Genomic DNA, 115343 nt, shown 5'->3' on the forward strand with positions numbered 1-115343 from the left:
ACCCCGTGGGAAGCCGGGGGGACCACCCTCCAAGGCAAAACACAGATATCGACCGATAGCGCATAGTACCATGAGGGAAAGGTGAAAAGCACCCCGGGAGGGGAATGAAACAGAACCTGAAACCGTATGTTTACAAGCAGTCGGAGACCGCTTAATAATAAGGTCGACGGCGTGCCTATTGAAGAATGAACCGGCGAGTTATGAGGTCCAGCAAGGTTAAGCAGGAAATGCGGAGCCGAAGCGAAAGCGAGTCTTAATAGGGCGATAAGTTGGATTGCATAGACCCGAAACCACAGTGATCTACCCATGTCCAGGCTGAAACACAGGTAAAAATGTGCGGAGGGCCGAACCTATATCCGTTGAAAAGGGTTAGGATGAGGTGTGGGTAGGGGTGAAATTCCAATCGAACGTGGAGATAGCTGGTTCTCCCCGAAATAGCTTTAGGGCTAGCCTCGAGGTAGAGATTGCAGGCGGTAGAGCACTGATCAGGAGAGGGACCTACCCGGTTACCAAACCCAGTCAAACTGCGAATGGCTGCAATTATACTCGGGAGTCAGACTACGACTTATAAGGGCCGTGGTCAAAAGGGAAACAGCCCAGATCATCAGCTAAGGTCCCAAATGCCGTGCTAAGTGGCGAAGGATGTGGCGTTTCATAAACAACCAGGATGTTGGCTCAGAAGCAGCCACCATTTAAAGAGTGCGTAATAGCTCACTGGTCGAGAGACGCTGCGCCGAAAATGTCCGGGGCTCAAGCACGGAACCGAAGCTATGGCATGACAGCAATGTCATGGGTAGGGGAGCGTTCTTATAAGGAAGAAGCATTACCGTAAGGAGATGTGGACATATAAGAAGTGAGAATGCCGGTATGAGTATCGAAAAGAAAGGTGAGAATCCTTTCCACCGAAAGCCCGAGGGTTCCTGAGCAACGATCGTCGACTCAGGGTAAGTCGGGACCTAAGCCGAGGCGGAGACGCATAGGCGATGGACAACAGGTTGAAATTCCTGTACCGGATGGAGTCAATTGAGCGAAGGAGCGACGCAGGAGGGCACATGATCGCGCGGCTGGAAGAGCGCGTCCAAGTGCGTATGCGTAGAGGGAGGCAAATCCCCCTTTACAGAAGCAGAGACATGATGGGGAGTTAAAGGAGACTTTGACGAACTCATGGATCCCACACTGCCAAGAAAAACTTCTAGCGAGACGAAATCCGCCCGTACCGTAAACCGACACAGGTAGGCGGGGAGAGAATCCTAAGGTGCGCGGGAAAACCCTCGTTAAGGAACTCGGCAAATTGCATCCGTAACTTCGGGAGAAGGATGACCCTGAGTAGGCGAAAGGGAGAAACCCCCGGAACAGAAAAGGGTGGCAGAAAAGAGGCCCAAGCAACTGTTTACCAAAAACACAGGTGCCTGCGAAAGCGAAAGCTGAAGTATAGGTGCTGACGCCTGCCCGGTGCTGGAAGGTTAAGGAGAGAGGTCAGCGAAAGCGAAGCTTTGAACTGAAGCCCCAGTGAACGGCGGCCGTAACTATAACGGTCCTAAGGTAGCGAAATTCCTTGTCGGGTAAGTTCCGACCCGCATGAAAGGCGTAATGATTTGGGCACTGTCTCAACGAGGGGCCCGGTGAAATTGAAATACCTGTGAAGATGCAGGTTACCCGCGACTGGACAGAAAGACCCCATGGAGCTTCACTGCAGCTTGAGATTGAATCCCGGTGACATATGCACAGGATAGGTGGGAGGCTAAGAAGTAATGCCTTTGGGTGTTACAGAGCCGATGTTGGGATACCACCCTTATGTTGCTGAGATTCTAACACGGAGACTAACAACCTCGTGGACCATCTCAGGCAGGCGGTTTGACTGGGGCGGTCGCCTCCTAAAATGTAACGGAGGCGCCCAAAGGTTCCCTCAGGCCGGACAGAAACCGGCCGAAGAGTGCAAAGGCAGAAGGGAGCTTGACTGCGAGACAGACAAGTCGAGCAGAGACGAAAGTCGGGCTTAGTGATCCGGTGGTACTGAGTGGAAAGGCCATCGCTCAACGGATAAAAGCTACCCTGGGGATAACAGGCTAATCTCTCCCAAGAGTTCATATCGACGGGGAGGTTTGGCACCTCGATGTCGGCTCATCACATCCTGGAGCTGGAGTAGGTTCCAAGGGTTGGGCTGTTCGCCCATTAAAGTGGTACGCGAGCTGGGTTCAAAACGTCGTGAGACAGTTTGGTTCATATCCATCGCGGGCGCAAGAAGTTTGAGGGAGGCTGCTCCTAGTACGAGAGGACCGGAGTGGACGGATCAACGGTGTACCAGTTGTCACGCCAGTGGCACGGCTGGAAAGCCGCATCCGGAAAGGATAAACGCTGAAAGCATCTAAGCGTGAAGCCCGTCCCGAGATGAGACTTCTCATCAGCAATGAGTAAGACCCCTTAAAGACGATGAGGTTGATAGGCTGTGAGTGGAAGTGGCGCAAGTCATGGAGCGACGCAGTACTAATAGGTCGAGGTCTTAGCTTAGATTTCACGAAAAGCACGACCAGAGGCGAGAGCCTTCGGGACTTCTTCTATGCAGTTTTGAGAGAACAGACTCTCAAAGATTCAGTGGCGATAGCTGTGAGGATACACCCGTACCCATGCCGAACACGGTAGTTAAGCTCACAAACGCCGAAAGTACTTGGCTGGAAGCGGCCCGGGAGGATAGGAAGCTGCTGATTAAGAAAGAAGCACTAACTGTGATGGTTAGTGCTTTTTTGCTGTGTGTATCATTTGAGATGATGGGCTTTTGTGGATGAAACGGCGCTTACCGGTATTCCCGAAGGTTGGTGTGCACATCCTGCTGTGATCGGCTTCGCCTTACAGGCAGTTTGAAGGCTCCGCCCAGGGTAGTTATATAGTATCGCTGCGCTGGCGAGGTGGGCGCCCCCAAGGGCGCCATTTGTTATGCCGCCTTTGGCGGCGAAAACCGGACAGCCGGGCTTCGCCCGTCGGAAAACCATACAACAGCCCTGCGGGCGTCGGAAATGCACCCCTTTTGGTGGCTGGCGTCACCACCTTCCCCCCGGCGGGGGGACTTTATTCTTCGCTATGCGTTAGCTTTATTCTGCCCCGCTTGCGGGGGAAGTCCGGCGCAGCCGGATAGGGGGGCGAGCGCAGCGAGCCAATCAGCAGAATACTTATTACGCCATATGATACAGTAAGGTAAACTCGTAACGCTGACTTTATAAGCATTGCCCGAAGGGCAATCCACAGCCCTCGACCCGAAGGGCCGTCAAACTTACGAACCCTCCGGCCCATAGGGCCGGTCCATCTTAAGAACCCTCCCTCATAACGCTGACTTTATAAGCATTGCCCGAAGGGCAATCCGCAACCCTCGGCCCGAAGGGCCGTCAAACTTACGAACCCTCCGGCCCTCAGGCCGGTCCATCCTAAGAACCCTTTTCCACAACCCTCGGGGCGTAGCCCTGTCAACCCTCACACCGCAGGTGTGTCCAAAGTATCCCCTTTTCTCCTCTTTTACAGAATTCCGGGTTTTGTCAATTTTTTTTTGTGAAATTCAGACATTTCTAATTTCTTTTTTTCTTTTCCTGTACAGAATCCTTTCTGTATCGTTGCAACCCATCTTTATGATGGAATGCAGATATACAAGTGATGATTGCATCAATGGAAGGAGCAAAGGAATGAAAAAAACTTGGATGAAAGCAGCAGTTTGCGGTCTTCCGGCAGGAGGTGCCCTTTTGGGGGGGATATTTCCTTCTGAGGCAGCGGATATCCGGATTCTTCCGGTAGATAATGCCAAGTTCTGGGCAGGTGCCCGTTTTGATTTTGACGTGGAAGTGTCTAATGCTAAGAATCTTCAGTCGGTAGATGTGAAGGTGAACGGTGTTCCTGCGGACAAGTTCTTTGGCAAGCAGGCTGTTACGAAGGATCTGGGCAATGGAGTGACTTCTTACCGCATTGATGATGTGGATTTCTCCAAGACCGGTAAAATCGCAGTCACTGTGAATGCAAAGGATGGTCTGGGTCTTTCCACTGCTTCTGCCGGTTATGAGGTGGTCCAGGAAAAGGCTGCTAAGAAGGCGAAGAATGTCATTCTTTTCGTAGGCGACGGCATGTCTCTTCAGGCCAGGGAAGTGGCCCGCATCCTTTCCAAGGGCATGACTAACGGCAAGTACAACGATCTTCTGGCTATGGAAAAGCTGGATCACAATGCAGTGATTACCACTTCCGGTTATGATTCCCTGGTCACCGACAGTGCCAACTCTGCTTCCGCCTATGCCACCGGTCATAAGTCTGTGGTGAACGCCATGGGTGTTTATGAAGATTCCACCAAGGATCCTTTCGATGATCCAAAGGTCGAAAATATTGCGGAAATCGTGAAACGGACCCGCGGTATGTCTGTGGGTATCATTACCCAGGCGGAATCCACCGATGCGACTCCGGCTGCCATGATCGGTCATACCAGAAGAAGAGCAAACCAGGATTTCCTGGCTAAGAGTTATCTGGATGCTTACCATCGTCCTGATGTCATTATGGGCGGCGGTTCTGCCCGTTATCTGCCGAAGTCGGTTCCCGGCTCCAAGAGAAAGGATAATGACAATGTGATCCAGGATTTCAAGGATTTGGGATATACCTTTGTCACCAATTCCAAGGAAATGATGGCAGCTCCTTCTGACAAGCCTATGCTTGGCCTCTTCCATACCGGTACCATGAATGTGTACATTGACCGTGAAATGCTGAAGAACCCGAAGGTCCTGAAGGGCTTCGATGACCAGCCGAACCTCATGAACATGACTAAGAAGTCCCTGGACATCCTCTCCAAGAACCCGAACGGCTTCTTCGCCATGATTGAAGGGGCTTCCATCGATAAACAGCTCCATGTCATGGATTGGCAGCGTGCGGCTTACGATACCATCGAATTCGATAAGTCCATCGAATATGCTGAAAAGTGGGCGAAGGAACACGGTGATAACACCCTGATCATCGTCCTCGCCGACCATGCACACGGCATTTCCATCAGCGGCACCTACCATGAACGGGATGGCAAGAAAAGGGTACCGAAGCCGTTCGGGTCTATGCGAACTCTATTTTCCCGACATTCAAGGATGCCGACCACGATGGCTTCCCGGATAACCCGGATCCCGATGTGACCCTGGCTGTCCAGTATGCTAACCATCCGGAATACTATGAAAACTACCACTTCATGAAGACCCCGACTCCGCCGGCCCTGGCTGTAACGGAAACGAAGGAAGAAGCGGTAAAGAACGGGGACAACGTAGAATACCACCAGGTATCCCATGCTTCCTCCAAGGCAAACCCGGCCCGTATCCATCCGGGCGACCCGGCTGAACTGATGCCGGCCAACACCCCGAAGGATGATCCCCAGGAATGCCATTCCGCCGATGATATTCTCCTCAATGCCGGCGGCCCTGGTTCCGAATACTTCCATGGCTGAATATTCCGCAACAGGTGTACCGCCTATCCGAAAAAGCGGTACCGCCTTTCCGCGGAAAGTGTACCGCTTATCCGCCAAGGTGTACCGCTTATTCTTTAGGTTATGATGTTAAAATAATTTAGTCATTTTTCGCATCGGTGCTATTCAAATATTCTCTCATATTCATTGATCCGCAATTGATGTGGTAGGCATTGTGAATGATTCTGTCCATAATCGCATCGGCCAGAACCCCATCACCGAGGCGCGGATACCATTCTGAGCTTTTGTACTGGGAACAGAAAATAGTAGAATGGGCATCGTACCTGTTTTCCAAGATTTCAAGAAGATACTGCTGCTCCACTTCCGTCGGCATCTCGAGAAGCCATTCGTCGATGATGAGGAGATCGTAGCCGGAGAACTTCTTTACAATGCTGGCCACGCTCCGTCCGACTTCGGTTCCATAATTGAACTGTTCCATAAGCTCCGGCATGCGGAAATACTTGACCCTGTACAGATGGCGGCAGGCCTCTTTCCCTAAAGCACAGGCGAGGTGGGTCTTTCCTACTCCGGTAAATCCGTTGATGATCAGATTCTTATGGCGTTCAATGTAACCGCAGCTGGCATAGCCCAGGATTTCTTCGCGGCTGAAACCTCTTCCCTGCAGGATAAGGGTGTGAACATCGGCATCAGGATAGCGAAACTTAGCAATATGCGTCAGCCTCCGGATGCGATCATCCAATTTTACTGAATAGCATTCATCGATGGCCAGTGTCAGCCTCGAATCGAAGTCCAAAGGGGCATAAGATTCCAGATCACTCTGCTGGTTCTGCAGGGCTTCTACCAGAGGTTCCATTTTCATGTTGCGGAGTTTCCGCTGTGTTTCTTCATTGATCATTTTGTCTTTCCTCCATAATAGTCTGCGCCGCGGATGTAAGCGCCTTTTTCGGAAATACTGTGTTTTCCGGTATTTTCATAACGGGCGGAATGTACGCCGTCCAGGATTTTGTCTTGATTGTTCCCCAATACAGCTTTAAGATAGTTGTAGCGGGGCGATGTTGTGTGGGCTAAAGCATACTGGCAGGCATTCTCGAAGCGGTCCTTCGGATATTTCTGACTGAGATGCAGAACGGCCAATGAAGCATTATAGCCCTGCTCTTTTATGGTTACACTGTCAAAGATCCTCCTGATGACTTCCGACGTACACGGTCCGATTTTCCCGGCCCAGGCACAGATGCGATCTTTGTCCATTTCCGGCTGGTTGAATTCATCCGGCATATCTCCCGGGCGTGTGGAATAGTGGTTGGTCATGTAGTCAGGAAATCTGATGTGGGAGGCAATACGCCGGTTTCCGCAGTAGATTTCCACAAGTTTGTCGGTGTAACGGATGTCCACGGACTGCCCGCGGTATACGTAGGGAACGGAGTACCAGTTTTTCTTAAAGGAAACGTGGAAATTGGGATATACTTTCCTTCCCAGAATAACCGCGGCGATTTCATAAGGAGCTCGTGGAAGAGCCCGGAGATATTTCTTCTCGTCCAGCCATACTTCATAGCGGCTTCCCTGCCTTTTCTGGAAGGGCTGCCGGTTGTACTTATCTGTAGCAGTTACTACATCCTTCTGCAGCTCGCCAAGAGTAAAGTAAACCTTATTGCGAAGACGGGCGATGATAGCGGTGGCAATATTTCCAACCGTATTCTCCACGGATGCTTTCTGCTTGGGCTTCCGCACACCGGCAGGCATAATAGCAGTTGAATAATGAAGCCCAAGTGCCTCATAGGCGTCGGTGAGAACCACTTCACCCTCTTTGGGATGCTTCACAACGCCGGTTTTGAGATTGTCACAGACTGTCCGCACAGGAACGCCGCCAAATGCCTCGTACATGTGGACATGGCACCGGAGCCATGTATCCATCTTCATATCCAGCGTGGCCTCCACGTAGGCATACCTGCTGTATGTGAGGCAGGAAACAAAGAGATGCACGGAAATGGTCGCGCCGGTATCACGGTCGATGATCTGCATGGTCGGCCCGCTCCAATCGACCTCGCACTGGGCTCCGGGCTTATGCTCCAGATGATTGGTCAGGTCATGGGTTGTGCAGTACCGGCCGTAATCCTCACAGAACTTGGTATGCCCTACAGCAATGTTTCCATTCTGGTGACACCTGTCACGATACTCCGTCCAGAGCAATGAAAGAGTCACACCCGGCTTCTTGAGCTCTTTATGGATGGATTCGTAATCCGGCAGCTCGTACATGTCTGAACCTTCCGGTCGGTCAGGGAAGAAGAGCTTTTGTAGTGCTGCATCATCCAGCTTGCGGATGCCCGCATAAGTGATGCCCTTCTTCCGCGCTGTTCGCAGTACGGTAGTAATCGTACTCCTCGACATGTGACGGGAGCGGGAAATCTCATCTTGAGACATTCCGCGGTCATGGAGCTCCAGGATGAGCCGGATCCTGGCAAAATTGGCCATATTAAAAGGCCTCCTTTCATAGAACAAAGGGAAATACTACGTCCCTGTTTTCATTCTATGGCAGGAAGCCATATATTAATATATTTATTAAAAGAATTTAGGAGTATTTCAGCTGGCATGTACACCAATAGTTCAAGAAGTTACCTAAAAATGGCAAGCGGTACACCTCGGCGGACAAACGGTACACCTTGGCGGACAGGCGGTACACCTACTGCGGAATACTCACATGGCACCACGGATAATACGGAAGTCTTCTTCGGCATGATGAGGGCTTTGGGCATTGATGCCAATAAGAATAAGAAATAACAGGGGAAATCCTTTTCCCGGGATGTTACCATGAAACGCATTCTTTTGATTTTCCTTACGGCCTTTGTCTTGCTTTTGGGAGCGGCGCCGGCAGAAGCGGAAGAGTTATCCTTCGACGAAATTTATTCCGGCTATTCTGCTGACGGGCTCACCTTCTCCGACAAGACACTGAGCCTGGAAGGCGGCACAGTGACCGTGTCAGGTTATATGGCACCGCCACTGACGCCGACTATACATTTCTTCGTGCTCACTGAAGTCCCTATGTCTGTCTGCCCTTTCTGTTCCAGTGACGCAGACTGGCCTGATAACATTATCGTTGTCAAAGTTGATGATCCCATCACCGCACTCCCCTATGACACGCCCATCACCGTTACAGGCACTCTGGGAATAGGCAGCGAGACCGACGAAGAAACCGGATTTGTGAGCCAGCTTCGGGTCCATGCGGATTCCATAGACAGCTGATTTCTCCAGCCGGCCCATCGTTTGACTTAAAAAGCACTGTAATGGTGCTTTTTTTGATGAAGAGAGGTACATGGGATATGCCGCCTGCGGCGTCAGGGAAACCATGGGTTTTTGTGAAGAATCGGCGGGAGCTGTATTCCCGAAGGTTGACACGCCCTTACGGGCGTGAGGGTTGATGGCGCCGCCGGGCCTTTGGCCCTGGGCGCCAAGGGTTCTGCCTGTGATCGGCTTCGCCTTACAGGCAGGTTGAGGGCTCCGCCCTCGGGAGGTATGAAGTACCGTTCCACTGGGGAGGTACGGCGCCTTCGGCGCCATTTTTTATGCCGCCTTTGGCGGCGAAAACTGGACAACCGGGCTTCGCCCGTCGGAAAACCATACAACCGCCCTGCGGGCGTCGGAAATGCATCCCCCCTTTGGTGGCTGGCGCCACCACCTTTCCCCCTCTATGAGGGGGCACTATAAAGCTCCGTTATGCTGTGAGCTGCTTATGAAAGGATTGCTTTTCAGAGCTTTATTGTCCCACCGCTCCGCGGGGGGAAGGTGGTGCCGTAAGGCACCAAAGGGGGGAAAGCCACCGGAGGTGGCTGATCGACGTAATACTTTACATGACGTATGATGCATATAGGTTAATCCGTAACGCTGACTTTATAAGCATTGCCGCAGAGCGGCAATCCGCAACCCTCGGGGCCAAAGGCCCCGTCAAACCTAAGAACCCTTGGGCCGAAGGCCCATCCATCCTAAGAACCTTTCCCCTCTGAACCTTTTGAACCTTCTGAACCCTCTGAACCCTCGCGCCGAAGGCGCGTCCCCGAAATATATAAAGGAGATAATCATGATAACCATTAATCAACTGATCTGCGATTTTCCTGACGGCGGGGGCAGGACGCTCCGTGCTCTTTCGGTGCCTTCTTTTACCCTGGCTGATGGCGGCATGGCGGTGATTACAGGACCTTCGGGCAGCGGAAAGACCACGCTTCTTCACTGCCTGTCGGGGCTCCTTACACCGACAGGAGGCACTGTTTTCATAGGAGATATATGCGTCACTGCCCTTACGCCCAATGAGCGCTGTCAGTTCCGCTCATCCAGGGTGGGGTATGTGTTCCAGAAGCCTCTCCTTCTTCCTTATCTCACAGTGGGGGAGAATATCGGCCTGTCCGCTTCTTTGGCGGGAAGGACGGTGAAGGAGGGAGAAATCGAGGACCTTCTTGCCAAGGTGGGTCTTTCGGGCCTGGCAGGGCGCCGGGCGGACCGGCTCTCGGGCGGGCAGCAGCAGCGGGTATCTTTCCTGCGGGCCATTGTGCGCCGTCCGGCAGTTCTTCTGGCTGATGAACCTACGGCGTCGCTGGATGAGGAAAACGGCAGGAAGCTGATGGATCTGATGCTGGCCTATCAGAAGGAGGCAGGCTGTTTCCTTCTCTGTGCCACCCACGATACACGGGTGATGGACCGTTTTCCGGTGCGTTATGATGTGCAGAAAGGAGCATTTCTATGATTCGTCTGGCATTTCTGTCTCTGGTACGGCGGCCGCTCAGGCAGTTTCTGCTGTTCCTGCTTATTGTGGTGACCTGCGCCCTGCCGGTGTTTATCCTGCAGATGGCCGGCGGTCTTTACGGCGGCATCAACCGGGCAGTGAGCCCCTTTCCTATTCTGGCAGGGGCAAAGGGGTCCGCTTATCAGCTGGTGCTGAATACAGTCTTTCTCCGGGACCGGCCGGTAGGAAATATTCCTTATGAGGAAATAGAGAAACTGGTGGATACAGGAAAGACCCAGGCCGTGTATCCTTTGGGATTTGGCGATAATTACCGGGGCTTTCGCATCGTTGGCACCAGGGCGGATCTCTTTTTATACCGTCCTGTCAAAAACAGGGACCCCTGGCTTTCCCTGCAGGAGGGACAGATTTTCCAAAAGGAAGGGGAGGCGGTGATTGGCAGTGAAACGGCCCGCCTCACCGGTCTCAAAGTGGGAGATACATTCCGCTCTGTTCATGGCACATCGCCCAAAGGCCGGGCCCATGACCATCCTTTCCGAGTGACGGGCATTGCGAAACCGGTGGGCAGTCCCTATGATACGGCCATTTTCATCGATATGAAGGATGTGTGGGAAGCCCATGGAGAAAAGGATGAGGCCCATCGTGAAGTGACGGCCCTTCTGGTGGTGCCGAAAGGCTATAAGGAAGCCATGGCCCTTCTGGCTTCTTATCAGAAAAACAGGGATGTGCAGATGGTTTTCCCGTCGCAGTCCATTATTTCCCTTTATGCCATGGTGGGGCAGACGAAGCATTTCTGGGAAATTTTCCTTACCTCCCTCCTGGCCGTATCCCTTGTGATTACCCTCCTTGTCATGTACTGGAGCGGTTTGTCCCGCATGAATGAGCTGGCCCTGCTGGAAGCGCTGGGGGCAGGGAAATGGAAAATCCGCCAGTTCCTTCTGGCGGAAGAAGGGATGCTCCTTCTGGCAGGCAGCTGCGCCGGCTGGCTGGCAGGCTATGGCGCCAGTCTCGGGGCGGCCCGTATGGTGGCAGGCAGTGCGGCCATTACCATGGTTACTTCGCCGGACTGGCGGGGCGCCCTCATTATCCCCCTGGTGACCATCCTTGGCACGGCGGCGGGACTTCTTCCGGCCCTGCTTCTGGGAAGGAAGGATGTATCATCCTATCTGTGAGAGAATGCACTTTTACAAAAGCCAGGGAGAAGGGACTCTCCTGATGCACTGAGAAGGACTGCCTTTCCGGCTCTTGAAGATAAGATTTTCCATCACCGGCAGAATTTGCGCTGGGTAGGCCATGGCTGATGGCGGCAGAGCAGCAAAAAGAGGCTGTGAAGAAATGATTTCCATTTTTTCACAGCCTCTTTCTTATCATCAGGGGGCTCATGGCTTCAGTCCGTCCACCTGTTCTTTGATGCTGTCTATATTATTTTGAATCTCTTTGATGGTCTTCATGGGGCCTTCGCTGTTTCTGGCTTCCCGGAGGTTCATGGCTTTTCCTGTTTCCTTATCCACCAGCTCGATGGTACCCAGGTGGAGGCGGCCGTCGATGATGTGGAAGGCGTCGGTGTGGATGATGCCGAAGCTGGTGTCAATGGATACGTCGTAGAAATCCACCGCCCGCCAGCGGTTGTTGAAGGTGCCGGTGATGCCTTTGAAGGGGACCAGCATGTAGAAGCCGGGGCCTGAGGAGAAGCGGCCGAAGGCAATGAGGTGTTTCTGGTCACCGTCGCAGTGGATTTCTCCATCCAGTTTTACCAGACAGTAGAATCGGGGCTCATTGGAAGGAATGCGGCTGTCCAGGTCTTCGCCCTGAAGGTAGATGTCATAGGCCCGGCTGTCTATATTGTAATTTCCCCGGGCGGTTACGGTGCCGCCGTAGACCCGGGCGGTTACATCGGAGAAGGTTACCTCTCCGCTGCTGTAATGGACATCTCCTTTGACATTTCTGAAGTCCAGGGCCGGAATATGGAGCTCCTTCATGGTCACTGTCCCGTCTGCTTCCATGCGGGTCAGGGGGCCGCTTCCCTGGGCGGTAAGGGTCATTTTGTCGTGAATGTCATCGCCCAGGCCCAGGGAGGCGGGGTCTACGCCGTTGGCCGTAAAGGTAATGAGGGAAGGAAGTCCTTTTTCCTTGAAATCAATTTCACAGGCAAGCTCCACGCCGTCACCGATGGCGGTTCCGCCGAAGGAGCCGGTGGTGAGGCTCAGCTTCGTGGTTCCTCTGGTATTGATGGTGCCCGTCATGTTTACGTGCTTTGCGATGTAGTGGCGCTGGCGGTAAAAGGCTTCCATGCGGCCGTTATGAATGGTCAGCTTTACATGAAGGGGCCTGCCGTTCCTGTTGAAATTGGACACTTTGTCTTCCAGTGTTTTTTCCTCCTGCCGGTCTCCTTCCTTTGTATCGTTCTGTTTCACAAAGTCTACCTTCATGTCTTCGTCAAAGCGGACGGCGAAGACCGGGCGATTCAGAGTGATTTCTTCCAGGGTGGTAGAGACCATGTGCTTTCGGAGGATATCCCAGGGATTCACTTTCAAGGTGCCCGAGGGGACGCGGAGAATGGGATTTCCCTCCGGGTCATCCCAGGAAAGGTTTTCGAAGGTTACGCCGCCGTGGATATTGGCAGTGATGGACTCCACAGTGATGGTGCCCCGGAGCATGTCCTGCCGGGCGGCGGCATAGTTGAAAATGCGGGCGGCGCCGAAGCTGGCTATTTTGGCCAGAAGGAGGATGAGGCAGAAAAGGGTGAGAAGGATGGCTGCCAGGACCAGGATATAGGAGCCCCACTGCTTTTCTCTGCGAAGTCTGGTCAGCTTTTCCTTCATAGGTATCCTCCTTAATGAGTTTCCAGATATTTCCTGATCCTTTCTATCCGTTTTGGGGTATCAGGGTGGTCGTTCAGCAGGCTTTTAAAGAAGCCCGCATTTCCGCTGCCGTAAATGGATTCGATATGGCAGAGCCCCAGGGCCAGGCCCCGTCCCAGCCCCAGACGGCAGGCGTAGGCGTCGGCTTCATATTCCTCCTTCCTGCTTCCGAAACAGGAAATAAAGAGCATAGGCGTCTGGAGGAGGAAGGACAGGATATTGTACTGGAGGCTGATGAAAAGGGCCATCAGGTTGATGAGGAGACCCAGGAAGGGAATCCATACGAGGAGACGGCAGATGAGGAAAATGGTGTTGTACACCAGCACGATAATCTGGCCGAACCAGGACATGCCTACGCAGAGCAGGCTGGCGCCGGTGTGGCCCCTCTGGATATGGCCCATTTCATGGGCCATGATGCCAAGGAGCTCCTCTTCAGGAAACTGGCGGAGCAGGGGCGCCATAACCACAATGCTTTTTCCAAGGGAAAAGGCATTGTATTCATTCCGAAGACCTACATAGAGGCGGTAGTCCGAAGGAACCAGATTTCCCCGCCGGCAGATCTCCGCAAGCCCTTCTTCCAGAAGGCGGGCGTCTTCGCCATAGGCCTTCCTCCCGCCTTCGGAATAGACAAAGAACCGCTCCATCACCCCCAGCCGCGCCAGAACGGCAGGAATGAGCACGGAAGCCAGGGTCAGCTTCACCAGAAGCGTGCCGTCATCGGTACCTGCCGGGGCGCCGCCCAGGTAGTAAAGAGACAGCATCACAGACCAGAAGGAAAAATCCATAATAAAATTAACGATAAAGGTCAGGATAACTAGAATCACAGGGGTAATGGACATGGAGGGCCTCCTTTTCTACAGATTTCACTTGTATCATATCACGAATAAAAAACACGGTAAAATCGGATGGCGATTTCACCGTGTTTTGATAGTGGGGACTGGGGATTGGGGCGTGAAGGTTCTAAAGTTTGACGGGGCTATCGCCCCGAGGGATCTTAAGTTTGACAGCGGCTATGCCGCTGAGGGTTGTGGAGGGCGCCATAGGGGCAAGCCCCTATGGCGCTTGAGGGTTGACGGCCCGATGGGCCGAAGGTTCTTAAGGGGCTTAAGTTTGACGCGCCTTTGGCGTGCACAGCGAACATGATTTGAAGGAGCAAAGCGACGCACAAATCAAAGTGAGTCGTTTCCCCTTTAGGGGCGAGGGTTGTGGTTGGCGCCTCTAGTTGATAGAAGGCGCCCTTTTATAAAAACCTTTACAACCGCCCTGCGGGCGTTGGAAATGCATTCCCCCTTTGGTGGCTGGCGCCACCACCTTGCCCGGTGGGAAGCATGTCACTGGATTCTCAGTCGCCTACGGCTCCTTACGAATCCAGTTCCTTTGCCACCCCCGCAAGCGGGGGCACTATAAAGCTCCGTTATGCTGTGAGTTGCTTATGAAAGGACTGCTTTTCAGAGCTTTATTCTGCCCCCGCTTGCGGGGGAAGTCCGGCGAAGCCGGATAGGGGGAGGCGAGCGCAGCGAGCCAATTACCAGAATGCTTATCATACCATATGATACAAAAAGCCAATCCCGTAACGCTGACTTTATACTCATCGCCCAAAGGGCGATACCACAACCCTCGGCCCAAAGGGCCGTCAAACTTAAGAACCCTCCGGCCATCAGGCCGGTCAATCCTAAGAACCTTTCCCACTGAACCCGGGCCGCGGAGCGGCCCCTCTCATAAATCTCTGAAGTGGAATTTCTTCTTTCCCGATGCGTAGTCCCCTACGATCTGGCCATGGCCCAGGAGCTTGTATTTATAGGACACCAGGCCTTCCAGTCCCACAGGGCCCCGGGCGTGGATTTTGGAGGTGGAAATGCCTACTTCGGCGCCGAAGCCGTAGCGGAAGCCGTCGGCGAAGCGGGTGGAAGCGTTCTGATAGACACCGGCGGAGTCCACCAGGGTCATGAAGCGGCGGGCGGTTTCTTCATTTTCCGTAATAATACAGTCGGTGTGGTGGGAGCCGTAGGTATTGATGTGGCTGATGGCTTCGTCGGTGGTGCCTACCAGTTTGATGGCCAGAATGAGGTCCAGATATTCCTTATGCCAGCTTTCTCCTTCGGGAATCACGTCCACTGGAATGATGGCATTCACTTCTTTAGTGCCCCGGATGGTGACGCCGGATTTGTGCAGGGCTTCTGCCAGTCTGGGCAGGAAATCTTCGGCAATGCTCCTGTGTACCAGCACCGTTTCCACCGCATTGCAGGCGGCGGTGTACTGGGTTTTCCCGTCAATAATGAGAGGAATGGCTTTGGCTATGTCATAGTCTTTGTCCACATACATGTGGCAGACGCCGTCGGCGTGGCCCAGGACGGGGATGGAGGTGTGGTTCATAATATACTGCACGAAGGCGTTGGAGCCCCGCGGGATGAGGAGGTCCACGGACTCATGGCATGCCAGCAGTTCATCGATTTCATTGTGCTGCTCCGCCTGCAGGAGGCACTTGGCAGGCAGTCCTGCCTCCAGGGCTGCTTCATGAATCAGGGAAAAGAGGATGCGGTTGGTATAGGTGGTTTCTTTTCCGCCTTTCAGAATGGCACAGTTGCCGCTCTTCAGGCAGAGGGAGGAAATCTGCACCAGTGCATCGGGGCGGGCTTCAAAAATAACGCCGATGACGCCGATGGGGCAGGTCACCCTGGTGAGGGTGAGCCCTTCATCCAGCTGGCGGTGCAGGGTAATTTTCCCGATGGGATCCGGCAGGGACTGCAGGCTTTCCAGTTCTTGCGTCACATCGGCCAGTTTGGCTTCATCAAAGGTGAGGCGTTTCATCACTGCCGGCGCCACATGGTTTTCCAGGGCCAGGGAAAGGTCTTTCCGGTTGGCTTCAAAAATTTCTTTCCTGTGCTCATTAAGACAGGTCTTTATCAATGCCAGGGCCCGGTTCCTCTGCTCTATGGGCATGGCGGCAAGCAGGGGGGCCGCCAGTTTCATCTGTTTCGTTTCTTCTCGTATATTCATGGTGAAAGCTCCTTTCCCGGGGAAATGCGGATTGGTAAGAATACCTTCATTGTAGGGGACCGGGGAGGGAGAGTCAATATTTTGCGGAAAAGTTTCCTGTGGGTATGAAGGTATGAAACACCACTGGAGCCACGTCGGGTAGGAAACTTTTCACTCATAGTTTCCTATAGGTATGAAACCCCATTGGAGCCATACCGGGAAGGAACCTTATACGCCAAAAGTTTCCTGCCGGAGTGAAACCCGTTGGTTCCACTCCGGCAGGAAACTTTTTAAATACGGCTTTATTGTTATGAGACTCCGGGCTTTACAGTGTCCCCTCAGATTTTGGTCCGCAGTTTCTTTTCCCACCAGGAAAAGAAGAAGGTCAGGATGATGGCCACAGTCCAGTAGGCGATGGCATCAGCAATGTAAGGCTCCGTGCGGCGGTTGTAGAGGGCGGAGAAAATGTCCGCTTCGGCAAACATATCCACCACTTTCACCGTAAATACCAGAGCCAGCAGCTTAATGGTCTTCAGGTAGTAGGTGAAAAACGTAGGGAGGGCCACAATGAAGGCCTGGGGAAAGATGATGCGGGTGAAGGCGGCCAGGGGAGTCATGCCTGTGGCCACAGCTGCTTCATACTGGCCCCGGTCTACGGAAAGGAGGGCACCCCGCACATTTTCCGACTGGTAAGCCGTATTGTACAGAATGAAGGTGGTGTACACCGTCCAGTAGGGGCTCACGTCAAAAGGCTTTACCGTCTGTCCTGTGAAGGAGGAAATCACCGGTGCCAGCAGGAAGGGCAGGGAATTGTACACGATGAAGAGCTGCACAATGGAAGGAACGCCCCGGAAGAAGGAAACGAGGACGGCAAAGATGCCGTTCACGAAGCGTCCGGAGCTCTGCCGGATCACGGCGATGACGGAGCCGAAAAGAATGCCGAAGAAAAGGCTGATGAAAGCCATGAAAAGGGTATTGGGAATGGCCTGGGCGATGAAGAGGAAGGCCCTGGGCAGTACAGCAAAATCAATCATCAGGAGGCCCTCCTTTCATGGTTTCCATTGTATTTCTGGAAGAGGTGGAACGCCGTTTCCACCAGAATCACCAGAGCCCAGTAGATAAGGGCCACGGCGCAGTAGGTTTCCAGCTTTCCCTGGCCGTAGTTGGCATTGATAATTAGGCCTGCCCGGCCCATGAGGTCCACCACGCCGATGAAGAACATGACAGAGGTGTCCTTTAAAATGTTGATAGCTTCGCTGACCAGACTGGGAAGGGCCACCGGCAGGGCCTGGGGCGCGATGATGTGCACCACCCGGTGAAAGGGAGACAGGCCGAAAACCATGGCTGCCTCATGCTGCCCCCGGTCCACGGACAGATAGGCAGGACGGATGATTTCCGATATCACCGGCGTATAGTGGAAGCCAAGGGCAATGAGTACATAGGCTGTCAGAGGCCAGCCGTCGGGGCTGATATGAAAAGCCCGTACAATCACCGGCAGCACGAAGTACACCAGGTACAGATCCAGAATGAAAGGCATGGACCGGTTGTAGGACAGCCACACCTCGCAGAGCTGATGGAGAAAGGGCACTTTGGCAATGCGGATCACTGCCACCAGGGTGCCGGTACAAAGGCAGAGCAGAATGGAGGCAGCAATCACTTCCATGGTGAAGGGAAGCGCCGTGGACAGCCGGGGGAAGAGGCCCAGGAAATAGGACATATTAAAGGTCAGCATATTACCCCTCTTCTCTTTTCAGCATGCGCTGAAGAAACTGCCGGGTCTTTTCTTCCTTTGGATGGACGAAGATTTCATCAGGGCTGCCTTCTTCCACCACTTCCCCATGGGACATGAAGACCACCTTGGAAGACACTTCCTGGGCGAAATGCATTTCATGGGTGACAATAATCATGGTAATGCCCAGGGTAGCTACAGAGGCAATGGTATCAAGCACTTCTCCCACCAGCTCCGGATCCAGGGCAGAGGTGGGTTCGTCGAAAAGAATCACATCCGGCCGGGGAGCCAGGGCCCGTGCAATGCCGACCCGCTGCTGCATACCGCCGGAGAGCTCGGAGGGATACATTTTGGCATAATCAGCCATGTGTACCCGTTCCAGCTCCTTCATGGCGATTTCCACAGCTTCTTTCTTCGGCTTTCCATAGCCGTAAATCAGGCCTTCCGTTACATTTTCCAGCACTGTCTTGTTGCGGAACAGGTTGAACTGCTGGAAAACCATGGTGGATTTCCGGCGGAGCCGCTGGATGTCCTTCTTGGAAATATGGGAGAAATCCACAGACACGTCGCTGATGGTGAGCTTCCCGGCATCCGGCTTTTCCAGGTAATTCAGGCAGCGGAGAAAAGTGGTCTTCCCGGTGCCCGAGGGCCCCAGAATGGACACCACGCTTCCTTTTTCCACGGACAGGTTGATATCTTTTAAAACCTCCACATTTCCGAAGGATTTGCGGATATGTTCAGCTTTAAGTACAAGGGACATACAGAGCCTTCTTTCTATGGTTAATCATCAGGGAAGCATCCGGTGATTTTCCCGGCGCTTCCTTATGGGCAATATAAAAACCCCGTCCCCATGGGACGGAGAATTCCGTGTTCCACCCAGATTCATTCCTTCGTCGCCGAAGAAATCTTGGCCAGTCGTAGACTGCAGGCTGTAACGGGCTTCCCGGACAGCCCTACTTCCTTCAGACTGTCAGCTCAGAGAGGCACTTCCATGAAATTCCCGTACCCGCTTCCACCATCCGGGCTCGCTTTGCCAGTTCCATCCATGTACTTTCTCTCGTCCTTGCAGAGAATTAAATATATCACTTTCAATATACCATAGATAGGGGAAGAAATGCAAGAGGAGCGGATGTTAGAGGAATGGCGGAGGGCGCCTTATGGACAAGCCCCATTGGGGCTTGAGGGTTGACGGCCCGCTGGGCCGAAGGTTCTTAAGGGGCTTAAGTTTGACGCGCCTTTGGCGCGAGGGTTGTTGTAGGGCGCCTCTAAATTATAGAAGGCGCCCTCTTATGATAAAACCTAACAATCGGGCTTTCGCCCGAGGAAAAACAAGCAAACCGGGCTTCGCCCGAGGGAAAACAGACCGACCCCGCACCGCAGGCGCGGTTGTAAAGGTTTTCGATACAGAATGCTTATCATGCCATATGGCACTGAAAGTAAATCCCGTAACGCTGACTTTATAAGCATTGCCCGAAGGGCGCCACCACAACCCTCGGCCTGCAAGGCCGTCAAACCTAAGAACCCTCCGGCCCAGCGGGCCGGTCCATCTTAAGAACCTTTTTTGCCCCCTGAGCGCCAGCGAACACAACCCGCCGCCGACAGGCGGCCACAACCCTCGGGACGAAGTCCCGTCAACCCTCACACCGAAGGTGTGTCCAAAGGCGCCAGCGCCCCCCTATCTGAGCCATTTCATGGCATCCTTCATGGCTGCCGGAAGGGCCTGGCCGAAGAGACGGTCCATGGCATCCCGGGTGACCAGCCAGGTGCGGCCGGATTTCCTTCGTTCTCCTTCTTCCATGCGGGCGGCGGCATGACCGGCGCCGGCAGCAGCGCTTCTGACGGTGCCGCTGTCCCGGTTCCAGATGCGGGCGGCTTCGATAGTGGAGAACACAAGGAGAAGGGGATTTAAGGCGAAAGGCGGCTTTTCCTCCGCGCTGCCCCGGTACACTCTTTCTGCAGCGCGGCGCAGGAGAAGCCAGGTATTTCCGGAATGGCGGACTTCAGAAAGAGAAAAGATCCCGTTTTCCCCTGCCCCTTCACAGTCGGCCTGCACCCTTTTGGCGTCGGCGCCGTACAGGTTGGCCGCTTCCCTGGGGGTCACCACTTCTTCCAGGGGATCGAAAGGAAGACGGTACATATCCATATGCCCCAGGTCCGGTTCATAGGCGGAAGAGGAGATAATCCCAATGGCCCCTTCACCGGCGGCCAGGGCGCATCCTGCCGGCAGGCGGCGGCCGGAGAGATAGGCTCCGTAGGCGGCACGGGCTTTTGCAGCAGGCAGGGTGGTGGAAATGAAATCCACCGGTCCTTCGCTGACTGCAAGGCCCTCTCCTTCCGGTATGGCCGGCTTTCTGTCTAAAAGATACAAATGGGCTCCTTCCGTAAGGATCCATCCGCTTTTTGGAATGGTGCCGGTAAGAAAGGCACCGTAGCAGGCATCTGCCTGCTCTTCATTTTCTGTATGTGCGTATATTCGAATCATAATACCTCTATTGACAAGCCCCTTTGGGGCTTGAGGGTTGACGGCCCGCTGGGCCGAAGGTTCTTAAGGGGCTAAAGTTTGACGCGCCTTTGGCGTGCACAGCGAACATGATTTGAAGGAGCAAAGCGACGCACAAATCATAGTGAGTCGTTTCCCCTTTAGGGGCGAGGGTTGTTGTAGGGCGCCTTATGGACAAGCCCCTATGGGGCTTGAGGGTTCTAAAGTTTGACGGGGCTGTGGCCCCGAGGGTTCTTAAGTTTGACAGCGGCTATGCCGCTGAGGGTTGTGGAGGGCGCCTCTAAATTTATAGAAGGCGCCCTCTTATGATAAAACCTAACAACCGGGCTTCGCCCGAGGGAATGCGGTCCCCTTTTTTTAAACTGCGGCGAAGCCGCCACCACAACCCTCGGCCCGAAGGGCCGTCAAACTTACGAACCCTCCGGCCCATAGGGCCGGTCCATCTTAAGAACCCTCCCCCATAAAGGCCCCTTAGAGCGACGACATCATTCGGATGTGTCCGGCCAGCAGTTCTTTATTAATGTAAGCATGCACTTTTTCCATGGGGGAGCCTTCAGCAATGGTTTCCCGGTCTCTGCTGCCGGCGCCGTGACTCTGGACTTTACCGTCGTAGTCGTAGCGGGTCATGGAAAGGGTTTGGATCCGTTTGTGGGGGACGTCCATGCGGACCTGGTAAATGACGGAGGAGAAGTTCTGGTCTTTCCAGGGGTAGGAAATGCGGATCCAGAAGGTGGCGTAGCCGTCTTTATAGGAAATGGTATTTTTTTCTACATCATAGGTGCTTCCGTGGAAACGGACGCCTTCTTCTTTATAAATGACGAGCCACTGGGGATTGGTAAAACGGGGAAGGGGATTTTCCACGTAGTGGCTGTACAGGTTCATGCCGAAGGAATGGGGCACCAGGGCGCTCCAGTTCTGGGGATCGTCGCTGTAGGTGAAATCATTGGTGACGGCGCCTTTGGCATCCAGGGTTTTCATTTCCGTGACCCGGTAGGTCCTGTGGTTTTTGTCGAATTCAATATTGGAAATGGTGTCGCCCTCTTTGGCTTTGGATTTGATGGACAGGGAAGAGCGAAGGCCGCTGTCCACGTAGGAGTCCGTATCCACCAGAGTGGTATCGGAGTCCTGGAAGGGGATCCAGTTTTCCGCCAATGCGGTTTCCCCGCCCACCATAAGGCAGGCAGCAAGTATAGGTGCTAATAGTTTTTTCATAGATATCCTCCTCTTTGGTGAGCTGATGGGACCGCTGTCCGCTATCCGCTGACCGCTGTCCGTGAGCTATGTGCCTGTATGCTGTATTCCCGAAAGCAAGGGGGTGCAGGAGCCTGTCGCGCCCGGGTCAAGCCACCATGGGGCAGCCACCGGCAGACCGGGTTCTGGTCGCAGAGCGGGCTGGTGCAGAGGGCGTATGGTATGCCGCTGAAGGCGGCATTTAAACCTCCATCGCCCGACAGGGCGATACCACAACCCTCAGCGGCTTTGCCGCTGTCAAACTTAAGAACCTTAAGAACCTTAAGAACCCTCGGCTCCAAAGGAGCCGTCCGCCTCTTTTATTTCAGACTTTTAATGACCCGTAAATCCTGGGGCGTCAGGAAGGGGGTGTAGGGTTTTCCCAGGTAGAGGGACAGGGTATCCACCAGACTTCTGATATGGGGGGCCTCTACGTGCATCATATCGGACAGGTCCCGAAGGCTTCCCATGCCGCAGGGAAGGTCTTCGGAAAGGTAGCGGCCCTTGAGGTCCGTAGGTCCCATGACGGTTTTATAGGATTGATTTTCCGTAAGGGCGTCGTAGAGATTTTCCTTTTTCTCTCCCCAGGAGGCGTTGAGCACGTCCAGAAGGGAGGAGAGGGAAAGGCCCAGGGCTTTCCCTATGGCAATCCGTTCCTGGTCGCAGGCTTCCATGTAGGCAGCCACCTTTGGGGTAAGGGAATCACCGAAGAAATGGAATTTCTCTCCGTTTTCAATGCGGGTCATGTTGAAGAGGCAGGCTGTCACGTGGATGATGGGATTGGTGGCGGATAGGGAAGTGGAGGCAGGGGAAGCGACCCGGCTCACCTTGGGCGCCATCAGGTGCAGAAGGGTGCTCAGTTCTCCTTCTTCACCAAGGCAGGAATAGCCGATTTCTTCTTTCATGGCCTTGAATTCCAATGTTTTATAATCGGAAGAGAGGCGGGCGATGAAGGGCATATTGGCAGTTTCCGCAATGGAAATGGATGGGGCATCCTGCTGTTTGGACAGAAGGCGGCAGGCCTTGATGGCGCCCCAGCAGCCGTTCATGAAAAGCAGGCACTGCCCGTCATGAAGGAAGGGGGCGATTTCTTCGACGACGCTCTCATGGTCTGTGGCGTGGGTGCATACCATGAGGATGTCCGCTTCCTCCACGGCCTTTTTCAAATCTGTGGTAAAGGGAACGTACAGGGATGTGTCGATTTTGCCTCTTACTGTGAGGGGAGACTGGTTCCAGCAGGCTGCTTTGATGCGGTTTCGCACATACACCTGACAGGGCACATTTTTCAGATTAAAATAAGCGGCTCCGGCCAGTGCGGTGCTTCCGGCGCCGATGATGGAAATATTCATGGTTCCTCCTACTAAATCCGGATCATTGATTCTCCGGATGGTCCCTTTTATTATACTATTAATAGGGCTGCCATGCTTTGAAAAAATTGGAAATGGTTCATCAAAAAAACACGTCTCCAGGGACGTGCTTTTTCTATATCAGTATACCTTCCAGATGGTCCATTTCGTGCTGGATGATTTCGGCAGTGAAGCCCTGGAACCGTTTTCTCTTTTTGTGGAAGTCTTCATCCTCATATTTCACTTCCACCCCGTCATAGCGCCGGCAGGGACGTTTTCCGGCAAGGGAGAGGCACCCTTCTTCCGTATCATAATATGTGAGGGAATGCATGGTGATGACCGGATTGTAGAGGAGAAGGAAACGTTTTTCATCCCGGATGGCGATGATGGCTTTGGAAGCGCCGATCATATTGGCTGCCAGACCCACGCAGGTGTCGCGGTGGGCGGCCAGGGTGTCCAGAAGATCCCGGCCAGCCGCACGGTCCTGCCGGCTGGCCTTCTCGGCTTTCCGCTGGAGGAAGAGGATATCTTTGACAATAGGACGAATCATGAAAAGTCTCCTTTTGTATTGAGTGATACTTGCAGTGGTGATGGGTATTCCCGAAAGCAAGAGAGGTTCGGGTGCTTTATGGACAAGCCCCATTGGGGCTTGAGGGTTTTAAAGTTTGACGGGGCTATCGCCCCGAGGGTTCTTAAGTTTGACAGCGGCTCTGCCGCTGAGGGTTGTGGAGGGCGCCTTACATTTATAGAAGGCGCCCTCTTATGATAAAACCTTGACAACCGGGCTTTCGCCCGAGGGAAAACAGACCGACCCCGCACCGCAGGCGTGGTTGTATGGTTTTCCACTGCAGAATGTTTATCATGCCATATGGCACTGAAAGTAAATCCCGTAACGCTGACTTCATACTCATCGCCCCCTAAAGGGGAAACGACTCACTACATTTTGCGCGTCGCTAGCGCTCCTTCATCCACTGCTGTCACTGACTCACTGGATTTTCAGGTCGCTGATGCTCCCTTACAAATCCAGTTCGCATAGTGCAAAATGTGTTCGCTGTGCACCGTAAGGGCGATACCACAACCCTCGGGCCCGCAGGGCCCGTCAAACTTACGAACCCTCCGGCCCATAGGGCCGGTCCATCTTAAGAACCTTTCGCGCCCAAAGGGCGCGGGGCCGCTGCGCGGCCCTTTACAGAGAGAATCCGTTTGTCTCGTCTCCCGGCTTATCCAGCCGGCGGGCGATGTCGTCATAGGTCTGGGAGAGCTGGTAGACCACAATGTCCATGGTGGTACGGATGGTGGCGGGGTCGAAGTTTTCAGGACGGGTGGTGAAGGTTACGTCCAGGAATACATTTTCATCGGAGCCGATGGAATATTTCACGATGGCGTGGTGGGCATTGAGGTCGTTCAGGAAGGCAAGGAAGGTCTTTCTGGCGGGGCCCTTGGGGGCGGTGCCCAGATGGATCCGGAGGAGGGTGTACATGCTGTTGTCCGTAATGACAGCGGCCACCAGCTTATGATGTTTCCCGGCGGGAATAGCAGTCATGAAAACGATGGTGTCGTAGGAATCATGGGTTTCCTGGCGGCGGAAGAAATTCAGTCCCTCGTCTTTCATGTATTTTTCAAACATATCGGCTTTTACATTTTTTGTGCGGTTTCCCTGGGGAAACGGAATGGTATTGTCAGACATAGGACGCCTTTCTGCGCAGCTTCTGCGCTTTCGGGAAGCAGCCTGGTAAGGACTGCCGGATTTCATTGGTATGAAACCGGACTCTATCAATGCATAGGTGCTTTCCCGGTCATGGGAAATGGAATGATGATATTTGTATTATACAGGAAACAGGGCGAATAGGAAACGGGCAGGGACAAAACGGGGCATTTTGAAATCCTGTCAAGAGGTACTAAAGAAGCTGGCACTCTATATAAACAATTTCTATAACAGGGCGGAAAGGGAGAAGAAAAATAGAGGATGAGTCAATTTTTTTATGATGAAAAGTGAAGGGGCTGTTTCGGGAAGGCCCATGAAATCTATTATGACGATAAATCATACAGACGCATCATTATGATTTTATGTAAAGAATGACGGAATCATTGTCAATCTAATTAAGTGATGGGTAATCCTATTATCAATGATATAATTAGATAGGTTCATACTGTTTGAGAAAAGGGGCTTTTTCCGTGAAAACCGGGGTTATAATGGTGCCATCAAAAGAAACGCCGGGGTTTCCACGGATGAAGCATTCCCCGGGATGACAGAAGTTTTAAGAAATGTGGTGATTTATATGGACTTAATGATGCTTCCTGAATTTGTTAAATTAGCCCTCTTTATGTTGGCCGTGTTTATTTCCAATATCGTGCAGGCTTTGACCGGCTTTGCAGGAGTCATGCTCTCCATTCCGCCAACCATTCTTCTCTATGGACCGGATATGGCCAAAGCAGTCATTAATGCCATCTGCTGGCTGGTGTGCGCACTCCTGATGTATCAGAACCGTCAGTACATCAACCCGAAGGAACTGCTCCGCATTGTGGTATTCATGCTGGTGGGCATGGCCATCGGTATTCACCTTTACAACGTGGTGAATCCCCAGATTCTGGTACCTCTTTACGGCGCCATTATCGTAGGGGCAGCGCTGAAGAGCCTCATTTTCAAACAGAGCGCCTCCGCCCTGCCGAACTGGATCGCTATCCCTGTTCTTCTGGGGGCCGGCGTCATTCATGGCATGTTTGCTTCCGGCGGTGCCCTGCTGGTGGTATACCTGGTAGCTACCTTCCGGGATAAGGATTCCTTCCGCGCCAATGTGGCTTCCGTATGGACCATCCTGAACCTGGTACTCATGTTCAATGATTATGAAAAAGGCCTTTACAATACGGAATTCTTTGAACTTCTGGGCCTGGGCGTGATTCCTCTGGTCATTGCCATCTATCTGGGAAATAAAATTCACGATATGATCAACCAGAAAATGTTCAACCGCGTCACCTACTGCCTCCTTTTGGCAGCAGGCAGCATGATCCTCATCTGATACTCTCTTTTGAAAAAGGGCTGTGAAAAAATGGTCATCATTTCTTCACAGCCCTTTTTTATGACCACCCTATGACTGTAGGCAGCCTGCCGCCACCGTCATCTCGAGCGGGGGGACATGGCGGTATGGGGGTAAAAACCTCGGGGGCTATTGAAACGCTGAGTCGAGAGATCTCCTGCCTGCGGCATACCATGGGAGAGGGAGATTTTGCTGCTCTGTGGAGACTCTGCATAGAGTTTCCAAGTCAGCCGAAGTTGGCCTCTAGGGAAGCGCTGATTAAATCATTGTTTGCTTTTATTCTTGAATTTTTATGCAATGCGAGGAATGGGCTGACGCGAATAGCGAGCTATTTAAGGAAGCCCATGACGAAACAGTGCATAAAAATTCTTATAAAAGAAAACTCTATGAATTAATCAGTGCTTCCCTAGCCTGCACAATAAGAGGCTTTCCTATTGGCGGCTGACCGGCTTCGGTCGAAATGACGGAGGGGCGGGGCGGCGTTTCTGTCATTTGCTCCCTTTGAAATGACCGTATGCTGCCTGCCGCCACCGTCATCTCGAGCGGAGGGACATGGCGGTATGGGGATAAAGACCTCGGGGGCTATTGAGACGCTGAGTCGAGAGATCTCCTGCCTGCTGCATACCCTGGGAGAGAGATTTCTTCACTCTGCTCCGACCGCCGAAATGACGGAGGGGCGGGGCGGCGTTTCTGCCATTTGAGGCATGAGATTTCTCCACAGTCTCTTTTGGGCATGAAAAAAGAGGCAGTGAAGAAATGAGGAACACTTCTCCGCTGCCTCTTTGACTTACCGTCCTTCCATCATTTTCCGGATCCGTTCTCTCCGCATCCTGGCGGCTGCTTCATCCACAATAATGTGGTGGCCGGCGGCGGTGACGAATTCCGCTTTGGGAGGCGCCGCCTTTTTATCATTGTACAGGGCGTAATCAAAACCGCTGCCTAAAGCGCAGCTGGCGCAGTCCCTGCCGCTGGCGCCCCGCCACATGCGGTAGAGGCTGTAGCCAAACCAGCCGGCAATGGCTGCTGTAATCAGTATAGTTAACAGGGTACCCATGATGGTCCTCCTTTTATGATAATATTTCTCAAGTAAATTATACCATAAAAAGGGAAAGGGGGAAACTAAGATAGCTTTGCGGCTTGCCTGAAGCAGGCTTCAGCCTTTTATAATAAGAACAGCTTTCCGGCTGCGTTCGGGGAAGGAGCCTTCCTCTCCTTCTTCATGGACTGTCATCAAAGGGGCGGTGGATGGTATAATAATGAAATGAATAGAAACCGCCCTCGTTCCTTCCGGCTGGCGCCGGAAGTCTTGCGGATCAGTATTTCTAAAGAATGGAGAAACCTATGGTAACAGAAGAATTACAGAAGAAACAGGATCATCTGGAAGCATATCTGAAACAGCTGGGCAGCGTGGTGCTGGCCTTTTCCGGCGGCGTGGATTCCACTTACCTTATGCATGAAGCCAGGAAGGTGCTGGGGGACAGGGCCATGGCAGTCACCATGAACCTGGCTTCCGTGCCGGAAAGGGAAGTGGCAGACGCCATTGAATACTGCCGCAGGGAAGGCATCCGGCAGGAAGTGGTGAAAATGGACCAGTTCGGCATTGAAGGATTTGCAGAAAATCCTTCGAACCGCTGCTATCTCTGCAAACATTTCCTTTTCAGTTCCTTGAAGAAAATCGCGGAAAAGAAAGGCTTTGCCTATGTCATCGACGGCACGAACCTCAATGATGCCTCCCAGTACCGGCCGGGGCTCATGGCCCTTGAGGAACTTGGCATCAGGAGCCCTCTCCGTCATGCCGGCCTCTACAAGGCAGACATCCGTGCCCTGTCCAAAGAAGCGGGTCTTTCCACCTGGAGCAAACCCTCCTTTGCCTGCATGGCTACCCGTTTCCCCTATGGAGAAACCATTACAGAGGACAAGCTCTCCATGGTGGAAAAAGCGGAAGATTTCCTTTTCTCCAAAGGCTTCAAGCAGTTCCGGGTGCGGCTTCATGAAGGAAATCTGGCCCGCATCGAAGTACTGCCTGAGGATTTGTGGAAACTTTTCCGCATCCACGAGGAAGTGGTGCGCACTTTCCACAGCCTGGGCTTTGCCTATGTCACCATGGACCTTCAGGGCTACCGCATGGGCAGCATGGATGAAGTGCTGTAAGGGTCGCCTTCGGCGGCCCAGGTTCTTAAGATGGACCGGCCCTTTCGAGCCGGAGGGTTCTTAGGTTTGACGGCCCTTTGGGCCGAGGGTTGTGGTATCGCCCTATGGGGCGATGAGTATGAAGTCAGCGTTACGGGATTGGCCTTTCTGTGTCATAGGGGCAGCGGATAGCCGACAGCGGTCTTTATCGTCCCGCCAGCCCCACCCATTATTGTCATTGATGTACATATAAAGGATTTCATCATGGATATGAAAGATATACTGCAGAAGGTAGCCTCCGGCGCCCTGCGCCCGGAAGAAGCGGAGGCGCTTCTCCGGAAAAATCCGGCAGACCGGCCCTATGAAGAAATGGGATTTGCCAAGCTGGATACGGACAGGAAAGCCCGGTCCGGCTTTGCGGAAGTGGTATACTGCCAGGGAAAGTCTGATGCCTTTATCGGGCAGATTTTTAAGAAACTTTACGAAACGGAAGGGGAAGTCTTCGGCACCCGGGCTTCTCCTCACCAGTATGAACTGGTGAAGAAAGTGCTGCCTTCCATTTCCTATGATCCTATTTCCCATATTCTGAAGCAGGAAAAGGAGAAGGACCATATCGGATGCATTGCTGTATGCACCGGCGGCACTGCCGATATATCAGTGGCGGAAGAAGCGGCCCAGACGGCGGAATATTTCGGCAGTCATGTGGAGCGGATTTATGACGTAGGGGTCAGCGGCATCCACCGGCTCCTGTCCCAGGAGGAACGGGTGCGCAAGGCCAGCTGCGTCATTGCAGTGGCCGGTATGGAAGGGGCCCTGGCCTCGGTCATCGGCGGCCTGGTGAGAAATCCGGTGATTGCAGTGCCCACGTCAGTGGGGTATGGTGCCAGTTTCCACGGCCTCTCTGCCCTCCTCACCATGATAAATTCCTGTGCCAACGGCATAGTGACCGTCAATATAGACAATGGATTCGGTGCCGGTTATGTGGCCACCCAGATCAACAGACTGGCAGAAAGGGGAAAAGTGTAAATGGGAAAATCATTATATTTGGAAGCATCCTCCGGCATTGCGGGGGATATGTTTGTGGCAGCCCTGCTGGACCTGGGAGCGGATCGGAAAGCGCTGGACAAGGCGATTTCTTCCATTCCCGCCAAAGGCTTTACGGTGGAAATCGGGAGGGTGCAGAAAGCAGGTATTGACTGCTGCGATTTCAATGTGATTCTGGACAAAGAACATGAAAACCATGACCACGACATGGCCTATCTCTACGGCCCCCTGCCGGAAGCAAGGGAAGCGGCTCATGAAGAACACCATCACCATCATGAGGAAGAAGGCCATCATCATGAGGAGGAAGAGCACCACTGCCACTGCCATGAAGATGGACACCATCACGAGGAAGAAGAGCACCACTGTCACTGTCATGAAGACCATCACCATCATGACCATGGAGAAGGGCACCATCATCATGAACACCGCCATCTGAAAGATGTGGAAGCGGTCATTGATGGCACGGACATGACCGAATCTGCCAGGGCTCTGGCAAAGAAGATTTTCCGCATTGTGGCAGAGGCGGAATCCAAAGCCCACAACCTTCCCATAGAGGAAGTCCATTTCCATGAAGTGGGAGCCATCGACTCCATTGTGGATATCATTTCCGCTGCCGTGTGCTTTGACAGCCTCCATATCAAAAACGTGATTGTACCGAAGCTTTCAGAAGGCAGAGGTACTGTCCGCTGCCAGCACGGCGTACTTCCGGTGCCTGTGCCGGCTACGCTGAACATTGTCACTGCCTATCACATGCCTCTGGAAATCATGGACGCCAAAGGGGAATACGTGACCCCCACCGGCGCTGCCATCGCAGCGGCCCTGGCCACCTCCCATGAGCTGCCTGCCTCCTTCACCGTTCTGAAAACAGGTCTGGGCGCAGGAAAAAGGGACTACAAGGAACGGACCAATATCCTCCGGGCCATTCTCATTGATGAAGCAGAAGGGCCCTGGGAAAAAGACCAGGTCGTGAAGCTGGAAAGCGATATCGACGACGCTTCCGGCGAAGTGCTGGGCTATACCATGAAAAAACTGATGGATGCCGGCGCCCTGGACGTCCATTTCACCCCTATCTACATGAAAAAGAACAGACCGGCCTATGAACTCACGGTGATCTGCAGGGAAGACAGAAAAGAAGCCATGGAAAACATCCTCTTTTCCGAAACCACCACCATCGGCATCCGCGAGCTGGCGCCTCTCATGCGCTCCATCCTTCATCGGGAAGAAAAGGAAGTAGACACCGCCTACGGCCGGGTCCAGGTAAAGGAAGTCACTCTGGGCAGCGAAAAACGGCGCTATCCGGAATATGAATCGGTGAAGAAGCGGGCAGAAGAAAAGCAGGTGCCCTTCCAGACCGTTTTTAATGCAGCGAAAAACAGCATATAAAAGACCCTGTATAAAAAAGCCGTGAAAAGGATTGCTATTTTCACGGCTTTTTACATGCATTTCTCACTTTCTTCCTGAAAAAAGACTACAATAGGAAAAGAAATGATTTTCATAAGAAGAAGGGATACTATGTTTGGACTTACAGCATATGCAGAAATCATTACAGGGCAGTTTCTTCTGAGTCTTGGCGCCCTGTTTTATACAGGCTGGTGGCTCACGGCCTTCCGGCCCGATGCCAGAAGCGGAGGGGCCCTCTCGGCCCTGCTGTTCCTGCTCCTCGCAGTCTTTGGCCTTTCCGGTACCGCCTTGACGGTCCACGGCATTCATGGACTTCCCCTGCCGCCCTCCTGGCCCGGAGGGACTCTGCTCCTGGCTTTGGCCCTTTTGGTATATTTCATCCTTCTTGCCGGTTCTGTAAAGCTTTTCGGCCGGAAACCTACCACAGAACTCATCCTTCTCGTTCTCTGGGCCCTCATGGAAATCATGGTACTGGGAGTGCTCCATGAAGCAGGCGGCCTTGCCGGCACTGCCTATGGTCTCACCTGGGCCGCCGTGGCTGCTGCTTCTCTCATCGCCTTTACAGCCTACATGATGTACTATCGCATGGATGATGACACCGCCTACATTACCGGAGCCGTTCCTCTGCTGGTAGATGGGGCAGTGACCCTGATGATCGCCCTCTGCGGACGATAGCGGAATCCGTACTCATTCATGCAGCTGCTCCACTGTCTGAGGACCCGCTGTTTTCCTGTATTTCACCTTCCGGCCCTCCACCCGAAAAGCCTGATGATGTAAATGATAGTCTTCAGGGACCCGCTTACATCATCAGGCTGTTTTTTACCTGCCAGCAGGTTTTAAAAGTTCTGATGCACCGGAAGGTCTTTTCATGATTCACTGATATGGCCGCCAGTCATGGTGAGGCTGTCGATGATTCCCCGTACATCCCGGAAGGTGCAGTCGGTCAGCTCCAGCCGGGAGCGGATCAGAGCAAAGAGGGGAAGAGCCGTTTCCATATCTTTGAAGGTGGTCCGCAGGAATTTCAGGTTCTGGCAGTCTGTGGCGGACACCAAACCGTAGCTGCATTCCCGGATTACACTGTCCCTGAGGAGAATGCTGCTGCAGAACCGGGCTTCATACCCATAGGTTCCGCATCCGTACAGGTCCATATGATCCATGGTCATATGAGTGACGCTATCCAGTTTCAGCACGGCGCCGTCACAGAATCCTTTTTTGAGTTTATGGCCCATCCGGAGGTGGGACAGTTTCAGGTTTCGGCAGTTGACGAATTTCAGTACCGGCGTATAGGGGAATTCTGTAACAATTTCTGCAGTAATGGTCTCCGTATCAAATCCCCGGATGGTGAGATCCTTGAACCCGGCAATGTCCAGTGTGCAACCATCGCCCAGATACAGACCGGCAGGGGCCGAATCATAGTAGTCGGAGTAGTGAAGCAGCCGCTCTGAAAATTCTTTCTCCTGCCAGTTTGACAGATTGTATTCGCCCGGTGCCAGAACGATTTCCGTATTGTCCGCCAGTGATTCCATCATTTCGTCTACATTGTGGACCAACACTGTTTTCTGGGCCCCCAGGGCCGCCGGAGTCATCGTCAGGACCAGCAGGATCCCTAAAAAGATACCCCTGATAAACCTCATCCATTTGATTTTGCCAGGCTCTTTCATTACCAGACACCTCCTGTTTCTGGGAATCTCTTTACTGATTATGCCGCCGCAGCTCGACGTATGCACCGGCACGATCCTGTTGAGAATGCGGATTTCCCATGGGCTGCGGTTCCAGCATTTCTCGATCGTGACAGCATCCCTTCCCCTGCGTTTGCGCCGCTTCTGCCGAAAGTCCCACCCCTGCTGACGGGATGGCGGTACAGAGAAGCAGGGGCAGGCCCTTCTTTGTCAAGGCGGAATGATTCTGTCTCATAGAAAACGCATCTTTCCTGTTTTCTGGGTATTCCGCAAGGATCCCGGCCTTACTTTTATTTTACTAAAAATGGACAGAAAAAAAACCTGTACGAAAGTACAGGTTTGTAGCATGAAAGATGAGCAGGATATAATCAGACAGTCAGAGGAGATGACAGACACCAGGCAGCCTTCCTTCGGCGTCGTCATTCTGGGCGATAGCGTAGAATCCCGGCTCGTGGAGAAAAGGAACCGGCGCCGCCAACGACCGGTCATCAGGAAACACTGTTTTCCATGAGAACTTTTTTATTTTAAAGAGATTATATAGACAGAGAGAACTGAGGGGCCCGGAAGAGGCGCCGGCCTCCCTGCCTGTTACGTGCACACACCTTATCAAGGGACAGGCGGGAGACAGGAAGAACTTCCTCATATGAATCAGAACTCTCCGACGCGTCAAAACTTCACAAAGAACTCCTGAAGATGACCTGCCAGACATCCTGGTGGCAACTATGGCTATACCAGTTCTTCCTTGACGACACAGATATTCCGCTTAGGCGGCTGCTCCTGGCCGATTCATCGAAGCTGAATGCCTGAGCCCTACCGCGCATCAGCATGGGACGAATCAGGAGTTTTTTGCATGGCATGAAAAAGAGGCCGTGAGAGATGATACCCATTTCTCATGGCCTCTTTTTATGCACCCATTTTCAGGAAAGCTTCTCCAGCACCGCCCGGCAGCCTTTGGCAATATCCTCATAGGTTTTCTCAAAATTTCCCGTATACCAGGGGTCCGCCACATCTCTTGCTTCTCCCGCCCAGTCAAGAAGGCGGGAGATTTTTTTCTCCGGATCCCCCTGGGTGAGACGGGACAGGTCATCCAGATTTTCCTCATCCATGGCAATCACATAGTCCGCCTCTTCATAATCCTTCCTGGTCATGAGAGCCGCTTTTCTTTTCGTAAAGGGAATGTGGTGGGCGGCAAGAGTCCTTCGGGCAGGGGGATAGATATCATGGCCCACTTCCTCGGTGGTGGCGGCCATGGAAGAAATCTCATATTTCCCATCCAGGCCCCTTTGGCGCACCATGTCCTTCATTATCATTTCCGCCATGGGAGAACGGCAGATATTGCCGTGGCAGATGAAAAGAATGTGGAGTTTATCTTCATGGTTCTGCATTGTCATGGAATGTCTCCTTTCGGTGCTTTTATAATCGTTTCATTTCCTGTTTCATTCTTTCTCTGGAAATTATCCCGGCAAGAACGGTATTTTCCAGCAGGGCCCATTTTTCATCTTTGCTCAGATGATGCTGCCGGGAGAAAGTATAGATACTGTGCCTCGTATAGAGGATATCTGTGGCTTCGCCAGGCTTCCATTCCCCTAAGGAGGAATGCATCCATTTCCCTTCGCGAATCATCATATAGAAGAAAATCTTTCCCGGCGCGCTGTGCATGGATTGGAACAGAAGGATCAGGCCTTCCTGCCCGGTATAATCGGCGCGCCAGTCTTCGTAGGGCTTTTTGTCGTATTGACTGACTGCGGAAATGAGTTTTCCAAAGAAGCAGTTTTTCAATCTGGCCATTTTATGTCTTCCGTCTGCTTATCTATTTCTATATGGAAGAAATCTTTCACAATCCGGTTCAGCTGTTCGGCTATTTCTGAAAATTCCCGGTTCAAATCCAGGGTTTTTATGGAAATTTGATTTCCGCTCATCTGATATACATGATCCGGGACAAGAGGTTCATCGGTTTTGGCGTAAAGGAGCATGCCGGCTACCTTATGGTTTGTACCTTTTAGCGCGGCTTCCTTATTTTTTACATAAGTAAAAATCTGATATAAGTTTTCTGAATGCAATGTCTGCGTATCAAAGTGTGTCTGCAGTGTGTGCTCATAATATTTGGCATCAATAATGAGCATCTGCTTTCCATAGACAAGGGTAATATCTGTCTGCATGACCGGAAGCAGTGCGCCATATCCGTCATCCAGCTGCCATGGGATTTGAAGGGCTTTGGAAGAAAATCCTTTTATGCGCGTACCAAACTCCTGGGCGTAGTATTCCAGAATAAACTTCTCGTATAGCCGCTCCATCCTCTGCTTGTCTATAAAACCTGCCAGTCGATATTCTCCGGACTCTGTGGTCAGAAGGGCCCCTTCAATCAGCAACTGGCAGATGGCGAACAGGAGCTGATAGGTTTGATTATTTCTTTGAAAACGGATGTCGGCCCATCGAATATGTGCAAGCTCTATTGGCTCGATTCCGGAGAAGAACAGCATTTCTTTCTTTAATTCGGACTTATATTTTTCTTGTACGTTCTTCTGCTTGAGCAGGAGAAGAACTGTCGATTTGAGAATCCGGTTCATCAGATTGTTCTCAGACAGCTCATCATAATCACAGGTCACGGCTATTTGATTCCGCATTTTGTTACGGATTGTCTCAGGAATATTTATCTTTCCACGGAGTGTGGTTAAGTTGTCTGCATGGCCCATGTATTCTTTATAGAGGCCCTGCTTCAACTGCAGACCGATGCCTTTAGACAGAATTGCTGCAAAGAGATTATGTATGTTATCGAAAGGTTCCTTCCGGATATTGTCATAAACCGATTTTCTCAGTGTGGTGAAAGCATACGACAGCATGTAATAGATGTTTTTTATGAATATGCTCTTATCCTTTGTCATTGAAATACTCCGTGCAGGATATGGTCCCAACGCTGCACTTTGGTATCATCGTCGAACCAGTATTCAGAAAGCATGGGGAGAATATCATAGTTTACCACAGACTGCATCCATTCGTTGGTGCAGGTTTCTTTTGTCTTTCCACAGAAATAGCTGTGCCCTATGCAGAAACCCTTTCCCAGGGACTTGTCTCTTGAGATTTCCCCGTTCAGCTTTACAATTTCAGAAATCAGTTCGTTAAAAGTCCTGTTGTCAAGAGAATGCTGATACTCTTTGAATCCCTTTGATTCAAATGCCGGAGCCATTTCAAAGAAACTGAACCGGCGGCGCAGAGCATAGTCAATCATGGCGAGGCTTCGATCGGCCGTATTCATCATGCCGACGATGTAAAGATTTTTCGGAACGGAAAAGGGCATACCATTATAGGCCAGCGTCGCTTTTGTGCCGCGATAGTCTTTCTCAATCAGCATCAAAAGTTCCCCGAAAATTTTACTGAGATTTCCCCGGTTGATTTCATCAATAATGAAGAAAAACTTTTTATCCCGATGATTTTCCGCTTTCTTACAGAACTGGTAGAATATCCCATATTTTAGCTCATAGGAATCGCCGGATGGTCGGTAGCCCATCACGAAATCTTCATAGGAATAATTCTGGTGGAACTGTACGAATTCAATACGGCTGTCATCTTTTTCGCCCATCAGTGAATAGGCCAGTCGTTTGGCGGTAAATGTTTTGCCTACACCGGGAGCCCCCTGCAGAATGAGATTCATCTTGTTCAAAAGTACTCCGGAAAGCCTGTCGTATTGATTTTCACTCATATAAACTTCGGACAGAAAATCCTTCTTTGTATAGGAAGTGTTCATATCCTTGGAAGTTAATGGGTTTTCTTCACGAATCATGTCCATGATGAACTCATATTCGTCTTTGGTCAATTTGAAGAAGGTGCCGTTTGGATTCTGGAAGAATTCCATCTGCTCAAGCTCCGGACATTCCTTCAAAGTTCGGTAATCGATGGGATTGACAAGAGACTCGGTTTTCTCAAAACAGATTTTCATGCCATCATTTGCGGCGCTGACCTTAGCCAGTGCTACCACCTGTTTTACAGGGTTGGACTCATAACCGATAACTAAATCACCGGCTCTGGCGTCCAAAAAATTCTGGAATACACGGCGTTTATTTCCATTCTCATTGAAAAGGGTATACTCCTGCACATGGCTGGTCTGCAAATTAGAAAAACTCCAGATTTTCGGATTCGCATTGAGCCACCAGTATCTATGCTCTTCACTGCTTTTCGGCTTTTCAGTAAACTCCATGTCGTCAGAATCTGCTTGATTCGATTCCTTATCAGCTGGTTTAGAAATATTGCGAGAAATATAAAAACCCACATCGAAGGTTAGTGTTCTTAGCTCCGAATCTGGATAGCAGTCGTCTGTCAACTGGCTCTTGAATAGGTCAATAAGTGTGGAATCCCGTTTTAGGCTCTCACGGATTTCATTGTAAAAATCGTAGAAGCTTTTGAGATTATCGGTATAGGAGCCTTTCTTAAATTTATAATTACTGTCTAATTTATTAGATACAGACCTTGCTTCACTATATTTATACACATAGTATTTATCCGGGTAACGGAGCCATAAATATGTGGTGATGGCATTTTCATGCTGGTAATGCTGTTTGGCGGTGCTTTTATACTTTTTAAGGAGAATGTTCGACTGCTTCTTGAAAGACTCAATTCGTCCAAATACGTCTTTACTCTCATCAAATAAGTCCATATACATGGCACGTACTTTTTCCGGCGCGGCGTGGGCAAATTCTATAATCATTCCCGCTGGAAAATTATTTGTTGAGGCCAGAAGATTGGAAGTCTTAGAAAGAGATTGACTGAGCATGTTTTCAAAATCCGCTGCGTGAATATCCCAGTTATCCTGAAAGCATTTGACTGCTTCCCATTTGTATTTTTCTTCATTCCAGTGTGTAGTGACGAAGTCTTTCTTATACTGCCTAAGAGCTTCTTTTAAGCGAAGTTGATTAAACATTTCTATAATATCCTCCATGACATGTCCGCACAGGTCAAAATGAAATTAAAAATAAAGATGCCGTATATGGGGCCTTTACTTATCATTATAGCAGTTTCATAGGAGGCCGTGAAAACAGATAAAAAACGGATATCCGGTTTTCTACAGAGCAGCGGAAGATGCAAAAATAAAAGCCGGGGTGCTGGCGAAGGCAGCAGGAATTCACATTGGCGAACTAGTTCATATTGATTATTCCTGGGGGAAAGTTGATTTTGAAGTTAGGCCGGTACAGGATGTGTGCTTTGAGAGCTGCGGCATGGCTCCTGCTGGAGGAATCAGTATGGATATCGAACCAGATGATATGGAAGTGGAAGATACGGTGACTGTTGTTTGGGAAATTATAAACGAAAAATAATGCCTATTGCATGGAGGGGGCCTATGCCTGCCGGCAGGAAAACAATTCATTTATTTGCTGAAATTTGGGAGAGCCAATTCCGCTGCCATCGTGCGCATCCTTCTCTTTTCTTTATAGAGGATTTCGACAAATGGTTTGGTAAGGAATGCGATTTCCTTGGCTTTCAAATGGACTGCGGGTATCAATTTGCAGACCGTTTGGAAAAAGAGAAAACCTTACATAAGGGGTGTTCCCCGGCGAATATGATCAGCCACATTTATAATTGGGGAGTTCTGGGATCCGGCCTGTTTTCAAAATGGCGCTATTTTACTCACTGGGCCAACGCCTCGTTGGAAAAAGACATTGATTGGTTTATCCTTGTGCTGCATCAGCTGTACAAAAGCTCTGCTTCAAAGAATTTATAAGAGCTGTTTTTTTAATGTCCTGGCGTATTCTTAAAAGAGGTAGAAAGAGTTCATCAGCCATTGCTGTACAGGTCTTCTAATGTATAGAGAATGACACCGGGTCTGGGGGTCACTTGATAGCCGCTGCGGGAAAAGAAGCCGTATCTATGGCAGTTCATTCCTGTCTGTTGGACCTGTCGGATTTCGGTCTGAATCATGGCATCGGTCACAGGGGTCTTCCGGAATTTGGCTTCATAGAAGATGTATCCTTTGTCGTCGTGGGTGACTACATCAAATTCTCCATTTCTATGCTCTTCAGGTAAATCATAGGAATAGGTGCCGATGGCATCAAAAATTTCTGGAAGCCGGCCTTTTCGATTCTGGCGGATGAGGAACTGGCGGCACAGGGTTTCAAACTGTTTCGGGACGAAGGTCTCAGAAAAGTCATGGGTAATGTACCGGTCCCAAAACGTATCCGGCGCCATAATCTGCCGCTGTGAACTGTAGGGAAACAGATATCGGTAATAGAAGCTGGACAGATTGTCGCTGATGAAATAGCTGGCTTTCTTTTTGTTATTTCTGTCATTAATGGGAGCTTCTTTTTTCACCAGTTCCATGAGTATCAGCCGTTTCAGCACTTCGGCCAGCGCTGAACTGCTGGTGATATGGGATTGGGACAGAATATCCTTAAAACGGTGAAAGCCCCGTGCCAGTGCTTCAAATGCTTCGTTTGCATTGATGAACCGGGACAGTTCTCCCAAAAGATACATTTGGATTTCATTTTCCAGCCGGGCATCGGGCTCCACCAGCAGGTTCATCACATTTTCGCGGACGCTTCGGGTGGAATCTATGAGACGGTTGTAATAAGGCACGCCGCCGAAAACACTGTAAAGCCGCACCTTGTCTGCCGGAGAGAAGTCCGGGTAAAAGGCAGCCGATTCGAAGTAATCCATGGGATGGATATGAAGGCTCAGGGTGACCCGGCCATATAACGGATTTTCTTCCAGCATCAGTGATTTCATGGTATCCACAAAGGAGCCGCAGAGAATCAGCTTCAACTGGGAACGCTCCCGATAGGAATCAATCAAAGACTGTAAAATGCTGTCCAAACCGGGCACTGTCTGACGCAGATAGGGGTATTCATCCAAAACCAGAACCTGCCTTGTGCGGCAGGCCTGCTGAAAAAGAAAATCAAGCAGCTTTTCCATGCCCGTAAAGGCCAGAGGCGGATACTGATAAACCTCAGAAATCAAGGCAGACAGACTTTGGACGTTATTCATCTCCGTTGTCCGCTTGCATTGATAATACAGCCCCTGGATCTTTGCGGTTTTCAGAAACTGCTTAATCAGCTCACTTTTACCGATTCGCCGCCGTCCGTAAATCAGCACAACTTCCTGATTCGGGGAGTCATACATCCGGCGAAGCCGTTCCATTTCCACTTCTCTTCCAATAAACATGGAGCCACCTCCTGCTTTTCATTTTAGTCATATGGATTTTACTAAAACCCTTTTGAGTAAAATTATACTACATTATGCATTGTCGATTCAATGACAGGACTCTTTTTGTATTGTATAGGATAAAAATATATTTTATTAAAATTTAATGAGCACGCTTTTGCCGGTTTGAATGGATGAATTTTCACATTTTTTAGAGAATCATGATGCCGGTTTGCCACATTTTTCCTTGAAGCGGCTTTCTTTTTGTTAAATCACTCCATTGCCAACGGCTCTTTCTTTTGTTTTTCCATGGTATACTGGATTCAGCAAAAGAAATGATGATACTCTATGTAAAAATGAAAGAAAGGAAGAGAGCCGTGAAGACAGCCATTTATCATTCTCCTTTTGGAAATATGGAGCTTTTCTATGAGGAAGGCGGGGTGATTTCTCTTCGAATGGCAGAGGAGGGGACGAAGGGGGAGGCGCCCTTCGGGCTGGCGCTGACTGTGTTCCGGGAGCTGGATGAGTATTTCCAGGGCCGAAGGAAGACTTTTGACATTCCCTGCCGTACCCAGGGCACCGCTTTTCAGGAGAAGGTGTGGGCGGCGCTCCGGGAGATTCCCTATGGGGAAACGAGGAGTTACAGGGACATCGCTGAGGCCATCGGCCATCCGAAGGCTTACCGCGCCGTAGGCATGGCCAGCCATGCCAATCCCATTTTCATTATCATCCCCTGTCACCGTGTCATCGGCGCCGACGGGTCCCTCACCGGCTACGGCGGCGGACTTCCCATGAAGAAGGCACTCCTTATGCTGGAGAAGAAGCATGGCATTTCATAAGTCAAAAAAGGGCTGTGAAGAAATGATTGAATGACATGGATACCATTCTTCTCTCCTGTCATTTTGATGGTGGGAGGGGAGTGGAGAAATTTCAGGCCCCATGGTACATGCAGCATAGCAGCAGGAGATCTCCGGGCTCAGAGTCTCTCTGGCGCTCAAAACTCTTTGCTCTACGACCGACAGGTAGCTCCGCTCGAGATGACGATGAGGCGAGGGGCTTACTGTCATTGAACCCATAAAGACATACCCAAAGGGCTGTGAAGAGATGATTTCCATTTTTTCACAGCCCTTTTTAATTTACAGTTCGCTGAAAAGGGGCACGAAATCCATGAAGGCGGTGCATAGGAGGGTGATAAGGATCACTGTAAGAAGGGATAGCACTGTACCGTATCGGATCTGGGCGGAGGCGGAGAGGCCGTAGCCTATGGGGATGGCCCTGGTGGAAATGGGGAGGATGTAGGCGCAGTTGGCGGCGGCGATGGTGCCCAGGATGTAGGGGATGGGATTCAGGGAGAGGGAGGAGGTTATACCGATGACCACGGGAATGGAAATGGAGGCGGAGGCGGTGTTGCTGGAGATTTCCGACATGAAGCAGGCGAAGAGGCAGGCCATGGCCATTACCGGAAGGCCCGGGGAGAGGTGAAGGGCGGCGATGAGGAGGGAGAGCTCCTTGATGGCGCCGGTTTCAATGACCAGTTTCCCCAGAGCCAGGCCGCTGGCAAAAAGGGCGATCATGCCCCACATGGCGTGGCTTTCAGCGTATTTCCAGGTGAGCATGGGATTTCCTTTTTCATCTTTCAGGAAGAACATGAGCATGCCCAGGAAGAGAAATACGTAGGCCGGCTTCATGGCAGGGAGGTATGGCGCAAAGAGGGGACGGAGGAAGGAGAGCAGGGTGGCGGCGGTGAAGAGAATGAGGCCTATGCGCTCGCCCCGTTTCATGGGACCGAAGGATTTATACATGGAGCGGAAATAGTCTTTCGTGCCGGGGAGGGATTTGACCGAACAGGGCAGGAAAAGAAGGAAAAGGAGGTTCATGAGGAAAATGAGGATGAGCACAGGCAGGAAACGGATGACCCAGTCGAAATACATGAATTCATGGCCTGTCAGTTTTTCCAGATAGGAAACGGCCACCAGGTTGGCGGAGGAGCCGATGGGTGAGCCGAAGCCGCCGATGCCGCTGCCCCAGCCGATGGCAAGGAGGATGGGAATGGCGGTTTGGCTGGTGCTGATGTCCTTTTCTCCGGTGAAATGGAGCATGGCCACCGCAATGGGACAGAAGATGGCGGCTACCACCACGTTGGGAAGGAAAACGGAAAGAGCTGTGGAAGCCAGGAACCATACAAAAATCTGGCTCTTCATGGAGGTGCCTATGGAGCAGAGGGCTCTTACGGAAATTCGTTTGTCCAGTCCCGTGGTGGTCCAGGTCAGGCAGATGAGGTCGCTGCCCAGAAGGAGCACTGCTATCTCCGAGAAGTACTGGCTGATCACGTGATTCATGGGAATGAGATTGAAAAGGGAATTCACGATAATAGGGATAAAGGCGGTGACGTAAATGGAAACGGGCCGGAATATCCACCACAGCGCCATCCAGAGGGTGCAGGAAAGGGCCAGGGCAGAAGACTGCTGGAAGGTGCCGGTAAGAAGAAAGGCAGCAGCGCCAAAGGCGATGGGGCCGCTTAATAGTGCAAGATTCTGTTTCATGGAAACACCTCTTTTATGGACATTAACACGCCCTTTTGGTGCGTGAGGGTTCAGGCGTCTTTCGGCGCGGTCGGGATCGGGACCGGGACTTGGACGGTGCTTTCCAGTATTCCCGAAGGTTGACACGCCCTTACGGGCGTGAGGGTTGATGGCGCCGCCGGGCCTTTGGCCCTGGGCGCCAAGGGTTCTGTCCGGGACCGGCTGACGCCTCCCGGACGGGTTGAGGGCTCCGCCCTCGGGAGTTATATAGTATTGTGGAGGTCCTATGCAGGATGTGCACAGTGGCACTATAACCCGTGCCGCCGATTGGCGGTCAGGATAGCGATGGGGTGTCAAATCGGCGCTCTGCCTTGTACACCCTTTGCCTCTTCGAGGCGTTCCCCTCAAGGGGAAACGAGAAGTATGGAGAGTGAAAACAGAGAGTCATATATTTCATGTACCATTCCGCAGTTTCCCCCTTTTGGTGGCGATTGCCGTAATGTTTATCATGTCATATGACAAAGAAAAGCAAATCCCGTAACGATCTTGCGTCCCCTTTAGGGGAAGAGGGCCACGAAGTGGCGAAGGGATGTACGAGGGTAAGAATGATTATGATACTCGATGTGGACGTGACCGCCGAAAGGCGGCATTATAATGCTCATCGCCCGTAAGGGCGATACCAAAACCCTCGGCCCAAAGGACCGTCAAACTTAAGAACCCTTGGGTCGAAGACCCATCCATCTTAAGAACCTTTTTCCACAACCCTTCTACACAACCCGCGGCGAAGCCGCCACCACCACCCACTGAACCCTTTGAACCTTCTGAACCCTCTGAACCCGGGCCGCGGAGCGGCCCTTTTATATCCATTATATGCATGAGAAGTTACGTTGAAAAACTGTTATTTCTTGTATACAATACAGATAAAATACAGTAATAGGAGGGGCCATGAATTTTCTGTCTATGAAATATTTCCTCATGCTGGCAGAGGAGAGAAGTTTTACGAAGGCGGCGGAGAGGCTGCATATTACCCAGCAGACTTTGTCCGCCCATGTGGCGGCGCTGGAGAGGGAGACGGGGGCGAAGCTTTTTGTGCGCCATGTGCCGCTGGAGCTGACGGACAGCGGCTCCGTATTTCTTCGCTACGCCCGCCTGTTTGTCAGAAATGAGCTGGCTCTGAAGCGGGAGCTGTCTGATGTGTCGGGGCGCTTTGAGGGGATTCTCCGCATCGGTATCGCCCCTTCCCGGGGGCAGGTGATGCTGCCTTCTGTCATTGCCCGTTTCCAGGAGCGGTATCCCCGCTGCGGCATCCGCCTTTTTGAAATGGCCAATGAGGATATATGGAAGGGGCTGAAGCGGGATGAAATCGACATAGCCATGGCGAGGCTTCCCGGGGAGATGCCCGGCATTTCCCACAGGCCCTGGATGAAGGAGGAAATCGTGCTTCTTGTGGAGAAATCCCTTACGGAAAGGCTCTGGGGGAAAGAGGGAAATTCTCTTTTTTCGGAAAAGGAAAGGAAGAAGGGACTGCCTCTTTTCTTCGAAGACTGTCCTTTTCTTTTGAACAGTGAAAATGATATTGCCGGCGCTCTGGCGCGTCAGCTTTTCCGGCGCGGCAGCTTTGCGCCCCCTGTGGCGGTGGAGTCGGAAAATATGGGGACCATGCTCCGGCTCTGTCTTCTGGGGAGGGGCGCCTATTTCTGTCCGGAAAATCTGGCAAGAGCCCTGCTCTCGGAGGAGGATTGGAAAAAGCTTCATGTCATGCATTTTGAGGAAGGGGTCTATGAGCTTTCCTTCGGCTGGCAGACCGGAGCCCACCGCTGGCAGATGATAGAGAAGTGGATGGAGGAGGCGAAACCGGTCTCCTCTCAATGAGGCGGGAGACTGGATTCTTCCGTGAGAGAAGGGGCGCGGCTGCGCCGCAGGTTGTGCAGCAAGGTTATGCTCGCTGACGCTCGAGGGGCGGGAAATATGGCAGGATGACTTTTGGACATAAGAAAAAACTCTCCTCCCGGTGGAAGGAGAGTTTTCTTTTTATTTTGTGGATGTAAGGGTGGGCTGGCGAGTTGATAAAGACTGCTGCCGGCTAGGGGGGGGTACTGCTTTCCGGTGGAACCCGGGCGCCCCTTACAGGTCCAGGTTGGTTACTTCTTTGGCGTGTTCTTCAATGAACCGGCGGCGGGGTTCGACTTTGTCTCCCATGAGGATGGTGAAGAGGCGGTCTGCTTCGATGGCATCGGTGAGTTCTACTTTCAGCATGACCCGCTGTTCCGGATTCATGGTGGTGTCCCACAGCTGCTCCGGGTCCATTTCACCCAGCCCTTTGTAGCGCTGGATGGTGCAGCCGTCGCGGCCGATTTCGTCAAGCATTTTATTCTGTTCGTCATCATCATAGGTGTAGTATTTCTGCCGTCCCTTGCGGATCTGGTAGAGCGGCGGCTGGGCAATGTATACGTGGCCTTCGGTGATGAGGGGTTTCATGTAGCGGTAGAAGAAGGTGAGAAGGAGGGTGCGGATATGGGCGCCGTCCACGTCGGCATCGGTCATGATGATGATTTTGTAGTAGCGGAGCTTGGTGATATCGAAGTCTTCGCCTACGCCGGTGCCGAAGGCAGTAATCATGGTGCGGATGGCATCGGAGTTCAGCACCCGGTCCAGTCTTGCTTTTTCTACGTTCAGGATTTTGCCGCGGAGGGGCAGGATGGCCTGGTAGCGGCGGTCACGGCCGGATTTGGCGGAGCCGCCGGCGGAGTCCCCTTCGACGATGTAGATTTCTGTAAATTTCGGATCTTTTTCTGTGCAGTCTGCCAGTTTGCCGGGGAGGCTGGATACTTCCAGGGCGTTCTTGCGGCGGGTCAGTTCCCGGGCCCGGCGGGCAGCTTCTCTGGCCCGGCTGGCGGTGATGCCTTTTTCCACGATGGCTCTGGCTTCCTGGGGATGTTCTTCCAGGTAGGTTTTCAGGCCTTCGGAAACGATGTTGTCTACAATGCTCTTGACTTCCAGATTTCCCAGCTTGGTCTTCGTCTGGCCTTCGAACTGGGGGTTGGGGACTTTGACGGAAATGACGCAGGTCAGGCCTTCTCTGACGTCGTCGCCGGAGAGGTTGTCTTCGTTCTGCTTCAGGATGCCGCTCTTTCTGGCATAGTCATTGAGCACCCGGGTGAGGGCGGTGCGGAAGCCGGCCAGGTGCATGCCCCCTTCCACAGTGTTGATGTCATTGACGAAGGTGTACATGTTTTCGCTGTAGCCGGTCTGGTACTGCATGGCAATGTCTACGATGACTTTGTCTTTTTCCCCTTCAAAGGCAATGACTGCCGGGTCTACCAGGTCTTTGCCCTCGTTCAGGAACTGGACGAATTCGGTGATGCCGCCGGCGTAGTGGAAAACGTCCTGATGGGTGGCGCCGTCGCGGTTGTCGGTTAAGGTGATGGTGAGGCCCTTGTTCAGGAAGGCCAGTTCACGCATACGGATTTTCAGGGTTTCGTAGTCGAAATCGATGCCTTCCTTGAAAATCTGGATGTCCGGTTTGAAGGTGACGGAGGTGCCGGTTTCATCGGTTTCTCCGTAGGTTCTCATATGTTCTGTCACGTCGCCCCGGGACAGTTTCATTTCATGGAAGTGGCCTTCTCTTCTGACCACTACCTTCATCCATTCGGACAGGGCGTTGACTACGGAAATACCTACGCCGTGGAGGCCGCCGGAAATGGGGTAGCCGTCGCCGCCGAATTTGCCGCCGGCATGAAGGACGGTAAGCACTACTTCCATGGCGGGCTTGCCGGTTTCGTGCATTCCTGTAGGAATGCCGCGGCCGTTATCGGTGACGGTGCAGCTGCCGTCGTCATTCAGGGTGACTTCGATGTGAGTGCAGTAGCCTGCCAGCGCTTCATCGATACTGTTATCCACGACTTCATACACCAGATGGTGCAGGCCCCGGGCGGAGGTGGAACCGATGTACATGCCCGGGCGGAGGCGTACGGCTTCCAGCCCTTCCAGTACTCGTATATCCTTCGCGCCGTAATCGCTCTTGCCATTTTCTTCTGCATGGCGGGCCTGGATTTCATGAATTTCTTCAGACATAAAACACTCCTTGACAAAAAAACGCAGGGGCCATTGAATCCGTACTGCCTCAAATGGTCCGCTGCCATTTTATTACAATCATTTATATACATTATAGCATAAATGAGGGATTTCTGCAGGAAAGGGCCTGTGCCCGAAGGCTGCCATGGTGATTGGTAAAATATGATACAATAGGTAAATCAACAGATTTCATTTTTTCAAGCAAGAGGAAACCCTATGAAAAAATTTCTATTTCTTCTGATCATACTGGGCTGCGCCGTATACTGGGGCATGTCCCAGGGAGACGACCTGAGCCGCCAGGCAAAGGCTTCTCATGGCGGCGCCGTGTCCGCCCAGCCGGTGAAGCCAGAAAAGGAGGAAAAGGGGATCATAGCGGAAGTGAAGGATACGGTGGCCACCCTGATTTCCGGTATGTCTTCTTCTCCCACGGCCCAGGGGGTGGTGGAGAAGCAGGCGAAACCATCTCCCGCCTCTTCTTCGACGGTGGTGAAGGAAAAGGCGGAGGCCGGTACGCTCCGGGAGAAATGGGACGATGTGTCCCATTTCAAAGAGTCTCTGGAATCCAGGGTGCATCGGGAGAAGTTTGTGCCCTATGACAAAATACCGGATCTTCTGAAGAAGGGCATTATTGCCACAGAGGATCGGCGGTATTACGACCATGGAGCCGTGGATATCATCGGTGTGGCCCGGGCTTTTATCACCAATTCCATGGCTGGAGAAACCCTGGAAGGGGGAAGCACCATTGCTCAGCAGACGGTGAAGAACATTTTCCTTTCCAATGACCGCACCATGACCAGAAAGCTGGAGGAGCTGGCACTGGCGGTGCAGCTGGAGCGGAATTATTCGAAAGAGGAAATCCTGGAGCTCTATCTCAATACCATTTATTTCGGCCATGGCGCCTATGGCGTAGGCGAGGCCAGCCGGGTGTACTTCGGAAAAGAGCCTAAGGATCTGGACCTGTCCCAGTGTGCCATGCTGGCAGGGCTGCCCCAGGCACCGTCGGCCTATGACCCCATCAGCCATCCCCAGGAAGGGGTCAAACGGATGACCACCGTGCTGGCCCTCATGGCCCAGGAAGGCTATATTACACCGGAAGAGGCGGCCAAGTCCGCCATGCATCTGTGGCTGAAGTGATGATTTAAAGGGGACGGAAATTTCCGCCCCCGTCTTTTCATGGATTCCGGCGGCGAGTATAATAAAGAAATGCAAAGCAGAAAATCGTTTGACAGGAGACAGGGATATGGAATCTTTAACTTTCATCATTATTGCAGTGATTATTACCTCCATCGGCTTCCTTATCGGATACCAGATGATTCGGCTCCGGAAAAATGTGGACAAAATCACGGACCAGATTATTGAACACCATAAAGGGGACAGGAGCTTTCGGGATAAGGAATTTGTTCATTATTTCAAAGCCGGCGGAAATATCTGGCTCTCTGCCATGGATGACAAGTTCAAAAAAATGCTGTCCATGCAGAAATATACCGCCATGGCTGCCATTGTGGTGGCAGTGGTGATCATCGCCCTTTCCATTGTGCAAAAGGTGTATCCCCTCTCTGCCTATCCGGTGCTTCTCATCCTCTTTCTGGGAAAGAATCTCTTGGACTTTCGGAGTGTGGCCTCCGATGACAAGACAAACAGCCGGAATGCTGTAGAGTACTATAAGAAATCCTACCCCGAAGATAGTTCTGCGAAAAACAGCAGCGAAGGAAAGACAGCAGACAAGCTGGCAGGCTGGTTCCTCATTGCCAAGAGAACGGCCATCCGTACCGGTAAGCTGGGCACCGGCAGTAAGGCCGCCGCTTCGGGAGAAGAAGTCAGACCATCCCGGGCTATCCGGAGAGGAAGCCCCGGACGGACCCTCCAGAGACGGAGAGGCAGAAGATAAAAAAAGGCTGTGAAAAAATGACGGCACATTTTTTCACAGCCTTTTTTTATGATTTTCTGCTTCGTTTCACCGGCGCCGGTTCCTCGCCCAGCTGCTTCAGGGCCGCTGCATTTTTGCTGGCCGTGAGGATGTAGAGGAAATCGTCTGCCTGAAGGCGGATGTCCGGGTCAGGAATCACGCTCTCGCCGTGACGCTTCAAATCAATAATGATGGTCTGCTTCATGCGGGGCACGTCCCGGATTTTCTTTCCTTCCAGAAGAGATCCGCTGCCTATGGGTACCTCCACAATATTCCTTTCCTCCTCGCAGGCCTTATCCGGCTTGGCGGAGAGGGATTTCTTCAGGAGGGCGTCATAAATCGGCTCACCCTTCAGAAGCTCGGCGGTAATGTAGGCCACCGCGCTTCCCAGGGCCAGGGCCATCAAGTGGCCGAAGTCGCCGGTCATTTCCAGAATGAGAAGGGTGCCGGTAATGGGAGAACGGACGCTGGCGGCAAAGAGGGATACCATGCCGATGATGATGATATTGGGCGTGTACACCTCATTGATGAGCTCCAGAGACACCAGCACATTGGCCTCCACGCTCCCCAGCAGGGCGCCCACCACCAGAAGGGGCAGGAAGAAACCGCCGGGCACGCCGCAGCCGTAGCTGATGAGGGTAAAAACATATTTCCCTATCAGAAGGAGGACCAGAAAAGAAAGGCTGCTGAAACGACCGGCTGCCAGCTGGTCCACCAGGGTATTGCCGCCGCCCAGCACCTGGGGCAGGAAGAAGCCCAGAAGGCAGGCGGAGAAAAGGGCAAACAGGATTTTTACATACTGATTCTTAAAGAAGGGCAGATTGTAAAAAGAGCCGGTGTGAAGAAGACCATAGTTGAAAACAATCCCTGCAAAGCCGGCGGAAATGGCAATGAGCACCACCAGCCCCAGGTGCTCGGCGGGCATGGGGACCAGATTGAGGAAATGGAAACTGGTGCTCCGCCCGAAAAAGAAATGGGTCACAATGGTGGCGGTAATGGCGCTGGTCATGGTGGGAAGAAGCACGGCGCCGGAGAAATTACGGTGCAGCTCTTCCAGAGCAAACATCATGCCTGCCAGGGGCGCATTGAAGGCAGCCGCCAGGCCGGCACTGGCACCGCTGGTAATCAGGTATCGTTCCTCCATGCGGGTGCGGCCCAGCAGGCGGGAAAGCCCCTGGCCCGCTACAGCGCCGATCTGGATGGAAGGCCCTTCCCTTCCCAGGGAAAGACCGGCGCCGATGCCCAGAGCACCGGCGATGATCTTCACCCAGAGAATGCGGAACCATTTCATTTTATAAAGACCCAGAATGACACCCTTCACCTGGGGAATGCCGGAGCCTCCCGCCATGGGAGCGTAAAGACACATACGGTAGAGGAAAAATCCGGTTACCACCAGGGCTGCTGCCCACAGGCAGAGGGGAATGAAATTTTCCTTCGCCACCGCCGGGATGAGAAAGGCATTGTATGCATAGATGCGCAGGGCCTCGGCCTCTCCCAGCAGAAAGCGGAAAAGGCTGATACAGAGACCGCCGAAAATACCCACAAATATGCCTTCTATAAACAGACGGAGGCGGAATGTATGCCAGTTGTCCAGAGCCACATAGGTTTCAAAAAGCTGCCGGCTCATGGACTGGGAAGAAGAGTCTTCTTTCATGATAGCCTCCTTTGGGATAGCTTATGGACAAGCCCCTTTGGGGCTTGAGGGTTCAGAGGGGGGGGATCGGGACCGGGACTTGGGCGGTGCTTTCCAGTATTCCCGAAGGTTGACACGCCCTTACGGGCGTGAGGGTTGATGGCGCCGCCGGGCCTTTGGCCCTGGGCGCCAAGGGTTCTGCCTGTGATCGGCTGACGCCTTACAGGCGGGTTGAGGGCTCTCGCCCTCGGGAGTTATATAGTATCGCTGCGCTGGCGAGGTACGGCGCCTTCGGCGCCATTATATATATGCCTATGCCGCCTGCGGCAGGGGGGACAATAAAGCTCCGTGACGCTATCTTTTAATAAGTGACTCTACTTTAAGCACAGGTTGTTCTGCCCCCCTGAACAGGGGTGGCAAGGGAACACGATTCGTAAGGGAGCAAAGCGACCTGAGAATCGTGTGACACGCTTTCCCGTGGAGAAGTCCGGCGAAGCCGGATAGGGGGAGGCGAGCGCAGCGAGCCAATCCGCAGAATTATTTTTCATGCCATATGACACAGAGAGCCAATCCCGTAACGCTGATTTCATACTCATCGCCCGTAAGGGCGATACCACCACCTTCAGCGCCGCAGGCGCTGTCGCCCCCTGAGCGAAGCGATACACAACCCGCCGCCGACAGGCGGCCACAACCCTCGGCCCGAAGGGCCGTCAACCTTCCCCTCTGAACCCTTTGAACCTTCTGAACCTTTTGAACCCGAGCGCCGAAAGGCGCTTGAACCCTCAAGCCCGCAGGGCTTGTCCATAAGGCCCTTCTTACAAATCCACCTGGTAAGTCAGCACCGCATCGATGGCGGATACAGCATTTTCCCAGCTGGTGATGGTATCTTTCATTTCATGTTCATAGAATTCATCATCAATATATTTCATATTGATTTTTACATTGATAATGGAAGCCTGAATGCAGGCAATGGCGCTCTGGGCGGCCATGATGGAGTCGCTCAGGGCATTCTGGTTGCCCTTCAGCAGCAGGTTGGTGAAGCTGGGGAGAAGTTCACTCATGGTCTGGGCCATCTGCTGGGGTACGGCGATGGCTTTTTTGAAGGCCTTCAGCTGTTCCTCCTGCCGCTTTTCCAGGGGAAGGCTGCGGATGGAGCGGAGGGTTTTCATGAGGTCAAGGAAATTGGCGGCATCTTCGTCCATGAGATCCAGAAATATGGAACGGGCCATGTTGAACAGGGAAGCGTATTCTTTGGCCTTTTCATGAAACTCTGCGTAATTCTTATTGGACTCGGTGAGATGGCATACCATTTCTGCCAGGGCGCAGGCCTGGGCGCCAAGAAGTCCTGCAGCGGCTCCGCCGCCGGGGGCTGGAGAGCCGCTTCCCAAATCATCCAGAAATTCATCAATTGTTCTTTCATGGAAAGCTTTCTTTTCCATACACATGCACCTCGATTGTCAGATTTCCCAGGACCCGGCAGGGTCATGGTTTGTTTATTATTATACACGGAATGGAGAAAGTTTCCTATTGCGAAGGCAGACAGCGCTGCCAGGGCAGAGGGGCGGCTGTCATTTTCCGGCTTAAAATAATTTCTTGACTCAGTTACCGGCTTATGGTACAATAAACAACGTCATATGACGCCTGTCATATGACTCCATATGTGGCGGGTGTGGTGAAGCGGCTAACACGGCGGATTGTGGCTCCGTTATGCGTGGGTTCGAGCCCCACCACTCGCCCCATTTTTTTTTACCTGAAAACAGGGAATGAGGGTCTCATGACCCGCCGATTCCTTTATATGGGGGTATCGCCAAGCGGTAAGGCAACGGACTTTGACTCCGTTATCGGTGGTCCGACTCCACCTACCCCTGCCAGTCATCAAATCCTGCAGTTTCCCGCTGCAGGATTTTTTGCGTGGAAATAAGAGCCTTTCGAGACCTGCGGCGTCGGCCCCCTTTGGTGGCTTTCGCTACCACCGTCCCGCCCCGTTGGGAAGCGTGTCACTTGATTCTCAGTCGCCTGCGGCTCCTTGCGAATCCAGTTCCCTTGCCACCGCAAGCGGGGGCACTATGGATGCTTAGCCATGTGGCCATGTCTCTGCAGGAAAGCATAGAAACCTATTCTGCTCCCTGAATAGGGGGAAGTCCGGCGCAGCCCGGATAGGGGGTGGCGAGCGCAGCGAGCCAATCACAAGAATGCTTATTTTGCCCTATGACACTGAAAGTTAATCCCGTAATGCCTCTTGCGTCCCCTTTAGGGGAAGAGGGCCACGAAGTGGCGAAGGGTGGTGCGCCCGGCATGGGTGTAATCTAATGGGTGAAAGTCCCTAGTGCGGCATGACCATAACAAGCACACAGCCAATGGCAAGGGGTCCATCGTGAGGTGGGGTCTGAAGGAAGCCGGAGGCAAAACCTTGGTCCGACGAATAGAAACTTTATACGAAGGCAGAGTCTGGCAGGATGAGGCAGCCACCTATGCTGAAGTCCAACGATGGTCTTGGCCAGGCTTTGTAAATAAAGCGGATAGATGAGGTGAAAGATTACACTCTTACCCGGGGAGGTCTCATGGACGTCAAAGCAGTGATAGGTCGTATATATGGACCGGGCGGAGACGGTTGGAAAAGATTTGTCATGAGAAGTCAGCAGAGGTCATAGTACCGCAAAAGCGGGAAGGGCCGAACAATTTCGGCCAAAGTAAATCATGAAAGGAGGAACGCGCGGTGAAAACAGAATACAGTTTACAAAATGGCTACCGGTTGGAAAATAGTGGAACTGACGGAGATACAACAAGGAGCGTTGAGCACGGTCCTCGGGAAATGAAAGAAATGGCAAGCAGAATCACACTGGAGCGCATTGTGAACAGAGGTAATCTCTACGATGCCTACCAGCGAGTAAAAGCCAATAACGGGGCACCCGGCATAGACAATATGACTGTGAAGGAATACCCCGAATGGTACGCAGAGCATGGAGAGGAGTGGATTGCAAGTATCCTGAACGGAACCTACAAGCCACTCCCTGTGCGGCGAGTAGAAATCCCGAAGGACAACAAAGGAGGAAAGCGGAAGCTTGGAATACCCGTTGTCAAAGACAGAGTATTACAACAGGCGACCGCACAAATCCTCATGCCCTTTTATGAGTGCAAATTTGCGGAGTGCAGTTTTGCATACCGGCCCCACAGAGGAGCCCGGCAGGCAATGGAAGTGGTAAAGCGGAGTGTAGAGGAAGGATATGAATACGCATGCGTACTCGACCTTTCTAAATACTTCGACACCATCAACCATGAACTGCTGATGAATATGCTGAGACAGGACATTTCGGATAAAAGAGTCATCGAACTCATCAAGAAATTTCTGAAAAGCGGAGTCATGGTCAAGGGATTGAAACAACGCACAGAAGAAGGCTCACCGCAAGGTGGGAACCTGTCCCCACTGCTGGCAAATATCTATCTGACTCCATTCGACAAAGAGTTTGAGGGGAGAGGCGTGTGTATCGTCAGATACGCCGACGACATCCTCATACTGGCCAAAAGCCAAAGAGCGGCAGAAAGACTGCTGAAAAGCAGTACTAAGTATCTGGAAACCCGGCGGAAGCTTAAGGTAAACAGAGAAAAGAGCAAAGCAATCAGCGTCTATAAAACGCCGGACTTTAAATTTCTTGGATTCTCGGTGACCAAAAGAGGGAAAGAGGTTAAACTAATGCCTCATGCGAACTCGGTAGCCAAATTGAAGAGGAAATTGAAAAGTCTGACAGGCCGTAGCAAAGGCAGGGGCGCAAGAGAGATTATCCGCAAAACGACTGAATATAATCGTGGATGGGTTGGTTATTATGGAATAGCAGACCTGACACGGATAGTAGGTCTTGATGGATGGGTAAGGTCTCGTATACGAATGTGCATATGGAAGCAGTGGAAGAACATATCCACACGGATAGATGCACTGCTCCGACTGCATGTCCCAGGAAAACTTGCATTCAAGTGGGGAAAGAGTCAGAAAGGATACTGGCGCATAGCTCATAGCCAGATAATGATGACTTCAGTGACAAACAGGATACTGGAGAAAGCTGGATTCATCGGTCTAAAACAATGCTATGAGAATATAATCTGCCCAAGGAATTGAACCGCCGTATACCGAACGGTATGTACGGTGGTGTGAGAGGGATGAATAATCTCTACTCGATTGCAAGCGAACTGGATTCATAGGGGAGAGAAGCGACCCGCGAATCCAGTGAGACGCCATCCAGCGAAGTCGGTGTGGACGGTGGTAAGAATGATTATGATATTCTTATTCTATGTCTTATTGCCCTAAAGGGGAAACGACTCACTACATTTTGTGCATCGCTTCGTTCAGGGGGCCGCCGATTGGCGGTCAGAACCGCGATGGAGCATCCTATCGGTGCTCTGCCCCGTACACCCTTTCCCGCTTCGCGGGACTTCCCCTCAAGGGGAAACGAGAGATATGAGGGAAAAAACAGCGAGTCAATCCGCAGAATGCCTATCATAACGTATGACACAGAAAGGTAAATCCGTAACGCTGACTTTATAAGTATTGCCCGTAAGGGCAATCCGCAACCCTCGGCCTGAAAGGCCGTCAAACTTATGAACCTTTAGAACCCTCGGGACGAAGTCCCGTCAACCCTCACGCCGAAGGCGTGTCCAATGAACCTCCACACTGCAGGCGTGCCCATAAATCCATAGACATATAAGTAATAAAAATGATTTATGATAATCATAAACTAAATTTTATATATTAATTTTCATCTTCCTCGCTGTGTATTATTTATTTCTTCCATGCATTGTGTTAGAATAAAACTATCAAGCGATGTGGTGTTTCTTCATCGGGGACGTCGTGATTTCACATTCCGCAGTTCCGGAAAAGGAAGGGTCCGGAGGAACGCGGTCCCTCATTCCCAATGAAAATCTACGACCCTTTTCAGGGCAGTGAGAGGAGTTCAGGTATTTCATGACTACATTTCAATTCTACCTAGCCGTCATCATCTTCTGTCTCACCTATGTGGGTATCATGTCTGAAAAGTTCCCGCGAACTATCTGCGCATTGGTCGGCGGCGGCGCAATGATTTATGCCGGGTATGTGACCCAGTCGGAAGCCTTCGGAAAATATATCGACTGGAATACCCTCGGCCTTCTGGCAGGCATGATGATTCTGATTTCTGTGGTGAAGAAGTCCGGTTTCTTCCGGGTGCTGGCTCTATGGGCTATGAAGAGGTCCAAGGGGTCCCCGAGGGAACTTCTGGTACTCCTGTCCTGTGTGACAGCCGTAGGTGCTTCCCTCATCGATTCTGTGACTGCAGCCCTTCTGATTGCACCGATGACCATTTCCCTCTGCCGTATGCTGAAGATTTCTCCGGTGCCGGTTCTGGTTTCAGAAATCCTCATGTGCAACGTAGGCGGTACGGCTCTTATGATCGGCAACCCGCCGAACGTTATGATCGGTTCTGCCACCCATCTGGATTTCAATGATTTCCTTATCAATCTGGCTCCGGTGGTTGTTATTACCATTATAGCAACCCTCATCGGCATCCTCTTTATCTTCAGAAAAGAGCTGCCCCATGGACACCTTCCTCAGGAACAGATTGATGCCATCGATGTCATGTCCGCTGTGGAAGACAAGATGATTTTCAAACGGTCCCTCATCGTCCTGGGCCTCACCATCGTAGGCTTCGTTCTTCATTCCCGTTTCGGACTGCAGTCTGCCACCATCGCCATGACCGGCGGCGTAGTTGCTATGCTGGCCTGCCATATCAATCCGGAAGAAGCGATGAAGGAAGTAGACCTGGATACCCTGTTCTTCTTCATGGGCCTCTTCATTCTGGTAGGCGGCATGGAAAATGCCGGCGTCATTACAGCCATCGCTTCCTGGGGCGTTGCTCTGGCCAACGGGGACAACCACCTCATTACCTACATGATTCTCTGGCTCTCCGGTGTGGCTTCTGCCTTCATTGATAACATCCCCTTCACCGCAACCATGATTCCGCTGATTAAGGATATGCAGGCTCTCATGAACCTGCCCCATGCGGACTACATGTGGTGGGCTCTGGCTACCGGCGCCTGCTTCGGTGGCAACGGTACCATGATCGGCGCTTCCCCGAACGTTATCATGGTGGCTATTGCAGCGAAGGAAGGACATAATATTTCCTTCGGCACCTTCATGAAATGGTGCTTCCCGCTGATGATTATGTCCCTGATCGTAACCAGCGTGTACATCGAAGTCCGTTACTTCATGCTGGCTGGTATGTAATTTGTGTAAGAGGGCTTACCCTTATATAATCCACCTGAAAGGGCCTGCTGCGGCAGGTCCTTTTTCGTGGGTAAAAAGGGCTGGAGGAAATAAATAGAAATAATTTGCACTAAATCGATGAAATTGGATTGACAAGAACAGGATGATATTATAAAATAGACAAAAATAGATTTAAATGTGTCGATTCGTCATGGTCGTGGCGCCATTAAGTCTATAAATAATAATAACATGTATAAAGAATCAGCTGTAGAAAAGGAGTTTATTATGGATTTCCAACCGAGTTATAAAGAATTTGCCACTATTTTCAAGGCGCTTTCCGATGAGACTCGTCTCCGGGTTGTGGATATGCTGTCCTGTCGTGAAATGTCTGCCTGTGACATTCTGTCAAATTTCACGCTGTCCCAGTCCACCCTGTCCTATCATATGAAGATCCTGATTGAAGCCAAGGTGGTGAATGCCAGGAGAGAGGGCCTGTGGACCAAGTATTCCATTAACGATGATACCTTCAATAAGATGATGGAATTTATTCCGGAACTGTACAAAATGAAGGATAAGTGTGTGTGCGAACAGATTAAGTATGTGAAGGTGCAGCCTCAGCAGGTAGGCGGCAAAGATGAATTCGGCAACTAATGATATTGTGTACCGCATAAAAAAGCAGTCCTCAAAGGACTGCTTTTTTTATGCGATTTCGGCGGGCGGCTGTATTCCCGAAGGTTGACACGCCCTTACGGGCGTGAGGGTTGATGGGGCCGCCGGGCCTTTGGCCCTGGGCCCCAAGGGTTCTATCCGGGACCGGCTGACGCCTCCCGGATGGGTTCAGGGCCTTCGGCCCAGGAAGTTATATAGTACCACTGCGTTAGCGAGGTACGGCGCCTACGGCGCCAGTATACATGCTGCCTGCCGGCGGCGAAAGCCGCACTGCCGCAAAGCGGCATACAAAATGGCGCCCGCAGGGCGCTTACCTCCCCAGCGGAGCGATACTACATGACTCCCGAGGGCGGGAGCCCTCCACCCGCCTGTAAGGCGAAGCCGATCACAGGCAGAACCCTTGGCGCTGAGGGCCGAAGGCCCGATAGCGCCATCAACCCTCGCCCGCGAAAGACCACGGTCGGCCGACTAAATGGAAGGCCCTTTTATGGGCAGGCTAAGGGCCAACTTCGGCCGACTTGCACATCCTATGCAGGATGTGCACATCAACCTTCGGGAATACAGCCAAGCGCCGTATTGCCTCACTAGCTCTCTATTTTCCGAAGTGGCTTTCCGCTTCAATAATACGGTATACCAGTTCTCCGGCATCATAGAGATCCTTTTCCTTCAGGTTTTCCTTATTGGTATGGAAGTCTGTCATGCCTACCCCTACCAGCACAGAGGGGAAGCCTTTGGTGCCGAACCAGTTGGCATCGCTGCCGCCGCCGCTGGGAGCCACCTTCACCGGGAAGCCGGCAGCGCTGCAGGCGCCTTTGAAGAGGCGCAGGGCCGGGTCCGATTCTTTGACCAGAAAGGCATCGTAGGCCTTTTCCTTCTTGATTTCCAGAGAGCCTTCGGGGAATTTGTCAGCCGCCTTACGGAAGGCGTTTTCCATCTGGGAAACCACCTTTTCCAGCTTTTCCATGCTGCGGCTTCTGGCTTCTCCGTGAACAGCGCAGCGGTCGGGGACGATGTTGACAGCTGTGCCGCCTTCGATGGTGCCCAGGTTGCAGGTGGTTTCTTCATCAATCCGTCCATTGGGGCAGGCGGCGATGGCCAGACCTGCCATGGCGATGGCACTGGTTCCCTTTTCAGGGCACATGCCGGCGTGGGCAGCTACGCCGTGGCAGATGAAGTCCAGTGTGTATTCGGAAGGGCCAGCGTTGAAGACGGAGCCTGCAGGGCCGTCGGCGTCCAGGGTGTAGCCGAAGTCGATATCCTGGATGTATTCTTTTTCAATGTTCCGGGAACCGAAGAGACCGATTTCTTCCTGCACCGTGAAAATGACCGTAATCTTTCCGTGGGGGATATAGGTTTCCTTCATCAGGTGGAGACCTTCCAGGATGGCGGTGACGCCGGCTTTGTCATCGCCGCCTAAGATGGTATTTCCTTTGGAGCGGAAAACGCCGTCTTTCAGGACCGGCTCAATGTTTCGGCAGCACTCCACGCAGTCCATGTGGCCGGTGAGGGCAATGGAAGGAAGACCTTCCGCGTTTCCGTTGAAAGTGGCGATGAGGTTGCCGGAGTTTCCTCCGTTAATGGAACCGTCATTATCTTCCACGATACGGGAAGCGCCCAGTTTCTTCAGCTCCTTTTTCAGGTAGTCGCAGACCTCCCGCTCCCCCTTGCTGGGGGCGTATATTTTCACCAGGTCTGTAAATGTTTTTCTCATTCGTTCTTCATTGACCATAGAAAGCACCTCTTTGCTTACAATTTCATATAGAAAGGGCCATGCCCTGTTTCCTATTATAATGAAGAGGGGGAAAAGAGTCCATCTTGACGGATGGATGCAGCTCTCCTATGATGAAGGAAAGGATGAGAAAGGAGGCGGTATCATGAGAAGATGGATCATGCATGTGGATATGGACGCCTTTTTTGCGTCGGTGGAGCAGCGGGACCATCCTGAATGGAAGGGGCAGCCGGTGATTGTGGGCGGCAGAAGCCGGCGGGGCGTGGTGGCTACGGCTTCCTACGAGGCCAGAAAGTACGGCGTCCATTCGGCCATGCCTGTTTCCAAAGCCCGGGAGCTCTGCCCCTTTGGCATTTTCGCAGAGCCCAGGTTTCAGGTGTACAAGGAAACGTCTCATCGCATCCATGAAATCATGCTCCATTACGCCGAGGCCTACGAGCCCATTTCCCTGGACGAAGCCTTCCTGGACATTTCGGCCATGGGAAGCCAGTATCCCACCCTGGGTGCCATAGGGCGGGCTATCAAGAAGGAAATCCTGAAGGAAACGGAACTGGTGGCTTCTGTAGGCATTGCGCCCAACAAATTCCTGGCTAAAATGGCCAGCGACATGGATAAGCCTGACGGCCTTTTCATCATTCCCTACGGGAAGGAAAAGGAAGTCCTCCGGCCCCTGCCGGTGCGCCGGCTCTGGGGCGTGGGAAAGGTGACGGAAGGCCGCCTGGTGAAGGCAGGTTTTCGGACCATAGGGGATATCCAGGATGCCTCCGTGGAAGCGCTGGCAGCTGTTCTGGGGAATCAGGGAGGCCTTCTGAAGCGTCTTTCCTTCGGCGTAGACGACCGTCCGGTGGAAGCGGAGCGGGAAATCAAATCCATAGGCGATGAATCGACCTATGAAAAGGATATTACCGATCCCTCTGTCATAGACAGGGAGATCGCCATCCACAGCGACATTGTGGCCCAGAGGCTCAGAAAGCAGGGACTCATGGCCAGGACGGTGACTTTGAAAATACGGTTTGCCTCCTTCCGCACGGTGACAAGGGCCCTTTCCTTTGAAGAAGGTACCAGCCTGCAGGAGGAAATCTACCATCATGCCATGACACTCCTCCAAAAAATCCCTCTCACCGAAGGGGTGCGGCTCATCGGCGTCACCGCCTCCCGCCTGGGGCCGCCGCTGTCCATGGCCTCCCTCTTTTCCGAAGACCGGGATAAAAGAAACCGGGCCGCTGCTGCCATGGACGAAATCCAGGCCCGCTTCGGCAGGAAGGCCCTGCAGAAAGGCTTCTGGCTGGAAGAAAAGAAATGACCGCTGTCCGCTATCCGCTTCCGTCTGCCAGCCATTTCCCAGCCCACTGGCTCACGAACCCACGTATCCATAGCCCCTGGGTCTTTGACAGGAATCCTCTGCATTGAGTATGATAAGGAAAGGGAAATATTATATTTTTTTTAAAAGCAGAGGAGGAACTGCTATGAAATCTTTAGTTTTATGGTCATCTCGCACAGGAAATACGAAGGCTGTGGCACAGGCTATTTATGATGCCCTTCCGGGAGACAAAGATATGATTGAAGAAGGCCGGGAAAAAGATACGGCCGGCTATGATCTCATCTTCGTGGGCTTCTGGGGATTCCGCCGGGGTGCCGACATGGCGGCAAGGAGGACCCTCTCTTCCCTTCACAATCACAAAGTGGCCATCTATGGCACCGCCGGCACCTATCCCGATTCACCGGCGGCCAGGGACTATCTGGCTAATGCCGCCGCCCTTCTTCCAAAGGACAGCACCTGCCTTGGCACCTTCATCTGCCAGGGACGGGTTCATTCCTTCCATATCGGGAAACGGAGCGAACATGCGGAAAAAGTGCATCCCATGACGCCGGAAAGACTGGCCCGTCTCAGGGAAGCGGAAAAGCATCCCAATGAGGAAGATTTCCAGAAGGCTGCCGCCTGGGCCCTGGAAATGGTGGAAAAGGCGGGATGCTGAGGAGGTAGTGCTACATGAGCGGCGCTAAACTGTATTCCCGAAGGTTGACGCGCCTGCGGCGCGAGGGTTGAGCCAGCCGCCGGGCTGACGCCCTGGGCTGGCAGGGTTCTGCCTGTGATCGGCTTCGCCTTACAGGCGGGTTGAGGGCTTGCGCCCTCGGGAGTTATAAAGCATCGCTGCGCTGGCGATGTGGGCGCCCTGCGGGCGCCATTTTGTAAGCCGCTTCGCGGCAATTCTTCCGCCGTCAGGCGGTATATACTGACACCGCAGGCGCCGTACCTCGCTAACGCAGTGGTACTATATAACTTTCTGGGCCGAAGGCCCTGAACCCATCCGGGAGGCGCCAGCCGGTCCCGGATAGAACCCTTGCCAGCCCAGGGCCGTCAGGCCCGGCGGCTGCCTCAACTCGAGCGCAGCGAGGTTGGCCTGTTTTCCTCGGGCGAAGCCCGGTTGTCCGGTTTTCGCCGCCAAAGGCGGCATAAAAAATGGCGCCCCATAGGGCGCCCACCTTCCCAGCGGAGCGGTACTATATACCTCCCGAGGGCGGAGCCCTCAACCCGTCCGGGAGGCGCCAGCCGGTCCCGGACAGAACCCTTGGTGCTGAGGGCTGCAGGCCCGATAGCGCCATCAACCCTCACGCCCGTAAGGGCGTGTCAACCTTCGGGAATACAGGTAAGCACCGATAAGAGACATTAGCTAAGAAAGATAGGAACCACATGAAAGGACAAATGACACTGGGCATTACCGCCTCCATATTGGCGGCCTTTTTATTTACCGTCATGGACGTGAGCGCCAAGGTGCTCGCCCCTCTGGGAATGGGAGAAATTACCTTTATCCGCGGGCTGGCGGGCCTTCTTTTCATTCCCCTCATTGCCATGCATGAAGGGAAAGCCGTCTTTTCCGGCAAAGACAGGCTCCTCCTTCACCTTCGGGGCCTTTTTGGTGGATTCGGAATCCTTCTCTTTTTCTACAGCCTCCCGGGGCTCAAGCTGGGGGACGCGGAAATTCTGGTGCAGCTTTCCGCTTTCTTCATGTGCATCCTGTCTCCCGTTTTCTTACACACCACCCCGTCGGGAAAGGTGCTGCCCTGGCTTATTACCATTGCCGCCGGCGCCGCCGTGGTGCTGCAAGTGTGGAATTTCCAGGCGTTCAACGGGTATGCCCTGCTGGGTGTGATTTCTTCCTTCTGTACCGCATCGGCCTATACCTGTATCGGCAGGCTCACAGAAAAGGGAGGCCACTCGGGGGCAGAAATCGTTTTTTATTTCCAAATCTATTCTATGATAGGCGGCGCCCTCCTCATGGCAGGCCATATGGTAATGCCTTCCGGCGTGGACTGGGTGTGGATTTTCTTCATGTCCCTGTCTGCTCTTTTTGCCCAGGTGGCTTTGACCTGGGGATGCACCCATATACCGCCGGTGATTGTGACCTTTGCCATGTATACCGGCATCCTTTTCCACATTCTGGCAGGCTGGTTCCTTTGGGGAGAGAGACTGACTCTGTTTTCCTGGACAGGCGGGGCGGTCATCGTTTTCGGAAGCGCCATGCTGCTGTGGAAAACAAGGAGGAGCTAAGGACAGAGATGACACTTTCGGCGCTTGGCTGTATTCCCGAAGGTTGACAGCCCCTTCGGGGCTGAGGGTTGATGGGGCCGACGGGCTGACGCCCTGGGCCCCAAGGGTTCTATCCGGGACCGGCTGACGCCTCCCGGATGGGTTGAGGGCCTTCGGCCCAGGGTAGTTATATAGTACCACTGCGTTGGCGAGGTACGGCGCCTACGGCGCCATTATATACCGCCTGACGGCGGAATAATTGCCGCGAAGCGGCATACAAAATGGCGCCCGACAGGGCGCCCACATCGCCAGCGCAGCGATGCTTTATAACTCCCGAGGGCGGGAGCCCTCAACCCGCCTGTAAGGCGCAGCCGATCACAGGCAGAACCCTGCCAGCCCAGGGCGTCAGCCCGGCGGCTGGCTCAACCCTCGCGCCGCAGGCGCGTCAACCTTCGGGAATACAGCCAAGCACCGTAGTGTCACTTAGTGCCACATATTTTGTCAAGGAAATTTCATTGACAGGTACCACCGACTTGTATATAATTATTCTGTTATGGTGTGCGAAAAATGGCACTGCCAGCATGTAAGGAGGTGTTACTCATGGCAAAAATGACATTCCAGCCGAACAACCACTGGAGAAAACAGACTCACGGTTTCCGCGCTCGTATGAAGACAAAAGCAGGCCGTATTGTTCTGAAAAGAAGAAGAGCAAAGGGCAGAAAGGTATTAAGTGCCTAATCTAGATGAGAAGGGAAAGGCGGATTTCAGTCTTCCCCGCTCTTCCCGTATACGACAGAATAGGGATTACCGAAGAATTTATCGCCAGGGTAAGCGTTTCAGCAACCGGGCGGGGCTTCTCTACCTGGTGAAATCCAGGAGAAGCGATGTCCGCATCGGCTTTGTGGCTACGAAGAAAATCGGCCATGCCTTTGCCCGGAACCGGGCTAAACGGCTGATGAAGGAGGTTTACCGCCTCCACAGGCATGAGCTTGCTTCCCACTATGAAGCCATCCTGCTGGCCAGTCCCTTCCTTACCGGCGCAAGCTATGGGGAAGCGGAAAAAGCGATACTGGCATTATGGCGAAAAGCCGGGATTCTGGAGCATTGATATGAAAACTGTACTCATGGCGCTCATACGCTTTTACAGAATTTTCATTTCTCCGTTGAAACCTCCCTGCTGCCGGTTTACACCTACCTGCAGTGAATATGCGCTGCAGGCGATAGAAAAATACGGTGCCCTGAAAGGCAGCTGGCTCGCAGTCAAACGGATTATCCGCTGCAATCCTTTTTGCAAAGGCGGTTATGATCCTTTGCCGTGATATGGCTGCTTTTTTTGTACCACAAATATCACGGCAGAAGAAATGAACAGGGATTTTCCTGCGGACATCTTTCGCAGAGGACCCATTGTACCACGGACGCAGGGCATCACCGGGCGTCCCAATTTCCGGCATCCTTTTCCATGCCCATAACAATGAGAGCGGATTCCCGCTCATATCCACATACAGAGCAGGTTTTGAAATGCAGAGACCTGCCGTTACACGGTTGAAATGAAGACCGTACAAGGAGTTATAATGAGTGATTTTCAGATTCCGCTTCTGAGCAGTCTGGTGGGATTTCTGGCCGATATCATGCGTGTCTGCCTGGAATATGCCTACAAACTGACCGATGATCTGGGATTCCCCAGCTACGGGATTGCCATCATCGTTTTGACCATTATCATCAAGACCGCTCTCCTTCCCCTGGCCGTTAAGCAGATCAAATCCATGAAGGCCATGCAGGAAATCCAGCCTCTGATGCAGCAGGTACAGAAGAAATACAAAAACGACCCGAAGAAGCTTCGGGAAGAAATGGGAAAGCTCTATAAAGAACACGGCGCCAACCCCATGTCCGGATGCCTTCCTCTTCTGATCCAGATGCCATTCCTGGTTTCCATTTACTATGCCCTCCAGGGATTCCCCTACGACCCGGCCCATGAAAGTTTCCTCTGGCTGGAAAGTCTGGCCGTACCGGACAGCACCTACATCCTGCCTATCCTTTCCGCCGCATCCACCTTCGTCATTTCCTGGCAGACCACGCCGAAAGACGCACCGGGAAACCAGAAGACCATGCTTCTCGTCATGCCTCTTATGATTGGCTGGATGTCCCTGAATTTCCCAAGCGGCCTCGTCATTTACTGGATCGTGGTGAACCTGTACCAGCTGGTACAGCAGACCATTATGTTCCGTGAAGAAATGGCGGAACGCTTCAAAGGCAGCAAGCCCAAAAAAGGCGTTGTCACCGTTCATGGCGATGTGCAGCAGGAAAACCTGAAGGAAACGAAGAAGAAAAAAGTGATTCGCAAGAGAGTCATCAGGAAAGTGGTCAGAAAGAAAGACGATGGCCCAGAAGCGCACAAAGAAGAAAATAAAGAAGCCTCTGCAGAAAAGGATGCTCCTTCTGCTGATTCAGTGAAAGAAGAAAAGAAATCCAGTGCTGCAGATACTCCTTCCAGGGAAGAAACTGTGAAAACAGGACCTTCCGATACAAAAGAGTCCAAAGATTCCGGGGAGGCTGAAGACAAAAAATGAAAACAGTGAGAATCACCGCAAAAACCATTGAAGCAGCCGTAGCCGAAGGCTTAAAGCAGCTTGGCATCAGCCGGGAGGAAGCTGTGGTTCATGTAGTGGAACAGCCCTCCAGCGGACTTTTCGGCCTGATTCATAAGAAGATGGCCGTCGTGGACATTTCCGCTCCTGACGAAGAAGTGCCGGCAGAAGAACCGAAACAGGAAGAACCATCTCCTGCCGAAGCACCGAAGGAAGAAACAGAGGCGAAAGCACCTTCTGCAGAAGAAACACCGGCGGAAGAGAAAACGGCCGAAGAAGCAGAAGCACCGAAAGAAGCTCCTGCTCCCAAGGCAGAGGAAACGGAGAAGAAAGGCAGAGAAGACTTCGTCTTCAAACAGGAAGAACAGGACAAAACGGCAGAAGAAGCCAAGAAATTCCTGGCTTCTGTCTTTAAGGGCATGCACCTGGATGTGACCATGGAATGCCTGATGAACGAAGAACGGATTCTTCTGAACCTCCACGGCGAAGGCCTGGGCATCCTTATCGGAAAGCACGGCCAGACCCTGGATGCACTCCAGTACCTCACCAACCTGGCAGCAGGCAAAGCCTTCCACCATCACTACTTCGTCCTTCTTGACGTGGAAAACTACAGGGAACGCCGCAAGGATACCCTGGAAGCCCTGGCAAGAAGACTGGCAGCCAAGGTGAAACGCACCGGTGAACCGGTAAAGCTGGAACCCATGGCAGCCGGCGAACGCCGCATTATCCATCTGGCACTGCAGGATGACGGCGCTGTCACCACGGAAAGTGAAGGCGAAGCACCGCATCGCTATGTAGTCATCAAGAGAAACGACTGACTCTTGTGGCATCAAAAAACTCCCCTTTTTGGGGGAGTTTTTTGATGCGTCACTTACGGCGGGGGGGATGTATTCCCGAAGGTTGACACGCCCTTACGGGCGTGAGGGTTGATGGGGCCGCCGGGCTGACGCCCTGGGCCCCAAAGGTTCTATCCGGGACCGGCTGGCGCCTCCCGGATGGGTTCAGGGCCTTCGGCCCAGGGAGTTATATAGTACCACTGCGTTAGCGAGGTACGGCGCCTGCGGCGCCAGTATACATGCCGCCTGTCGGCGGCGAAAGCCGCACTGCCGCGAAGCGGCTTACAAAATGGCGCCCGCAGGGCGCTCACCTCCCCAGCGGAGCGGTACTATATACCTCCCGAGGGCGGAGCCCTCCACCCGCCTGTAAGGCGAAGCCGATCACAGGCAGAACCCTGCCAGCCCAGGGCGTCAGCCCGGCGGCTGGCTCAACCCTCGCGCCGCAGGCGCGTCAACCTTCGGGAATACAGGTAAGCACCGTAGTGCCTCAACAGTGTCACCTTAGTGTAAAATTTTACTCGGTAAGGGAATTTTTCCAGAAACAATAAAAGAGGAAAGCCTCCCCTTGAGTGGAAATGTTATAATTTCCGTGGCAAAGAATAAAACAAAGAAAGGGCTTTCCTCATGGATATTATAACAAAAACTGGAGAAATTTGGAGTGAAAATGCAATTGGTGCAGTCATTTCTCTCATTAAGGAATCTGATGACTCTATCGAGGCTGAAAGGAAGCTAACTCATTGGCTCACTGAAATGAACTGTCAGCTTATAGCTATGGCCCTGGCGCGTATTGACACTGAGCTGTATCAGATTTACAAGGCACAGGGGTGGCGTGTGGCGCGCCGGGACTCTAGGACGATTTGCTGCCGCTATGGAGAGCTGACCTATACACGAAGACTTCTGCAGAAAGAAGGGAAGAGCTTCTATCCCCTGGACTGCAAAATGGGCTTTGAGTCCAGAAAGCACTACAGCTTGGGAATGATTGAGCGGATTGTCGAGGCTGTTGCAATTACCACATCTCGCAGTGCCAGCGAACTCCTGCAAAGCCTGGCCGGGATTACCATCTCCCATCAGTCCGTTATCTCACTCAAGAACTATGCCGGCGAGAAGGCGAAGACTTATGAAAAAGCATTGGCAGAAGAGGAAAAGGTTGAAAAGCCGACACAGCCGGAAATTATAGCGATTGAAGGAGATGGAATTGTACTCAAGAACAAGGAGAAAGGCAGCGTTTCGGAAGTGCACCGCCTCCAGATATATGAGGGAGTCAGGAAAAATGGCAACAGGACAGAACTGGTAGGACTTCGCTGCTTTGCATCTACCAGCAGAAAAGAACTTTTTGCAATGGTAAGAAGCTATCTGCTTGGGCACTATGACCTGTCTAAGACCACAGTGCTGTCGAATGGGGATGGAGGGTCCGGATACCAGTTTCAGGACTTTGAGCGAATGGTAGAAGGCTGCCTGGATCACCAGCACTTCCGCGACTGCTATCATGTGCATGAAAAGATCCGGACCCGGCTCAGCTTCTGCAACAGGAAACTGATAGACCGTATTATCCGAGAACTTCACCGGACCGACAATATTATGAAACAGATTCCCGTATGGATGGACACTGCCCGGAGCTGTGCCCGGACAGAGGAGGATTTGGAGGAGGTAGACAAGCTGCAGAGCTATCTGGAGAGAAATGCCCCCTATATCCCCAGCCTGAGTCAGCGCGGCATCCATACAGAGATTCACCTGGGGACTGCAGAAACAAACCACCGGTTCTATAGCTATCGCATGAAGCGGCAGGGACGGAGCTGGTCCAGCGAGGGAATGGAGTGTATGGTTTGGGTATTGACCGCCCGGAAGAATAAAACACTTACAGCAGCTCTCCTGTACCATGCTAATGGGAAAAGCTACAAAAAGATGGATAGAGCCATGCACAAGGCTGCGGTGCAGGCAGAGCGTAAAATCGCCCAGAATGTCCGGAGTGAGGCGCAGAAGCGTAAAATGAGAAACTATAGGCCAGGATGCCTGGAGGGGCGTATAGGCGTTTATGGAGCTTCTTCTTCACCAATGGGGAGACTGGCCAGAGCTATACAGAAATACTGATTAAACCGAAGCCACGGAGATAGTAATCATCGACAGTCAAATGAATTACCGAGGAAAACTTGACACTTACCAGTGTCACTTAGTGCCCTTGAAAGAGCGCCGCATATGATATAATTATAACGATACATAAAGCAAAGGAGAGGAGGAAAACATGGGACCTTCTGATGTGTTGAAGCGGTACTTCGGCTATGACGCTTTCCGTCCCCGGCAGCGGGAAGTGATTGATGCCATTGTCAAAGGAGAAGATGTGATGGCCATCATGCCTACGGGAGCAGGAAAATCCATCTGCTTCCAGATTCCCGCCCTCCTTTTTCCCCACGGCACCATCATCATTTCGCCCCTGATTTCCCTCATGAAGGACCAGGTGGAGACGCTGACGGAGCAGGGGATTCCGGCATCCTTTGTGAACAGCACCATTCCCTATGAAGAGTCCATCGAGCGCCTCCGGAATCTGTACCGGGGGAAGATCAAGCTCCTCTACATGGCGCCGGAAAAGCTGGAGCCTTCCTATTTCACCCAGTGCCTGGCCCAGGTGCCTCTTTCCATGATCGTCATTGACGAGGCCCACTGCGTGTCCCAGTGGGGCCACGATTTCCGTCCCTCCTATCGGAAAATCAAAGATTTCATCGATTCCCTTCCCCGCCGTCCGGTGGTGACCGCCTTTACCGCCACGGCCACGCCGCTGGTGGAGGCGGACATGAAGGAGAGCCTGGGACTGGAGAAGGCCCGGGTGTTCCGCACGGGACTGGACAGGCCGAACCTGTCTTTCCGGGTTATCCAGGGGGCAGCGAAGGAAGATTTCATCCTTCGCTATGTGAAGAGTCACAAGAAGGAAAGCGGCATTATTTACTGCGCCACCAGGAAAGCGGTGGATACGGTGTATGACCTGCTCCGCCGGCGGGGCATCAATGCAGGCCGCTACCACGCAGGCATGGAGGATGAAGACCGCCGCCAGGCCCAGGAAGATTTTTCCTTTGATAATGTGATGGTCATGGTGGCTACCAATGCCTTCGGCATGGGCATCGACAAGAGCAATGTGCGCTATGTGATTCATTACCAGATGCCCAAAAGTCTGGAAGCCTACTATCAGGAAGCCGGCAGGGCCGGCAGAGACGGGGCCAAGTCCGAGTGCATCCTCCTTTACAGCGGACAGGATGCCGGCATCCAGCGATACCTCATCGAACAGGGAAATCAGGATGAGGACCAGCGAAAAATGGACTATCACCGGCTGAACGCCATGGTGGATTACTGCCAGACCACCTCCTGTCTTCGGAATTTCATCCTTGCCTATTTCGGCGAAAAGGTGACAGAGCCCTGCGGCCACTGCGGCAACTGCGAAAGCGGGAAAGGCAGGGTGGATATCACCGACATGGCGGTGCTCGTTTTCAAAACCATCCGATCCCTTCATGAAAGGTTCGGCGCCTCCCTCATTGCCGACGTACTTCATGGCAGCCATTCCCGTGCGATTGTGGAGAGGAAACTGGAGGATACGCCGACCTATGGGAAGCTGTCCTTTGAAAAGGCGGCCCATATCAAGAGCGCCTTGAACAATTTCATCGCCGACGGCTATCTCCGGCGGGAAGGGGAGCCCTATGCGGTGCTGACGCTCACCGACAAGGCCCGGCAGGTGCTTGCAGGCAGGGAAAAGGTATACGGCCTTGCCTTCGGCGCTGAAAGCGTCATGGCCGACGCGGCGGTGGAAAAGAAAATCGATCGGAATCCGGTCCAGCGGGGCGGCCTTTTCGAAAAACTCAGAAAGCTGCGCACCCTTATTGCCAGGGAGGAACAGGTACCGCCTTTTGTGGTATTTTCCGATGCCACTCTGGAAGATATGGCAGCGGTGAAGCCAAAGAACCTGGAAGACATGGGAAAGGTGCATGGCGTGGGCGCCTTCAAGCTGGAAAAGTACGGCGCCCGGTTCCTGGAAGTGCTGCTGGATCAGAATGAGGAGGAAGAAAAGGAAGAGGAAACGGACAGTCATGAGGACAGCGCCCTTCTGGAGGAACTGAAAAATCTGCGTCGCCGTATGGCCGGCGAGGTGCACAAGGCGCCCAAGTCTATTTTCTCCGATGAAATCCTTTCTTCCATGGTGCTCCAGCGTCCCGGGACTTTGGAGGAATTAAAGCGCATCCGGGGCATCGGTTCTAAAAAGGCGGCGGCCTACGGCATGCCCTTCCTTCGTCTGCTGGGAAACAGTGCGCCGACGGCTCAGCCGGTGCCAGCGGATATCAGGCAGAGCGCCTGTTTCCTCTTCCTGAAAAAGGTAAGGGACCGGCTGGCAGGCGGGAGGAAGGGGGATGCCTTCTTCTCCGACGAAAGCCTTCACCGCCTCGCTTCCGGCGACAGCTCCGTGCTTTCATCCCTTTCCGAAAGGGATGCGGCTGAATTCAGGAAAGCCCTGGAGAACTATAAGAAAATTAAGGGAAGATAATGCGGCGGGCAGCGGTATTCCCGAAGGCTCTCCGCCCCTTACGGGCGTGAGGGTTGATGGCGCTATTGGGCCTGCGGCCCTCAGCGCCAAAGGTTCTGTCCGGGACCGGCTGACGCCTCCCGGACGGGTTCAGGGCCTTCGGCCCAGGGAGTTATATAGTACCACTGCGTTGGCGAGGTGGGTGCCTGCCGGCACCATTTTATAAAGCCGCCAAAGGCGGCATATATACTCATCGCCGCGGAGCGGCGATACCACCACCTTCTGAACCTTCTGAACCCTTTGAACCCTCTGAACCTGGGCCACGCAGTGGCCCCATGGGCGATACCACAACCCTCAGGCCGAAGGCCTGTCAAACTTTAGAACCCCAAGAACCTTCAGGGCGCAGCCCGTCAACCTTTTCACTTTTGACGCACTGCATTTTTTCTCAAACGAAACCATCACAAAGGAGGACCTATGAGCCTTGCAGATAAAGAATACCTGGGAATTGTAAAGAATATCCTGGAAAAGGGAAAGCTGGGACAGAACCGCACCGGTATGCCGGCCTACAAGCTGCCCCACCAGATCATGCAGTTTGACCTGGAAAAGGAATTTCCTATCCTCACCACCAAATTCGTGGCTTTTAAGACGGCGGTGAAGGAAATCCTCTGGATATGGCAGAAGCAGTCCAACGATGTGCGGCTTCTCCAGAAATGGAACTGCCATATCTGGGACGAATGGATGAGGGAAGACGGCACCATCGGCAAGGCCTACGGCTACCAGCTGGCCAAGTATCACCAGGTGGACACCCTGCTGAAGACACTGAAGGAGGACCCCCAGAGCCGCCGCATGGTGGTGGATCTCTGGAACGCCGGTGACCTGCCGGACATGGCTCTCTATCCCTGCGCCTTCCTCACCATGTGGGATGTGTCCGATGAAGGGAAGCTGAACTGCATGCTGGTGCAGCGGAGCGGCGATATGGGCCTGGGCGTGCCTTTCAACATGGCCCAGTATGCAGCCCTGATCTGTATGATTGCCCAGGTGAGCGGCCTTAAGCCCGGCCTTTTCACCCATGTCATCAATAACGCCCATATTTATGAAAACCATGCGGAGGCTCTGCAGATGCAGCTGAAGCGCCTGCCTGAGGCCTATGAAGCGCCGAAGCTGGTGCTGAATCCGGAAATTCACGATTTCTATGATTTCCAGCCAGAGGACATTGTGCTGGAAAATTATAAACATCACGACAAAATCGCCATGGAGGTATCGGTATGAGCCTTTCCATCATTGTGGCCCGGGCGGAAAACGGAGTCATCGGGAAGGACAACCGCCTGATCTGGCATCTGTCCGATGATTTGAAGCGGTTCAAATCCCTCACCATGGGTCATGCCATCATCATGGGCCGGAAGACCTTTGAAAGCCTGCCCAAAGTGCTGCCGGGACGGGTGCACTATGTGCTCACAGGCAGCAGGGACTATGAAGCGCCGGAGGGGGTGCGCCTTTTCCACAGCGTGGAGGAGCTCCTCTCCGCCCTGCCGGAGGATGAAAATTTCGTCATCGGCGGCGAGCATATGTACAGGGAAATGCTTCCCTATGCCGATACCCTCTATATTACGGAAATCCGGAAATCCTATGAGGGCGATGCCTTTTTCCCCGACTTTGACGGGAAAGATTGGGAGCTTGTGGAAAAAGAAGCAGCATCGGGGGACATTCCCCATGATTTCTGCACCTATAAAAGAATCAAAAAGTAAGAAGGGATACTATGAGAATTGCAGTTCGTTATTACAGCCGCGGCGGTTCCACGGAAAAGGCAGCCAGAGCCATTGCTCGGGAAGCAGGAGAAAGGGCGGAAACCACAGATAAGCCCCTGGACAGGAGGGTGGACCTCCTTTTCATCGGCAGCGGCATTTACAAAGGCCATATTGACAGCCATGTGAAGGATTTCATCGAAAGCCTTTCGCCGGACAAGGTGGGCAAGGCCGTTTTCTTCAGCACTGCCATGATGGGCGGCGGAAAGAGCGATGAAGAGGTGAGAAAGCTCCTGGAAAGGAAGGGGATTCCCATGGATACTAGGACCTTCCACTGTCACGGACAGTTCCTCTTCTTCCATAGAGGCCATCCGGACCGGAAGGACCTTCTGGATGCGGAAATCTTCGCCAAGAAAATCATAAGGAAATAAGAAAAAGAAAGCGCGCTCCCTGGAGGGGCGCTTTTTTTATTGGAGAAATTCCAAGATTACGTGGCAGGCAGGGAGGAAATTTTGCTGGCATATCTTAACTATACATTCTGCATATCGAATTTATTAAATTAAATATAGAGTATTTAAATTTTAGTAAATTCTACAATTAATAATTCCCTAATTATCAAAAGTAACTTAAAAAATATAAATACGGTATACCATGTAAAAATATTTTGGCATATTGACTAATAGGTTATGGGCGGCTTATTATATGTCTGCGATAACGAAAAGAATTATCAAATAGCGGAAGGCGGTGCGGCCTGTATCAGAGCGCCTGCTTTCCTGAAAGAAATGGGGTGAAGGGTATGATGCCTCTTGTTTTTGCCAAAGAAGGGGAAACCGTCACCATCCGCCGCATAGGCGGGCGGGATGATGTGCGTCAGCATCTGGCGGAACTGGGGTTCGTAGTAGATTCACCGGTTCTGATTGTGAGTCATATGGCAGGCAACCTGATTGTCCAGGTGAAAGGCAGCCGGGTGGCTCTGGATCGATCCATGGCACAGAAGATATTTTACTGAAAGAGGGATAACAGATGAAAACATTAAGAGATGTACCGGTAGGCGCCAAAGCCCTGGTGAAGCGGATTCACGGCGAAGGACCTCTCCGCCGCCGCATTATGGATATGGGCATCACCAAGGGTACGGAAGTGTATGTACGCAAGGTGGCGCCGCTGGGAGATCCGGTGGAGCTTACGGTCAGAGGCTATGAACTTTCCATTCGTAAAAATGAAGCGGAAGCTGTAGAAGTAGAACCATAATCAAAAATGAGAGGAGAAGCTGGTATGGCTATCAGAATTGCCCTGGCGGGCAACCCGAACTGCGGTAAAACGACCTTATTTAATGAACTCACCGGCAGTTCCCAGTATGTGGGAAACTGGCCCGGCGTTACAGTAGAAAAGAAGGACGGCATCCTGAAGGGACACAAAGATGTGATTATCCAGGACCTGCCCGGTATTTATTCCCTTTCTCCCTACACCATGGAAGAAAAGGTGGCCAGAAACTACCTGGTCAATGAACAGCCTGATGCCATTCTGAACATCATCGATGGCACGAACCTGGAAAGAAACCTGTATCTTTCCACCCAGCTTATCGAAATCGGACTGCCTGTGGTGATGGCAGTGAACATGATGGACCTGGTGAAAAAGAATGGGGATGCCATTGACGTGAAAAAGATGGCGGAAGAACTGGGCTGTGAAGTGGTGGAAATTTCCGCCCTCCAGGGAAAGGGCTGCATGGAAGCGGCAGAAAAGGCAATAGCCGCGGTGAAAGCCAAAAGAACAGTTCACCTGCCTTCCGTATTCACCGGCAGCGTGGAGCATGCCATCGCCCATATCGAAGAAACCATTGCGCCGAAGGTGGAGGACCGTTTCCTGCGCTGGTATGCCATCAAAGTATTCGAACGGGACGAAGATGCCACCGGCGCCCTGCAGCTGGACCCCAAAACCATGAGCCATTTGGAAGGCCATATCAAGGACTGCGAAGATGAACTGGATGATGATTCCGAATCCATTATCATCAACCAGCGGTATGCCTATATTGCCAAAATTATTGACGGCGTACTGAAGAGAAAGACCGCGGCCCACACCATGACCGTTTCCGATAAGATCGACCGGGTGGTGACAAACCGTATCCTGGCCCTGCCGATTTTCTTCCTCATTATGACGGCAGTCTATTTCATTTCCTGCTCCCTCATCGGCGGACCGGTGACAGACTGGGTGAATGATGATTTCTTCGGCGGCATCGTTACCGACGCCGCATCGGACCTGCTGGAAGCCATTGAAGCGCCGGACTGGCTGGAAAGCCTTCTGGTAGATGGCATCATCGGCGGCGTAGGCACGGTGCTTGGCTTCGTGCCCCAGATTTTAAGCATTTTCTTCTTCCTCTCCCTTCTGGAAGATTCCGGTTACATGGCCCGGGTAGCCTTCATTATGGACAGGATTTTCAGGAAATTCGGGCTTTCCGGCAAATCCTTCATTCCTATCCTGGTGGGCAGCGGCTGCGGCGTGCCGGCAGTCATGGCTACAAGGACCATTGAGGACCAGCGGGACCGCCGCATGACCATCATGCTCTGCACCTTCATCCCCTGCTCCGCCAAGGCTGTCATCATTGCCATGATTACCTCCACCTTCTTCCCGGACTCCGTGCTCATGGCACCGTCCATGTACTTCCTGGGCATTGCCGTCATCGTGCTGGCAGGCATTGCATTGAAGAAAACATCCATCTTTGCCGGCGACCCGGCTCCCTTCGTCATGGAACTGCCGGCTTACCACATTCCGTCCATGAAGGGCGTACTGATTCATATGTGGGAAAGAGCCCGGGGTTTCATCATTAAAGCAGGCACCATCATTTTCGCTGTATGCGTCATCATCTGGTTCTTCTCCTCTTTCAATATCACCATGGATATGGTGGATGATATTGAAGACTCCATGCTGGCAGGCTTCGGCCATCTGATTTCCTGGATCTTCGCTCCTCTGGGCCTGGGCGACTGGAAAGGCGCTGTGGCCGTCATCTCTGCAGAAATGGCAAAGGAAGACGCCATCGGCACCCTGGCTGTGCTGAACGGTGTAGCCAAGGATGCAGAAGATGAAGCTGTGATGGCCGGCATTGCCGGTATGTTTACACCCATTGCCGCCTTCTCCTACATGATTCTGAACCTTTTCGACCCGCCCTGCATCGTGGCCATGGCCACCATTGCCAGGGAAATGGGAGACAGGAAATGGGCAGCCCTGGCCATCGGCTTCCAGGTCATCCTGGGCTACTCCCTGGCCTTCATTGCCTACAACCTGGGCGGCTGGCTCTTCTACGGATTTGCCTTCGGCTTTGCCCAGATTCTGGCCATCGCCCTCTGCCTTGTGGGCCTTTACTTCATCCTTCGACCGGCACCAAAGGTCAAAGATGAAGGAGTAGAAGGCGCCGGCGCCAAGGCGTAAAATCATAAAAATGCTGCGGGAATCCCTATTCCCGAAGAAAGGAAGGATATCCATGAGTATTGGCACTTACGCAGTACTGGCTGTCATTGCCATCGGCTTCGTTCTGGCCTGCCGTCATATTTACCGGGTCACCCTGGGCGGCGGCAGCTGCTGCGGCGGCGGGGACGGGGAATGTCCTGCCTGCCGCGCCAGGAAGATGAAACTTCATGGCGGGCTGAAAAAAGAATAAATAAAAGGGCTGTGAAGAAATGAAAATCATTTCATCGCAGCCCTTTTTATGTGGTAAAAACGGGAAACCGCAGCCACCCCTGCCACCGCAGGGGGTAGATGCAAACCGCTCTGATGATACTCTGGGCCTGAAGATCTCCTACCGTAATGCCGCCCGTACCATGAGAGGGGGGAGATTTCTCCACTCTGTGGAGACTCTGCATAGAGTCTCCAAGTCAGCCGAAGTTGGCCTCTAGCCTGCACAATAAGAGGCTTTCCTATTGGCGGCTGACCGGCTTCGGTCGAAATGACGGAGGGCGCGGGCCGGCTTTTTTATAATCTGCGGCGAAGCTGCCACCACAACCCTCGGGCCAAAGGCCCGTCAAACCTAAGAACCCTCCGGCCCATAGGGTCGGTCAATCCTGAGAACCTTCCCCTATGAACCCTTTTTGATAGCAGGAACTGCCTTATCCGGCCTTTCGGCAGGCGGCGCGGAAGTCCCTGGGCGTCATGTGGAAGCTGCGGCTGAACAGTTTGGCAAAGTAGCTCTGGCTGGAAAAGCCGCAGGCATAGGCAATGTCCGCAATGGGCGTGTCCTGGTATTCCAGAAGAGTGCGGCTTACAGAAAGGCGGTACTCATTGACGTAATCCATAGGTGAGGAACCCATGTAGGTCTTGAATATGGAGGAACATTTACTGCGGGATACTTTTCCGGCGGCGGCGATTTCATCCAGGGTGATTTTTTCTCCGTAATGGCGGCGGATAAAGTCGGCCATGTCCTTCAGCACGGCCCGGTCGGAAGGAGAGGGCAGAGGGATGGCCTTTTCCTCCACCGGGAACAGGGTGCAGAGACGGTAGAGGAGAAGGTGGAGGAAGGCGATGACCTGCAGGCGGCCCAGCGGATCCCTGTGCTGGCCTGCCTTTTCAATGTCCTCCATGAGGGAGGAAATCTCACCGGCCCCTTTTTGAGAGGCGGAAATGTACAGAAAATCGGACCGGCGGCTGTCTAAAAAGGGATGAATAAGGCGGCTTCGAATTTCCTGGTCCGCCGTCATCACCTCCTGGTTCACCAGCACCCGGATCAGGGTGGTCCCTTCCGCTTCCCTGCCGTTCCGGTGGATTACATTGGGGAAGAGAAGAAGCGTGTCTCCGGCATGAAGGGTGATGACGGCCTCATTGATTTGAAATTCCAGGGCCCCTGAAAGAAGGGTGAGACACTCTGCTTCCTCATGCCAGTGGGTGAGGAGGGTGCCTTTCCGGCTCTTTCCCTCCCGTTCGGCGTAGAGGGTCTTCGTTTCCGCACCTATGACAGAAGGGGTGCCGGGAATGAGGGAGTAAGATTTCATGGTACACCTCGATTTGTAAAATCCTTATAAAAATAAAGACAATTATGCTATTTTTATTTCATTTCTGACGATATAATTATATCAGAAATCGAGGTAAATAGATATGATTTCCAAAGAAAAGTATTCAAAATTCATCTTATTATAAGGAGGAACTATCATGGAAAAATTACTGAACAAATTACTGGCTGACCTGGTGGTAGAATACCACAAACTGCAGAGCTATCATTGGTACCTGAAGGGCTACCATTTCTTCGACGATCATCCGAAGCTGGAAAGCTACTATGACATGATTGCCGGCATGGTAGACGGCGTGGCAGAGGATATGCTGAAGCTGTCCCTGAAACCGGAATCCACCATGAAAGGATTCCTGGCCCTCACTTCTGTTGAAGAAGCGGAAAACAAAGAAGTCACCTCGGAAGAAGCCTTCGCTTCCACACTGAAGGACTTCGAACTCCTTCGTGACGACGTGCTGGCTGTGAAGAAGGCAGCTGACGAAAGCGGCGACTACCTCACCAGCGCTCTCATGGACGATTACATCGAAAGCTTCTACAAGGAAATCTGGATGCTGCGTCAGGTACTGAAATAAGAATATCCGCTGACTGACAAGGGGCTGTGGGAAATGTACATCATTTCTCACAGCCCTTTTATTATGGCCCTGTGATGACAGGCTGCCTGCCGTCATGCGCGTGTACCATGGGGAAGTGAGATTTAGCTGCTCTGCTTTCGTCGAAATGATGAGTGGGAGGCAGCGTTTCTGCCATTTGAGGCGTGAGATTTCTCCACTCCGCTCCGCTTCGGTCGAAATGACGAAGTGGCGGATCGGCGTTTCTGTCATTTGTGTCCCCCTTTGAAATGACCGTATGCTGCCTGCCGCCACCGTCATCTCGAGCGGAGGGACATGGCGGTATGGAGATAAAGACCTCGGGGCTGTTGAAACGCTGAGTCGAGAGATCTCCGGTCGCTATGCTGCCTGCCATGGGAGAGTGGGATTTCTCCACTTCGCTTCGGTCGAAATGACGAGTGGGCAAGGCGGCGTTTCTGTCATTTGTGTCCCCCTTTGAAATGATCGTATGCTACCTGCTGCCACCGTCATCTCGAGCGGAGGGACATGGCGGTATGGGGATAAAGACCTCGGGGCTATTGAAACGCTGAGTCGAGAAATCTCCGGTCGCTATGCTGCATACCATGGGAGAGTGGGATTTCTCCACTTCGCTTCGGTCGAAATGACGACAGGGCAAGGCGGCGTTTCTGTCATTTGTGTCCCCCTTTGAAATGATCGTATGCTGCCTGCTGCCACCGTCATCTCGAGCGGAGGGACATGGCGGTATGGGGATAAAGACCTCGGGGCTATTGAAACGCTGAGTCGAGAGATCTCCGGTCGCTATGCTGCATACCATGGGAGAGTGGGATTTTCTGCTTCGCTGCGCTGCGGTCGAAATGACGACAGGGCAAGGCGGCGTTTCTGTCATTTGAGGCGTGAGATTTTGCTGCTCTGCTTTCGTTGAAATGACGGTGGGGCGGAGGGGGATCGGTGTCCATCATTTCCCACAGCCCTTTTGGGATGATTCCATTTCCTTCGTGAAAATGTTGCCCTACTCTGTTACAATAAATATATAAATTTCAATCTATTTTCCTTAAGGAGTTTCATATGTACGAAGAAACAACCATTGCAGCCATAGCCACCGCCCCCGGTGAAGGGGGCATAGGCATTGTCCGCATCAGCGGCAGTCAGGCTGCCGATGTGGCGGATGCCCTGTTTCATACGAAAAAAATCGCATCCTTTCATGAGGCCGAGCCTTACCGGCTCTACTTCGGCCATGTAGTCAGGAAGGACCAGAGGGTGGATGAAGGGCTGGCGGTGTACATGAAAGCACCCCATTCCTATACCGGCGAAGACGTGGTGGAAATCCAGATTCACGGCTCCACCGAAGCTCTCCGGGAGACATTGGAGCTGGCTTTGGAAAACGGCGCCCTCCCTGCCAGCCGCGGCGAATTTACCAAAAGAGCCTTTCTCAACGGCCGGCTGGACCTCACCCAGGCAGAAGCGGTGATGGACATTATCGAAGCCCGGGGCTCCGCCGCCCTGTCCCAGGCGGAAAGCCACCTTTCCGGCGCCCTGTCCCGCTTTGTGAAAATGAGCCGGGACGAGCTGACAGACCTCATTACCAAGCTGGAAGTAACCATCGACTATCCCGAAGAAGACCTGGAAGATTTGACCAATGAGCAGATTGGGGAAGGACTGGATGGTATCGAAAAGAGCCTTTCCTCCCTGCTGAAACGGTCGGAAGAAGGAAGAATCATCAAGGACGGCCTCCGCACCGCCATTGTGGGCCGCCCCAACGCAGGCAAATCCAGCCTCCTCAATGCCCTTCTCCAGGAAGACCGGGCCATTGTCACCGACATCCCCGGCACCACCAGAGACACCATCGAAGAATCCATCAAAATCGGCGGCGTCCCCCTGGTGCTCATGGATACCGCCGGCCTTCGGGAAACCGATAATAAAGTAGAAAAAATCGGCATTGAAAGGGCCAAAAAATCCATGGAACAGGCAGATCTGGTACTGGCCGTCATCGACGGCTCCCATCCCCTGGAAAAGGAAGACAAGGAGCTCCTTTCTTCCCTGAAAGGAAGAAAATCCATGGTCATCCTTAATAAATACGACCTGCCCCAGGAAGTGGATGAAGAAGAAATCAAAGCTCTGGCAGGAGATGCGCCGGTGGTGTCCCTCTCCGCCCGCTACGGAAGCGGCATGGAAGAACTGGAAGAAGCCCTGCGCCGCCTTACCGAAACCCAGGACAGAGATGCCGGAAGACGGCTCTTCCTCACCAACCTCCGTCACGTGGACCTGGTGAAAAAAGCGCTGGAAGCTGTCCGCCGCGCCCAGCAGTCACTCAAAGACGGCATGCCGGCCGACTGCATTACCGTGGACCTGGTGGAAGCCTGGAACCGCATGGGTGAAATCACGGGAGAAACGGTGGATAACGAACTGATTAACAAGATTTTCGAACGGTTCTGCGTGGGGAAATAGCGGGATAGTGTACTGGTGAGCTAGTGTACTAGTGAGCTGGTGAGCTGGTGTCCGCTGCCCGCTGCCCGCTTCCCGCCTCCCACCGGTCATCCTCGTATAGTATGTGTAGGGCATGAAGTCAAATACTTCCATTGCCCATCTTGATGGGTAGGGAATCCTGGTGCTACGATGAAAGTAACATGGAATAGCTCAGAAGACGACCAAGTCATCCTGCGGTTCTACCGCCAGCTCAGTATTCTCGCCTGGCTCTTTCTCCCATTCTGCCTACTTCAGAATTTGCGGCCCCGGGCGGAGCTTCTTCCAGTAAACGATTTACCTCCACGGGTGATTGCCTATTAACGAGATTTTAGAGGGAGTTTGAGATCAGGATTCCTTCTCCTATTTCATGAATGTTGCCAGGAAGGAGGTGCGATTATGAAACAATATGAATTACTCCATTCTTTGTTTGTTGGTATAGACGTTTCGATGAAAGAGAACGTTGTGCATGCGATGCCTTTTTCCCCTGAGGACCATCCTGGGCACGCGCATCTGCGTTTTTCCGCTCCTAACACTCCTGCTGGATCTGTAGGAATTGTCGAAAAAGTCAGTGACTTCTTGAAATTCTATCCTGATGTCATACAGGTTGTCATTGCGTTAGAGGCTACTTCGGTTTATTCTTTTCACCTGGCAACATTTCTGTCCGTTGCACATTTTAACGGACACATCCCAGCCATCGTCTATTCCGTTAATCCCAAAGAGATTCATGCTTACAAGAAAACTTTTACGGATGTAGGGAAAGACGACTATGTCGATGCCATGGTTATTGCCGATTATGCGCGTTCCAACAAAATCCGGTCACGCCCTTGGAAAGGGCCAGAACTGCTTGGCTTGCGGGTACTTACACGTTTGAGATTCCGCATCGCCAAACTCATGGGAATAGTGAAGAACTCGACCGGAAACAGCATCTACCTTGAATGCAGCGGACTTATGACAGGAGAGAATCCCTTTTGTAATGTATGGACCACCACCTGCCAGGAGCTGCTGACAACCTTTCAGGGCCCTGATGAAATCCTCAGTCTGTCCGATGAGGAACTGCTCAATTTCATCACAGAAAAAGGACACGGAAGATTTTCCCATCCTTTAGATGTCGTCGAAAAAGTGAAGAAGGCAGCCCGCAATTCCTATCGGTTGGACAAAAGGGTTTATGAGCCACTGACTTCGGGATTATCCGTGTCCTTTTTCATTATACACTCTCTTGAGGCTGCAATAAAGAAATTGGACAAGTCCATTGAGACAATGGCCAAAAGTTTTTCAAGCGACTCATATCAGATCCTGCTGTCAATCGACGGCGTCGGACCAGTCATAGCCGGAGGGCTCCTAGCGGAAATTGGCGATATCAAGCGGTTCAAAACCGATGATGCCCTAGCTAAATACATAGGATTAACCTGGAGAGGAAAGCAATCCGGTCAATCAGAAAGCCCGGTTAAGCATCTGTCAAAAGCCGGTGATGTGTATCTCCGCTATTATGTGCTCTTAGCTACAGGACAGATCATAAACTACAGCGCTAAATATCGCGAGGCATATGAACGTATTCGCAGTCGTAAGACCCTATTTCCATACAGGGCCGCACTCAATCTCGTTGCTCGAAAGATCGTCCGGCTGATCTTTACATTACTGGATAAACATCAGCTGTATTCCGATAACAAAGTAATGGTAACGTTGGAATAGAAAGATCGAACGCCGGAATATATTCGAAAAAATCAATTTACCCGGTGGTGTGTTAAGGTTACACTTTTTTAAGAAAAAATAATAAATTTCTTCAAAAAAAAGACTTGACCTATGACCAGAATCCTGAGCGAAGCGAAGGATCTCGGTAAGAACAGCAAGTGAGGAAATGCTGGGAAGACGCCAGACAGTCAGATGTTTAGACATCAGATTTCCGCTGTCCGCTTACCGCTGCTGCTGCCTGCTGAACAGTATTCCCAGCCCCAAGAGGGGAGAGGCGCCTTTGGCGGCCGGGTTCTATCGTTCGTGGGCTTTGCGCCGAACGATGGGCTTTCCCCACAGAACGGGCCGGTTCAGAGAGATTTATGTATGCCGCCGAAAACGGTCAGCCGACAAAAGGAAGGCCCTTTTATGGGCGGGCTAAGGGCCAACTTTGGCTGACGTGGAGGTCCTATGCAGGACCTCCACAGCCTATACTCATCGCCCGAAGGGCAATACCACCACCCTTTGAACCCTCTGAACCTTTTGAACCCGGGCGCTGAAGGCGCCTGAACCCTCAAGCCCCAAAGAGCCTCTGCATTTTCCCCTTTTAAACTATCTCTAGATTTTATATAATAAAGTATCGGCTTATTATAGGAAGAGAAGCAGCGATCTGCTGCTTCTTTCATTGAAGAAAGAAGGAAACCATGTATCTTATTGATACGTATGATGTTATCGTGGTAGGAGCCGGTCATGCAGGCTGCGAGGCGGCCCTGGCCGCTGCCCGCCTTGGCTGCAAGACACTCCTTACCACCATTTCCCTGGAAAACGTGGCTATGATGCCCTGCAATCCGGCCATCGGGGGACCGGGCAAGAGCCATCTGGTGAAGGAAATTGATGCCCTGGGCGGAGAAATGGGCATTGCTGCAGATAAGACCGCCATCCAGATGCGCATGCTGAATCTGGGAAAGGGACCGGCTGTCTATGCTCTCCGCGCCCAGTCCGACAAGAATGCTTACCATCGCTACATGAAGCAGGTGGTGGAAAACACGGACAACCTGGACCTGAAACAGGTGCAGGTCATGGATATCATTGTGGAAGATGGGAAATGCGTAGGCATTACCACGGAGCTTCACGAAGAATACCGGGCCAAAGCAGTCATTCTCTGCACCGGCACCTACCTGGATAGTGAAATCATTATCGGCGACACCATGTATTCCGGCGGCCCCAACGGCATGCGTCCCTCCGTAGGCCTTTCAGAAAATCTGAAGAAACACGGTCTGGACATTCTCCGTTTCAAAACCGGCACCCCCAGCCGCGTGGACATCCGGAGCCTCCATCTGGACCATATGCAGCTGGAACAGGGAGATCCCAAGAACCATGCCTTCTCCTTCATGGACGAACGGGCAGACCGGAACCAGCGGAACTGCTGGCTCACCTACACCAATGAGACCACCCATGCCATTATCCGGGAAAACCTCATGAGAGCCCCCAAGTATGCCGGCCTCATCCATGGCGTCGGTGCCCGCTACTGCCCCTCCATCGAAGACAAGGTGGTCCGTTTCCCCGACAAGAAACGGCATCAGCTCTTCATCGAACCGGAAGGCCTTGATACCAATGAAATGTATGTCCAGGGCATGTCCACATCCATGCCCATTGACGTGCAGTACGCCTTCCTCCGCACCATTCCGGGACTGGAAGATGTAAAGGTCATGCGCCCGGCCTATGCCATTGAATACGACCTGCTGGATCCCCTGCAGCTCTATCCCACCCTGGAAGTGAAGAAACTGCCGGGCCTCTACTCCGCGGGCCAGTCAAACGGCACCTCCGGCTACGAAGAAGCCGCTGCCCAGGGCCTCATGGCCGGCATCAATGCGGCCCTTAAAATCAAAGGGAAGGAACCCTTCATCCTGGGCCGCCACGAAGCCTATACCGGCGCCTTAATCGACGACCTGGTGACTAAGGGCACCAACGAACCCTACCGCATGATGACCAGCCGCAGCGAATACCGGCTCATCCTCCGCCAGGACAATGCGGACCTGCGCCTCACCCAGAAAGGCTACGACATCGGTCTGGTTACAGAAGAACGGTACCGCCGGTTCCTGGACAGGAAGAGAAAATTTGAAGAAGCCATGCACTACATCCGCACCAAGCGCTTCACCCCCAAGGCGGACGTGAACGCCGCCCTGGAAAGCATAGGCTCTGCGCCCCTCACCACCGGCATGGGAGCCGATAAGATTCTGAAGCGTCCGGAAATGACCTACCAGAAAATGGTGGACGTTCTAGGCTGCCCTTCCTTCGACCCCGAAGCGGTGGAGGAAATGGAAATCACTGTGAAATACGAAGGCTATATTGCCCGTCAGGAAGCAGCCGTAAAGAAAGCAGCCCGCATGGAAAACGAAAAAATGCCCAAAGACATGGACTACCTCCATCTGGACGGCATTTCCATCGAAGCCCGGCAGAAACTGGATAAAATCCGGCCCCTCTCCCTGGGACAGGCCTCCCGCATTTCCGGCGTATCTCCGGCGGACATGTCGGTGCTCATGGTGTACGTGAAGAGAATGAAAGCGGCGAAATAGGGGGAGACAGTGTCACCGGCGGCGGGAAACTGTATTCCCGAAGGTTGACGCGGCTTCGCCGCGAGGGTTGATGGACCATGCGCTAACGCGCTGGTCCAAGGGTTCTGTCCGGGACCGGCTTTGCCTCCCGGACTGTTTGAGGGCTCCGCCCAGGGAGTTATATAGTACCACTGCGTTGGCGAGGTGGGCGCCAAAGGCGCCATTTTAATGCCGCCAAAGGCGGCATATATGCTCATCGCTCCGAAGGAGCGATACCACAACCCTCAGCGCCAGAGGCGCTGTCAAACCTGAGAACCCTCAGGCCGAAAGGCCTGTCAAACCTGAGAACCTTTTTATACGACAGTCCTTTCTTCTCACAGGGAAATGAAGAGAAGAAGGACCATTTCATCACATATTTCTTTTTGGAAGGAGAAAAGAAAAAAGATGACAGCCTGCGAAATGATGGAGGCCCTGGGCCTTCCGGCCAATGAGGAGGCCGCAAGAAAGCTGACTGAGTACAATGCCATGGTCATTGCCATGAGCAAAAAAGTGAACCTTACGGGCATTAAGGATGTGGACGAAAGCCTCATCAAGAATGTCTATGATTCCCTTACCGTATACGATCCCAAATATTTTCCTGCAAAGGGACGGGTCCTTGACCTTGGCACCGGCGCCGGATTCCCCGGTGTGCCCCTGGCCATCCTGCGGCCTGATATGCAGTTCCTTCTGGTGGATTCCATCCAGAAAAAACTGACCTTCATTGAAGACGCCTGCGCCGATCTGGGAATCAAAAACGTGAAATGCCTCCATATCCGGGCAGAAGAGGGAGGACGGAGAAGAAAGACCAGGGAAGCCTTCGACGTGGTCACTGCCAGAGCGGTGAAGGCCATGCCTATCATAGCGGAATGGTCCCTTCCCTTCGTAGCCGTAGGCGGTGTCTTTGCTGCCATGAAAGGCCCCGGCGCCGATGAGGAAATGAAGACGGCAGGCCGGATCCTTCGGGAGCTTCACGGCACACTGGAAGAAAAGAAAGAACTTACCCTGCCGGGAGGAGACCGCCGCACCATCCTTTACATCCGGAAAACAGCGCCCTGCCCGAAAACCTATCCCCGGAAAGTGGGTATTGCAGAGAAAAAACCGGTATTGGGAGAATAGGGGCTGGTGAAACCTGCTCTCCGCTCTCCGCCTGCAGAGACACTATGTATGCTGGACATTATGCTGTATGCTGGACATTATGCTCATTTCTCATAAGAAGGATAAACACGTAAACGTCTTGCGCCCCCCTTTAAGGGGAGAGGGCCGCGGAGTGGGGGGGTACGAGGCTGCAAGCTCCCATGATACTCTATGTGGCGGAGATCACCGAAAGGGAGCTGTAAAATTGCGGCGCCAGCCGCCACCGCAGACCCCAGCCCAAAGGGCCGTCAGCCTTAGAACCTTAAGAACCTCCGCCTGCGGAGGGGACGTGAACCTTTTCTGCTGCACCCTTCGCATTCTGGACATTTCCTTCCGCAGCCCTTCTGCACAGCCCGCCGCCGCAGGCGGCTACAACCGGCGGCAAAGCCATGCTCCCTTTTTTGACCCCGCAGCGTCACGCCATATTTCATATTGCGAACATTGTCTATTTCTTGTATACTATAGAAATGAAAAAGTGACTGGCGGTTAAAAACAGGAATGAGCCAGCAGGCATGGGAGGTTCGCATGGCATTAACGAAAAAAGCGGAAAGAACGAAGGCCAAACTCCTGGCATCAGCAAGAAAGCTGATTGGGGAAAGAGGGTTTGACCAGGTCTCCGTGGAAGATATTACAAGGGACAGCGGCGTAGCCAAAGGAACTTTCTATCATTATTTCAAATGCAAGGAAGATGTGGTGGCGGAGCTTTCGTTCCAGTCCAGCCAGACGATTCTGGAAGAGTCCGTCCATTTTGACGGGACGGCGGATGAACGGTGCTTTCACTATGTGACAGCCCTGTGCCGTGATGCGGACTGGGCGGGGGTGCGGCTGGGGCGCCAGTGGATTCGGGAGGCCATGGAGTCGGAGGAAGAGGATTCGGAAGCCAAGGCCTGCCTTTACGATATCTACAATGCCATTGTGAAAATCTGCGCCGTGCGCCAGGGCCGGGGCCCGGGGGAACTGACGGAAGATGCCCCCCTGGATACGCTGGCCAAACTGCTGATGAGCCATGTCTTCGGTGCTTTAACTATCTGGTGCATGATGAATGGTTCCTGGAATCTGTCAGAGCAGTCTGTGAAATATATGGAAATCGACATAAAAAACCTTTTCAAGCCCTACATGATAGGGGAATAAAAAGAGGCTGTGAAAAAATGGTCATCATTTCTTCACAGCTTTTTCTATTACTTTTTTTGATGGTAAGATTCCCGCCCGTTCGAGCAGGGCCTCGTGCCGGTATGGGTGGGAAGGGCGTGGGCTCTATGGAAACTCTGAGCCGGGAGATTTCTCCACTCTGTGGAGACTCTGCATAGAGTCTCCAAGTCAGCCGAAGTTGGCCTCTAGCCTGCACAATAAGAGGCTTTCCTATTGGCGGCTGACCGGCTGCGGTCGAAATGACGGAGGGAAGGGATCGGTGTCATTCATGGCATGTGATTGCAGGAGCTTGCATCCGCTCCTTCTCTTTGCTTACTATCTGATAGAGGGTCCATCATTTCTTCACAGCTCCTTTTCTATTGACCAGTTTCCATAAAAATGGTATGATTCATATCATAAGAGACAATAAAGTCTCAAAAGACATAGTAAAGTTTTTGACAGGAAAGGAGTGTGCCATGCATCTGGAAAGCAGGGAAGAAGAATTGAAGAAACTGGCCCTTGCCTTCTGCACGAATCCCCGCAGGACCGCCGGCGAGCTGGCGGCAGCGGCAGGTATCAGCAAAGCCACCTTCTACCGGGTTTACGGCTCTCGGGAAAACTTGTCCCGTCTGCTCAGCGAAAAGGCACGGGAAAAAGTGTCCTTCCTCATGGAACTGGTGAATGAGGAAAAGGGCGATACGAAAAGCTATCTTCGGAAAATCATTCGCTGCTGCTGCGATAACAAGGAGTTTCTTATGCTCCTCTGCTACGGCTATGCCACCGGCAGTATCGACAGCTGGTGCCAGGATACCTATACTCGGCAGATGACCGATTTCTTCCTCCGGGGACAGAAATCCGGCACCTTTCGGGTAGATATTCCCGCCTCCGTGATGACGGAGCTTTTTGCAGGAGCCATGTGGTCTCTCTTTGAAGGAGAGTGTCATGGCCGGGTGGCATCTGCCAGCCTGCCGGACTACTGGGAAGCCTTTTTCCTGAAGGGAATTGAAAATCAGTCAGAAAGAGAGGAAGAACATTGAAAGAAGTCAAACCGTCCAAGCGGCCTATACTGGCCTACTACGTCATCATATTCCTGGTGATCATCTTCTTTAACTCCCTCATCATGCCCATGTTCAAGAGCAATGAAGTGAAGAGCGTGGATTATTCCAGCTTCATCACCATGACGGAGAACAAGGAAATCGACAAGGTGCAGGTGGAGCAGGACCAGATTCTTTTCACCAAGAAAGGGGATAAAGAGACCTATAAAACAGCGCCTATGAATGATCCCCAGCTGGTGGACAGGCTCCATCAATCGGGAGCCGATTTCACCGGCAAAATTGTAACCCCCATGAATCCGATTCTTGACCTGGCCCTGACCTGGATTCTGCCGATCCTCATTTTCTTCGGCATCGGCCATTATATGAACAAGAAAATCATGAAGAACATGGGCGGTCCCGGAGCCATGCAGTTCGGCCTGGGGAAATCGAATGCCAAAATCTTTGTGAAGCCCACGGACGGCATCAAATTCTCCGATGTGGCAGGGGAAGATGAAGCCAAGGACAGCCTGAAGGAAGTGGTGTCCTACCTCCATAACCCCAGCCGGTATAAGGAAATCGGCGCCAAAATGCCGAAGGGCATCCTGCTGGTGGGACCGCCAGGCACCGGCAAAACCATGCTGGCCAAAGCAGTAGCCGGCGAATCAGAAGTTCCCTTCTTTTCCATTTCCGGTTCTGAATTTGTGGAAATGTTCGTAGGCATGGGCGCCGCCAAGGTGAGAGACCTCTTCAAGCAGGCCAAGGAAAAGGCACCCTGCATCGTGTTTATCGATGAAATCGATGCCATCGGCAAGAAGCGCGGCGGCACCGCTATCGGCGGAAACGACGAAAGAGAACAGACCTTGAACCAGCTGCTCACGGAAATGGACGGATTCGAAGACAATACAGGCGTCATCATTCTGGCAGCCACCAACCGTTCCGAATCCCTGGATCCCGCCCTCACCAGACCGGGCCGTTTCGACCGGCAGGTGCCGGTGGGCCTGCCGGACCTCCAGGGCCGTGAAGCCATCCTCAAGGTGCATGCCAGCAAAATCAAGCATGCCCCCAATATCGACTACAACAAAGTGGCCCGTATGGCTTCCGGTGCTTCCGGCGCCGAACTGGCCAATATCGTGAACGAAGCAGCCCTTCGGGCCGTCCGCGACCACCGCAGCTATGCTACGGAAGAAGACATGGAAGCCTCCATCGAAGTGGTTATTGCAGGCTACGAGAAGAAACATGCCATTCTGTCGGATAAGGAAAAATGCGTGGTTTCCTACCATGAAATCGGCCATGCCCTGGTGGCTGCCCTCCAGTCCCATTCCGCCCCGGTACAGAAGATTACCATTATCCCCCGTACCAGCGGCGCCCTGGGCTACACCATGCAGGTGGACAAAGGAAACCATTACCTCATGACTAAGGAAGAACTGCTGGACCAGATTGCCACTTTGACCGGCGGCAGGGCCGCAGAAGAAGTGGTATTCCACACCTCCTCCTCCGGCGCCTCCAACGATATCGAAAAAGCCACCAAGCTGGCCCGGGCCATGATTACCCGCTTCGGCATGAGTGATGAATTCGGCATGGTGGCCATGGAGACAGTGACCAACCAGTACCTGGGCGGCGATACCACCCTGGCCTGCTCGCCGGAAACGGCAGCCCGCATCGACCGGGCCGTATCGGACCTCATCAAGACCCAGCACGCCAAGGCTGTGAAACTGCTGGAAGAAAACCGGCCCAAGCTGGATGCCCTGGCCAAGTACCTCTACGAGAAAGAAACCATTACAGGAGAACAGTTCATGCAGATTCTGGAACATGGGGTGCCGGAAGAAAAACCGGCAGCACCGGCTCCGTCCATGGACCTGAACCTGGAAAAATAAAATTCTGTCATATCCCGTGAAAAAAGGGGCTGCAGAGACATGGAAATCATCTCTCTGCAGCCCCTTTTGATTGTGCCTCCTTGCGGAAGATTTCCTGCCCGTATGGCTGGCCCATGTGTGCCACCACCCAAGGAAACCTTTTGCGAATCATTTCCTGCTGGCTTGGTACAAAAGGACTCACCAAATCATGTGAACTGCCGGTCAATTTGTGGTATAATTTATAGATATTTCATATCTTTTTTACAGATTTCTTACGCGAGGTGCATGGTGAAACAAGTGATTCTATCCGCCCTTTCCTGGGTGGTATCCACGTCTCTGGTGATTATGGCGCTGCTCCATTTTGGCGGGGACTTTCCCGACATCCACAGCTACGTACAGCCCCGGCTGGGGGCGGCGCTTCTGGTCTTCCTGATCGTATCCTTCGGTCTCTTTACCGTGATGAACAGGAAATATCTGAAGGCCCTCCTTCCCTGGGCGGTGATTCTTCCCCTTCTCTGGATGGGCACCTTCACCTGGGCCTACGGCTTTGCTTCCCTGCCGGAGAAAAAACATCTGGGCGACTACTACGTGCTGGGGGGCCTCCTCATGGCGCTGCCCTATGTGTATACCGCCCTCACGGCCCGCAGGAAACGGTTCTCCTCCCTTTGGACAGTCATTGCCGGGGTGTATACCTTCTTCATGGTCATCATACCTTTCATCTACATCGGCTACTACGTCCTCTTCGGCGGCGAAATGGATATGTTTGCCATGATGGCCGTACGCTCCACCCATTTGAAAGAAATCAAGGACTTTCTGCGTACCATGGGCTCCCCGGCCCATGCAGTCATGGCAGCGGCAGCTCTTGCCATTGTCATTGCCTGCGCCGTCACCCTCTCCCGAAGCCTCATGAGAAAAGCCAGGACCTTTGAAGGAAACATCCTCCGGGGCAGCGGGAAAGCTTTCCCCATCGGTCTGGCAGTGATTTCCCTCCTCTTCTTCGGCGGCTTCTACCGTCAGATTACCCATGTATTTCCTGCCTCCATCATTAAAGCGCTGAACTCCTCAGGCAGCGAATTCCAGCTTCTCCAGAAACTGAACGACAACCTGGACAAGAATGTCAAAACCATGACCTTCCTTGCGCCGAATCCGGAAAACGGCATTGACGAAGGCACCCACATCGTCATTATCGGCGAAAGCGCCAATAGGGACCACATGAAAGCCTTCACGCCGGACTATCCGGAAAATACCACCCCCTGGCTTTCGGAAATGGCCAAGTCAAAGGACTTTGCCCTGGGATACAAGGCCTACTCCAATTTCCCCAATACCCTTTTCTCCCTGTCCTACGCCATGACCAGCGCCAACCAGTACAGCGACATGTCCTTTGAAGACGTGGTGAGCATGGTGGATGTGGCCAAAGCCGCCGGCTACCGTACCGACTGGATTTCCTTCCATAACCGGAGCTCCATGTCCAGTGCCGGCGTCACCATGATTGCAGAACGCTGCGACGATTCCTACTGGGAAAAGAACTATGACGGCTACACCCTGGAAGTGCTGAAGAAACTGCCGCCTGCCAAAAAGCGGATCATCTTCATCAACATCGACGGCAGCCACTACACCTACATTGCCCGGGTGCCTGTGAACCTGCGGGACAAACTGGGCATTTCCAAAGAAGATCCCTACCATGACTACGACCTCACCATCGCCTATGATGACCAGGTGATGAAGGACATCTTCGAATACGCCAAGGCAAACCTGAACCTGAAATCCATGATTTACTTCTCCGACCATGGCGAAAATATGAAGCACTACCACACCACCTCCCCCTTCTACTACGACATGGTACACATTCCCTTCTTCGTCTACCTTTCTCCGGACTACCAGGCCGCCCATCCGGACCTCATGCCTGCTCTGAAATCCCATGAGCAGCAGGTCTTCACCAACGACCTGGCCTTCGACACCGTCACTGGCATCTGGCAGGCAAAGACCAACTTCTACCAGTCCAAATACGACTTCTCCTCGAAGGACTACGCCATCAACATGGATAACGCCACTACCTTCGAAAGAAAGAAGAAAATCAAAGACGACCCTGTGTGGCAGGGCAAATAAAAAAGCAGGAAACCAAATCGGTTTCCTGCTTTTTTTATGCCTTGGAAATAGTGAACCATGCCATAACTGTCAGAGGCGTAAGAGCTGTATCCCTGAGCCGGGAGGCGCACATGGCCTGCCCCTAACCGGCAGGGAAGTCATCCCGAGAGCCTCAAAGCACAGGCCCCGAAAGGACCCCTTCCAAAGGTAAAAATCTCAGTCCCTTGAAAACAGATCCCTGGTATACACCTTATCCTTCACCGGCAGCAGATCTTCGCTCACCCGGTTGGCCAGGATGATGTCCGATGTCTCCCGGAAAGATTCCAGGTCATGGGTGACGGGCACACCTTCAAAGGTATCTCTGTCCAGGGTGGGTTCATAAATGATAAGGTCCATGCCCTTTTCCTTCAGCCTTTCGATGATACCCTGGATGGCGGAAGAACGGAAATTATCACTGCCGCTCTTCATGGTGAGGCGGTAAATGCCCACTCGTTTTGGCGAAAGAGAAGCGATATGGTCTGCAATGTACTGCTTCCTTGTTTCATTGGCCTCCACCACCGCGCGGATCATGGTTTCCGGCACATCCCTGTAATTGGCCAGAAGCTGCTTCGTATCCTTGGGCAGGCAGTAGCCGCCGTAGCCGAAGGAAGGATTATTGTAGAAATCACCGATGCGGGGATCATAGCCCATGCCCTTGATGATATCGGCGGTGCGCAGTCCTTTTTCTTCGGCGTAGGTGTCGATTTCATTGAAATAAGCCACCCGGATGGCCAGAAACGTATTGGAAAAGAGCTTGATGGACTCCGCTTCCGAAGACCCTGTAATGAGCACAGGAATCTCTTCCTTTATAGCCCCTTCCTGCATGAGGGACGCAAAAAGGTGGGCCCCCGGAAGAAGGGATTCCTTTCCCTTCGGAACGCCTACAATAATGCGGGAAGGATAGAGATTGTCATAGAGTGCCTTTCCTTCCCGGAGAAATTCCGGCGCAAAGAGGATGGAAAGGGTGGGGTACCTCTCGGAAATCTTCTGGGTGTAGCCGATGGGGATGGTAGACTTGATGATTACCAGCGCCTTCGATTTCACCCGCTGGATCTGGGACAGGATGGACTCCACCGCTCTCGTATCGAAATGGCCGGTGACATCATCATAATTCGTAGGCGCCGCAATGATGATGAGCTCCGCCTCCCGGTAAGCACTGTCCCCGTCCAGAGTGGCAGTGAGAGAAAGATTTTTATGCTTCAGGTAGTCCTCAATATAGGCATCCGCAATGGGAGACTCCCGGCGGTTCACCATATCCACCTTCTCCGGAATCACATCCACCGCAGTCACCTCATGATGCTGGGCAAGAAGAATGGCGTTGGACAGTCCCACATAGCCAGTACCGGCAATGGCAATTTTCATAATATTTCCTCGCTTCTTTAAAAGATTATTTACCTTATTATACTCTTTCCCCGCCCCCTTGGCGACAGCCCGTGAGACACCGATGCGGCCGGGATGACTCTATAGACAGAGAAGCGAGGAGCCCGGAAGAGCGGCCTCCACATCCTGCCTGCGCACATCCATGGAAAGCAGGATGGCCGCCCTTCCCTATGATCGCTTCCCTGTCAGCCGGCTGAAAACTTCATAGAAAAACTTCCTGGAATTCCCAAAGCGCTTTCGGTGCCCGCCTGGGTGATTTCAGGGAGTTTTTTTGCGTGGCTTTCGATATCTATGGAGCAGGAGAGGGCAGCGTGAGTCTTTTAGGAAATGACAGGCCGGCGAAGGGAGAAATATGTAAATGGAAAAGGAACCAACTGATGAAGAGTGCACAGCTTTGGCCGGTTCAGGTGGTTGAGTACACTTTATAGCGATTTATAAATTACTTTCATATGCTTTCAAATTGTTATTTATAGGGATAGGGCATATAATATTGTAAAGACTTTGTAAAAAGCCTGCATTTCATTTTAGTCATGCGATTTAACTTCAGAAATTCCAAGGGAGGACAAAATGAATCGGTTCAAGCGTTGTCTCATTGCTGCAGCGGCAGCAGGTTTTGCGGTTATGCTGGTGGCAGGTTGTGGAGGCGGTTCCGGTAAGGCTGATAGCAGTGCTGCTTCCGGTAAGGCTTCTATAAATATTGTTCAGGTAAAAAGTGAAAAAGAGGCTGACCTGGTTGATCAGGCTAAAAAGGAAGGGGTCGTTAAGGTCTATTCTATTACCAGCCGTGTTGCTAAGGCCGGTGCCGGATTTGAAAAGAAATATGGCATCAAAGTGGAAGCCAGCGACATGAAGGATTTTGAACTGATTGATAAGGTGACTACTGAAGTGAAGGGAAATGCAGACGGTGCGGATATGGTTATCTGTCAGGATTCAGGCCGTGTGTATGGAGAACTTCTGGCAAGCGGCTATCTTGAAAATTACATCCCGGCAGACCTGAAAGGTGATATTCCTGAGAAGAATCAGACGCCTCTTGTATTTGCCTACATGAATAAGGTATTTATGTATAACGATGAAAACGGGAAGCCCTGTCCGATTTCCAATATCTGGCAGCTTACAGATCCATCCATGAAGGGAAAATTCTTCTTTAAGAGTCCGATGCAGGAAGGTATTAATGCCAATTTCCTGACTATGCTTACAAAGCCTGAGATATCAGACAAACTGGCCAAAGCCTATGAAGATTATTATCACAAGAAACTGGAACTGACTACGCCTAATGCAGGGTATGAATGGATTAAGCTGGCTTTTACCAATGGTCTTGTTATGGGATCCAGTGATACATCTATGACTGAATCCATCGGTGTGAAGGGTCAGGATAACACGGCCGTAGGACTTTTGAACTATTCCAAGATTCGTTATAAAGATAAAAAGAACCTGGCCCTGGCAGCTGCGGATAACATTAATCCATATTCCGGCTTCTATTATCCGGAGTATGTGCTGATGGTGAAAGGCGCAAAACATCCGGCAGCAGCAAAACTCTTTATCCAGTACCTGATGACACAGGAAGGATTCAAGAGCTGGTCTTCCGATATGGGTACCTATTCCGGTAATACGACCATTGCTGTAGCTAAAGGAGATAAACCGCTGGCTGAATGGGAAAAGGTACTTGTAGGCGATGATCCGCAGTATATTTTTGAACATCGTGCGGAAGTCGAAGAATTTATCAGTCAGTTTATCTGAAAGAAATCTATGTAAGTATTGGAACACCGGGACATGATGCGGGAATCTGTGAAGCGATCAGCGCGGTTCTCCCTCATTCCCGGTTTTCTATATAATGAATGAGGTCTTAATTATGAATGCAGCTGTCAGGCTGAAGATGTTTTTCCGAAAGCCTTATAATGTGATACTGGTGGTGCTTTTTGTGGCCCTGGTACTTCTTACACTTCTGCCGCTGCTTTCCATCGTTATGGATACAGTGACGGTTCATTCTTCTGAGGTTATGCGTATTCATGGAACGCATGCAGGAGATTTTACGGATTATCATTGGCGCAAGGTACTGATGGATGGTCAGAACAGTATTAATATTTTTTATAAACCGCTTTGGAATACTATTATGATTTCCATTGCTACCTGTGTCATTGCAATTGGCTGCGGGGGCGGGATGGCATGGCTTATTACGAGAAGTGACATCCGGTTTAAACCATTGCTTTCAGCACTGTTTGTGGTTCCCTATATCATGCCTTCCTGGACATTGGCATTGGCATGGCTGGACTTTTTTAGAAATCCACTGGTAGGCGGGGTGCCCGGCATATTCACGGCACTTACCGGAATTGTTACGCCCAACTGGTTCGCCTATGGCTTTTTCCCGATTTCTGTGGTTCAGGGACTGCATTATGCACCCTTTGCCTATATTCTGATAGGCGGGATTCTGAAGCATATGGATGCTAATCTGGAAGAAGCTGCACAGCTTCTCCATGCATCGCGGATGCAGATTTTAAAGAGAATCACTCTGCCTATGGTGAAACCGGCGATTCTTTCTACTTTCCTTCTCGCGTTTTCAAGTTCCATGAGTGCTTTTGCAGTGCCGGCTTTCCTTGGGGCGCCGGTGCGATATCAGGTGCTTACGACCCAGCTCTATAGAACACTGCAGGGGTTAAACCCGGGTTATGGATATCTCATGGCTCTGGTGCTTATCCTGATTGGCGTAGGGATTATGCTGGTGAACCAGAAAGTACTGGACAGCCGTAAATCCTATACAACGATTACCGGGAAAAGTTCCCAGATTTCTCTGGTGAAGCTGCGTTCACTCAGGAACCCTCTTTCCGTTATTCTTTCTATCCTTCTTATCTGTGTAACGGTAGTACCGCTTATTACTTTCGCGGTGGAATCCTTCATTGTGGAACCGGGAAATTATTCACTCAGCAACTTCAGTACCGTTTTCTGGACCGGTGCCGGTTCGACAGATATTGCTAATGGAGAACCTGGAATTCTTAGAAATCACAGCGTGTATCGCGGACTGATAAACAGCCTTGTGCTTTCAGTGATTTGTGCATTCTTTGCTGGTACCATTGGCATTCTGGCCGGATATTCCATTGTTCGCAAAAAGGGGACTTTCCTGTCTAATGCAGTCAGCCATCTGACCTTTTTCCCCTACCTGATTCCAAGTATGGCTTTCGGGGCTATTTACCTTTCTATGTTCAGTGTTCCACGTGGACCGATTCCTGCTCTTTATGGTACATTTGCCATTCTGGCCCTTATTGGAACAGTAAAATATCTGCCCTTTGCCTCCAAATCCGGCATCAACTGTATGCTGCAGCTGGGAAATGAAATAGAAGAGTCAGCCATTATTATGGGGATTCCCTGGTGGAAGCGTATGGTCCGTATTATTATTCCTATTCAGAAGACCAGCATCCTTTCAGGGTATCTGCTGCCGTTTATTTCCTGCATGAGAGAGTTATCTCTCTTTATCCTGCTTGTTACACCGTCTACGGCTGTATTGACAACCATGCTTTTCCAGTACAACGAAAAAGGCTGGAATCAGTATGCCAATGCCATTAACCTGCTGATCGTATTTGTCGTATTATTTGTGAACTGGATTATTAATAAGCTCACCGGAGCGTCTATTGATAAGGGGATTGGTTGAAGATGCCTGAAATTATCTTAAAAAACGTCACGAAAACATTTGATCATACCAACGCCGTAGACCATTTGAATCTGGTTATAAAAGACCGCGATTTCATTACCCTTCTGGGGCCGTCAGGCTGTGGTAAAACAACGACCCTGCGTATGATTGCAGGCCTGGAAACGCCGACTTCAGGAGAAATCATTATTGATGGACAGACCGTCTTTTCTTCTGAAAAAGGGATTGATGTACCGCCGCAGAAGCGGAACGTTGGCTTTCTGTTTCAGAATTATGCCCTTTGGCCACATATGACAGTGCTCCAGAATATTACCTTTGGCCTTGAAAATTTGAACTGGGAAAAGGAAAAAATCAGGGAGCGTTCTTCCAAGCTTATGAAAATGCTGCAGATTGAAGAATATAAAGACCGCTATCCGGCAGAACTTTCCGGCGGCCAACAGCAGCGTGTTGCCATAGCCCGCACTTTGGCAACAGGTCCCCGCATTCTTCTCATGGATGAACCCTTATCCAATCTAGATGCAAAGCTTCGCATGGAAATGCGTTCGGAACTGAAACGTCTCCATATGGAAACAGATTCCACCTTTGTATATGTAACTCATGACCAGTTGGAAGCTATGACACTGGCTACCCGGATTTCCCTTATGAAAAAAGGTAAACTCCAGCAATTTGACGCACCATTGACTGTATATAACTGCCCGTCTAATGCATTTACTGCGGATTTTATAGGTAATCCAAGCATTAACCTGATTCCTGTGAAAGTAGAAAGCAGGCAGGAGCAGGAAGTGCTTCTGCATATGGGATCAGCCTCAATCCATTTCCATGCTTTAGATTCCATGGAAGCGGAGAAAGGGGAATCCCTGCTTTTAGGCATAAGACCGGAAAATATTGAAATTTCTGATGAAGGTACCATTGAAGCCAAAGTTTACTCAGCCCTTCCCAGTGGAATGGAAACAGTGGTTAAGCTGGACGTGCTGGGGCTGATTCTTACGGCCGTAGTCTTTGGAGATCGTGAATTTCATATCAATGATAAAGTCAAAATCCGCTTCCGCTCACGGAAAAACCACCTTTTCCGTCATGACGAGGAAGGCAGGCGTATCGCCAGCGGTGAACTGGATTAACGTAACTTTGGCTTTGTCCGGTAAGCACAAAAATAAAAGGAACAAAAAAACAGGCCATCCTCTCTCCGCCCAGGGCGGCGCTTCAGAGGATGGCCTGCTTTAGTTCACTATAGTAGTCGTATACAATCTCAAAATGCATATAAAGAAAACGGCCCATTCCCTCTGTTCGAGGAGGTCCATCCCTCCCTTCCGGACGAAATCATGAGTAGTTTTTTAACAGAAATATATCAAATGGAAACATCCTTATTAGCGAAGTGTGTAATCAATGAATCCGGACAAACCTTGGCCCTCCCAGGTCAGGAAATAGGACTGTAGCAGACATTTACCATGTTAACGAAAATATGCCAGAAGTAAAAATATTTTGATAAAATAAGGAAGAAATCGCAGATTCTCGATAAGTGCAGCTTTCTTTTCGGGAAATGGTCAGTTCACTGCCGCATAGGCAGTTTAGAAATCAAAGTGAATGGGATGTGCCTTGTAGTTCATTGATTTATCCAAACTTCTATAAATTTTATAAATTATCCGAATATCATCTATTTTTGCTCCTCCTCATTATCATCGTCATCATCTTCTTTATCCAGCGGTTCGAATGGAATCTTTTTCCTGATACAAAAGGCGTATTGGGCAATATCTCCGCCGTTTCTGATGATTCCGGCTGTAATAGCATCCGCTAACATCTGCCGCTCCTCATCATTGGAAAGGCATAGCTGCACTCCTGTGATAAAATCTTTTTCGTCCCAGATTTCCTTCAAAATGTTTGTAAGTTCATTCTTTGTCATTTGTGCCTCCTTGTTTTAATTTCATTTTATCATAATCATGCATAATCCTGTATCTGTCATTTCCCTTCTTACATTTGAGACTCTGATCCGTTCGCCGCGCAAGTATGACTTTATTGCAACCGCAAACATTGAAACTTTACTATTTGATATTTGACTCTTTTGCTATTTCTGCTATACTAAGGCCAGAGGTAAGAAAGGTCTTATCTCCACCACATTGTCAGAGGAAATCCTGCTGCTGTCTGCATATAAACCCCGTTTGTAGATTTGTATTAGCATCACAACCTCAGCGATTCGTTTTTTTCATAGTCAGATGAAATGTGGATCCGGAATTGAGCTCGTTAGTGATGGCGGCAGGGCAATGAATCCCCTCCTTTCCTCTGGCAGTATTTTAAAGGAGCCACGCTCTTGGTTCCTGAAAACGCCTTCGTTCCCCGCAGACGAAGGCGTTTTTCCATGGGAAAAAGAGTGGAGGATGGAGGGCCGCTGCCGGCTTTTGGCTTTTTCTCCTGCCTGGCAGGAGGGCATGAAAAAAACAGTGGAGAAAGTCCACTGTTTTTTCTTATTTCAGCATGTCTTTCCATTCGTCGGGGTAGTCGCCGCGGTATTCGACCACCTGGTCCATAGGTTTTCTGGGCAGGGGGCGAACTTCTTTGTCGGTGTAGCCGAAGGCGATGGCAGCTGCCATTTCTCCGTCTTCGTGGAGCCATTCTTTCAGTTCGTCGTAGGCAAAGAAGACGTTGCAGGTCCAGAGGCTTCCGATGTTGCGGTTGGTGGCTTCAAGGCACATGTTCTGGATGGCAGCGCTGATGGACTGGATGTCGGCCAGTTCCATGAGGTATTCGTCCTTGGGATGGTCTTCGCGGTAGTTCAGGCCTTTGGTGTTCATGACGAATACGATCACCGGCGCCTGTTCCAGCACCCGGGCGGTGTAGATGGCGGAGGGAATGAATTTTTCGTATTTCTTCCCGAAAATGGCGTTTTGTTCGCCTTTTCTGTTTTTCATGATGCCTTCCTTCAGGCATTTCACCATGGCTTTCCTTTCGGCGCCGCGGATGACGATGAATTTCCAGGGCTGGGCGTTCTTTTCGGAGGGGGCCCACATGCCGGCTTCCAGGATCTGGTTCAGGTCTTCCTGGGGAATCGGTTTCTGGAGAAAATGACGGATACTTCTTCTTTTGTAAATAGCTTCTAACACGGTGGTAATCCTTTCAATGTATAAGTTTCAGTTATAGATAAGACTGCATAAAAGAAATTATATGCAATTTTGAGCGATAAAGCAAGTTTTTTTAGACTAAGGGTCATATCAGGGGGCGGGGGAGCAGGGGCCTGGAAGGGAGGAAATCTGCTATAATATAGGTAAGGAATTATGGGAAAGTGTCAGTTCAAAGGAGGTCTTATTATGGACATCAAAAAAATACTCGTTCCCATTGATGGCTCCGATGCTTCGGAGAGAGCCTTTTCTTACGCCGTGGCTTTTGCGAAGAAAACGGCGGCGGAGTTGATTCTTCTTTATGTGGTGGATGCGGACGTCCTCATGTATCCGGTGTACCGGGTGAGCCTGGCAGAGACGGATACGGCTTCGGTGAAGAAGAAGGGCGAGGATATTCTGGCACTTTACGCCCAGGACGCACCGGAAGATGTGAAGGTAAGCCGTATGGTGACCATCGGTGTGCCGGGGTCTTCTATCATCCGCACGGCTGAGGCGGAGGGAGTGGACCTCATTGTCATGGGCAACAGCGGCAAGGGTTCCGTTTCTTCTTTCGTCATGGGCAGTGTGAGCCATTACACCGTGCATCATGCCAAATGCCCGGTACTGATTGTGAAATAGTCTGTCTTTTTTGAAATCGCGGCCTGGCAGGTACGATTTCCCCAGGCAGAAAGAAGGGATTTTTATGATAGATAGAGAGATACATAAGATTCTGATTCCGGTGGACGATTCGAAAATGTCAGACCGGGCTTTCGATTACGGCATGGACATGGCAAAGCTTTTTGAAGCAGAGGTGCATGTCATTTATGTGGCCAACGGGGAGGGCATGAGTACCCCGGATTTCACGGTCCATTTCAATGAAAAGAATGATGATACCAGTCCGCTGAAGGAAAAGGGAGCCTCCGTGCTGGCCCGTCTCATGAAACGGGTGCCGGAGGGGGTGAAGGTGCATCAGGAAATCCTCCTGGGTTCGCCGGAGGTGATGATCGCCCTCACTGCCGAGAATGACGGCGCAGACCTTATCATCATGGGCAGCAGCGGAAGAAATTCTTTCTCTTCCATGTTCCTTGGCAGTGTGAGCTACTACACTGTGCATCACGTGAAGTGCCCGGTACTGCTGATTAAGTAAGACCGCTGGCAGCTGGCCGCTTACTGCTGCTATTGTCTGCTGGACAATATTTCCGAAGGCAGGAGGGTTCAGGCGCCTTAGGCGCCCGGGTTCAAGCCGCCGTCGGGTTGCACCGAAGGCGTGGTTGTATAGTTTTCGCTGCCAGAGGCAGCGTTGCCGCCGAAAACGGTCAGCCGATTAAAAGGAAGGCCCTTTAATGGGCAGGCTAAGGGCCAACTTCGGCTGACTTGGAGGTCCTATGCAGGACCTCCACAGCATATACTCATCGCCCGATAGGGCGATACCACAACCCTCAGGCCGCAGGCCTGTCAAACCTGAGAACCCTTGGGGTGAAGCCCCGTCAATCTTTAGAACCTTCCGCACCCAGAGGGCGCGGGGTCTCAAAGCGGCTTACAAGCTGCCGCGAAGCGGCCTCCTTAACCCTCGGGGCATCAGCCTCGTCAAACCTAAGAACCTTCCGGCCATCGGGCCGGTCAATCTTAAGAACCTTTTCTAAAGTAAGGAGGCGTAGAAATGAGCCGGGAAACGAAAATAGGCATCGTGGCATTTATCCTGCTGTTCTTCATCGGCGCAGCCGGCTTATTTCTTGAGCCTTCCCGCTGGTTCCACAAGGATTTTTATGAGATTCATGCCGTTTTTGACAATGCCCAGGGCATCCGGGATCATGCCCAGGTGCTTTATGCCGGGGTCTCTGTGGGCCGGGTGCACAGGATTCATGTGAAGGATGGGAAGGCGGTGCTGGATCTGGATATCCGGGAGGGCACGGTGATTCCGGAGGATGCCAGGTTTACCATCGACAGTTCCGGCGTGGTGGGAGATCTCTATGTGAAGATTTCCGGCGGCCGTCCGGGAAGCAGGAATCTGTCCGACGGCATGACGGTGCAGGAGTATAAGAATGACCGCATGGATGAGCTCATGGAAAAGGCCGGCCGCCTCATGGATACGGCAAAAAGTCTGCAGGGAAATATAGAGGAATTTAAGGAGAAATGAGTGATACAGTGAGCTGGTGAGCTGGTGCGAGCTGCAGCCACGTCATGTGTGGAGGGAGATTTTGGGGCTCCGCTTTTGACCCTCGAAATGACAGCGGCGCCATGAAATAGGAAATTTTTAAGGAGGCAGTTTTGTAGGATAAATTTATCCTACAAAACTGCCTCCTTTCTGATATAATGAAGGAGAGGTGATTTTTATGCGCATTGATACGAATACCATAATTCCCATGACCGAAGCAAATCGTAATTTTTCTAAAGTAGCACGCATGGTGGATGAAAAAGGGGCGGCTGTGATTATGAAAAATAACCGGCCCCGCTATCTGATTCTGAATTTTGATACCTTAGAGGATGGAACTGCCGGCGATGAAGAGGTGGAAGCCATTTCTAAAAAACTGATGCAACAGAATCGGACTGCTTATGAGGTATTGGCTAAATGAAGAAACTGACCAAAGCACAAGTACTTCGAATGTACAACGATATGGTCAATCAATTTGGTGGAACCAGGGGAATGAGGGATGAAGGGCTTTTAGACTCAGCACTTTCCGCGCCTTTTCAGACTTATGACGGATTTGAATTATATCCGGAGATAGAGGAAAAGGCGGCTTGCCTGGGATATGGTCTTATTGAAAATCATGCAATGGTAGATGGAAATAAAAGACTGGGAGTTCATGTTATGCTTGTGTTTCTTGCGCTGAATGGCATTATGCTGACATATACCCAAGAGGAGCTTTACACGATTGTTCTTCAGATAGCCTCTGGGGACAAAAGCCGGTCTGACTTATTGACCTGGATTAAAAATCATGAGGATAATAATTAGCTTTTATACAGTAAAATCTAACAGCGTCATATCGGATGGGCAACTAAAAAAGCACGGCCGGGGGCCGTGCTTTTTGCTATTCTCAGAGCCGGACTTCGATGACGTCGTCTTCGCTCTTTCTTGCCAGGGGACAGGGGTTGTGGTTGGGGTAGCCGAAGGACATGGCCATGACCATTTCCCCTTCACCCAGCCAGTCATGGAGTTCGTCGTAGGCGAAGAAGATGTTGCCGATCCACAGGCTTCCGATGCCCATGGAGGTAGCCTGGAGGGCCATGTTTTCGGCAGCGGCGCCGATGGCCTGTACGTCGGAAAGTTCGTGGATTTTTTCAGCGGCAGTCCAGTTGTCGGTGAGGGGGCGGCCCTGGGGATTGACGATGAATACCAGTACCGGTGCCTGTTTCATGCACTGCAGGGTGAAGCGGGCGTTGGTAAAGAGTTCCGGTGCTCCGGCCAAGACGCCTTCACCTTTTTCTGATCTTTCAATGCCCTTTTCCATGAGGGCCAGTGCCGTTTTCTTGCTTTCTCCCTTCACTACGATGAATTTCCAGGGCTGACGGTTCTTGGCAGAGGGGGCCCACATGCCGGCGCGGAGGATTTCGCGCATGTCTACCTTGGAAATGTCGGTGTCCTTGAAGAAACGGACGCTTCGTCTTTTGAAAATCAGATTGTACATAGTATTTCCACCTTTCCTGATATTTGATCCTTGTGATTATGCTTTTTTCATTATACACCGTTTTGAGGCTTTAGTGTTGGAAATCGTGGAAGGAGGTCCGCCGTAAAGCAACGGCGTTTCAGCAGGGCAGGAACCCCTTCGCGAAAAGTTTCCTGTCTGGCAGGAGATGACAGCGTTTCAGCAGAGCAGGAAACTCTTTGCCTATAGTTTCCTGTCGGAAAGGAACACCAGTGGTGTCATGCCGGACAGGAAACCTTATGCCTATAGTTTCCTGTCGGAAAGAAACACCAGTGGCGTTACACAAAGCAGGAAACTTTTCCCCTAAAAAAATCCCCGGCGCCAAAGAGCGGGTGTCATAAGAAAGTAATATCGTATTTCTCAGGAACGGCATGGTTTCGGTCATGCCGTTAAGCCTGCGCTGCGCATACAAAAATTCCTCCAACTGCGCCGCTGTGAGCCACTTCTGGTTCAGCACCATGCACCGTGCCTGCTCTGCAATATGCTCGATCATCGCCTCATCCAGTGCATCCGGCTCTGTGGTCAGAATCGGGAAGGTGGTCGGGAGCAGCACGCGCAGCGTTTGTAGCTCCGTCCTCGTCAGTCCGATACAGAAAACATCATTCGTCATAGGGAAAGCTCCTCTTCGTCCTTTAGGAGGACAACCGTTCGGTCAGGGCAAAGCGCCTGCATTTTCTGCGGCGCATCCGTGTGCATCGGAATCACAAGCTGCGGGTCCGCCTTTTCAATGACATGGCGCAGATCCTCCGGCGAGGCGTGACCGCTGGTGTGCAGCGTTTCCCATGTGTCGGTCAGCGCCAGAAAATCGGGGATGGTGCTGCCGGGTTTTGTACGGTAGCCGTCCCACATGGAATAGAGAAGGATGCTCTGTGCCGGATCATATTGGCAGATGATCGCTCCAAACTTTGAATTGGCGCGGACGAACATCAGTCCGCCCAGCTCCGCAAAACGCGCCGGTGGGTGGTGTTTGAAGGATAGAAGTTTCGGCATCTCATAAAAGGACGAGATCCCGCTCCAATGTTTTGACACGGTTTCAACCAGCATTTTCTGATAGTCGTCGCAGATGCAGTATTTTCCACGCGGCACGGCGCGCGCCAGCGCAAAAATGCGGTCCAGATTGGTGGTCGCACACAGCACGAATACATATTTGTACTGCTGCAAATAGTTCCTTACCCGCGCTTGCAGTTCCCATTCTGTGACGGTTTTGACGTCCGTGCGGGATACCGTCGTCCCCTCGGTGATGATGGCATCGACCTTTCCAATCCGACGGTCCAGAATTTTGTCCATTGTCTTGCCCCGCACCCCGTGCAGCCGGAAATCGCCGGTATACAAAATGCACTTGCCGTCCGCTTCGATGAGGAACAGATAGCTGTCCACAGCGGAATGGTCAATGCCAAACGGCGTGATCTGAATGTCGCCAATCAGAAACGGCATCCCTGCGGAAAAAGTGCGGATGGTCTCGATTCGCTTGCAGAGCACTTCATCCTTCTTCCAACTATGCGCGCTGGACAGGCGCATAATATCCTTCGCCAGCGCACCGGCATATAGCGGGATATCTGGACGGATGCGAAGCATCTGCCCTGTGTGGTCGCCGTGGTAATGGGTAAACAGCACCGCGTCGCAGCGTCCGTTCGCGTCGGTCACACCCGGAATGTGCAGCGGCGCGGACACAAAGCCCGGGTCAAGGGATAGCTCATCACCCATGTCGATGAGAATGCGCGTTGTTTCTGTGGCAATTTCGGCAGCGATTCCGCCGATCTGGTGTGTGCCGCGATGGATGCAGAGCTTCATTCCGAATCCTCCTCCCAAACGTCACCATACAGGATGGAAAAGCCGTGAAACAGCTTCCACCCGCGTAGCGAGCGGTCATACTCGGTCCATTCCCCAGTGGCTTGCAGCGCGGAAATATACCGCTGCACGTTGCGAAGCGGCAGCTCTGTCAGTTCTGTCAGCGTTTGAGTGGAAATGCCGGGGCGCTTGCGGATCAGGGACAGAATTTTCAGACCGTTTACCAGCTTCTCGCTGTATTCATACGATTTTCTGCTGCGGCTGTGGGCAGAAAGCAGCAGATACTTGAGCTTGTCCGTGATGGCGTCAAAGTCCGGGCAGCATTTGAAGAACTTTTGCGCTGCCTTGGGCGGCATCGGCTCGCCAAGCCAGAGGATCGTCTCATCGGTGCAGCCGTTGACCTCCTGATAGTAGCCGAAGATCATATCCGCGTCGTCCTGCTCCATCGCAGATGCGTTTACGATCATCGCCTCGCAGTTTATGGCAATCAAATCTGTGGGGGTATCGGCAATGTAAAGCTCGCAGTACCGCACGGGAAGATTTGCGCTTACAAATTGATTCTGTTTTTGCGTCAAGCCGAATGTGTTGATGCGATAGTCCTGCGTCATTGACCGCCGCCCCCCTTTCGTAAGCGAACCTCGCGCCACATCGAAGCTCTCTTTGCAGGTGATGCACTGCATCCGAATGTACTGTTTCGCCAGCTTGTTCTGTTTGAGCCGGATAACCAGTGCAATGCTCCAGAACAAGATGCCCGCGATCGTAATAAACACCGAGATCATATATCCGCCGAACGCAACAACCAGCCACAGGATAAACCATGCGCCGAACTCCACCTTGGGGTACGGTACGCAGCGCACATTGTGACTGCCGCAGTTGGGACAGGCAATGTCGTCGCCGGACAGGGTTTTGTTTTCGTTTATTTGCTGCTCATCCATAAAAAATTGTCCTCCTACTGTCTTTCTTGATGGCAGTATAGCTAACCGCCGCGACAACAGGGTGGTAGAGTTGAAAAGTTAATAATCCAAAATTTCGATTTCCCATTTTGATGGCGTTCCCGTGTCACAGTCAGGAACTTCTTCTAAATCAAGCGGAGCGGCATTGGGGCTCTTTACGGTAGGAATGATAATGATCGCCCCTGGGGTGCAAAGAGCATCACAACCAGTGACACCATTTGCATAAGAAGTGCTTGGTGATACCGTTTCGATATTTTCAAAAGGAAACCGGAGTAACTCGACCTTGACGCCATCATTACTCATTTTGTCCATCAGTCCAACAAGGTTTCCGCGATTGCCTAATGTATTATATTCGTTGTTTTGGGTGCTTCCCTTGAAAAATAGCGGGCAAATCCGAACTTCCTTGTACTTACCATCTAAACCGTAACTTCTTAACAGCTCGTCCATATCCACCGTCTTGTAATAAGTGTAAATCTCCAAAACGCAGCGAAGCAATGTTTCCTTGCTCTTAGGTGCTTTTAACTCAATCAGTCTCAAAATCCCTGTGGATTCGTCGAAAGTCATCAAATCAATTTTACCGGCTCGATCGCTTTGCTTGCTTTTCAGCGGAACTTGATAATCGATGACCTCGCCGAGTGGGTTCAGTACCTTTTTCTGGGCTAAAGCCAGTGCGATTCGTTCTTCCTTTCGGTTAGAAGTTTCGCGAGGCGTTGTTCCGTTATGCGAGCCAATTTTGTAGTTCCCATGTTTGATTTTTTGAATCTGATCAAATAAATTGTAGTGTTTCAACAAATACTCAGAAATGATTTCTGTGTAGTACCTGGCACCATCGGCTTTATAAGTCGTTCCGGCATGATTTATGCAGGCAGCCGTGTAAAAAGTTGACATATCCTTTGCGGCTTCTTCTATTTGTGCAATCGTCTCAGTCCTGGTATATTTTCGTCCCATGATTCATATTCCCCTTTCATTTCTCTATATAAATACGATTCAGGTCAAAAAATGACAACCGACTATGGAATACTATATTTCTATTTCTTCAATTCTTTTCACAATGCGCATGGTTGCTTCACTTGTGTCGAGCTTGTAACAAGATGCTGAAACAAAATATTTTCCCTTCCGGTTTTTCGGGAAATCCTTTTGCTTTTCAACCTGATACCCGAATGGCTTTAAGATGCTCTTGATCATGCGACCGACAACAGTCCGAGTGAACCCATCGCTGAAGTCGATCGTCGGATTATCCATTTCCTCATAAAATTGTTCTAGCTCCAAGACACAGCCGGCAAGAGCTGGTTTGCCTTGATCTGCATATTCAGCCATTTTAATGATGATCTCATCTTGGCTCAGAAAATCAAATATTCTGTTCGCATCCGTATTGAACTCAAAGCCGGAACAGTTTTTGTTGTCCGTAATAAAGCCAGAATACGTTGCTTTCATCTGTAAGCCCCCTTAATTCAGAGGCGTATTTTCACGCCTCTGATATTATTGCACTCTACATTTTCAAAAAAGTCAAGATGTTCTGTTGTTTTTGTAAGGTCCGCCGTAAAGCAGCGGCATTTCAGCAGAGCAGGAAACTCTTTGCCCCTAGTTTCCTGTTGGAAAGAAGCACCAGTGGTGTCATGCCGGGCAGGAAACCTTATGCCCAAAGTTTCCTGTCGGAAAGAAACACCAGTGGCGTTACACAAAGCAGGAAACTTTTCCCATAAAAAAATCCCCGGCGCCAATGCACGGGGGGATTTTTTTATTTCATCTGATAGTTATAGTTCTCATCCAGGCTTCCTGTGAGGTGGAGGAGGGCAGGGGCGTCGGCGGCGTCGATTAAGAGGGAGCGGTTTTTCAGAATCGCTTTGGCGCTGCCATAGGGGGTGCGGATCTGGTTCCAGTTTGAGGACCAGTCGGCTTTGATGCCGGCGGCCCGGGCCAGGGGCATGACGGGGAGGTAGATATGGCCGTCTTTGCCGAAGGCTCTGGCATCCAGTTTCCTGCCGTCCAGGTAGATGTCGTAAACCTTGGCCACGTATCTGGGATTTCCATCGGAGGCTTCAATGGCCTGCTTGATGTCATCGTCCGATACGCAGGAGGCCACGCCGAAGGGGGCTAGTTTGGCCTTGACTTTGCTCACGTCCAGGGGCTCTTTGCCGTAGCCGTCGGGGTAGATGTAGTAAACTACGGTGTGGTCTGCTTCCCGCTGCACTACGACCCGCTCATAGAGGATATCCACAGGGATGCCTTTCACGATATGGGCGTAGAGGTCTTCCACGTCTGCTTCGTTCATGCGGACGCAGCCGTGGGAGGCGTAGGTGCCGATGGCAGAGGGCACGTTGGTGCCGTGGATGCCGTAGTTGCCTCCGATGCCGATCCAGCGGTAGCCGATGGGGCAGTCAGGGCCTGACGGGATGGAGGTGCCGCTGTCGGGGTCAATCCAGGTGGGGTTGATTTCCATGTCCACCACTGTTCTTCTGCCGGTGGGGGTGGGAGAGGAGGGCTTGCCGGGGGCAATGGGATACATGCGGATGCCCACGTCTCCCTGGTAGAGGGTGAGGAGGCGGCTGGCCAGGTTGATTTCAATGCGCTTGTCTTCAAAACGAGGTTTTTCCGGTGCTTTTTTCAGGGCTTCTGCGTCTTTTGGTGCCGTTTCTGCTGCTTTTTCCACAGCTGGTGCCTGTTTGGCCTCTTTTACGGCTGTTTCAGCAGCAGAGGCTTTGGCTTCTTTTTTTACAGCAAGGACCGGCGCTTCCTTTGAGGTAGCTCCTTTTTCTCCTTCTGCTTTTTCTTTTTTCTCTGTTTTTTGGATTTTCTTGTGATGGTCTGCTTTCTTTACGGTTTCGGTCCTCAGGATTTTCCCTTTGATTACAGTCACTTCTTCGTGGCCGTTCCATACTTCTTCGGCGGCATTGACTTCTGCCAGGCCGCAGGTCCCCAGGGCAGCGCAGAGGGCCGCTGCCAGAATGATGTGTTTCACTGATTTAATCCCCTTTTTTATTGTAATGATGATATATGATTTCCTTCATGCCGCCGTTTCCTCTCTTCTGTGAGGTTTTCCAGAAGGTTCGGCATGGTTTCGCTTTTCCATACCCACTGTGGCGAGAGGGCGGCTGCTTTTTCTTTAGCTGCCAGCAGGTCGTAGTATACCTGCCATTTGGCGTCCACCAGGCTTCTTCCGCTCTGCCGGAGGAGGTAGGCGGGATGGAAGGTGGGCATCACCGGTATGCCGTGATAGTCGATCCAGTGGCCCCGGGAGCGGATTATGCCGGCTTCGTGGCCCAAAAAGAAGCGGAGGGCCACTTTGCCAAGGCCGACGATGACTTTGGGCTTTACCAGGGCGATTTCCGCTGCCAGCCAGATGGAGCCGCAGAACCGCCCTTCTTCCATGGTGGGGGTCCTGTTTCCCCGGGGACGGCATTTGACGATGTTTGTCACATACACATGGTCCCGGGTAATGCCTACGGAAAGGAGGGCTTTGTCCAGAAGCTGTCCGGAGGGGCCCACCAGGGGTCCTCCGTAATCATCTTCCACCCCGCCGGGGCCCTCCCCTACGATCATGAGAGGCGAGTCGGACGGTCCTGTGGAAAGCACGGGGCCCAGACCTCCCTCTTTCCGGAGAGGGCAGCGGCTGCAGCTTCGGATGGCCTCTGCCAGGGCTTCATGGGAAGGATAGGTTATCTTCTCCGTCTCTTCATAAAGTTCCCGATGGCGGCGTGCCGCATATTCTTCGGGGTCTTCATGTCCAAATAAATCCAATGGTATCACCCGATTCTTTATAATGGGCCGCCTTTGGCGGCCCCGCGCCCTTTGGGCGCGAAGGGTTCTAAAGATTGACGGGGCTTCGCCCCGAGGGTTCTCAGGTTTGACAGGCCTGCGGCCTGAGGGTTAAGGTATCGCCCTGGGACACACCTTCGGTGTGAGGGTTGACGGGACTTCGTCCCGAAGGTTCTTAAGGTTCGTAAGTTTGACGGCCTTTCAGGCCGAGGGTGGTGGTATCGCCCTTACGGTGCACAGCGAACACATTTTGCACTATGCGAACTGGATTTGTAAGGGAGCATCAGCGACCTGAAAATCCAGTGAGTCAGTGACAGCAGTGGATGGAGGAGCGCTAGCGACGCGCAAAATGTAGTGAGTCGTTTCCCCTTTAGGGGGCGATGAACATAAAGTCAGCGTTACGGGATGACATTGCTGTATCATATGGTATGATAAGCATTCTGGCGAATCAGCCAACGGATAGTGGATAGCCGATAGCGGTCAGCCGCCCCCTGAGCGGAGCGACGCAACCTTTTTTCACAACCTGCCGCGTCAGCGGCGCCCCCCCTTTACACACCGCTCGGGAATACAGCATCTCACCACCCATGTCTCAAACTACTGCATATCTGGCGGCGGTTCCTGGTTGGTGATTTCATAGAACAGGGTGAACTGGCCGGCGAAGTGGAGTTTCACTGTATCCACCGGGCCGTTTCTGTTCTTTGCCAGAATCACTTCTGTTTCATTTTTCCGGGGGTCATCGTCTTCGATTTCCCTGTTGTAGTAAGCCTCCCGGTACAGGAAGCTCACCATGTCCGCATCCTGTTCCAGGGAGCCCGATTCACGGAGGTCCGAAAGGAAGGGACGATGGTCCTGCCTGGATTCCACGCTTCGAGAGAGCTGGGACAGGGCGATGACCGGTACATTGAGCTCTCGGGCCAGACTCTTCAGGGAGCGGGAAATTTCCGAGATTTCCTGCTGCCTGTTGTCTCCGTTCCGGGAAACGTTCTTGGCCTGCATGAGCTGGAGGTAGTCGATCATAATAATGTCCAAGCCGTGCTCCGCTTTCAGGCGGCGGCACTTGGACCGGATTTCCGAAACGGAAATGCCCGGCGTGTCGTCGATATAGAGGGGCGCGTCCATGAGCACGCTGGCGGCGTTGGCCAGCTGGTCCCATTCTTTCTGGGTGGAAATGCGGCCGGTGCGCAGGCGCGAGCTGTCCACCAGGGCGGTGGAGCAGAGAAGACGCTGTACCAGCTGTTCCCGGGACATTTCCAGGGAGAAGAAGGCTACGCTCCGATGGGCGGAGGAAATACTCATGTTCTTGGCAATGTTCAGCACGAAGGCCGTTTTACCCATGGACGGGCGGGCGGCGACGATGATGAAATCGCCTTTCTGGAAGCCGCTGGTGAGGGCGTCCAGGGAGGGGAAGCCGCTGGCCAGGCCGGTGATGGATTCCTTGTTCCTGAATTTCCGGGTGATTTCCTGGAGCTCTGACTGCACGGCTTCGCCGATGGGGGTGAAATCGGAACGCCTTTCGTCCCGGGTCACCTCCAGAATGGATTTCTCCGCGTCATCCGTAATATCCGCCACGTCCTGCCGCTCTGAATAGGCTTCGTCGGCAATGGTGCCGGCGGCGTCAATGAGCCGGCGCAGCTTGGCCTTGCCCGCTACGATTTCTGCATGGCGGTCCACGGACTTGGTGGTCACCACGTTGGCAGGCAGCTCATTCACATAGAGCACGCCGCCTACATCGTCCAGCCGCCCCATGCGCTTCAATTCTTCCGTCACCGTCAGAATATCCGCTGGTTCGCCCCGGTGGGACAGGTTCAGAATGGCCTGGAAAATAATGGCATTGGCTTCCCGGTAGAAATCGGCCGGCGTGAGGAGGTCCTCGGCTGTCAGAATGGCATCCTTGTCCAGCATCATGGCGCCCAGCACCGATTTTTCCGCATCAATATTCTGCGGAGGCACCCGGGATACGATCATGGTATCAGTATTCGATTTTTTCTTCCATTCCTTTTTCTGGAAGTTCTTACCGTCAAAGGTATCAGCCAAAAAAATGCCTCCTTTCGTAGGACATATATTTTTATTATTCTATCATATTTTTGGGAAATAGGAGATGAAAAGGGGCCGGGCCTTCGGAGGGGTGGCCGCCTGCGGCGTCAGCGGTGCCCCTTTTTTTATAATCTGCGCCCCCTAAAGGGGAAACGACTCACTACATTTTGCGCGTCGCTAGCGCTCCTTCATCCTCTGCTGTCACTGACTCACTGGATTTTCAGGTCGCTGATGCTCCCTTACAAATCCAGTTCGCATAGTGCAAAATGTGTTCGCTGTGCACCGAAGGGCGCCACCACCACCCTCGGGCCAAAGGCCCGTCAAACCTAAGAACCCTCCGGCCGCCAGGCCGGTCCATCGTAAGAACCTTTCTATACAACCCTCTGAACCCTCTGAATCCTTTGAACCCTTTGAACCCTTTAAACCCTCACACCGAAGGTGTGTCCAAGGGTAAGAAGCAAAATGACACAGGCCGCCGATTGGCGGTCAGGATAGCGATGGGGTGTCAAATCGACGCTCTGCCTTGTACACCCTTTGCCTCTTCGAGGCGTTCCCCTCAAGGGGAAACGAGAAGTATGGAGAGGAAAAACAGAGAGGCATATATTTCATGTACTATTCCGCAGTTTCCCCCTTTGGTGGCTGGCGCCACCACCTTTCCCCCGCAAGCGGGGGCACTATGGATGCTTAGCCATGAGGCCATGTCTCTACAGGAAAGCATAGAGCGATTTATTCTGTCCCCCGGATGGGGGAAAGTCCGGCGCAGCCGGATAAGGGGGAGCCGCGTGGCGGCTAATCACTAGAATGCTTCTCATAGTATATGACTCATAAAGCCAATCCCGTAACGCTGACTTTATAAGTATTGCCCGAAGGGCAATCCACAACCCTCGGCCCGAAGGGCCGTCAAACTTAAGAACCCTCCGGCCCATAGGGCCGGTCAATCTTAAGCACCTTTTTCTGAAACCCCTTCTACACAACCTGCCGCGCCAGCGGCGCCCCTTTTATCGATTTTCGGACATAGAGGAAAACACCGCGAATGACACACTCTTATTCCAGTATTTCAAACTCCGCCTTGCTGCCTTTTTCTGCCGGCGTCACTTTCAGCCGGGCGTCGATCCGTTCTTCCAGTTCCGGCACGTGGGAGATGATGCCTACCAGGCGGCCGGTGTTCTGCAGGTCGATCAAGGTGTTCATGGCGCTGTTCAATGCCTCGGGGTCCAGGGTGCCGAAGCCTTCGTCGATGAACATGGTATCCAGTCTCACGCCGCCCTGTTTGGCCTGTACCACGTCCGCCAGGCCCAGGGCCAGGGAGAGGGAGGCCAGGAAGGTCTCACCGCCGGAGAGGGTGTTGGCAGGACGGGAGCGGCCGGTGTAGCTGTCGGATACTTCCAGAGTGAGGCCGCCTCTGCCGTCGGCACTGTCGCCGGCCATGCGGTGAAGGCTGTAGCGGTGGTGGCTCATGTCCAAAAGGCGCAGGTTCGCCGCCCTGGTCACTTCGTCCAGAAGGGCGCCCAGCACATATCGCTCCAGGGTGATGCGGGATTTTTCGCCTCTGGTGAGGTTGTAAAGTCCCGATACCAGGCTGGCGTCCTGAAGGGTCTTTTCGTGGCGCTCTGCAATGTCTTTCACCTTGGCCGCCGTGTCTTCCAGCAGTTTTTTCCTGTTTTCCCCGTCGGAAATCATTTTCACCATGCGGTGGATGGCGTTCTGGCGGTCCTGGTCTTCCTGCCCCAGATGGGCCATGTCGGGCTTCTGGCTGTCCTTGAGGAAATCTTTTTCGTCGGCTGCTACTTTTTCAGCGCCCTGGCGCAGGCGGCGGTAGGTTTCCAGATCCCGGGTCAGCGTTTTTTCAAAGTCCCGCTTTACGTACCAGCTGCGGCAGTCGGCCAGGCTCTCAAAACCTGCTTCTTTGGATTTTTCTTCCAGTGCTTTTTTCCATTCCCCGTAGTCCTTTGCCAGCTTTTCCCGCTGGGCAGAGGCTGCCTTATATCCGGCATCGGCGGCAGCATAGGCGGAAGAGGCGGTTTCCCGGGCTTTGGCAGTGTCTTCTGTTTCCTTTTCCCAGAGCTGGATGGATTCATGGAGCCGGTGGATGGCATTCCGGAGGGCTATGGGTTTTCTGAAGGATTCCGGCACGTCTTCCAGGGTTTTCATTTTGGCCTGGGCATAGCCCTGTTCAGAAATGGCAGATACGTAGGCGGAGACCTGGTACTGCTGGGCCAGCTGGGTGCTGTCGCTCCAGGTTTCTGCCGCTTTGGCCGCCTTTTCCTGGGCTTTCCTCACTTCTTCTTCTGTGGGGAGCTTTTTGTCTGAAACGGCAGGGCGAGGATGGTGGATAGAGCCGCACACCGGGCAGGGCTCTCCCTCTTTCAGCTGGCTGGCCAGAATGGCCGCCTGGCCGAAGATGTAGTCCCGCCGGAGGCTCTCTGCTTCGGCTTCCGCCTTTTCCTTGATTTTCTTATCTGCTTCCGCTTTGTCATTCAGTTTCTGCAGTTCTGCCTGCGCTTCCATGACCTTTTCGGTGAGCCGGTTCACTTCCCGCAGGGTGGCGCCGTAGGCTTTGGCCTTGGGCATCCACTGCACCATTTCCGCCGATTTCTGGCGGGCCTTTTCCACTTCTGTCTTCCGGGCTTCCAGTTCTTTCGATTTTTCAGCCAGCTTTTCCTTCTCTTTGGCGGCCTCATCTCTTGCTGTCTGGCAGCGGTCCATTTCTTTTCTGACCAGCAACCCGTCTTTGGAAATTTTTTCTAGATTTTCAAAATAAGGGGCCAGTTCCCGGGCGGAGCGGATGTACTTTATACTTTCCTCCGCCTTTTTCATTTCCTCTTCCCGACCCAGAAGGTCCTTCAGCTGGGCCTCTGCCCGGGCCAGGGTTTCAAAATGGGTGGAGAGCACGGCTGCTTTCTGGTAGTCTTTCTGGAAGCGGGCGTAGGTCTTTTCTTCTTCTTCTCTTTTCTTTCCCATTTCCTGAAGGAAAGAAGCGGTCTGTTCCATTTCCTTTCGAAGCTCTTCTTCTCCGGATACGGAGGCCATGGAAAGGGTGGCGGACAGTTCCGTGTCTTCCGCAGCCTTTCGCTTCAGCAGGTCATTCAGGGAAAGGCGCAGCTCGTTCTGGAAATCGGAGAACCGCTGGGTTTTGAAGAGCTGCTTTAAGATGGCTTCTCTTTCGTCTGCTTTGGCTACCAGAAGTTTTCGGAAATCCCCCTGGGGCAGGAGGATGACCTGGCAGAACTGGCTGGCGTTGAGGCCGATGAGCTTTCCTGCCGCTTCTTCCACGCCGGTGCGGATGGTACGCACTTCCCGGCCCTCTTCCAGTTCCGACAGGGAGGCCTGCATGGCAGCCCTGGTCTGTCCTTTGCCCCGCTTCTTGTCGATGGTCTGCTCCGGGCTCCGGGTGGCCCGGTAGGTTTTATCGCCGATTCTGAAATCAAAAATGACTTCTGTCTTCTGGGCGGTGGAGGCGTAGTCGCTCCGCATGTGGCTGCCGGTGCGGTCGCCGCTTGTTTTGCCGTAGAGGGCATAGCACATGGCATCCAGAATAGTGGTCTTTCCGGCGCCGGTGGGGCCGCAGATCAGGAAGAGGTGCCGCCCGTCCAGTTTCTCAAAGTCAATCACAGTTTCTCCCGCGTAGGGGCCAAAGGCCCGCATGGTCAGCTTCAGCGGTGTCATTGTGCATTCTCCTTTCTGTACACGGTATCCCAGGTCTGAAGGGCCAGTTTTTCCTCTTCTTCTGTGAGGTCCCGGTCCCGGAACTGGTGGACGAACCGTTTCAGTATGTCTTCATCGCTCATCTGCTCCAGACGGATATTCCGGCTTCCTTCATCTTCCCGGTAGCCCATATCCTGCTCCACTCCCAGGGCGTGGGGAAACTTCGTCCGCAGCTTGGGCATGGCGTCAATCACCGGCGTTTCATCATTGAGGCGGATCTGCAGGTAATCGTCGGAGGGCTCTGTTTCCTCTCCCATAAGGGTGTCGAAGGCGCCTTCCATGCAGCGCACCTGATAGCGGGGCACCATTTCATGGAAAGTGGTATGCACCTTCCCTTCTTTGTCCAGTTCGCCGACGATGACACCTTTCTTCTGGTTCACCTCGTCGAAGGAATAGCGCATGAGGCTGCCGCTGTACTGGATTTTCTCCGACCCCTTCTGCGTTTTCTGGGGCCTGTGGAGATGGCCCAGGGCGGTGTAGTCATAGTCCTCAAAAACAGCATCGCTGATGCGGTCATAGCCGCCGATGGAAAGGGGACGTTCTGACTCCGACGGTGTGCCGCCGGCAGCAAAGGCGTGGGCCAGAGCCACCTTCCGCAGGGGCTCTGCCGGGAGAAGGGAAAGAAGATAGCGGGACAGCACCGTTTCCGC

General features: G+C 52.3%; 93 protein-coding genes, 2 tRNA genes and 2 rRNA genes (2 of these 97 cut by a window edge). 57 read left to right on the forward strand and 40 right to left on the reverse strand.

Features of this window, described 5'->3' with window-relative positions:
* From NW747_RS03895 to NW747_RS03910, 4 genes are all read left to right on the forward strand, one after another.
* Window positions 1-2508 (forward strand): 23S ribosomal RNA (locus tag NW747_RS03895) (it extends 419 nt beyond the left edge of the window).
* An 80-nt stretch (window positions 2509-2588) separates the two neighbouring features.
* Window positions 2589-2705, forward strand: a 5S ribosomal RNA gene (gene rrf, locus NW747_RS03900).
* Between the two features lie 963 nt (window positions 2706-3668).
* Complete coding sequence (locus NW747_RS03905; protein ID WP_273188081.1) at window positions 3669-5138, forward strand: alkaline phosphatase; 1470 nt, start codon at window positions 3669-3671, stop codon at window positions 5136-5138.
* Complete coding sequence (locus NW747_RS03910; RefSeq protein ID WP_273188082.1) at window positions 5135-5443, forward strand: hypothetical protein; 309 nt, start codon at window positions 5135-5137, stop codon at window positions 5441-5443. Before NW747_RS03905 ends, NW747_RS03910 begins: the two co-directional genes overlap by 4 nt.
* Before the next feature lie 118 nt (window positions 5444-5561).
* Here NW747_RS03910 and NW747_RS03915 read toward each other — a convergent pair whose 3' ends face one another.
* Together NW747_RS03915 and istA are read right to left on the reverse strand one after the other, a co-directional pair.
* Window positions 5562-6317: an ATP-binding protein gene (locus NW747_RS03915; protein WP_273185728.1), complete on the reverse strand. Its 756-nt coding sequence runs from the start codon at window positions 6315-6317 to the stop codon at window positions 5562-5564.
* Window positions 6314-7891 carry an IS21 family transposase gene (gene istA, locus NW747_RS03920; protein WP_273185725.1) on the reverse strand — a complete coding sequence of 526 codons (1578 nt, stop codon included), beginning with the start codon at window positions 7889-7891 and terminating at the stop codon, window positions 6314-6316. The genes NW747_RS03915 and istA overlap by 4 nt, the downstream gene beginning before the upstream one ends.
* A gap of 336 nt (window positions 7892-8227) precedes the next feature.
* Between istA and NW747_RS03925 the strand changes: the two genes are divergently transcribed.
* The 3 genes from NW747_RS03925 to NW747_RS03935 all read left to right on the forward strand — a co-directional run bounded on the left by NW747_RS03925 (window position 8228) and on the right by NW747_RS03935 (window position 11320).
* Window positions 8228-8659, forward strand: coding sequence for a hypothetical protein (locus tag NW747_RS03925; protein ID WP_273188083.1), 432 nt, complete (start codon window positions 8228-8230; stop codon window positions 8657-8659).
* Between the two features lie 832 nt (window positions 8660-9491).
* The gene (locus NW747_RS03930) at window positions 9492-10151 is read left to right on the forward strand and encodes an ABC transporter ATP-binding protein (protein WP_273188084.1); all 660 of its coding nucleotides are present in this window, start codon (window positions 9492-9494) and stop codon (window positions 10149-10151) included.
* Window positions 10148-11320, forward strand: coding sequence for an ABC transporter permease (locus tag NW747_RS03935; RefSeq protein WP_273188085.1), 1173 nt, complete (start codon window positions 10148-10150; stop codon window positions 11318-11320). The genes NW747_RS03930 and NW747_RS03935 overlap by 4 nt, the downstream gene beginning before the upstream one ends.
* A 207-nt stretch (window positions 11321-11527) precedes the next feature.
* Here the strand turns inward: NW747_RS03935 and NW747_RS03940 are convergent, their stop codons facing one another.
* From NW747_RS03940 to NW747_RS03990, 11 genes are all read right to left on the reverse strand, one after another.
* Window positions 11528-12970 (reverse strand): AsmA family protein, encoded by a 1443-nt coding sequence (locus NW747_RS03940; protein ID WP_273188086.1) that lies wholly within the window; start codon window positions 12968-12970, stop codon window positions 11528-11530.
* Window positions 12971-12981: 11 nt separating this feature from the next.
* Window positions 12982-13848, reverse strand: a complete 867-nt coding sequence (locus NW747_RS03945) for a M48 family metalloprotease (protein ID WP_273188087.1) — start codon at window positions 13846-13848, stop codon at window positions 12982-12984.
* Between the two features lie 877 nt (window positions 13849-14725).
* Window positions 14726-16006: a glutamate-5-semialdehyde dehydrogenase gene (locus tag NW747_RS03950; protein WP_273188088.1), complete on the reverse strand. Its 1281-nt coding sequence runs from the start codon at window positions 16004-16006 to the stop codon at window positions 14726-14728.
* Between the two features lie 317 nt (window positions 16007-16323).
* On the reverse strand, window positions 16324-17019 hold the full coding sequence (locus NW747_RS03955; protein ID WP_273188089.1) for an amino acid ABC transporter permease: 696 nt from the start codon (window positions 17017-17019) through the stop codon (window positions 16324-16326).
* Window positions 17019-17717: an amino acid ABC transporter permease gene (locus tag NW747_RS03960; RefSeq protein WP_273188090.1), complete on the reverse strand. Its 699-nt coding sequence runs from the start codon at window positions 17715-17717 to the stop codon at window positions 17019-17021. Before NW747_RS03960 ends, NW747_RS03955 begins: the two co-directional genes overlap by 1 nt.
* A gap of 1 nt (window position 17718) precedes the next feature.
* Window positions 17719-18474: an amino acid ABC transporter ATP-binding protein gene (locus tag NW747_RS03965; RefSeq protein ID WP_273188091.1), complete on the reverse strand. Its 756-nt coding sequence runs from the start codon at window positions 18472-18474 to the stop codon at window positions 17719-17721.
* 915 nt (window positions 18475-19389) lie between these two features.
* On the reverse strand, window positions 19390-20196 hold the full coding sequence (locus NW747_RS03970) for a helix-turn-helix domain-containing protein (protein ID WP_273188092.1): 807 nt from the start codon (window positions 20194-20196) through the stop codon (window positions 19390-19392).
* Between the two features lie 489 nt (window positions 20197-20685).
* Complete coding sequence (locus tag NW747_RS03975) at window positions 20686-21426, reverse strand: hypothetical protein (protein ID WP_008860484.1); 741 nt, start codon at window positions 21424-21426, stop codon at window positions 20686-20688.
* Window positions 21427-21764: 338 nt separating this feature from the next.
* Window positions 21765-22793 (reverse strand): NAD/NADP octopine/nopaline dehydrogenase family protein, encoded by a 1029-nt coding sequence (locus NW747_RS03980; RefSeq protein WP_273188093.1) that lies wholly within the window; start codon window positions 22791-22793, stop codon window positions 21765-21767.
* Window positions 22794-22926: 133 nt separating this feature from the next.
* Window positions 22927-23340 (reverse strand): peptide deformylase, encoded by a 414-nt coding sequence (locus tag NW747_RS03985; RefSeq protein WP_273188094.1) that lies wholly within the window; start codon window positions 23338-23340, stop codon window positions 22927-22929.
* A 636-nt stretch (window positions 23341-23976) separates the two neighbouring features.
* Entirely contained in the window at window positions 23977-24477 is a 501-nt protein-coding gene (locus NW747_RS03990) for a type III secretion system chaperone family protein (RefSeq protein WP_273188095.1), read from the reverse strand.
* A gap of 559 nt (window positions 24478-25036) precedes the next feature.
* On the opposite strand from NW747_RS03990, the gene NW747_RS03995 reads away from it, so the two are divergent.
* Window positions 25037-25807, forward strand: a complete 771-nt coding sequence (locus NW747_RS03995; protein WP_273188096.1) for a sulfite exporter TauE/SafE family protein — start codon at window positions 25037-25039, stop codon at window positions 25805-25807.
* Between the two features lie 805 nt (window positions 25808-26612).
* Here NW747_RS03995 and NW747_RS04000 read toward each other — a convergent pair.
* Window positions 26613-26879, reverse strand: coding sequence for a FeoB-associated Cys-rich membrane protein (locus tag NW747_RS04000; protein WP_008860491.1), 267 nt, complete (start codon window positions 26877-26879; stop codon window positions 26613-26615).
* A gap of 287 nt (window positions 26880-27166) precedes the next feature.
* On the opposite strand from NW747_RS04000, the gene larE reads away from it, so the two are divergent.
* From larE to NW747_RS04020, 4 genes are all read left to right on the forward strand, one after another.
* A complete protein-coding gene (gene larE / locus NW747_RS04005) occupies window positions 27167-27976 on the forward strand; it encodes an ATP-dependent sacrificial sulfur transferase LarE (protein ID WP_273188097.1) in 810 nt (269 codons plus the stop codon).
* Window positions 27977-28219: 243 nt separating this feature from the next.
* Window positions 28220-28981 carry a nickel pincer cofactor biosynthesis protein LarB gene (gene larB, locus NW747_RS04010; RefSeq protein ID WP_008860493.1) on the forward strand — a complete coding sequence of 254 codons (762 nt, stop codon included), beginning with the start codon at window positions 28220-28222 and terminating at the stop codon, window positions 28979-28981.
* A complete protein-coding gene (gene larC, locus NW747_RS04015; RefSeq protein WP_273188098.1) occupies window positions 28982-30382 on the forward strand; it encodes a nickel pincer cofactor biosynthesis protein LarC in 1401 nt (466 codons plus the stop codon).
* A gap of 129 nt (window positions 30383-30511) precedes the next feature.
* Window positions 30512-31075 (forward strand): hypothetical protein, encoded by a 564-nt coding sequence (locus NW747_RS04020; protein WP_273188099.1) that lies wholly within the window; start codon window positions 30512-30514, stop codon window positions 31073-31075.
* 191 nt (window positions 31076-31266) lie between these two features.
* Here the strand turns inward: NW747_RS04020 and NW747_RS04025 are convergent, their stop codons facing one another.
* The 5 genes from NW747_RS04025 to NW747_RS04045 all read right to left on the reverse strand — a co-directional run bounded on the left by NW747_RS04025 (window position 31267) and on the right by NW747_RS04045 (window position 36991).
* On the reverse strand, window positions 31267-32061 hold the full coding sequence (locus NW747_RS04025) for a right-handed parallel beta-helix repeat-containing protein (protein WP_273188100.1): 795 nt from the start codon (window positions 32059-32061) through the stop codon (window positions 31267-31269).
* A gap of 935 nt (window positions 32062-32996) precedes the next feature.
* Window positions 32997-33470: a low molecular weight protein-tyrosine-phosphatase gene (locus NW747_RS04030; RefSeq protein ID WP_273188101.1), complete on the reverse strand. Its 474-nt coding sequence runs from the start codon at window positions 33468-33470 to the stop codon at window positions 32997-32999.
* Window positions 33471-33492: 22 nt separating this feature from the next.
* A complete protein-coding gene (locus tag NW747_RS04035) occupies window positions 33493-33867 on the reverse strand; it encodes a hypothetical protein (RefSeq protein WP_273188102.1) in 375 nt (124 codons plus the stop codon).
* Window positions 33855-34961: a 5-methylcytosine-specific restriction endonuclease system specificity protein McrC gene (mcrC, locus tag NW747_RS04040; RefSeq protein ID WP_273188103.1), complete on the reverse strand. Its 1107-nt coding sequence runs from the start codon at window positions 34959-34961 to the stop codon at window positions 33855-33857. The genes NW747_RS04035 and mcrC overlap by 13 nt, the downstream gene beginning before the upstream one ends.
* Window positions 34958-36991 (reverse strand): AAA family ATPase, encoded by a 2034-nt coding sequence (locus NW747_RS04045; protein WP_273188104.1) that lies wholly within the window; start codon window positions 36989-36991, stop codon window positions 34958-34960. The genes mcrC and NW747_RS04045 overlap by 4 nt, the downstream gene beginning before the upstream one ends.
* Before the next feature lie 118 nt (window positions 36992-37109).
* On the opposite strand from NW747_RS04045, the gene NW747_RS04050 reads away from it, so the two are divergent.
* Both NW747_RS04050 and NW747_RS04055 read left to right on the forward strand, forming a co-directional pair.
* On the forward strand, window positions 37110-37385 hold the full coding sequence (locus tag NW747_RS04050) for an SIMPL domain-containing protein (protein WP_273188273.1): 276 nt from the start codon (window positions 37110-37112) through the stop codon (window positions 37383-37385).
* Window positions 37386-37408: 23 nt separating this feature from the next.
* On the forward strand, window positions 37409-37789 hold the full coding sequence (locus NW747_RS04055) for a hypothetical protein (protein WP_273188105.1): 381 nt from the start codon (window positions 37409-37411) through the stop codon (window positions 37787-37789).
* A 53-nt stretch (window positions 37790-37842) separates the two neighbouring features.
* Here the strand turns inward: NW747_RS04055 and NW747_RS04060 are convergent, their stop codons facing one another.
* On the reverse strand, window positions 37843-39225 hold the full coding sequence (locus tag NW747_RS04060; RefSeq protein WP_273188106.1) for an ATP-binding protein: 1383 nt from the start codon (window positions 39223-39225) through the stop codon (window positions 37843-37845).
* A 356-nt stretch (window positions 39226-39581) separates the two neighbouring features.
* Here NW747_RS04060 and NW747_RS04065 point away from each other — a divergent pair, with 356 nt between their 5' ends.
* Entirely contained in the window at window positions 39582-40043 is a 462-nt protein-coding gene (locus NW747_RS04065; protein WP_273188107.1) for a methylated-DNA--[protein]-cysteine S-methyltransferase, read from the forward strand.
* Between the two features lie 297 nt (window positions 40044-40340).
* Here NW747_RS04065 and NW747_RS04070 read toward each other — a convergent pair whose 3' ends face one another.
* On the reverse strand, window positions 40341-41747 hold the full coding sequence (locus NW747_RS04070) for an SLC13 family permease (RefSeq protein ID WP_273188108.1): 1407 nt from the start codon (window positions 41745-41747) through the stop codon (window positions 40341-40343).
* Window positions 41748-42671: 924 nt separating this feature from the next.
* Here NW747_RS04070 and NW747_RS04075 point away from each other — a divergent pair.
* Window positions 42672-43598, forward strand: coding sequence for a LysR family transcriptional regulator (locus tag NW747_RS04075; RefSeq protein ID WP_273188109.1), 927 nt, complete (start codon window positions 42672-42674; stop codon window positions 43596-43598).
* 252 nt (window positions 43599-43850) lie between these two features.
* Here the strand turns inward: NW747_RS04075 and gyrB are convergent, their stop codons facing one another.
* Entirely contained in the window at window positions 43851-45800 is a 1950-nt protein-coding gene (gyrB, locus tag NW747_RS04080) for a DNA topoisomerase (ATP-hydrolyzing) subunit B (protein ID WP_008860506.1), read from the reverse strand.
* Window positions 45801-46016: 216 nt separating this feature from the next.
* Here gyrB and NW747_RS04085 point away from each other — a divergent pair, with 216 nt between their 5' ends.
* Together NW747_RS04085 and NW747_RS04090 are read left to right on the forward strand one after the other, a co-directional pair.
* Window positions 46017-46934: a transglycosylase domain-containing protein gene (locus tag NW747_RS04085; RefSeq protein WP_273188110.1), complete on the forward strand. Its 918-nt coding sequence runs from the start codon at window positions 46017-46019 to the stop codon at window positions 46932-46934.
* A 106-nt stretch (window positions 46935-47040) separates the two neighbouring features.
* A complete protein-coding gene (locus NW747_RS04090) occupies window positions 47041-47688 on the forward strand; it encodes a hypothetical protein (protein ID WP_273188111.1) in 648 nt (215 codons plus the stop codon).
* 46 nt (window positions 47689-47734) lie between these two features.
* On the opposite strand, the gene NW747_RS04095 is transcribed toward NW747_RS04090, so the two are convergent.
* A complete protein-coding gene (locus NW747_RS04095) occupies window positions 47735-49360 on the reverse strand; it encodes a ClC family H(+)/Cl(-) exchange transporter (RefSeq protein ID WP_273188112.1) in 1626 nt (541 codons plus the stop codon).
* A gap of 794 nt (window positions 49361-50154) precedes the next feature.
* Window positions 50155-50778, reverse strand: coding sequence for a cyclodeaminase/cyclohydrolase family protein (locus NW747_RS04100; RefSeq protein WP_008860510.1), 624 nt, complete (start codon window positions 50776-50778; stop codon window positions 50155-50157).
* Between the two features lie 224 nt (window positions 50779-51002).
* Between NW747_RS04100 and NW747_RS04105 the strand changes: the two genes are divergently transcribed.
* From NW747_RS04105 to NW747_RS04125, 5 genes are all read left to right on the forward strand, one after another.
* A tRNA-His gene (locus NW747_RS04105) sits at window positions 51003-51078 on the forward strand.
* 58 nt (window positions 51079-51136) lie between these two features.
* Window positions 51137-51210 (forward strand) — tRNA-Gln (locus NW747_RS04110).
* Between the two features lie 845 nt (window positions 51211-52055).
* Window positions 52056-53450: a group II intron reverse transcriptase/maturase gene (gene ltrA / locus NW747_RS04115; RefSeq protein ID WP_273187918.1), complete on the forward strand. Its 1395-nt coding sequence runs from the start codon at window positions 52056-52058 to the stop codon at window positions 53448-53450.
* A gap of 843 nt (window positions 53451-54293) precedes the next feature.
* Window positions 54294-55589, forward strand: coding sequence for an ArsB/NhaD family transporter (locus NW747_RS04120; RefSeq protein WP_273188113.1), 1296 nt, complete (start codon window positions 54294-54296; stop codon window positions 55587-55589).
* Between the two features lie 264 nt (window positions 55590-55853).
* The gene (locus tag NW747_RS04125) at window positions 55854-56219 is read left to right on the forward strand and encodes an ArsR/SmtB family transcription factor (RefSeq protein ID WP_040380687.1); all 366 of its coding nucleotides are present in this window, start codon (window positions 55854-55856) and stop codon (window positions 56217-56219) included.
* Window positions 56220-56829: 610 nt separating this feature from the next.
* Here the strand turns inward: NW747_RS04125 and NW747_RS04130 are convergent.
* On the reverse strand, window positions 56830-57966 hold the full coding sequence (locus NW747_RS04130; protein ID WP_273188114.1) for a M20/M25/M40 family metallo-hydrolase: 1137 nt from the start codon (window positions 57964-57966) through the stop codon (window positions 56830-56832).
* 145 nt (window positions 57967-58111) lie between these two features.
* Here NW747_RS04130 and NW747_RS04135 point away from each other — a divergent pair, with 145 nt between their 5' ends.
* The 17 genes from NW747_RS04135 to NW747_RS04215 all read left to right on the forward strand — a co-directional run bounded on the left by NW747_RS04135 (window position 58112) and on the right by NW747_RS04215 (window position 74805).
* Window positions 58112-59269: a DNA polymerase IV gene (locus NW747_RS04135; RefSeq protein WP_273188115.1), complete on the forward strand. Its 1158-nt coding sequence runs from the start codon at window positions 58112-58114 to the stop codon at window positions 59267-59269.
* A 163-nt stretch (window positions 59270-59432) separates the two neighbouring features.
* Window positions 59433-59942, forward strand: a complete 510-nt coding sequence (locus NW747_RS04140; RefSeq protein WP_273188116.1) for a flavodoxin family protein — start codon at window positions 59433-59435, stop codon at window positions 59940-59942.
* 716 nt (window positions 59943-60658) lie between these two features.
* The gene (locus tag NW747_RS04145) at window positions 60659-61516 is read left to right on the forward strand and encodes a DMT family transporter (protein ID WP_273188117.1); all 858 of its coding nucleotides are present in this window, start codon (window positions 60659-60661) and stop codon (window positions 61514-61516) included.
* A 579-nt stretch (window positions 61517-62095) separates the two neighbouring features.
* Window positions 62096-62233: a 50S ribosomal protein L34 gene (gene rpmH / locus NW747_RS04150; RefSeq protein WP_008860520.1), complete on the forward strand. Its 138-nt coding sequence runs from the start codon at window positions 62096-62098 to the stop codon at window positions 62231-62233.
* Window positions 62226-62603, forward strand: coding sequence for a ribonuclease P protein component (rnpA, locus tag NW747_RS04155; RefSeq protein ID WP_008860521.1), 378 nt, complete (start codon window positions 62226-62228; stop codon window positions 62601-62603). Before rpmH ends, rnpA begins: the two co-directional genes overlap by 8 nt.
* A gap of 16 nt (window positions 62604-62619) precedes the next feature.
* Window positions 62620-62814 carry a membrane protein insertion efficiency factor YidD gene (gene yidD / locus NW747_RS04160; protein ID WP_353887503.1) on the forward strand — a complete coding sequence of 65 codons (195 nt, stop codon included), beginning with the start codon at window positions 62620-62622 and terminating at the stop codon, window positions 62812-62814.
* 252 nt (window positions 62815-63066) lie between these two features.
* On the forward strand, window positions 63067-64062 hold the full coding sequence (locus NW747_RS04165) for a YidC/Oxa1 family membrane protein insertase (RefSeq protein ID WP_273188118.1): 996 nt from the start codon (window positions 63067-63069) through the stop codon (window positions 64060-64062).
* Entirely contained in the window at window positions 64059-64898 is an 840-nt protein-coding gene (jag, locus tag NW747_RS04170; RefSeq protein WP_273188119.1) for an RNA-binding cell elongation regulator Jag/EloR, read from the forward strand. Before NW747_RS04165 ends, jag begins: the two co-directional genes overlap by 4 nt.
* A gap of 642 nt (window positions 64899-65540) precedes the next feature.
* Complete coding sequence (locus tag NW747_RS04175) at window positions 65541-67004, forward strand: ISLre2 family transposase (RefSeq protein ID WP_273186357.1); 1464 nt, start codon at window positions 65541-65543, stop codon at window positions 67002-67004.
* Window positions 67005-67155: 151 nt separating this feature from the next.
* Window positions 67156-69435 (forward strand): DNA helicase RecQ, encoded by a 2280-nt coding sequence (gene recQ, locus NW747_RS04180; protein WP_273188120.1) that lies wholly within the window; start codon window positions 67156-67158, stop codon window positions 69433-69435.
* 453 nt (window positions 69436-69888) lie between these two features.
* The gene (locus NW747_RS04185) at window positions 69889-70683 is read left to right on the forward strand and encodes a thymidylate synthase (RefSeq protein ID WP_008860526.1); all 795 of its coding nucleotides are present in this window, start codon (window positions 69889-69891) and stop codon (window positions 70681-70683) included.
* Window positions 70680-71159, forward strand: coding sequence for a dihydrofolate reductase (locus NW747_RS04190; protein ID WP_273188121.1), 480 nt, complete (start codon window positions 70680-70682; stop codon window positions 71157-71159). Before NW747_RS04185 ends, NW747_RS04190 begins: the two co-directional genes overlap by 4 nt.
* 11 nt (window positions 71160-71170) lie before the next feature.
* Entirely contained in the window at window positions 71171-71587 is a 417-nt protein-coding gene (locus NW747_RS04195) for a flavodoxin family protein (protein WP_273188122.1), read from the forward strand.
* Between the two features lie 365 nt (window positions 71588-71952).
* Window positions 71953-72165, forward strand: coding sequence for a FeoA family protein (locus NW747_RS04200; RefSeq protein WP_040380693.1), 213 nt, complete (start codon window positions 71953-71955; stop codon window positions 72163-72165).
* Window positions 72166-72179: 14 nt separating this feature from the next.
* Window positions 72180-72404: a FeoA family protein gene (locus tag NW747_RS04205; RefSeq protein WP_008860530.1), complete on the forward strand. Its 225-nt coding sequence runs from the start codon at window positions 72180-72182 to the stop codon at window positions 72402-72404.
* 24 nt (window positions 72405-72428) lie between these two features.
* Entirely contained in the window at window positions 72429-74576 is a 2148-nt protein-coding gene (gene feoB / locus NW747_RS04210) for a ferrous iron transport protein B (protein WP_273188123.1), read from the forward strand.
* 52 nt (window positions 74577-74628) lie between these two features.
* The gene (locus NW747_RS04215; protein WP_008860532.1) at window positions 74629-74805 is read left to right on the forward strand and encodes a hypothetical protein; all 177 of its coding nucleotides are present in this window, start codon (window positions 74629-74631) and stop codon (window positions 74803-74805) included.
* 445 nt (window positions 74806-75250) lie between these two features.
* Here NW747_RS04215 and NW747_RS04220 read toward each other — a convergent pair whose 3' ends face one another.
* A complete protein-coding gene (locus tag NW747_RS04220; RefSeq protein WP_273188124.1) occupies window positions 75251-76129 on the reverse strand; it encodes a helix-turn-helix transcriptional regulator in 879 nt (292 codons plus the stop codon).
* 157 nt (window positions 76130-76286) lie between these two features.
* Between NW747_RS04220 and NW747_RS04225 the strand changes: the two genes are divergently transcribed.
* From NW747_RS04225 to NW747_RS04265, 9 genes are all read left to right on the forward strand, one after another.
* Window positions 76287-76715 carry a Dps family protein gene (locus NW747_RS04225; protein ID WP_273188125.1) on the forward strand — a complete coding sequence of 143 codons (429 nt, stop codon included), beginning with the start codon at window positions 76287-76289 and terminating at the stop codon, window positions 76713-76715.
* Window positions 76716-77777: 1062 nt separating this feature from the next.
* Window positions 77778-79157 carry a tRNA uridine-5-carboxymethylaminomethyl(34) synthesis GTPase MnmE gene (gene mnmE, locus NW747_RS04230; protein WP_273188126.1) on the forward strand — a complete coding sequence of 460 codons (1380 nt, stop codon included), beginning with the start codon at window positions 77778-77780 and terminating at the stop codon, window positions 79155-79157.
* A 414-nt stretch (window positions 79158-79571) separates the two neighbouring features.
* Window positions 79572-80864 carry an IS110 family RNA-guided transposase gene (locus tag NW747_RS04235; protein WP_273186860.1) on the forward strand — a complete coding sequence of 431 codons (1293 nt, stop codon included), beginning with the start codon at window positions 79572-79574 and terminating at the stop codon, window positions 80862-80864.
* Window positions 80865-81547: 683 nt separating this feature from the next.
* Window positions 81548-83419, forward strand: a complete 1872-nt coding sequence (mnmG, locus tag NW747_RS04240; protein ID WP_008860536.1) for a tRNA uridine-5-carboxymethylaminomethyl(34) synthesis enzyme MnmG — start codon at window positions 81548-81550, stop codon at window positions 83417-83419.
* Between the two features lie 423 nt (window positions 83420-83842).
* Entirely contained in the window at window positions 83843-84553 is a 711-nt protein-coding gene (gene rsmG / locus NW747_RS04245) for a 16S rRNA (guanine(527)-N(7))-methyltransferase RsmG (protein ID WP_008860537.1), read from the forward strand.
* Between the two features lie 543 nt (window positions 84554-85096).
* Window positions 85097-85702: a TetR/AcrR family transcriptional regulator gene (locus tag NW747_RS04250; protein WP_273188127.1), complete on the forward strand. Its 606-nt coding sequence runs from the start codon at window positions 85097-85099 to the stop codon at window positions 85700-85702.
* A gap of 473 nt (window positions 85703-86175) precedes the next feature.
* Window positions 86176-86736, forward strand: a complete 561-nt coding sequence (locus NW747_RS04255) for a TetR/AcrR family transcriptional regulator (protein ID WP_273188128.1) — start codon at window positions 86176-86178, stop codon at window positions 86734-86736.
* Window positions 86733-88607 carry an ATP-dependent zinc metalloprotease FtsH gene (gene ftsH, locus NW747_RS04260; protein ID WP_273188129.1) on the forward strand — a complete coding sequence of 625 codons (1875 nt, stop codon included), beginning with the start codon at window positions 86733-86735 and terminating at the stop codon, window positions 88605-88607. The genes NW747_RS04255 and ftsH overlap by 4 nt, the downstream gene beginning before the upstream one ends.
* Before the next feature lie 267 nt (window positions 88608-88874).
* Window positions 88875-90692, forward strand: a complete 1818-nt coding sequence (locus NW747_RS04265; RefSeq protein ID WP_273188130.1) for a phosphoethanolamine transferase family protein — start codon at window positions 88875-88877, stop codon at window positions 90690-90692.
* A gap of 195 nt (window positions 90693-90887) precedes the next feature.
* Here the strand turns inward: NW747_RS04265 and NW747_RS04270 are convergent, their stop codons facing one another.
* Window positions 90888-92072 (reverse strand): nucleotide sugar dehydrogenase, encoded by a 1185-nt coding sequence (locus NW747_RS04270; RefSeq protein WP_273188131.1) that lies wholly within the window; start codon window positions 92070-92072, stop codon window positions 90888-90890.
* A 585-nt stretch (window positions 92073-92657) separates the two neighbouring features.
* Here NW747_RS04270 and NW747_RS04275 point away from each other — a divergent pair.
* From NW747_RS04275 to NW747_RS04285, 3 genes are all read left to right on the forward strand, one after another.
* Window positions 92658-93827, forward strand: a complete 1170-nt coding sequence (locus tag NW747_RS04275) for an ABC transporter substrate-binding protein (RefSeq protein ID WP_008860543.1) — start codon at window positions 92658-92660, stop codon at window positions 93825-93827.
* A 112-nt stretch (window positions 93828-93939) separates the two neighbouring features.
* Window positions 93940-95730, forward strand: a complete 1791-nt coding sequence (locus NW747_RS04280; protein WP_008860544.1) for an ABC transporter permease — start codon at window positions 93940-93942, stop codon at window positions 95728-95730.
* Window positions 95731-95732: 2 nt separating this feature from the next.
* Entirely contained in the window at window positions 95733-96845 is a 1113-nt protein-coding gene (locus tag NW747_RS04285) for an ABC transporter ATP-binding protein (protein ID WP_273096347.1), read from the forward strand.
* A 533-nt stretch (window positions 96846-97378) separates the two neighbouring features.
* On the opposite strand, the gene NW747_RS04290 is transcribed toward NW747_RS04285, so the two are convergent.
* Window positions 97379-97624: a hypothetical protein gene (locus tag NW747_RS04290; protein WP_273188132.1), complete on the reverse strand. Its 246-nt coding sequence runs from the start codon at window positions 97622-97624 to the stop codon at window positions 97379-97381.
* Window positions 97625-98183: 559 nt separating this feature from the next.
* Window positions 98184-98819, reverse strand: a complete 636-nt coding sequence (locus NW747_RS04295) for a nitroreductase family protein (RefSeq protein WP_273188133.1) — start codon at window positions 98817-98819, stop codon at window positions 98184-98186.
* A gap of 204 nt (window positions 98820-99023) precedes the next feature.
* On the opposite strand from NW747_RS04295, the gene NW747_RS04300 reads away from it, so the two are divergent.
* From NW747_RS04300 to NW747_RS04320, 5 genes are all read left to right on the forward strand, one after another.
* Complete coding sequence (locus NW747_RS04300) at window positions 99024-99452, forward strand: universal stress protein (protein WP_273188134.1); 429 nt, start codon at window positions 99024-99026, stop codon at window positions 99450-99452.
* 64 nt (window positions 99453-99516) lie between these two features.
* Complete coding sequence (locus NW747_RS04305) at window positions 99517-99960, forward strand: universal stress protein (RefSeq protein WP_273188135.1); 444 nt, start codon at window positions 99517-99519, stop codon at window positions 99958-99960.
* A 513-nt stretch (window positions 99961-100473) separates the two neighbouring features.
* Window positions 100474-100950 carry an MlaD family protein gene (locus tag NW747_RS04310; protein WP_273188136.1) on the forward strand — a complete coding sequence of 159 codons (477 nt, stop codon included), beginning with the start codon at window positions 100474-100476 and terminating at the stop codon, window positions 100948-100950.
* 196 nt (window positions 100951-101146) lie between these two features.
* On the forward strand, window positions 101147-101386 hold the full coding sequence (locus NW747_RS04315; RefSeq protein WP_273188137.1) for a type II toxin-antitoxin system Phd/YefM family antitoxin: 240 nt from the start codon (window positions 101147-101149) through the stop codon (window positions 101384-101386).
* Window positions 101383-101766, forward strand: a complete 384-nt coding sequence (locus NW747_RS04320) for a type II toxin-antitoxin system death-on-curing family toxin (RefSeq protein ID WP_008860552.1) — start codon at window positions 101383-101385, stop codon at window positions 101764-101766. Before NW747_RS04315 ends, NW747_RS04320 begins: the two co-directional genes overlap by 4 nt.
* Window positions 101767-101848: 82 nt before the next feature.
* Here the strand turns inward: NW747_RS04320 and NW747_RS04325 are convergent, their stop codons facing one another.
* The 11 genes from NW747_RS04325 to NW747_RS04375 form a co-directional block, all read right to left on the reverse strand.
* Window positions 101849-102439 carry a nitroreductase family protein gene (locus tag NW747_RS04325; protein WP_008860553.1) on the reverse strand — a complete coding sequence of 197 codons (591 nt, stop codon included), beginning with the start codon at window positions 102437-102439 and terminating at the stop codon, window positions 101849-101851.
* A 118-nt stretch (window positions 102440-102557) separates the two neighbouring features.
* Window positions 102558-103067: a hypothetical protein gene (locus tag NW747_RS04330; protein ID WP_273188138.1), complete on the reverse strand. Its 510-nt coding sequence runs from the start codon at window positions 103065-103067 to the stop codon at window positions 102558-102560.
* Window positions 103064-104248 (reverse strand): MBL fold metallo-hydrolase, encoded by a 1185-nt coding sequence (locus NW747_RS04335; protein ID WP_273188139.1) that lies wholly within the window; start codon window positions 104246-104248, stop codon window positions 103064-103066. The genes NW747_RS04330 and NW747_RS04335 overlap by 4 nt, the downstream gene beginning before the upstream one ends.
* Window positions 104245-105180 carry a winged helix-turn-helix domain-containing protein gene (locus NW747_RS04340; RefSeq protein ID WP_273188140.1) on the reverse strand — a complete coding sequence of 312 codons (936 nt, stop codon included), beginning with the start codon at window positions 105178-105180 and terminating at the stop codon, window positions 104245-104247. The genes NW747_RS04335 and NW747_RS04340 overlap by 4 nt, the downstream gene beginning before the upstream one ends.
* A 78-nt stretch (window positions 105181-105258) precedes the next feature.
* Entirely contained in the window at window positions 105259-106146 is an 888-nt protein-coding gene (locus tag NW747_RS04345) for a hypothetical protein (protein ID WP_273188141.1), read from the reverse strand.
* A 72-nt stretch (window positions 106147-106218) separates the two neighbouring features.
* A complete protein-coding gene (locus NW747_RS04350) occupies window positions 106219-106632 on the reverse strand; it encodes a hypothetical protein (RefSeq protein ID WP_273188142.1) in 414 nt (137 codons plus the stop codon).
* A gap of 304 nt (window positions 106633-106936) precedes the next feature.
* The gene (locus tag NW747_RS04355; RefSeq protein ID WP_273188143.1) at window positions 106937-108157 is read right to left on the reverse strand and encodes a L,D-transpeptidase; all 1221 of its coding nucleotides are present in this window, start codon (window positions 108155-108157) and stop codon (window positions 106937-106939) included.
* Between the two features lie 17 nt (window positions 108158-108174).
* A complete protein-coding gene (locus tag NW747_RS04360) occupies window positions 108175-108936 on the reverse strand; it encodes a uracil-DNA glycosylase (protein WP_273188144.1) in 762 nt (253 codons plus the stop codon).
* A 612-nt stretch (window positions 108937-109548) separates the two neighbouring features.
* Complete coding sequence (dnaB, locus tag NW747_RS04365; RefSeq protein WP_008860556.1) at window positions 109549-110988, reverse strand: replicative DNA helicase; 1440 nt, start codon at window positions 110986-110988, stop codon at window positions 109549-109551.
* 1044 nt (window positions 110989-112032) lie between these two features.
* Window positions 112033-114654: an AAA family ATPase gene (locus NW747_RS04370; protein WP_273188145.1), complete on the reverse strand. Its 2622-nt coding sequence runs from the start codon at window positions 114652-114654 to the stop codon at window positions 112033-112035.
* A protein-coding gene (locus NW747_RS04375) for an exonuclease SbcCD subunit D (protein WP_273188146.1) crosses the window boundary here: on the reverse strand, window positions 114651-115343 show its 3' portion. 474 nt of this gene lie beyond the right edge of the window; only the last 693 of its 1167 coding nucleotides appear in the window; its start codon lies off the right edge, out of view; the stop codon is at window positions 114651-114653. The genes NW747_RS04370 and NW747_RS04375 overlap by 4 nt, the downstream gene beginning before the upstream one ends.

The sequence above is a fragment of the Dialister succinatiphilus genome, assembly GCF_928721695.1.
Classification (GTDB): Bacteria; Bacillota; Negativicutes; order Veillonellales; family Dialisteraceae; genus Dialister; species Dialister succinatiphilus.

Bases quoted from the DNA above. Each gene is read 5' to 3' on its own strand.
- NW747_RS03905 (WP_273188081.1), top strand. From the start codon at position 3,669: ATGAAAAAAACTTGGATGAAAGCAGCAGTTTGCGGTCTTCCGGCAGGA.
- NW747_RS03915 (WP_273185728.1), bottom strand. From the start codon at position 6,317: ATGATCAATGAAGAAACACAGCGGAAACTCCGCAACATGAAAATGGAA.
- istA (WP_273185725.1), bottom strand. From the start codon at position 7,891: ATGGCCAATTTTGCCAGGATCCGGCTCATCCTGGAGCTCCATGACCGC.
- NW747_RS03925 (WP_273188083.1), top strand. From the start codon at position 8,228: ATGAAACGCATTCTTTTGATTTTCCTTACGGCCTTTGTCTTGCTTTTG.
- NW747_RS03930 (WP_273188084.1), top strand. From the start codon at position 9,492: ATGATAACCATTAATCAACTGATCTGCGATTTTCCTGACGGCGGGGGC.
- NW747_RS03935 (WP_273188085.1), top strand. From the start codon at position 10,148: ATGATTCGTCTGGCATTTCTGTCTCTGGTACGGCGGCCGCTCAGGCAG.
- NW747_RS03940 (WP_273188086.1), bottom strand. From the start codon at position 12,970: ATGAAGGAAAAGCTGACCAGACTTCGCAGAGAAAAGCAGTGGGGCTCC.
- NW747_RS03945 (WP_273188087.1), bottom strand. From the start codon at position 13,848: ATGTCCATTACCCCTGTGATTCTAGTTATCCTGACCTTTATCGTTAAT.
- NW747_RS03950 (WP_273188088.1), bottom strand. From the start codon at position 16,006: ATGAATATACGAGAAGAAACGAAACAGATGAAACTGGCGGCCCCCCTG.
- NW747_RS03955 (WP_273188089.1), bottom strand. From the start codon at position 17,019: ATGATTGATTTTGCTGTACTGCCCAGGGCCTTCCTCTTCATCGCCCAG.
- NW747_RS03960 (WP_273188090.1), bottom strand. From the start codon at position 17,717: ATGCTGACCTTTAATATGTCCTATTTCCTGGGCCTCTTCCCCCGGCTG.
- NW747_RS03965 (WP_273188091.1), bottom strand. From the start codon at position 18,474: ATGTCCCTTGTACTTAAAGCTGAACATATCCGCAAATCCTTCGGAAAT.
- NW747_RS03970 (WP_273188092.1), bottom strand. From the start codon at position 20,196: ATGATTCGAATATACGCACATACAGAAAATGAAGAGCAGGCAGATGCC.
- NW747_RS03975 (WP_008860484.1), bottom strand. From the start codon at position 21,426: ATGAAAAAACTATTAGCACCTATACTTGCTGCCTGCCTTATGGTGGGC.
- NW747_RS03980 (WP_273188093.1), bottom strand. From the start codon at position 22,793: ATGAATATTTCCATCATCGGCGCCGGAAGCACCGCACTGGCCGGAGCC.
- NW747_RS03985 (WP_273188094.1), bottom strand. From the start codon at position 23,340: ATGATTCGTCCTATTGTCAAAGATATCCTCTTCCTCCAGCGGAAAGCC.
- NW747_RS03990 (WP_273188095.1), bottom strand. From the start codon at position 24,477: ATGTCTGACAATACCATTCCGTTTCCCCAGGGAAACCGCACAAAAAAT.
- NW747_RS03995 (WP_273188096.1), top strand. From the start codon at position 25,037: ATGACAGAAGTTTTAAGAAATGTGGTGATTTATATGGACTTAATGATG.
- NW747_RS04000 (WP_008860491.1), bottom strand. From the start codon at position 26,879: ATGGGTACCCTGTTAACTATACTGATTACAGCAGCCATTGCCGGCTGG.
- larE (WP_273188097.1), top strand. From the start codon at position 27,167: ATGGTAACAGAAGAATTACAGAAGAAACAGGATCATCTGGAAGCATAT.
- larB (WP_008860493.1), top strand. From the start codon at position 28,220: ATGGATATGAAAGATATACTGCAGAAGGTAGCCTCCGGCGCCCTGCGC.
- larC (WP_273188098.1), top strand. From the start codon at position 28,982: ATGGGAAAATCATTATATTTGGAAGCATCCTCCGGCATTGCGGGGGAT.
- NW747_RS04020 (WP_273188099.1), top strand. From the start codon at position 30,512: ATGTTTGGACTTACAGCATATGCAGAAATCATTACAGGGCAGTTTCTT.
- NW747_RS04025 (WP_273188100.1), bottom strand. From the start codon at position 32,061: ATGAAAGAGCCTGGCAAAATCAAATGGATGAGGTTTATCAGGGGTATC.
- NW747_RS04030 (WP_273188101.1), bottom strand. From the start codon at position 33,470: ATGACAATGCAGAACCATGAAGATAAACTCCACATTCTTTTCATCTGC.
- NW747_RS04035 (WP_273188102.1), bottom strand. From the start codon at position 33,867: ATGGCCAGATTGAAAAACTGCTTCTTTGGAAAACTCATTTCCGCAGTC.
- mcrC (WP_273188103.1), bottom strand. From the start codon at position 34,961: ATGACAAAGGATAAGAGCATATTCATAAAAAACATCTATTACATGCTG.
- NW747_RS04045 (WP_273188104.1), bottom strand. From the start codon at position 36,991: ATGTTTAATCAACTTCGCTTAAAAGAAGCTCTTAGGCAGTATAAGAAA.
- NW747_RS04055 (WP_273188105.1), top strand. From the start codon at position 37,409: ATGCCTGCCGGCAGGAAAACAATTCATTTATTTGCTGAAATTTGGGAG.
- NW747_RS04060 (WP_273188106.1), bottom strand. From the start codon at position 39,225: ATGTTTATTGGAAGAGAAGTGGAAATGGAACGGCTTCGCCGGATGTAT.
- NW747_RS04070 (WP_273188108.1), bottom strand. From the start codon at position 41,747: ATGAAACAGAATCTTGCACTATTAAGCGGCCCCATCGCCTTTGGCGCT.
- NW747_RS04075 (WP_273188109.1), top strand. From the start codon at position 42,672: ATGAATTTTCTGTCTATGAAATATTTCCTCATGCTGGCAGAGGAGAGA.
- gyrB (WP_008860506.1), bottom strand. From the start codon at position 45,800: ATGTCTGAAGAAATTCATGAAATCCAGGCCCGCCATGCAGAAGAAAAT.
- NW747_RS04085 (WP_273188110.1), top strand. From the start codon at position 46,017: ATGAAAAAATTTCTATTTCTTCTGATCATACTGGGCTGCGCCGTATAC.
- NW747_RS04090 (WP_273188111.1), top strand. From the start codon at position 47,041: ATGGAATCTTTAACTTTCATCATTATTGCAGTGATTATTACCTCCATC.
- NW747_RS04095 (WP_273188112.1), bottom strand. From the start codon at position 49,360: ATGAAAGAAGACTCTTCTTCCCAGTCCATGAGCCGGCAGCTTTTTGAA.
- NW747_RS04100 (WP_008860510.1), bottom strand. From the start codon at position 50,778: ATGGAAAAGAAAGCTTTCCATGAAAGAACAATTGATGAATTTCTGGAT.
- NW747_RS04120 (WP_273188113.1), top strand. From the start codon at position 54,294: ATGACTACATTTCAATTCTACCTAGCCGTCATCATCTTCTGTCTCACC.
- NW747_RS04125 (WP_040380687.1), top strand. From the start codon at position 55,854: ATGGATTTCCAACCGAGTTATAAAGAATTTGCCACTATTTTCAAGGCG.
- NW747_RS04130 (WP_273188114.1), bottom strand. From the start codon at position 57,966: ATGGTCAATGAAGAACGAATGAGAAAAACATTTACAGACCTGGTGAAA.
- NW747_RS04135 (WP_273188115.1), top strand. From the start codon at position 58,112: ATGAGAAGATGGATCATGCATGTGGATATGGACGCCTTTTTTGCGTCG.
- NW747_RS04140 (WP_273188116.1), top strand. From the start codon at position 59,433: ATGAAATCTTTAGTTTTATGGTCATCTCGCACAGGAAATACGAAGGCT.
- NW747_RS04145 (WP_273188117.1), top strand. From the start codon at position 60,659: ATGAAAGGACAAATGACACTGGGCATTACCGCCTCCATATTGGCGGCC.
- rpmH (WP_008860520.1), top strand. From the start codon at position 62,096: ATGGCAAAAATGACATTCCAGCCGAACAACCACTGGAGAAAACAGACT.
- yidD (WP_353887503.1), top strand. From the start codon at position 62,620: ATGGCGCTCATACGCTTTTACAGAATTTTCATTTCTCCGTTGAAACCT.
- NW747_RS04165 (WP_273188118.1), top strand. From the start codon at position 63,067: ATGAGTGATTTTCAGATTCCGCTTCTGAGCAGTCTGGTGGGATTTCTG.
- jag (WP_273188119.1), top strand. From the start codon at position 64,059: ATGAAAACAGTGAGAATCACCGCAAAAACCATTGAAGCAGCCGTAGCC.
- NW747_RS04175 (WP_273186357.1), top strand. From the start codon at position 65,541: ATGGATATTATAACAAAAACTGGAGAAATTTGGAGTGAAAATGCAATT.
- recQ (WP_273188120.1), top strand. From the start codon at position 67,156: ATGGGACCTTCTGATGTGTTGAAGCGGTACTTCGGCTATGACGCTTTC.
- NW747_RS04185 (WP_008860526.1), top strand. From the start codon at position 69,889: ATGAGCCTTGCAGATAAAGAATACCTGGGAATTGTAAAGAATATCCTG.
- NW747_RS04190 (WP_273188121.1), top strand. From the start codon at position 70,680: ATGAGCCTTTCCATCATTGTGGCCCGGGCGGAAAACGGAGTCATCGGG.
- NW747_RS04195 (WP_273188122.1), top strand. From the start codon at position 71,171: ATGAGAATTGCAGTTCGTTATTACAGCCGCGGCGGTTCCACGGAAAAG.
- NW747_RS04200 (WP_040380693.1), top strand. From the start codon at position 71,953: ATGATGCCTCTTGTTTTTGCCAAAGAAGGGGAAACCGTCACCATCCGC.
- NW747_RS04205 (WP_008860530.1), top strand. From the start codon at position 72,180: ATGAAAACATTAAGAGATGTACCGGTAGGCGCCAAAGCCCTGGTGAAG.
- feoB (WP_273188123.1), top strand. From the start codon at position 72,429: ATGGCTATCAGAATTGCCCTGGCGGGCAACCCGAACTGCGGTAAAACG.
- NW747_RS04215 (WP_008860532.1), top strand. From the start codon at position 74,629: ATGAGTATTGGCACTTACGCAGTACTGGCTGTCATTGCCATCGGCTTC.
- NW747_RS04220 (WP_273188124.1), bottom strand. From the start codon at position 76,129: ATGAAATCTTACTCCCTCATTCCCGGCACCCCTTCTGTCATAGGTGCG.
- NW747_RS04225 (WP_273188125.1), top strand. From the start codon at position 76,287: ATGGAAAAATTACTGAACAAATTACTGGCTGACCTGGTGGTAGAATAC.
- mnmE (WP_273188126.1), top strand. From the start codon at position 77,778: ATGTACGAAGAAACAACCATTGCAGCCATAGCCACCGCCCCCGGTGAA.
- NW747_RS04235 (WP_273186860.1), top strand. From the start codon at position 79,572: ATGAAACAATATGAATTACTCCATTCTTTGTTTGTTGGTATAGACGTT.
- mnmG (WP_008860536.1), top strand. From the start codon at position 81,548: ATGTATCTTATTGATACGTATGATGTTATCGTGGTAGGAGCCGGTCAT.
- rsmG (WP_008860537.1), top strand. From the start codon at position 83,843: ATGACAGCCTGCGAAATGATGGAGGCCCTGGGCCTTCCGGCCAATGAG.
- NW747_RS04250 (WP_273188127.1), top strand. From the start codon at position 85,097: ATGGCATTAACGAAAAAAGCGGAAAGAACGAAGGCCAAACTCCTGGCA.
- NW747_RS04255 (WP_273188128.1), top strand. From the start codon at position 86,176: ATGCATCTGGAAAGCAGGGAAGAAGAATTGAAGAAACTGGCCCTTGCC.
- NW747_RS04270 (WP_273188131.1), bottom strand. From the start codon at position 92,072: ATGAAAATTGCCATTGCCGGTACTGGCTATGTGGGACTGTCCAACGCC.
- NW747_RS04275 (WP_008860543.1), top strand. From the start codon at position 92,658: ATGAATCGGTTCAAGCGTTGTCTCATTGCTGCAGCGGCAGCAGGTTTT.
- NW747_RS04280 (WP_008860544.1), top strand. From the start codon at position 93,940: ATGAATGCAGCTGTCAGGCTGAAGATGTTTTTCCGAAAGCCTTATAAT.
- NW747_RS04285 (WP_273096347.1), top strand. From the start codon at position 95,733: ATGCCTGAAATTATCTTAAAAAACGTCACGAAAACATTTGATCATACC.
- NW747_RS04290 (WP_273188132.1), bottom strand. From the start codon at position 97,624: ATGACAAAGAATGAACTTACAAACATTTTGAAGGAAATCTGGGACGAA.
- NW747_RS04300 (WP_273188134.1), top strand. From the start codon at position 99,024: ATGGACATCAAAAAAATACTCGTTCCCATTGATGGCTCCGATGCTTCG.
- NW747_RS04305 (WP_273188135.1), top strand. From the start codon at position 99,517: ATGATAGATAGAGAGATACATAAGATTCTGATTCCGGTGGACGATTCG.
- NW747_RS04310 (WP_273188136.1), top strand. From the start codon at position 100,474: ATGAGCCGGGAAACGAAAATAGGCATCGTGGCATTTATCCTGCTGTTC.
- NW747_RS04315 (WP_273188137.1), top strand. From the start codon at position 101,147: ATGCGCATTGATACGAATACCATAATTCCCATGACCGAAGCAAATCGT.
- NW747_RS04320 (WP_008860552.1), top strand. From the start codon at position 101,383: ATGAAGAAACTGACCAAAGCACAAGTACTTCGAATGTACAACGATATG.
- NW747_RS04325 (WP_008860553.1), bottom strand. From the start codon at position 102,439: ATGTACAATCTGATTTTCAAAAGACGAAGCGTCCGTTTCTTCAAGGAC.
- NW747_RS04330 (WP_273188138.1), bottom strand. From the start codon at position 103,067: ATGACGAATGATGTTTTCTGTATCGGACTGACGAGGACGGAGCTACAA.
- NW747_RS04335 (WP_273188139.1), bottom strand. From the start codon at position 104,248: ATGAAGCTCTGCATCCATCGCGGCACACACCAGATCGGCGGAATCGCT.
- NW747_RS04340 (WP_273188140.1), bottom strand. From the start codon at position 105,180: ATGGATGAGCAGCAAATAAACGAAAACAAAACCCTGTCCGGCGACGAC.
- NW747_RS04345 (WP_273188141.1), bottom strand. From the start codon at position 106,146: ATGGGACGAAAATATACCAGGACTGAGACGATTGCACAAATAGAAGAA.
- NW747_RS04350 (WP_273188142.1), bottom strand. From the start codon at position 106,632: ATGAAAGCAACGTATTCTGGCTTTATTACGGACAACAAAAACTGTTCC.
- NW747_RS04370 (WP_273188145.1), bottom strand. From the start codon at position 114,654: ATGACACCGCTGAAGCTGACCATGCGGGCCTTTGGCCCCTACGCGGGA.